Origin of the sequence: Glycocaulis sp. (genome assembly GCF_051859565.1) — a bacterium.
GTDB lineage: Bacteria > Pseudomonadota > Alphaproteobacteria > Caulobacterales > Maricaulaceae > Glycocaulis.
Genome location: NZ_JBHYFK010000007.1, coordinates 1 through 112527 on the forward strand (window position 1 = coordinate 1; position 112527 = coordinate 112527).

A 112527-nucleotide genomic window follows, 5' to 3' on the forward strand; every position below is an offset into this window, starting at 1 on the left:
GCCCATGCTGCGCTGGCGCAGCGCACTTGCGGCGGGTTGACCCGCCTGCCGCCACAGCGCAAGACAGGGACATCACGTCATGGCGGGGCAGGCCCTCTGCCTCCTGCGCGCCAAGGCGCCGGGACATGACCCGAACCGATTTTTGAAAAAGGCGTCCAGATGAGCAAACCCGAAACCCCCTATCGCAAGCGCGCTCTCGGCAACCGGCCTTTGCGGCCGGAAACCCTGATGATGAGCTACGGGTTCGATGCCAAACTCTCTGAGGGCGCGATCAAGCCGCCGATTTTTCAGACCTCCACCTTCGTATTCTCCAGTGCGGAGGAGGGTGCGGCCTTTTTCCGTGTGATGGGCGGGCGTGCCGTTGACGGGGACCCGGCGGCGCCGGGGCTCATGTATTCGCGTTTCAACAACCCCAATGTGGAAGTGCTGGAAGACCGGCTGACGCTTTTTGATGGCGCCGAGGAGGCGTGTGTCTTCTCTTCTGGCATGGGCGCAATCTCCACTGTGCTGCTGGCCTTTGCCAGGTCAGGCGATGTGGTCTTGCAGTCCACCCCGCTCTATGGCGGCACCGAGACGCTGATCCGCAATATCATGCCCAATTACGGTATCGCGATGGAGGATTTTGTTGCGGGCGCGCCCGACGATGAAATCCGCGCGCAGGCCGAGGCCGCGATGAAGCGCGGGCGCGTGTCGATGATCTACACCGAGACGCCGACCAACCCGACCAACGAAATTGTCGATCTGGCGCTGATGAAGTCGCTCGCTGACGAGATTGGCAAGCGGCAGGGGCACCGCCCGGTCGTGGTCGTCGATAACACGGTGCTTGGCCCTATCGGCCAGTCGCCGCTGGCGCATGGCGCAGACCTCGTTGTCTACTCCCTGACGAAATATATCGGCGGGCATTCCGATCTGATCGGGGGTGCAGCGATGGGTTCCAGCGAGGTGATGGCGCCGGTGCGCAAGCTGCGTTCGGCCATTGGCACCAATCTCGATCCGAATACGTGCTGGATGCTCGCGCGCTCGCTGGAGACGGTCAGCCTGCGCATGCAGGCGGCGTTTGATGGTGCGGCAAAGGTCGCTGCCTACCTGAAAGATCACCCGAAAGTGGAGAAGGTGCGCTATCTCGGCTTCCTGGAGCCCGGTTCGCGCGATCACACCGTGCACCACCGCCAGTCGGGCGAGTATTATGGCTCCACCTTCGCCTTCGACGTTACGGACGGGCAGGAAGGGGCTTTCCGCATGCTCAATGCGCTGAAAGTCATCAAGCTGGCGGTCAGCCTTGGCGGCACCGAGACACTTATCTGCCATCCCGGCTCCACCACGCATTCCGGCGTTGATCCGGCCCTGCGTGAGCGCCTGAAATTTTCGGCGGGCATGGTGCGGGTGTCGATCGGCATCGAACATCCGGACGATCTTATCGCCGATCTGGAGCAGGCGCTTTCACACGTCTGATCGTCGCTGGCAGCAGCATTGCAGGTGGTCTTCCATGAGCGCGCTTACCTTATCGGCAGATGAGAAATCCGCCCTCGGCTGGATCGATGGCGAAGGCGATTCCATGATCGCCTCCGTCCGGCGCTGGTCTGACATCAATTCGGGCAGCCGCAATGCGGCAGGGCTGGAGGCGATGCAGGCCAAGCTGACGGACGCCTTCTCACGCCTCGATGCCCGTATAGAGACGGTGGAGCTGGCGCCGTCTGAAACCGTCACGCCTGATGGTGAGATCAGGCCGGTTGAGTACACGGCTGCGCTGAAGGTATCAGCACGTCCGGACGCTCTGATACGTATCGTGCTGACCGGCCATTCCGACACCGTCTTTGCCGCCGATCACCCCTTCCAGACCTGCCGGGATGTGGACAGCGACACCCTCAATGGCCCTGGCGTGGCGGACATGAAGGGCGGGCTTCTGGTCATGCTGCACGGCCTTCTGGCGCTGGAGCGCAGCCCGTGGGCGAAGGATCTGGGCTATGACGTTCTCATCAGCCCGGATGAGGAAATCGGCTCGCTGGGTTCCGGTCCTGTCCTGGCGGAGCTCGGCGCCAAGGCTCATGTCGGCATGACGTATGAGCCTGCACTCGCTGACGGCTCGCTGGCGGGCGCGCGCAAAGGCTCGGGCAATTTCTCACTTCGGGTGAAGGGCCGGGCCGCTCACGCGGGGCGTGAGCATCATCTGGGCCGCAACGCGATCGTGGCCGGGGCGGCCTTTGCCAAGGCGATAGATGCGCTCAACGGCCAGCGCGAGGCTGTGACCATCAATGTCTCGCGCATTGATGGCGGCGGCGCGCCCAACGTAGTGCCGGATGTGGCTGTCGTGCGCTTCAATGTGCGTGTCGGCGACGAGGAGGATGCGCGCTGGGCCCTCTCCGGTCTTGAGAAGGCGGTAGCCGAGATCAACACCCGCGACGGCATCGTGGCCGATCTGCATGGCGGGTTCACCCGCCCGCCCAAGCCGATGACCCCGGCAAACCTGCGCATGTTTGAATGGACACGTGAGGCGGGCCGCACGATCGGCCTCGATCTGAAGTGGAACCCTACGGGTGGCGTATGCGAGGGCAATAATCTGTGGGCGTCGGGCTGTCCCAATGTGGATACGCTGGGCGTGCGCGGCGCCGACATCCATTCAGACCGGGAGATCGCCAAAATCTCCAGCTTCACCGAAAAAGCGAAGCTCTCTGCTGTCATGCTGATGAAATTTGCCAAAGGCGAGTTCGATGCCCGCGAGGCACGCGCACTCGCCCGTGCCCTTTAGGACAGGAATATACGGCCATGCTGATGGTGCGTTCGGCGCGTAGCGCGGATCATTCATCCTTTACCGCTCTGGCCGCTTCAGCGGGCACAGGCTTCACCAGCCTGGCGGTCAGCGCCGATGCGCTGGCTGAAAAGCTGGAGAAGTCCGAACAGGCGTTTGCCGGGAAAATCCCTGACCGCTCCGACGCGGCCTATCAGCTCATGCTGGAAGACACCGAGAGCGGCAAGGTGCTCGGCACGGCGGCGGTCAAGGCCGCAGTGGGGATCAAGAAGCCATATTTCGACTTCAAGATCATGACCTTCGCGCAAGCCTCCAAGGAGGCGGACCGCCGCTTCGACATGGAAGCGATGATGCTGGTCAATGATTTTGCGGGCTGCAGCGAGGTTGGCTCGCTCTTCGTGTCGGACGCCGCGCGCGGGCGCGGGGCAGGGCGGTTGATGGCGCAGTCACGCTATCTGCTGATCGGCGCCGACCGCTCGCGCTTTGGCGAGCGCGTGGTGGCTGAGCTGCGCGGCGTCGTCGATGAGGCGGGCGAGTCCGTCTTCTACAACCACGTCACCCGGCCCTTTTTCCGTATGACGTTTGACGAGGCCGACCGGATGAGCGCCTCCACCGATAACCAGTTCATTCTCGATCTCATGCCGACCCACCCGATCTATCTGGATCATCTGCCTTCCGGCGTGCGCGAGGTGATGGGCAAGACCCATCCGCACGGCGTGAACGCAAAGCGGCTGCTGGAGTGGGAAGGGTTCGAGTATCACCGCTATGTCGATATTTTCGATGGCGGACCGCTGGTGGACTGCCCGGTCGAGCGTGTCCGCACGGTGCGCGAAAGCCGCGTGCTGACCGTCGGCTCGGCAGGCGGCGAGACGGTAGAGGCGATGGTCTCCACCGACCGAATGAACGATTTCCGTCTCGTCAGGTGCGAGGTCCGCGTCAGCGAGAACACGGTTGCGCTGGATGATGACGTGCAGCGCGCGCTCGATCTGAGCGATGGGAACACAGCAAGAGTATGGGTGAATACATGAGCGGCAACAGCCTCTTTATCGATGGTGGATGGCGCAAGGGCGCAGGCGAAGTCTTTGCCTCTCTCGATCCGGCAAGCGGTGACACGGTGTGGAGCGGCAATGCTGCCGGCCCGGCCGATGTACGCGCGGCCTTCGCGGCGGCCCGTGCCGCCTTCGCTGACTGGGCGCTCACCGATTTCGAGACCCGGCGCGCCATTGTGGAGCGGTTCGGCGCCATCCTGGTTGAACGCAAGGAAGCCTTCGCCGAGCTGATCTCGCGCGAGACGGGCAAACCCTTGTGGGAAGCGCAAGGCGAGGCGGGGGCGATGGCGGGCAAGATCGCCATTTCCATCAAGGCCCGCGAGGAGCGGGCAGGGCGGCGCGTGGAAGCGTCCGACTTTGGCGAGGCCGTGCTGGACCACAAGCCGCTGGGCGTGTTGTTCGTGCTGGGCCCGTACAACTTCCCCGGCCATCTGCCGAACGGCCATATCGTGCCGGCCCTGCTGGCGGGCAATACGCTGGTATTCAAACCCTCCGAGCTGACGCCCGCCACGGCTGCGCTGATGGTGGAATGCTGGGAAGAGGCGGGCCTGCCGAAAGGCGTGCTCAACCTCGTTCAGGGCGCACGCGAGACCGGCGCAGCGGCGCTGGATGATGCAGACCTCGACGGCGTGCTCTTCACCGGCTCCTGGACGACCGGCTCTTTCATCCACAAGAAGTTTGCCGGCCGCACCGGCATCCAGCTCGCGCTGGAAATGGGTGGCAATAATCCGCTCGTGGTGTGGGATGCGAAGGATGCCGACGCCGCTGCCCGCATCGCCATACTGTCGGCCTATATCAGTGCCGGTCAGCGCTGCTCGTGCGCGCGCAGGCTTATCGTGCCGGCGGGCGCAGCCGGTGATGCGGTGGTCAGCGCCGTCGCGGACATGGCCGCGCGCCTGACCATCAGGCCGTGGAATACCAATCCTGAGCCCTTCATGGGGCCGCTGGTGACGCCGCATGCCGCAGACGCCGTGATCAAGGCGCAAGCTGATCTGGCTTCGCTCGGCGGCAAGGTGCTGCTGGAGGCAAAGCGGCTAGAGGCCGGCCCCGCCTTTGTCAGCCCGGCCCTGATCGATGTGACCGGCCTTGAAACGCCAGACCACGAAGTGTTCGGTCCGCTATTGCAGGTGCGCCGCGCCAATAGCTTTGAAGATGCGCTCAAAGAGGCCAACAACACCGCCTATGGCCTTGCCGCGGGGCTGGTCAGCGATGATGCCGCCCTGTGGAAGCGCTTCTGGGCGGGTTCGCGGGCAGGGATCGTCAACTGGAACCGGCCTACCACAGGAGCTGCGTCCTCGATGCCGTTTGGCGGGCCGGGCCAGTCGGGCAATCTGCGCCCCAGCGCGTATTACGCGGCGGATTATTGCGCCTATCCGGTCGCGACACAGGCCGCACCTGAGCTTAGCTCCCTGCCGGTGAAAGGCATCTGATGAGCGCTATCGAAGCCAATTTCGACGGGTTGGTCGGCCCGACGCATAATTATGCAGGCCTCGCCGAAGGCAATCTCGCCAGCGCGAAGAATGCGGGCAACATTGCCGCTCCGCGCGCCGGTGTGCTGGAGGGGCTGGCCAAGGCGAAACGCCTTGCCGATGCAGGGCTGGTGCAGGGCTTTCTGCCGCCGCACGAGCGCCCTTTTATTCCCGGCCTGCGCGCGCTCGGCTTCACCGGCAGCGACGCCCAAGTCTGGGAGAGCGCCTTTCGCCGTGCGCCGGTGCTGGCACGCAATATGGCCTCGGCCAGCCCGATGTGGGCGGCCAATGCGGCCACGGTCTCGCCCAGCCCAGACACGGCCGATGGCCGCCTGCATATGAGCGCGGCCAATCTTCTCTCCACACTCCATCGATCCATCGAGGGACCGCAGACCGCGCGGGCCTTGCGCGCCATCTTCCCCGATGAGAACCATTTCGCGGTGCATGACCCGCTGCCGATGCAATCTGCCTTTGGCGATGAAGGCGCGGCCAACCATGTGCGCCTGTGCGCCGAGCATGGCGCGCCGGGCGTGGAAATCCTCGTCTATGGGCGCGACGCCTTTGAAAGCTGGCAGGCGCGCTTCCCCGCCCGCCAGACCAAGCAGGCGTGTGAGGCGATTGCCCGCCGCCATGGGCTCGACCCTGAACGCACCGTCATCGTGCGCCAGTCGCGCGCCGCCATCGAGGCCGGCGCTTTCCACAATGATGTCGTGTGCGTCGGCAATGGCCGGGTTCTCTTCTTCCACGAGCTGGCGTTCGAGGACACTGAAGCGACGCTCGATGCGATCCGCGCGGCGGCCAAGGGCCTGTTCGATCCGGTCTTCGTCGAGGTGGCGCAGGACGAAGTGCCGATAGAGGACGCCATCACCAGCTATATCTTCAACTCCCAGCTTCTCGACTGGCCCGGCGAGGACCGCATGGTGTTGCTGGCCCCCAAAGAGACGCAAGAGACTGCCTCAACGCGCGCCTATTGCGAGCGCATGGTGGCAGGCAATGGCCCGATAGGGCGCGTGGATTATGCCGATGTGCGCCAGTCCATGAGGAATGGCGGCGGGCCTGCCTGTCTGCGCCTGCGCGTGGTGCTGACCCCGGCGGAGCTCAAGGCTGTCAATCCGGGTGTGATGCTCGATGACCGGCTGTTTGCCGCGCTGACCGACTGGGCCAAGACCCATTACCGCGAGAGCCTGAGCCTGACGGAGCTGGCTGATCCTGCGCTGGTGGATGAAAGCCGCGCGGCGCTGGATGCGCTCACGCGCATCATGGGTCTGGGCGGCGATTTCTACGATTTTCAGCGGGTCTAGACAGGCAGCTAGAGATCAAAAGTCCCGACTACGGGTACGTGGTCGGACGCTTTTTCCTTGCCCCGCACATCCTTGTGAATCTCGATCGATTTCAGGCGGTCAGCGGCCTGCGGCGAGCACAGAAGGTGGTCGATGCGGATGCCGTTATTCTTCTGCCACGCACCCGCCTGATAGTCCCAGAACGTATACTGGTGCGCGCGGCCATCGAGATGCTGGAAGGCTTCGGTGAAGCCGAGCCATTGCAGCGCGAAGAAGGCATCGCGCGTCTGGGGCAGGATCAGGGCATCGCCCTCCCACGCGGCCGGATCATGCACATCGGAATCGCGCGGGATAACATTGTAATCGCCCGCCAGAACCAGCGGTTCTTCATAGGCCAGTAGCTTGGCGGCATGCGCGTGCAGGCGCGCCATCCATTCCAGCTTGTAATCGTATTTCGGCCCCGGCGCCGGGTTGCCGTTGGGCAGGTAGATGCTCGCCACGCGCACCGGGCCACCCGGCGCGCTGATCACCGCCTCGATATAGCGGGCCTGTTCTTCCTCGCCATTGCCGCCGGGCAGGGCGCGCTCGGCCACTTCCTCGATAGGAAAGCGCGAAAGCAGGGCGACGCCGTTATAGCTCTTCTGGCCCACCGTCTCGATGTTGTAGCCCAGCCGCTCGATCTCCTCGCGCGGGAAGCCCTCATCCTGGCATTTGATCTCCTGCAGGCAGGCAATGTCCGGCTTTGCTTCGCCCAGCCATTCCAGCACGTTGGGCAGGCGCGCCTTGATGGAGTTCACATTCCACGTCGCGATTGAGAGAGTCATGCTAGTATGCCTTTGGCGGGGGAGTGAGAATTCGGGCTGAACGGGGCCGGACCATGAACGCAGACCCGGTGGACGACATTTCCGGCCAGCGCCGACGTATCACCTTTCTAGCAGTTCTCACCCTGTTGCTGGCAAGTCTGGCTGCACTGCTGACCGGATTGTTTGGCGCGGCGACATGGGGCGTCTCGATGATGGCGTTTTCCGGCGCGGTGGAAAGCGGTGCGAACCGCGATCTCATGCGCGTGGTGCTGTATTTCCTGCTGGCCGGGCCGTTCGTCGCCGGGGCAGGGCTTCTCATTGGCTGGATCGTGTTCTGGACGCGCAGGCCGGGCGCAGGCGTGGCGTGGGTCTTCCTGCCGTCACTCATCTGGGTGGGCCTTCTGACCGGCTATATGTGGGCGATTTCAGCCTTCTGCGCGGGGGAGTTCACGTGTGGGGTGTAGGGGGCAACCGTTTTCTCCCCCCGTTTACGGGGGGAGTGGCTCGAAGAGCCGAGGGGGGATTCAACAAAAGTTGCCCCCCCTCCGTCTCGCTGACGCTCGACACCTCCCCCGTAAACGGGGGAGGAAAACCGGGGGCGGACCTCGCTCACGCTCGGCCGGAGGATGACAAGGGTTGGAACCCTAAAACCCCTCAAAGCTCGCAAATTCGTCCACTTCGGCGCGCCGTGTGCGCAGCTGGTTCACTTTTGCGGATGTGTCGGCATGGCCGAGTGCCAGCCCGCAATAGACGATTTGCGGCTTCTCGATGCGCAGCGTCTTTGCCACGGTTCCGGCGTGCAGCGTCCACGCTTCCTGCATGCAGGTGGCGAGCCTTTTGCTTTCAGCGGCGAGGCAGAAGCTCATCATGAACATGCCCAGATGCGCCCACTGATTGGGGTTCATCCGCTCATCGATCGAGAAGAACACGCCCACCGGCGCGCCGAAAAATTCGTAATTGGCCATCAGGTGCGCGAGGCGCGCGCCCTTGTCCTCGCGCGGAACGCCCAAAAGCTCATACATGTCCTCGCCGACCTGAAAACGGCGCGAGCGATACGGCTCCCACAGGCTTTCGGGATAGACCGGGAAGGCGGATTCGTTGGTGAAGGGATCGGTGGAGAGCTTTTTCTGTACAGCATCGATCACGCGCTGGCGCGCTTCACCCGCCACGACATGCACCTGCCAGGGCTGGAGATTGCCGCCCGAGGCCGACCAGCGCGCAGCATCGAGAAGCTCGCGTATTTCAGTCTCGCTGACGGGCGTGTCGAGAAAGGCGCGCGTGGAAATGCGGCGCTTCAGAGCGTCGATAACGTCCATGGTCCAGCCCCCGGAAAGTTATGGAGAAATCAGATCGAAAAGCTCGTCCCGCAGCCACAGGCAGCGGTGGCGTTGGGATTATGGATGCGGAAGGATGCGCCGATCAGCTCGTCGACATAGTCGATCTCGGACCCTTTGAGGAAATCCACGCTCATCGTGTCGACCAGCACGGTGGCGCCGTCGCGCTCGATGGCAAGGTCATCATCGCTGCGCTCGCTCTCCAGATCGAACTGGTAGGAAAAGCCGGAGCACCCGCCGCCAATCACCGAGACGCGCAGGAATTGCTTGTCCTGGCCTTTCAGGATCTGAAGGATCTGGCGGGCGGCTGTCTCTGACAGGCTGATCTGGGCTTCGCTCATGGCGTTCTACGGTTCCCGACTGGCAATACACCCGATATATGGACGTAGAGGGCCGCCGATGGAAGGGCGGGCCGTGAAGGAGTGATGTTGATGGTGTTTACGCGCGCGCCTTATGCCTGCGATCCGGCGAAAACGCGCGGGCGGCTACACCCGCAGGCTGAAAGCGCCACACGCTCGGCTTTCCAGCGCGACCGGGACCGCATCATCCACTCCACCGCCTTCCGCCGCCTGAAAGAGAAGACACAGGTTTTCGTCGCCCATGAGGGCGATCATTTCCGCACACGCCTGACCCATTCGCTGGAAGTCTCCCAGATTGCCCGCACGCTGGCGCGCGCCCTGCAGGTGGATGAAGATCTCGCAGAGGCGGCTGCGCTCGCCCACGATCTGGGACATCCGCCCTTTGGCCATTCGGGCGAGGACGGGCTTGCCGAGGCGATGAAGGGCTTTGGCGGGTTTGACCACAACGCCCAGACGCTGCGCGTCATCACTCTGCTGGAGCGGCGCTATCCTGAATTTGACGGGCTGAACCTCGCCTGGGAGACGCTGGAGGGCGTCGTCAAGCATAACGGCCCGCTGATGAGACAAGGCGATGATCCGGCGAAGCTGCCCTGGGGCTTTACCGCCTATGAGGACTGGCGCGGGCTGGAGCTGCATACCCATTCCTCGGTCGAGGCGCAGATAGCCGCCCTGTCGGACGATATCGCCTATAATAATCACGATATTGATGACGGGCTGCGCGCCGGGATATTGAAGCTGGACGAGGTGATGGACTTGCCGCTGGTCGGCGATGTGTTCCGCGCGGTGCGTGCACAATATCCCGATATCGGCACCAGCCTGACCATTCACGAGGCGATCCGCCGCCTTATTGGCCTGATGGTCAATGATGTGCTGGAGGAAACCCGCGCGCGGCTGGCGGCATCGGGCGTGGACAGTCCCGAAGCGGTGCGCGCGTTGGACCATCCGGTGGTCAGCTTCTCGGAAAGCATGCTGGTGCAGCTGTCTGCCGTGCGCCGCTTCCTCTACGCAAACATGTATCTGCACTACAAGGTCAAGCGCGCCAAGGAGAAGGGCAAGCGGATCGTGAGGGAGCTGTTTGAGGCTTTCCTGAACGACCCGGCCCTGCTGCCGACCGAGTTTCACCGGCAAGCGGATACGCCCGGCAGCCCGGAGACGGCGCGTGTGGTGTGCGACTACATTGCCGGGATGACAGACCGCTATGCGATCGACCAACATCGCCAGCTCTTCCATGTGGAAGCCTGGCGCTGAAACCTGTGGAAGCTGAGCGCCGCACCCGCGCAAGACAGGCTGCATCTTGATACTCTGTTAACCAGAGGCGCGTGGACTGATTCGCGCCCATCGCCGTCAACAGGAAAGCCATGCCCTCTCGGGACCGAAACTCGACCGATTACGATCCGGACGCCTACGACACGTTCGATGCCCGCGATGACGGGCAGGGGCGGCGCGGGCCGATATTGCTGCTGGCCGCCGCCATCGTGCTGGTGCTGTTCCTCGGCGTTGTCTGGAGCGCGTATAATCTGGGCGTGCGCGAGCGCAATACCGCGCCCATCCTTACCGCTGACAGCCAGCCCTGGCGGACCGCGCCGGAGGATCCGGGCGGGTTTGAAACGCCGGGTCAGGACATTGAAGCCTATGCCCTGCGCGAGCGGGAGCGCGGCGCTGTCGAGACGGTGGAGATTGATCCGGCTGTCCGCCCCGGCCCGGAAGAGCCAGCCGCCAGCGAACCGGAGCGTCCGGCCCTGACCGTTGAGACCGAAGATTCCGACCGGCTGGCCCTGCCGCGTGAGGAAGCCCCGCGCGAGGAAGCCCCCCCGGCGCAGAGCGCGCCAGTTATCGAGGACACACCGCCGCCCGCGCCAGAAACACGCCAGCCCGAACAGCAGCGCCCGGCTGAGGAGCGCCAGCCCGCGCGCGAAGAGCCGCGCCCGGCCCCGCCGGCCGCCAGCGCCAGCGGCAATTTCGTGGTCCAGATCGCCGCCTTCCGCACGATCGAGGAGGCCGAAGAGGCCTGGATTGCCTTCGTGACCCGCTTCCCGGACCTCTCCTCAGGCCGCAGCCCGTCCATCGTCGAGGCCAATCTGGGCGCGCGCGGCATTTATCACCGCCTGCGCATTGCCGCGTTTGAAACGCGCGATGACGCCTCGCGCTATTGCCAGACGCTTTCTTCGCGCGGGCAGGACTGTCTGGTGGCGGCCCGATGAGCGTGACAGCGGCGATATACGGCCTCATGGGCGAAAGCCTGACGCCGGAGGAGAAAGCCTTCTTCCGCGATGCGGACCCGTGGGGCTTTATCGTCTTTGCCCGCAATATCGACCGGCCAAAGCAGATCACCCGGCTGATGGGCGAGTTGCGCGATTGCGTAGGCCGCGATGCGCCCATTTTCATCGATCAGGAGGGCGGGCGCGTGCAGCGCCTGAAAGCCCCGCTCTGGCGCGCCGCGCCGCCTGCTGCCCGCTTTGGCGAGCTGTGGGACCGCGAGCCGGAACTGGCGCTTGAGGCCGTCCGCCAGAACCATCGCCTGCTGGCGCAGGAGCTGCGTGATCTGGGCATTGATTGCGACTGCGCGCCGGTGGTCGATCTTGCCATTCCCGGCGCAGACGCGGTGATCGGCGACCGTGCCTTCCACGCCGAACCCGGCCCCGTCGCCGAGATGGCGCGCGCGGCGCTGGCGGGCCTGAAGGATCAGGGCGTTGCCGGTGTCATCAAGCATATTCCTGGCCATGGCCGCGCCGATGCCGACAGCCATTATGCGTTGCCGGTGGTGCGCGAAGATCACGAAACCCTGCACGAAACGGACTTTGCCGCCTTCAAGGGCGTGGCTGAAGCTGCATCCATGGCGATGACGGCCCACGTCACCTACACCGCGATTGACCCGGAAAACTGCGCCACCCTGTCAAAGGATGTGATTGCGCAGATCATCCGCGGCGAGATGGGCTTTGACGGCCTGCTGATGAGCGATGATCTCTCCATGAAGGCGCTGTCAGGAACGCTGCGCCAGCGCGGGGAGCGGGCGCTCAGCGCGGGCTGTGACATGCTGCTTCACTGCAATGGCGAACGCGCGGAGATGGTGGAGGTGGCCCACGCCGCCATCACGCTCTCCGGCAAGGCGCTGGAGCGGGCAAAGGCGGCAGAAGATGCGCGCGGCACGGCGCAAGGCCTCGATGTGGCCGCCACCCATGATGCCATGGCGCGCTGCTTTGCCGAGGCCGGGCTGGAGGCGCCAGCGCCGTGAGTGATCTGTTCGAGGAAGATGTGCGCTTTGAGGCCGTTCGCGATGCGGACGAGGCCGGTAGCGCGCTGATCCTCGATATTGAGGGCTGGGAAGGCCCTTTGCACCTGCTCTTGCATCTGGCACGCAAGAACAAGGTGGATCTGGCGAAAATCTCTATCCTGGCGCTGGCCGAGCAGTATCTCGTCTTCATCGAGGAGGCACGCGAGAAGCGGCTGGACATCGCGGCCGAATATCTCGTCATGGCGGCCTGGCTCGCCTACCTGAAATCCCGCATGTTATTGCCCAAACCGCGCCCGGAAACCGATGAGCCGGAGCCGGAGATGATGGCGGCGGCGCTCGCCTTCCGTCTGATGCGCCTTGATGCGATGCGCGCAGGCGGCGAAGCGCTTTACGACCGGCATCTGCTCAAGCGCGACGTGTTCGAGCGCGGCGCGCCCGAAGGCGTGCGCTCCATCCGCGCGCCGCAATATGAGGCGAGCCTGTTTGACCTATTGAAAGCCTATGCCGGTACGCGCGAGAAGTTTGCCTTCTCCACCTACGAGCCGGAAAAGCCCAAGGTTTACAGCCTGGAAGCAGCCCGCGCCCGCCTCAGCCTGCTCTCAAAGCGCCTGACGGGGTGGGAGCGGCTGGACAGCCTGCTGCCGGGTGAAGACGAGCTGGGGCCGGATGCGCCGCCGCCGCAATCGCTGATGGCATCCTCGCTGCTGGCGGCACTGGAAATCACCAAGGATGGTGAGGCGGCGCTGCGTCAGGAGGCGGTCTATGGCCCGATCTGGATGCGCGGGCAGGAGGGGCGCCTATGAGCGATCCGATTGCCGAAGCGATTGCCCGCCTGCGCGCGCGGCAAGGCCCGCAAGCCGCTGCATTGGCCGAACCCTCGCAGCAGGCATTGCGCATGGCCGAGGCCCTTTTGTTTGCCGCGTCCGAGCCGCTGGACGCTGAAACGCTGGCCGCGCGCCTGCCCGCGGGCACCGACATCCCGGCGACAATCGCGCGCCTGCAGGAGAAATACGCCGATGCGGGCGTGCGGTTGAGCGAGGTGGGCGGGCGCTGGCGGTTTGAAACCGCGCCGGACCTCGCCCATCTGCTGGCGGAAATCCGCGAGGAGCCGAAAAAGCTCTCGCAGGCCGCTCTGGAGACGCTCTCCATCATCGCCTATCACCAGCCGGTCACGCGCGCCGAGATCGAGGAGATACGCGGCGTTGCCGTCTCCAAGGGCACGATCGATCTCCTGTTTGAACTGAAATGGATACGTCTGCGCGGCCGCCGCCGCAGCCCCGGCCGGCCGGTTACCTTTGGCACGACCGACACTTTCCTGGAATATTTCGGCCTGGCCGCGATCACTGATCTGCCAGGGCTGGGTGATCTGAAAGCCGCCGGGCTTCTTTCTTCGCGCCTGCCGGCCAATTTCGACATTCCGGACCCCGCCCGGCTTGCCGATAATGAAGACCCGCTGGACGATGAAGATAGCGCGCACTTCCATCTCGACTTCCTCGAAGGCGCCGAGGAGTAGGGCGCGCGCCAGCAATTTCCTGTCATGGCCCGGTTTATCCGGGCCACCCATGCCTGAGAGTTTCCGGCTGATCGTTCGTTACAGGCCGCGCAGCGGCCTGAAAAGCGCGACCGCGCGCCCGCGACTGCCTGTGCCCGCGCAGGCGGGTATTCGCGGAACATCGCAACGCGGATGCGTTGCGGAACTAAAGAGGCATGGGTCCCCCGGACCGCTACGCGGCCGGAGGATGACAGCTTTGTGTGCCACCCCCACCTGAACCCGCCATTGGACCCTTGCGCGATATTCCTTTACGGGTATAGGCCAGTGGCCGTAACGGCATTCCCGCACGGAGAGCGCATATGGGACCGCATTGGAGCATTTTTGTCATCGTTGGCATTCTCGTGCTCGTCCTGTTTGGCGGGCGCGGACGGATTTCCGCGATGATGGGCGATTTCGCCAAGGGCATCACGGCCTTCCGCAAGGGGCTGAAAGATGACAGCAAGGATGAGGACGCCGCCGAAGAGCGCCCCGCCGCCAGCATCTCCGCCGAGACGCGCGAAGACGAGCGGACGGGCTCTTAAGCCCGTCAGGAGCTAGAGTTCCATGAACCCCGGCTTTGGCGCTGCCGAGCTTATCATCATCGTCATCCTCGCCCTTGTGGTGGTGGGTCCCAAAGACCTGCCGCTGATGATGCGCAAGGCCGGGCGTTTTATCGGCCAGATGCGGGCCATGGCGCGCGATTTCCAGAACAGTTTTGACGAGCTGGGCCGCGAGGCGGAGCTGGCCGAGCTGAAAAAGGAAGTCGAGGCCTTGAAGAAGGCCAACCCGGTCTCCGAAGTCACCGAAGAATTGCGCGCGGCGGAAGCCGATCTGAAGCGCTCTGCGCTGGACAAGCCGCATCCGCGCGCCGCAAAGCCTGCCAAGCCTGCGCTGGGTGATGAGGCGATGCTGCCGCTGGATACCCATCCCGAAGCCGCAGCCGACACCCCGCCCGCTCAGAGCAGGCAGGACTAGGCGATGGCTGCGAAGGAGAAGCTGGCAGCCCCGCAAGGGCCGGAGGCCGATGACGAGGTGGAAGCCTCGCGCGCGCCGCTGATGGAGCATCTGACCGAGCTGCGCACCCGGCTGATCTGGGTGCTGGGCGCGGTGGCGCTGGCCTTCGTGCTCTGCTTTGCGTTTGCCGAGTGGATCTACAACATTCTGCTGGTGCCGTTTGAAGAGGCGGCGCGTCAGGTGCGCGGCGAGGATTTGCAGCTCCAGCTCATCTTTACCGGCCCGCTGGAGTTTTTCTTCGTCAAGCTGAAGCTCGCTTTGTTTGGCGCCATCATCGTGGCCTTCCCGATGATCGCCTATCAGGTCTGGGCCTTTGTCCGCCCCGGCCTCTACAAGAATGAGCGGCTAGCCTTTGCGCCCTTCCTGATTGCCTCGCCGGTGCTGTTCGCGGCCGGTATCGCGTTTGTCTATTATTTCATCCTGCCCTTCGTGATGGGCTTTGCGCTGGGTCAGGAGCAGACCGGGGAGGAGGGCCGCACGGCCATCCAGCTCCTGCCGCGCGTGTCGGAATATCTCAATCTCGTCACCACGCTCATTCTGGCGTTCGGGATATCCTTCCAGCTGCCCGTATTGCTCTCCCTGCTGGGCAAGGTGGGGATCGTCAATTCGGGCCAGCTGGTGCGCTTCTGGAAGTTTGCGATTGTCGGCATCGCCCTGTTCGCCGGCTTCGTGACCCCGCCCGATCCGATCAGCCAGATATTCCTGGGCGCGGCCATGTTCGGCCTTTACGGGCTTTCCATCCTTGCGGTGAAAATGGTCGAGCCGAAGGAATTGGAGGGGTAGGGGGCGTCACCTCTTCGTCGTTCCCGCGCAGGCGGGAACCCCGAGCCGCTTGGCACTGTCTTCGCTCTACGATCTCTGGATCCCCGCCTGCGCGGGGATGACGAGGTAGAGAGGGTCAGGAGAGAACTTCTTCTACAACCCTCTCCAACCGATATCGCGGCGGTAGACGCCTTCGGGCCAGTCGATTTCACCGATGGCTGCGTAGGCCCGGTCCACGGCTTCGCGCAACGTATCGCCGGTGGCGGTGACGTTCAGCACGCGGCCACCGTTTGCGATGAAATTGCCGTCCGCGTCGAGCGCGGTGCCAGCGTGGAAGATCATCACGCCGTCGCCATGGCCGGCATGGTGCAGATTGCGGATGACGCTGCCCTTTTCGGGCGTGCCGGGATAGCCGGGCGCGGCCACTACCACCGTCACGGCGGGTTTGGGGTTGGCGTCCATGGGAAGAAGCTGCGCGAACTCGCTGGCGCGCATGCCGCCGGTGGAGGCGGCCAACAGCAACGGCACGATATCGGCCTCCATCTGCATCATCAGCACCTGACATTCCGGATCGCCGAAGCGGCAGTTGAACTCGACCACCTTGGGCCCGTCCGGCGTCACCATCACGCCGATATACAAGACGCCGCGATAGGGCATGCCGTCACCGGCCATGCCGCGCAGCATCGGCACGGTCACCTCTTCCTCCACCTGCTTCATCAGTTCGGGCGTCATCACCGGGGCGGGCGCATAGGCGCCCATGCCGCCGGTATTGGGGCCGGTATCGCCATCGCCGATGCGCTTGTGGTCCTGCGCGGCGGGCAAGGTGAGATAATTGATCCCGTCGGTGATGACGAAGATGGAGGCTTCCTCGCCTTCCATGAATTCCTCGATGACCAGCTCTGCCGATGCGCCGCCAAACTTGCCAGACAGCATGTCGGCAAGCTCGGCCTCGGCCTCCTCGCGCGTCTCGGCAATGACCACGCCCTTGCCGGCGGCCAGCCCGTCGGCTTTCAGCACGAAGGGCGCGGTCAGCGTATCGAGGAAGGCTTTGGCCGCCGCCACCTCGGTGAAGCGGCCATAGCGCGCGGTCGGCACGCCATAGGCGGCCATGCGGTCCTTGGCAAAGCCCTTGGAGGCTTCCAGCTGGGCGGCGGCCTGTGAAGGACCGAACACGTCAAATCCGCGCGCGCGCAGCATGTCGGCAAGGCCCTTGGCGAGCGGAGCCTCAGGCCCGATCACGATCAGGTCCGGCTCCAGCTGCAAGGCAAGCTGCTGGATGCCCTCCACATCGTCTGCAGCGACATCAAAGCACGGGCCCAGAAGATCAATGGCCGGGCTGCCGGGCGCGCACCAGATCGTGTCCACAAGGGGGCTCTGCGCGATCTTCCAGGCCAGCGCATGCTCGCGCCCGCCAGAGCCGATGATGAGAATGTTCATGGCCGCCCCTGCTTTCGTCTTGGCTATGGCCGTCTCTTAGCGGGGCTGCACGCCTCTTGTCGACCGCGCAGCGGCATCAGGCAGGCACGTAGGTCAGCCGCAGTGCGTCCTCACCGATAGGGTCGCTGGCCACGAGGCGCAGTGGCGGGAGCGGCCCGGCGAAAAAGGGCTTGCCGCTGCCCAGCACGTAGGGGCGCAGATAGAGCCTGAATTCATCGATCAGACCGGCTCCGGCGAGACTGTGGGCGAGGTCCGGCCCGCCAAGCTGCATCACGCCCTCAACCTCGCCCTTCAGCTTTCGCAAGGCCGCCTCCACATCGCCGGAGATCAGCGTGGCATTGGGGCCAACCGAGTTAAGCGAGCGCGAGGCGACCCATTTGGGCATGTGCCGCCAGGCATCGGCAAACGCGTGCTGTTCCGGCGTCCAGTCAGGATCGTCATTGTCCCAATAGGCCATGATCTCGTAGAGGCGGCGGCCATAAATGCTGCCCGCAAGGCTCGCCACCTCATCAATGAAATGGCGGAACAGCGCCTCTCCCGGCGCGAACGCCTCGTGATCGATATAGCCATCAAGGGACTGGTTCATCCCGAAATAGATTGTCGCCATGGCGCGACGCTCCTTTGGTAAGCCGCAATTCGGGGCTGATGCAATCATGCCCATCCGCGCTAGGCTAGCGTCAACCCGACTCAAAGCGGATGCTTGATGACCGACCTTACCAACGCACCGGAATATACCGTCTCCGATCTTGCCCGCGCGCTCAAACGCACGGTGGAGACCGAGTATGGCCATGTGCGCGTGCGCGGCGAGCTGGGCCGGGTGACGGTCCCGAAATCCGGCCACATGTATCTGGACCTCAAGGACGCCGAGGCCGTCATTGACGGGGTGATGTGGAAAGGCTCGGTCGCGGCGCTCTCCTTCCGCCCGGAGGAAGGGCTGGAAGTGATCGTCGAGGGGCGGCTCTCCACCTTCCCCGGCCGGTCCAAATACCAGATCATCATCGAGCGGATGGAGCCTGCGGGCGCAGGCGCGCTGATGGCGCTGCTGGAAGAACGTAAACGCAAGCTGGCCGCCGAGGGCCTGTTCGCGCCGGAGCGAAAAGCCGCCATCCCCTATCTGCCGCGCGTGGTGGGGGTGGTGACATCGCCCACGGGCGCGGTGATCCGCGATATTCTGCATCGGCTGGATGACCGCTTTCCGGTCCATGTCCTCATCTGGCCGGTGCTGGTGCAAGGCGAGGGGGCAGCGGCCCAGATTGCCGCCGGCATTGAGGGCTTCAACGCGCTTCAGCCCGGCGGGCCGGTGCCGCGCCCGGATGTACTGATCGTCGCGCGCGGTGGCGGCTCGGTGGAGGATTTATGGGCCTTCAACGAGGAAATCGTAGTGCGCGCGGCGGCGGCCTCCGCGATACCGCTGATCTCCGCTGTGGGCCACGAAACCGATACGACGCTGATAGACTTTGCCTCTGACCGCCGCGCGCCGACGCCTACAGGCGCTGCTGAAATGGCCGTGCCGGTGCGCCGCGAGCTGATGGAGCGCATTGAGGGCGCGCGCGGGCGGCTGTCCGGCGCCTTGCTGCGCACGGTGGAGCGCAAGGAGTCCGATCTGCGCGCCGCCTCGCGTGGTCTGCCCCGGCCCGAAAGCCTGCTGGGTGATGCACGCCAGCGGCTCGATTATGCCCATGAAGCGCTGGTACGCGGGCTGACGCTCGGCATTGAACGCAGGCGCGGCACGCTGGAGCGTCTGTCGGTCCAGCTTCGTCCGCTGGCGCTCAAGCGCGAGATCGCTGAACGCCGCCAGAGGCTCGCACAGGCCGGTGAACGCATGCGCGCGGCCCAGGTGCGCCGGATCGGCGATCAGGAAAGGCATCTTTCCGGGTTGGGCAAGACCCTCAAGGCCCTCTCCTACGAGAATGCGCTGGAGCGCGGGTTCGCCATTATCCAGAATGCGGGGGGCAAGCTGGTCCGCTCTGCCAGCGAACTTGCGCCCGGCGACGCCGTCACCTTGCGCCTGCACGGCGGGGAGAGAGGGGCCGTAATAGACGGCACTGCCAGCCCGGCCCCGCAACGGCAGAAGCCCGCCAGCAAACCCAAACCGGCCAAGGCCGGTCCTTCGCAGCAGGGCTCGCTTTTTTAACCCTCACCGCTGCACGCGCGGCCTCCGGCGTGCTACATCTCTTGATGATGGTCCGCCCCCGGACCCGATCATGGAGATTTTTACATGCGTGTACTTCTCACCAGCGTAGCCAGTCTTGCCCTTCTGGCCGCCTGCAATGGCGAAGCGCCGGAGAGCGTTGATGATGCGGTAAATCAGTTCGCCGACACGATGAGCGAGGCGGCGGATGAGGTTGGCGAGCTGTTCGACGAGGCCGTCGAGGGCGCATCCGAGCTCGCAGGTTCCATCGGCGATGAAGTCGCGGCAACGCGCGACGCGCCCACGCTTGAACAGGTGCTGGCCGATCCGCGCCGCGAGGCAGACCGCGCGCGCGACCAGTACCGCAATCCGCGCGAGACGCTGGAGTTTTTCCAGGTCGAGGCCGATGACACCGTGGTGGAAGCATTGCCCGGCGGTGGCTGGTATGGCCGCATCCTTGCGCCCTGGCTTGCTGCGGACGGCGAGTATTACGGCCTCAACTACCCGATGCCTGTCTTCGAGCAGCTCTTCCCGAATATGACCGACGAGCAGCGGACCCGGCTGGCCGGATGGGAAGCGGGCTTCCCTGCCGCCGCCGCCGAATGGGGCGGCCCGGCGCAAGGCGGCTACACCTTCGGCTCAATCCCGGAGAGCGCGGCCGGTTCAGCCGATGTGGTGCTCTACATCCGTGCCCTGCACAACATGGCCCGTTTTGGCTTGCTGGAAACGGCGGTCAATGACGCCTGGACGCTTTTGAAGACGGGCGGCGTTGTCGGCGTGGTCCAGCACCGCGCACCTGCAGGTGAAACCGATGAACGCGCCGATGGCTCGCGCGGGTATTTGCGCGAAGCCGATGTCATCGCCGCCTTCGAGGCACGCGGTTTCGTGCTGGAAAGCGCCTCTGACATCAACGCCAACCCGAACGATCCTGCCGATCACGACATGGGCGTGTGGGCGCTGCCGCCATCGCTGGGCGGCCCTGAGGAGACCCGCGAAGCCATGCGCGCCATCGGCGAAAGCGACCGCATGACTTTGCGGTTCAGAAAGCCGTAGGGGGTAGCGGTTTCTCCCCTCGCTTGCGGGGGGGAGGGCATTACATCTTCTGTCATCCTCGGGCCGCGTAGCGGTCCGGGGGACCCATGCCTTTTTTCTGATGCTCCGCACATCCGTGCGTCGCTCCTCGCTAAAGCTGCGGGCGCGCGGTCGCGCTTGCGGCGCTATCGCGCCGGGGAGCCAGCCCGGCCCGTCAGGGCCACTAGGCCGAACGGCCGCCCGCGACTTTTCGCGGAACATCGCAACGCGGATGCGTTGCGGAACTAAAGAGGCATGGATCACCCGCATGCGCGGGTGATGACAATCGTTGGGGCCCGGGACCCCGAGTGTTTGCCTAAGGCCCCGCAACCGTGGTGCGGTGCATCAGGCGGGCATGGCCGTCATAGCCGCCCGTGGCCATGTGCTGGGTGCAGCGATTATCCCACATCAGCAGCATGTCGCTCTGCCATTTGTGGCGATAGACGAAGCGCTCGTCATGGGTGACGCCGTAAAGCTCGACCAGCAGGAAGAAGGCTTCCTCGTCGGTCAGACCCTTGACCGTTTTCACATAGCCCGGATTGATGAAAAGCGCCTTGCGGCCCGTCTCCGGGTGCACGCGCACGATTGGGTGGGCCTTCGTGTTGCGGGCCTCCGGCGCAGCGCGGATGGTCATGGAGCGGTCCTTGGCGTCATTCTCGCCATAGACCCCGTCCGGCGCATAGGCCAGGGCGGCAGAGTGGATGGCTTCCAGCCCTTCCAGCCTCGCCTTCATCTCCTCTGATAGCGCCTCATAGGCCGCGTAACCATTGCAGAACAGCGTGTCGCCGCCCACAGGCGGCGTGATCTTGGAATGCAATATCGTGCCGGCGGGCGGGGTGTCCTGAAAGCTCCAGTCAGAGTGCCAGGCGGCAGCAAAGACGGACGCCTTCTCGTCCGCTGCGCGCTTCACCTCGATAATGTGGGGATGGCCCTCGATGGGCGCGATGAAAGGATCATCGCCAAACGGGCCGAAATACTGCGTGAAGCGCTCCAGATCCGCATGGCTCATGGGCTGGTTCGGAAAGGCCAGCACCAGATGCTCCAGCCATGCCGCGCGGATGGCGGCGATTTCGTCCGCGTTTAGCGGCTTTGACAGATCAACGCCCGTTACCGATGCGCCAAGGCTTGCGCCGCTGGGCGTTACCCTGATGTGTGAAGCGGCCATGGCCGGTCTCCTCCCGTGTGTGTGCGGGGCGTCATTTGCATCGCGCCCGCGTCAGGCCAAGGCTGCCTGCGGCTGTCATCACCCGTCAAGGCGCGCTTGCAAGAGCGCTATGGTGCGCGTATCGCCGGGCGGTCAGCAGCCCTGGATGATCGTGTATGGACATCGCCCTCATCGCCATCAATGCGCTTGGCCTTGTGGGCTTTGCCTTCATCCTGTTGTCCACGCGGATGAAGACGAAGCCCGGCTTTCTGATTTCCGACATGACGGGCAATCTGATCGCAGGTACGCACTATGTGTTTCTGGGCGGGGCAGGGGGCGTGCTGTTTTGCTGGGCCTATGCCCTGTTTGATCTGGCGGCGCTGAAACTTGGCCGGGCCGGGCTGCCGGTGCTGGGCGCTCTGCTGGCCGGGGCCTGCATCATTCTGATGTTCTTTGATCCGGGCTGGGCGGACCTGATCGCGGTCATCGGCTCGGTGGCGGCGGTAGCATCGCGCCTGCAGAGCGATATGCGCTATGTCCTGCTGCTGGCGGCGGCCTCATCGCTGTTCTGGGGCACATATGGCGTGATGATGGGATCGTGGCCGCAGATCGCGTTTTCCAGCACCTATGTAGTCTTGAGCCTCTACGGGGCGTGGCAGGCACATCGCAAGCTCTCCGCCCCCTGATCGACCCGGCGCGCGGCGCACGCTTGCGATTATCTTGCGGGGCGCGCTAAACCCTCACCCGAACCCATTCCTGTCCTCAAGCGTGGCTGGCGCAATTCATGTTCAAGAAAATCCTCATTGCCAATCGCGGCGAGATTGCCGTTCGCGTCATCAAGACCTGCAAGCGCATGGGGATAAAGACCGTCGCCGTTTACTCAGAGGCCGATGCCGACAGCCTGGCGGTGGAAATGGCCGATGAGCGCGTGTTCCTGGGCGGATCGCTGCCCGCCCAGTCCTATCTCGACATGGACAAGATCATCGCGGCGGTAAAGGAAACCGGCGCAGAGGCCGTCCATCCGGGCTTCGGCTTCCTGTCGGAGAACGCGAAGTTTGCCGAGCGCCTGAAAAAAGAGGGCATTGGCTGGATCGGCCCGAACCCGCACGCCATCTCGGCCATGGGTGACAAGCTGGAAAGCAAGAAGCTCGCCGCCGCTGCCGGTGTCAGTACCGTGCCGGGCTTCAAGGGTGAGATCGTCGATGACCAGCAGGCCGTCGAGGTGGCCGGTGATATCGGCTATCCGGTGATGATCAAGGCATCCGCTGGCGGCGGCGGCAAGGGCATGCGCATCGCGTGGGATGAGAGCGAGGTGCGCGAGGGCTTCCGCGCTGCACGCTCGGAGGCCAAGTCCTCCTTCGGTGATGAGCGCATACTGATCGAGAAATTCGTCGAGAAGCCGCGCCATATCGAGATACAGGTGCTGGGCGACAAGCACGGACACGTTATCCATCTCAATGAGCGCGAATGCTCCGTCCAGCGGCGCAACCAGAAGGTTCTCGAAGAGGCGCCGTCGCCATTTCTGGACAAGAAGACGCGCGAGAAGATGGGCGAGCAGGCCGTCGCGCTGGCAAAAGCGGTCGATTATGACAGCGCCGGGACGGTGGAGTTCATCGTCGACCCCAACAAGAATTTCTACTTCCTTGAAATGAATACGCGTCTGCAGGTGGAGCACCCGGTCACGGAGCTGACCCACGGGCTTGATCTGGTTGAGCAGATGATCCGCGTGGCCGCTGGTGAAAAGCTGGAGCTGGCGCAAAAGGATGTGGCGATCAAGGGCTGGGCGGTCGAGGCGCGGCTCTATGCCGAAGACCCGTATCGCGGCTTCCTGCCCTCCATCGGGCGTCTGGTGCGCTATGTGGAGCCGGCTGAAGGCCCCAGCGGCCCTGGCACGCTGCGCATCGATTCCGGTGTGCGCGAGGGCGATGAAATCTCCATGTTCTACGACCCGATGATCGCCAAGGTGATCGGGCAGGGCGAGACGCGCGAGAAGGCCATCGACGCGCTTTCCGCCGCGCTGGACCGGCTGGATGTGGCGGGCCTGCAGTCCAACGCGCCTTTCCTGGCCGCCGTGCTGGACGAGCCCGATTTCCGCAAAGGCGCCATCCATACCGGCTATATCGAGGAGCATTTCCCCGACGGCTTTCACGGCACCGCGCCCAAGGAAAGCCAGTGGCGCGCCTTCGTGGCGGCCTCTGCCCTGATCCATACCGTCTTCGTGGAGCGCGCCGCGCGTATTGCCGGGCGCATCACGCCGGGCGTGGGCGATGGCAAGGCGCATAACTGGACGGTGCTGATCGATGACCAGCAATTTGCGGCCGAGATCACAGTAGAGCCGGGCCGGGAGAGCGGCTTTGCCGCCACCGTCTACATGCCGGGCCTCAGCGCCGAGCCGGTCAATCTGGAGACGGGTTGGAAGCCGGGCGATCATGTCTTCGAGGCAAAGCTGGGCAAGGAGAGCTTCAGCCTGTCGGTGGAAGACCGCACGCAGGGCTACTGGCTGCGCCACCGGGGCTTTTCCGCGCTGGTACGGGTCTATTCCCCGCGCATTGCCGAGCTGGCTGCGCGCCTGCCCGAACGCCCCGAACCCGATACCAGCAAGCAGATCATCAGCCCGATGCCGGGCCTGATCGTCTCGGTCGCGGTGGAGCCGGGCCGTGAGGTGAAGGCGGGCGAGGTGCTGCTCACCGTCGAAGCCATGAAGATGGAAAACGTGCTGCGCGCCGAGCGCGACGGCACGGTGAAAACCGTCAGCGTGAAAGCAGGCGACAGCGTGGCCGCAGACGAGCTGCTGGTAGAGCTGGAGTAACCTTTCACCAGATTTTGGTTGACCGCTCCCGCGTTGCAGGCCGAGGCTGGGGCAAGGATTGAATCGCGTACCCGGCCCCCTCGAGCCTTCGCGCGCCGATCCGGTTTGTATTGACCACTTCCCGGAGGGACAAAGACATGAATTTCATGGACGCCGTAAAATCGGTCTATTCCAACTATGTGGGCTTTCACGGGCGCGCCCGCCGCAGTGAATATTGGTGGTTTTTCCTCTTCTATCTGATCGTCTATGGCGTGCTTTACACGATCGATCTGAGCCTCATCGGTTATCCGGCGCTGTCGGGCATTTTTGCGCTGGCCAGCTTCCTGCCTTCACTCGCCGTGGCTGTGCGCCGTCTCCACGATACCGGACGCTCGGGCTGGTGGATTCTGATCAGCCTGGTGCCGCTGGTCGGCTTCATCGTGCTGATCATTTTCTATGTGATGGATAGCCAGCCGGGCGTGAACAAGCATGGCCCCAACCCCAAAGGAGTTGTGGCTGCTGCTGCCGATACCGTAACCGGCGGCTAGACGCACCGCTCATTGGCCTGACCATGACGGGCGCGGGTGCCAAACCCGCGCCCGTTTCTCTTCCGCCCGTTCCCGGCTTGGGCTAGAAGCGGCCCGAAACACGCTTTCCCCCGTCCCGGAGCCCCCTTGTGCCGATCAATTTCCGTGCATTTTTCCTGCCCGATACGCGCGCCGACGCGGACACGTTCTGGCTGGGGCTGGGATTTATCGCTTTTGCCGACGCGCTGCGCCTGACCCTGCTCGATGCGGGGCTCGCCATGTTTGCCTGGCTGCTGATCCTGTTCTGCCTTGCCGCGCTTCATATCAACCGGCTGCGCGATGCCGGCCGCCAGGGCCCGCTGGTGATCGTGCCGCTGGCCGCGGGTGTGGCGGTGAAGGCGATTGTCGCCATTATCGCGGTGACGGTGGCCATCCTGCCGGGCTTCATGGACTATCTCGAAGCGCAGGGCGTCGACATCAACGACCCCGCGCAGGTGCAGGCCGCCGGTCAGGACGATGAGCTCATTGCCGGCTTCCAGCAGCTGATGATCGAGAACGAGGCCGATACGCTGGCCGCGTTTTCCGCTGGCGACTGGCCGTCAGCCATCGCCTTCTGGCTGACCGTGTTTGCCATCGGCTTCTGGTTTGCGCGCATGCCCCGCAGGGCGTGAGGGTGCGCTTTTCCCCTCGTCCTTCGAGACGCTCACTGCGTTCGCCCTCAGGATGAGGGGAAAAGTGCGCTTAAGCCCTCATCCTGAGGAGGCCGAAGGCCGTCTCGAAGGACGAGGACTTGACCTCAAACCGGCGGTGCTTCGTCCTCGACCGCGCCGAAAATCTCCACGAACGCTGATTTCAGCGCGAAGTCCGCATCGTCCATCGTTACCGGCAGGCCCAGATCGGTCAGGCTGGTGACGCCGTAGGATGGATCGGTAATCCCGCACGGGACTATCCCCCCAAAATGGGAAAGGTCCGGCTCCACATTCAGCGCGATGCCGTGAAACGAGATCCAGCGGCGCAGGCGGATGCCGATCGCGGCGATCTTGTCCTCGCGTGGCGGGCCGCCCACAGCTGTGCGGTCCACCCACACGCCGATCCGGTCGCAGCGCTTCTCGCCCTTGATGTTGAAACGGTCCAGCGCGCCGATGATCCAGTCTTCGAGATTATTGACGAACTGGCGCGCATCGCGGCCGCGTTCCCGCAAATCCATCATCACATAGGCCACGCGCTGGCCCGGCCCGTGATAGGTGTATTCGCCGCCCCGGCCGGAACGGTAGACCGGAAATTTCTCCGGTTCGCGCAGGTCTGACGCGTCCGCGCTGGTGCCGGCGGTGTAGAGCGCAGGGTGCTCCAATAGCCAGATCAGCTCGCCCGCCTCGCCGCGATGAATGGCCGCCACGCGCGCCTCCATCGCCGCAACAGCGGCTTCATAATCGACCGGGGCTGCAGAAACTGCCCATCCGGCTGGTTTTTGTTGCATTGCTTAACGCCTCGGAAACCGGCCCGGAACATCGTGTGTAAACGCGCCGCTTTCAAGTGAGGGTGTGCGGCGGGAAAACGCGGGACAAGGTATCATCATCTTATGAGTCAGCTCGGCGCTGTGCAGATTGAAATTGCGGTTCTTCTGGGCCGCTCGCGCCTGCCCATCCAGCAATTCTTGCGGATGGGACGCGGCGCGGTGATTCCCCTTGATGCCGCCGAGCATGAAGAAGTGTGGATTCTGGCCAATAACCATCCCATCGCGCGCGGCGAGATCGTCATACAGGGCGATCATATCGCCGTGTCGATCACCGAAGCGGCTGACGTTCACGACTATTTCGCCGCCTGATGAGAGCTTTCGGCGTGCGCGTGAAAATCGAGCGCGCTCGCGCAGTGAAGGGCTTTCCTTTCCTCTTGGGTCTTGCTAAACGCCCGTCTCCCAGTTTGCGGCCGTGGCGGAACTGGTAGACGCGCAGCGTTGAGGTCGCTGTGGGGCAACCCGTGGAAGTTCGAGTCTTCTCGGCCGCACCATTTTCTCTCCTGCGGGAGAGATATGAAAAACCACCCGGTTCGCATGTCGCGGGCCGGGTGTTTTCATTTTTGCGCTGCTGACATCACCTCAACCCTCGCCTTGCCGGGCTGCACGCAGTAGGCTTGCCGCCATAATCCTGCCTTCCGGCGAGGGGAGGCTTGAGGTCTGGTTGTTCGCTGTGCTGGAGGGTGCTTCTTGCGCCGTACTGTCTGCCTTTCCACGCTTGTGATTGCGGGCGCGCTTGCTGTCACAGGCCCGTCTGCCCTGATGTCCGCTGCAAACGCACAGGATGGTGCCAGCAGCGGGCTTTCCCTGCATGCGGGCTGGCAGAGCGGGCCGGAGCTGGAAAGTGCCCGCGCCGGTCTGGCTGCCGTCACGCTGGATGATCAGATCTATGCCGCGGGCGGGGCAGGGCGCGTCACTCCGCGCGACAATTTCGAGGTCTATGACAGCGAGATCAATCGCTGGCGGCCTCTCTCGCCCCTGCCCGAAGGGCTGGAGCGCTTTGGCCTTGCTGCCGCTGACGGGCGCATCTGGGCGGCCGGCGGATACAGTTCGGAATCGGGCCGCGAGCCGATTGCCGAGATGTGGTCTTATGACCCCGAAACCGATGTCTGGCAGAGCGAGACGCCCATGCCCGCGCCGCGCGCGGCCTTTGCCATGGTGGCCCATGACAACCGGCTATATGCCGTAGGCGGCACTGAAGAGCCGGGCGGCATTTTCGTCTTCGATATCGAGACAAGCGAATGGGCCGCGCTGGAAGCGCCCTCCGATCTGCGCCGCCGCGATGCCGGCATCACGCTGGTAAACGGCGAAATCTGGGTGACGGGGGGAATTGTGAACCGCCGCGCGGTTGCCCGCGTGGACATATACAATATCGATACGCGCCAGTGGCGGCGTGGGCCGGACCTGCCGCAGGCGCGGGCCGGTCATGCGCTGGTCTTTGACGGATCGCGCATGCTGGCGCTGGGCGGACGCGGTGACGATCTGCGCTCCACCCATGACACCGTGTTCACGGCCGCGCCGGATGCGCGCAGCTGGCAAACTGGCGGCAGGCTGACAAGTGCGCGCACCGAGGCCGCTGCTGCGGTGCTGGACGGCGCCGTGTTTCTGATCGGTGGCGGCGTCGGCGGCGGCGTGTTCGCGCCCTTCACCGCGCTCGCCACTGTGGACGTTCTGGGACGCGGCCAGTAGCGCGGCAACCAATTTGCAACGATACCGCAAAGGCCCCTGACGGGCGTTTCGGAACGGGACACTTATGAAGCCGCGCTTGAAATCCAGCCGCGCCGCGCGCGAACTCATCAAGACCCATGAACCCTTCCTGGGCGACGCGCTGCGCCGTGGGCGGCGCTGGGCGCTGGGCTACGGCCACACCGCTGCCGCCAGGGAAGGCGCGCGTATCAGCCGTGAAGATGCCGAGCTGCTGCTACTCTATGATGTGATCCAGGCCGAGCAGGCGATCGACAAGGCGGTGGGCGAGGACCTGCCCGGCGCCGTCCGCGACGCGCTGGTCTCCTTTGCCTGCTCCATCGGTGCGGGTGCATTCAAGGTGTCGGATGTGGCGCGTCTTGCCCGTGATGGCCGTCATCTGGAGGCCGCTGCCGCGCTGGAAACCTGGGTACGCGCCGAGGAGGATGGCCGTCTGGTCGTCTCCGAGCGCCTGGTGCGCCGCCGCGCTGCCGAGAAGGCGCTCTATCTGCGCGGCGTGCAGGAGCAGGCCGAACCGGCCCCCGCCGCCGAGCCTGTACCCGAACCCGCGCCGGAGCCTGCAGAGGCCGCGCCGCGTATCGGCCCGCTTGTCGATCTGGAGCTCGAATTTATCGATCCGCCGGAGCCGGGCGGCATGGTGTTCGAGGATGAAACGCAAGCGGAGCCGGAAGCTGAAGTTCAGCCGGTAGCTGAACCTGAGCCGGAACCCGAGCCTGAGCCTGAAGCGGTCGCCGAACAGCCTGTTCCGGCGCCGGCGCTTGCGCCCGACGCGATTGAAGACCCGACTGATAGCGTCATCGCGCGTATGAATGCGCAAATGGCCGAGACGCTGGCTGTTCCGGCGCAACCTGTTGAACAGCCGGAAGCGGAGTCTGAGCCCGTGCGCGGCGATGCCCGTCTGGGTTTCAGCTTCATGAGCCGCGCCGAGCCGGAAAGCCCGGCTGCAGCTGAAGTGCAGCCCGTAGCGCAGACCGAACCGGAGCAGCCCCGCTACAAGGTCGGCCCGGTCCCGGTCTATGCGGCCATATCGTCGGTGACGATCACCCGTACCGATATTGCGGTGCCGGTCACGCCGGCGGTGCCTGAGGCGGCTCAGCCCGGCACTATCAGCGCCGATTCGCCCGCCCCCAGCGCAGGCTTTTCCGGCGAGGTGCAGGCCGTAGGCCGCCCGGCCGACATGCCCGAGGAAGATGAAGCCGCTGACGCGGACGAGATCCATCCCGGCGTGCTGATGGGCAGCGCAGCTCCGGCGCCCGAACTGCCGCAGGCCGGACCCGGTCCGGCACTGCCCTCAAAACAGCCCGGCAGCGGCACATGGCTGTTCGCCGCGAACTTGGCTGTCGGCGTGGCGATGACGGGCTTTGGCCTGTGGACCATTATTGAGCGGGGCTCTGATCCGGAGATCGTCGATTTTGGCCTTCTGGGGCCAGTGGCAGCGGCCATGGGCATTGCGCTGACCATCACCTCGGGCTGGATACTCATCACCCGCAAGCGCGAGCCCAAAGCCTCAGCTGAAAGCGCTGATACGGCGAACCAACTCACCCCGCCAGAAGCGGAATAAAGACAGCCGGAGCTTGACCGTAATGGCGGGCGTGGTATCTCGCCTGCCATGATATCGAACCAATACCCGACGCTGGAATTCCCTCTGGGGGAGACCGCAGAGATGCTGCGCGACACCGTGCGCAGCTTTGCTTCCGACAATATCGCGCCTCTGGCCGCCGAGATCGATGTGAAGGACGAGTTCCCGCATCACCTCTGGCGCGAGATGGGCGAGCTGGGCCTTCTCGGCATCACCGTCGGCGAGGAGTATGGGGGTTCGGGCCTTGGCTATCTCGAGCATGTGATCGCGATGGAGGAGATCTCCCGCGCGTCTGCTTCGGTGGGCCTCTCCTATGGCGCGCACTCAAACCTGTGCGTCAACCAGATCAAACTCAATGGCAATGACGCACAGCGGGAAAAGTATCTCCCCAAACTCGTCTCTGGCGAGCATGTCGGCGCGCTTGCCATGAGCGAGCCGGGCGCAGGCTCGGACGTTGTTTCCATGCGTCTCAAAGCCGAGAAGAAGGGCGATCGCTACGTCCTCAATGGCTCGAAAATGTGGATCACCAACGGGCCGAGCGCCGATGTGCTGGTGGTCTATGCCAAGACCGATCCCGAAGGTGGCTCCAAAGGCATCACCGCCTTCCTGATCGAGAAGGACATGAAGGGTTTCTCCGTCGCCCAGAAGCTCGACAAGCTGGGCATGCGCGGCTCTGAAACCGGCGAACTGGTCTTCGATAATTGCGAAGTGCCCGAAGAGAATGTGCTGGGCGGTATCGGCCAGGGCGTGCGCGTGCTGATGAGCGGGCTCGATTATGAGCGCGCTGTGCTCTCTGCCGGTCCGGTCGGCATCATGCAGGCCTGCATGGATGTGGTCATGCCCTACATCCATGAGCGCAAGCAGTTCGGCAAATCCATTGGCGAGTTCCAGCTCGTGCAGGGCAAGATCGCCGACATGTACACGCGCATGAACGCGTCGCGCGCCTATGTGTACGCCGTGGCGCAAGCCTGCGACGCAGGCAAGACGACCCGTAAGGACGCCGCTGGCGCGATCCTCTTTGCCGCTGAGGCTGCCACGCAATGCGCGCTCGATGCCATCCAGATCCTCGGCGGGAACGGCTATATTAACGAATATCCGACGGGCCGCCTCTTACGCGATGCCAAGCTCTACGAGATCGGCGCTGGCACCAGCGAAATCCGCCGCTGGCTGATCGGACGGGAACTCTTCGGCGAGAGCGCGTAAGATTACCTGCGCGTCTGCCGCCGGCAGCCTGCTCATCTTCTCGTCGTTCCCGCGCAGGCGGGAACCCAGAGCCGCTTGGCACTGTCTTCGCTCCATGATCTCTGGATCCCCGCCTGCGCGGGGATGACGAAGAGGTGTGAAGAGTCTGGCGCTAACCCCTACTTCCCCGGTTTCAGCCGCGCCATAAGCCGGTGATCGGCGCTGTTGAGCATGGCTATCGTGCTTTCATAGCCCGCCACGATGGCGTCGTCATAGCGGCGCCATTCGCGCAGATCCATCTCGATATCGGGCAGGACCAGCATGTCGGCGGCCTCGCGCGTTTCGGCGTGTTCATCCAGCGTGGCGGCGGTGGCTGCGCGCATCAAAAGCGAGGCGATGGGCGGCGGATCGGACAGGCCATGGCGCATCGCCCAGCCGAAAAAGCCCGGCGGGTTGATGAAATCCTTCGGGTTGATGGCGCGGTTGCGGGTCACATCCACACCGATATTCGCGCCGCGATGGCTCGATTTGAGTTCCTTGATGGGGAAGTTGTTGAACACCGCCCCGTCCACCAGCACGTTCTCGCCATCGATCACGGGCGGCAAAAGCCCAGGAATGGCGAGTGAAGCCCGCAGCGCGTCGCGCAGGCGGCCCGTGCGGTGGATGCGCACCGCGCCATCGGTGAGGTTTGAGGACACGCAGAAGAAGGGCCGGTGCAGATCGGCAATGTCGACATCGCCGAAATGCTCGGCGAGGCGCTTTTCCACCTCCTTGCCGCGCACCAGGCTGACCACCGGCAGGGTCCAGTCGCTCAAAGGGCTGGAATCCACGAACGCCTTGCGGATGCGGGTATCGATTTCCTCATTGCTCCAGCCCATGGCGACACCGGCGGCGATGATCGCGCCCATGGAGGTGCCGGCCACAAAGTCGAACTCGATGCCGTGATCGCGGAAGGCCTGGATCGCGCCGATATGGGCATAGGCCCGGCTGCCGCCGCCAGACAGGACCAGCCCCACCGAGCACCCCGCCATCGTGCGCGCCAGATGGGCCACATCGCGCTCCTCGAACTGGCGCCAGTGGAAGCAGCGCGCGGCCTCGGCGGCGTCCATCCATTCCTGCGGTGTGGCGACGCTACGGCTGCCGCCATGATGCAGCAGCACGACATCGATCAGGCGCAGCTTGGCAGCCGGTGAGGGGTCTTCAGGCAGGATGGGCAAAGAGGGTCTGGCATCGCCGCGCGCCAGCAGCCAGACGCGGTCAGCCCGGCCAATCGCCTGACGCGCCCAGGACACGTCATTCAGGCGGGCGGTGAGAATGACGATATCGCCGGTGCGTTCGGCCTCATCAAGCTGTGAGGGCGGTATCACATCACCTTCCTCGCCGATGATCGTGCAGCTGCGCCCCAGCGCGATGAGCGCGTCTTTCAGCTGGCGCGAGCGCAAGGCGAGATCAATGGTCGGCGAGGTGGATATCAGCGCGAACACGCGCGGCTCGGCCTTGGAGCGTAGCGTGCCGCCGCGCAGCCGGAACAGCATCATGCGCGCCAGCTCGCGCATCAGGCTGGCATGGCGCCGGGTAAGCTTCTCAAACGCGGCCTTGGGCAGGCGGATCAGCTCGCTATCGCGCAGCGCATAGATATTGGCCGAATGCGGCCGGTCCTCGACTAGCGCCATTTCGCCTATCGGCTCGCCAGCGCGGATATGGCCGACGAGTTCGGGCCGCCCGTCGGCCCCGGTGCGGAAGGCCGCCAGCGCGCCGGAGCGCACCAGATAGAAGGCATCAGCCGGATCGCCGGCTTCAAACAGGGTCTGACCGGCGGGCAGGCAGAACCATTCTACCTCGGCCTCGACAGCCTTCAGTGCCGCCTTTTCCAGACGGTTCAGGAAGGGAAGGAAGCCGAGATTCATGTCCATATTGGTCGCGCCCTCGCCGGGTTGCGTAGCGCGCTACCCGGTCATCGTCCAGATGCCGCCCAAGATACGCTCATGAGTCCGCGCCGTCGAACACCTGTCTTTGCGGATGGCGTTCTCCGTTCGTCAGTCCAGAAGCCCGAAGAGCTTGCCGCTATAGCGCTGGCCTTCAACACATCGTCGTTCCCGCGCAGGCGGGAACCCAGAGCCATTTTGCACGGACTTCGCTCTTCGATCTCTGGATCCCCGCCTGCGCGGGGATGACGAGGGTGGGTGTCTCCCCCGTAAACGGGGGAGGACATCGGAGCGGGCCGGCCTCCCGCTCATCCCGGACTGACGAGGAGCGCGCGGCCCCTAGCCCGCCTGAACCTCGGCGATCCATTCATCGATCAACTCTTCAAGTATCGCCAGCGGCACCGCGCCATCGCGCAAGACCACCTCGTGGAACATGCGGATATCGAAATCATCGCCAAGCGCTGTCTCGGCCCGCTCGCGCAATGCGAGAATTTCCAGCATGCCGATCATGTAGGCGGTCGCCTGGCCGGGCATGACGATATAGCGCTCGATGGCGTTGGTGGCGTCACCGCGCGAGTTGGGCGTGTTCTCCACCAGATATTCGATGGCCTGCTCGCGGGACCATTGCTTGTAGTGAAGCCCGGTATCGACGACCAGGCGCGCCGCGCGCCACAGCTCCATCGCGAGGCGGCCAAAGTTGGAATACGGGTCTTCATAGAAGCCCATTTCCAGCGGCAGGTACTCGGTATAGAGGCCCCAGCCTTCGGTGTAGGCGGTGTAGCCGCCAAACCGGCGGAAGGCGGGTACGTCCTCCAGATCGGTCATGATGGCGAGCTGCATGTGGTGGCCGGGATTGCCCTCGTGATAGGCCAGCGCCTCCATCTGGTAGATCGGCATGTCGGCCATATCGCGCAGGTTTGCGTAGTAGATGCCGGGGCGCGAACCGTCGGCTGCCGGGCGCGAATAGAAGGCCTTGCCGGCGGACGCCTCGCGGAAGGGCTCCACCCGGCGCACTTCCAGCGCGTGCTGGGGCAGGGTGATGAAGTATTCGGGCAGGCGCTCATTCATGCGCTCGATGACAGCGGTGGCCTCATCAAGATAGGCCTGACGGCCCTCATCGGTGTTGGGATAGTAGAATTGCGGGTCTTCGCGCATGAACACGAAGAATTCCTGCAGGCTGCCGTCAAATTCCACTTCCGCCATGATGGCTTCCATCTCGCGATGGATGCGCTCCACATTCTGCACGCCCAGATCATGGATGTCTTGCGCGCTCAGGTCTGTGGTGGTGAAATTGGCCAAGCGTGCATTGTAGAAGGCTTCGCCTTCGGGCAGGCGCCAAACGCCGTCACCGGCGGCTGCACTTTCGCGCTGGGCGGTCATCACCGAGATCAGCCGCTCATAAGGGGCTACCCAGCTTTCAAGCGCCGTGCGGCCTTCATTGAGCAGGCGCAGGCGGTCTTCGGCGCTGATATCTATCTGGTTGATATTACGCTCATAGCTTTCCCAGACGATGTTATCGCCTTCGCCCTCGAAAGGCGCGCCGGAAATGACGTTCTGCGCGGTCTCGATGATGTAGTCATACATCCAGCGCGGCGGCTGGATGCCCATCTCGAAGCGGGCCTCGGCCTCGTCGATCAGCGTGTTCATCACCTCGTCCACACTGCCCGCACGGGAGACCCAGGCCTCGGCGGTTTCCAGCGAGTTGATGCGGTGAATGGTCGTCAGGAAAACCGGGATGTTGGCATGCATGCCGCTCATCTGGTGGAAGACATAGCCGTGGCGGCGGAAGGGGTGGTTGGCCCTTGCATTCTCCTGGCCGTATTCAAACAGGCGCCAGCTGAGCTGGGCTGACGGGTCCAGCGCGTCGAAATCGAAATTCCCGCGCATATAGGCCAGCCGGTCTTCGCTGATCTGGAAGCTCTCTTCGGCAAATTCATTGCTGAAATCGCCCCACAGGCCGTAATCCTCATCGATAATGCCGCGATAGGCCTTCATCAGCGGGCTGCGGTCGAGGTCTTCCTGCTCGATCTGTTCAAACCAGGCGTTGAGGCGCTGGCTTTCACTCTGTTCGGCCGCCGCGTCCTGCGCGGCGAAGCTGGCAAAGGCAGGAGCCGCCACCATCGGGGCCGACAGAAGAATAGCCGTCATGGCGGCGCCGGACAGGCGCTGGCGAAGTGTGCTGGTCATGGTTTTGAACTCCCCGGTTCTTGTTGTTTAGGTGTCGCGGCCCAGCCTTCTGACTGGCGCGAGGGGCGTGAAATTGCCATCGCGCTTTTCAGACCGGGCGGCCATCGCCTCGACAATATCATGCGGATTCCAGATGGAAGCCTGCAGTGTCATCACATGTTCGAGACTATCGGCAACCGAGTGATCGCGCGAATAGAGGTGGGACTTCTTGATGCCCGCAATCGTCAGGGGCGGGCGGCTGGCGATGCGGGCTGCCACCGCGTTCACATGGGCTTTCAGGGCCGCTTCATCGGGCAGGACGCCATTGAGAAGGCCCAGCGCATAGGCGCGCTCAGGGCTGAGCGTTTCGCCCGTATAGGCCAGCTCCAGTGCGATACCGGAGGGGATCAGGCGCGGCAGGCGCTGCAGCGTGCCGACATCGGCCATCATGCCGATATTGGTCTCCTCGATGCGCAGCCAGGCGTCTTTCGTCGCGTAACGCAGATCACAGGCGGTCACCATGTCCACCCCGCCGCCGACGCACGGCCCCTGCATGGCGGCGATGACCGGGAAGCGGGCGCGCTCGAACGCCGTGAACGCATCCTGCAAGGACATGGCGGCGTCCATGAAGGCTTGGCGCGCGGCGGCGGTGTCGGTGGTCAGCGCGTTGGGGTCGGAGAACACCGATATGTCCATGCCGGCGGTAAAGACCGGGCCTTGCGCATCGAGAATCAGTACTCGTGTCTCGCCCTCGTCCGACAGCGCATTCACCGCTTCTGGCAGTTCGCGCCAGAAGGCGGGCGTCATCGTGTTGCGCTTGTCAGGACGGTTCAGCGTCAGGCGGGTAATCGGCCCGTCTGACGACAAGGCGAAGCTGGTATAACTCATGGGCGCGCTCCCGGTCACAGGGTGAGGGCGTCACTCTAGACCGGGAGGGCGGGCATGCCAGTGTGATATCAGCGCCGGTCCAGCTGGACGGCTAATGCAGATAGTCCAGCGGATCGACCAGGGTGAAGCCGGGCGCTTCCCTGATATAATAGTCAAGCAGGTATTTGTGGCCCGCGCCGTAGATGACCAGCACCCGCTCGCCCGGCTGGGCGATCTGCGCGATGCGGGCGAAAATGATAAGGTTGCGTCCCCACCAGGCCGCCATCTGGTGTGCGCCCACCGGATCCTCGACCGTTCCGGCCTGCGCCAGCCAGAGATACATGCGGTGGAAATCCAGCATCTCGGCGGAGTTGGCGTCGATCAGCCGGGCGCGAATAGTGCCATCGGCATTACGCGAGAAGAACACTTCCACCTCGCCAATCGTCTGCTGGAAGGCTTCGAGCAGATATGTCTGTCCGGCCTCCTGCGCGGCCCCCAGCATGGCCTGGAAGTCCATCCCGTTCTGATAGTCCACCGCCCAGACCTGTTCATGGCCCATACGGGCCGCCAGACGCAGGCCGATCTGGTCACGCTCATTGACGGTCAGCTCGGCTTCGCCAGCGCGCCAGGCCCGGTAGCGGTCATTGATCCAGTCCTCGTGTTCGGGTTCCAGCTCGACGATGATCCGGTCCGGCTGGAAGGCTTCGATCCGGTCCAGAATGTCCGCGATTTCCTGCTGGCGCCGAGGGGAGAGGAAGTCGTCCACCTCCGGATTGACGTAATCGCTGCCGCCTCCGGTGAAATGGAAGGTGCCCAGTACCATGACCTGCGTATCGCCGGCCGGACGCGTATCATCGTTTTGAGCATAGGCGCTGCTTGCGAAGATGAGTGCGCCCAAGAGGCCCGCGAACTGTTTCAACATGAAAACTTTCCTTCGACGAAGTGGAGTGGCTTTAACACCCTGATGCAGGCAAGAGGCTGTCTGGATGCAATGACCGGACAAACAAGCCAACGCACTGCTTACATTGCACTTGCGCCATGTTACCGGCTAAGAGCAGCGCTTGCTGCCATCTCGACATCAGGAAGCCGCTCATGACCCAGCTTACCTCCAGGCTCGACCCCGCCTCCGACAGTTTCAAGGCCAATGCCGCGCGCATGGACGAGCTGGTAGCCGAGCTGAAAGCGCGCACCGCTGAAGCCGCGCTGGGCGGGCCGGAGCGCGCACGCGAGAAGCATCTGGCGCGCGGCAAGCTGCTGCCCCGCGAGCGCGTGGAGCGCCTGCTGGACCCCGGCACGCCGTTTCTGGAGATTGGCGCTCTGGCGGCCAATGGCATGTATGAGGGCGATGTGCACGGCGCGGGCATGATTGCCGGCATTGGCCGGGTGTCGGGCCGCGAGGTGATGATCGTCTGCAATGACGCCACGGTGAAGGGCGGGACCTATTATCCGCTGACCGTGAAGAAGCATTTGCGCGCGCAGGAGATCGCCCGCGAGAACCGGCTGCCCTGCGTCTATCTGGTGGATTCCGGCGGCGCGAATCTGCCCTTCCAGGCCGATGTCTTCCCTGACCGGGAGCATTTCGGCCGCATCTTCTACAATCAGGCCACGCTCTCATCCGAAGGCATCGCGCAAGTGGCCGTGGTCATGGGCTCATGCACCGCTGGCGGCGCCTATGTGCCCGCCATGAGCGACGAGACCGTGATCGTGAGGAAGCAGGGCACCATCTTCCTCGGCGGTCCGCCGCTGGTGAAGGCCGCGACCGGCGAGGTGATCTCGGCAGAGGATCTCGGCGGCGCGGACGTTCACGCCCGCCGCTCCGGCGTGGTCGATCACTACGCTGCCAATGACGACCATGCACTGCAGACCGCGCGGCGCATCGTGGCCGGGCTCAACACGGTAAAACGCGTGGACATGGATCTGGCCGAGCCGGAAGCCCCGGCCATCGATCCGGAAACGCTCAATGGCGTGATCCCGTCAGACGTGCGCACGCCCTATGATGTGCGCGAGGTGATCGCGCGGCTGGTGGATGGTTCGCGCTTTGACGAGTTCAAGGCGCTCTACGGTGACACGCTGGTGTGCGGCTTTGCGCGCGTGCATGGCATGCCGGTCGGCATCATCGCCAATAATGGCGTGATCTTCTCTGAAAGCGCGCTCAAAGGCGCACACTTCATCGAGCTGTGCTGCCAGCGCGGCATCCCGCTCCTCTTCCTGCAGAACATTACCGGCTTCATGGTCGGCTCCAAATACGAGGCGGGCGGCATCGCCAAGGACGGGGCCAAGCTCGTCACGGCCGTGTCCTGCGCGCGCGTGCCGAAAATCACCATCATCATTGGCGGCTCTTACGGGGCGGGCAATTACGGCATGTGCGGGCGCGCCTATGGCCCCCGCTTCCTCTTCATGTGGCCCAATGCCCGCATCTCCGTCATGGGCGGCGAACAGGCCGCGAGCGTGCTCGCCACGGTAAAACGCGACGGGATGGAGCTGCGCGGGGAGGAGTGGAGCGCGAAAGCCGAAGACGCCTTCAAGGCCCCGATCCGCGAGAAATACGAGGCCGAGGGCTCGCCCTATTACTCCACCGCAAGGCTGTGGGATGATGGCGTGATCGCGCCGTCCCAGACCCGCGACGTGGTGGGCCTTGCGCTCTCCGCCTGCCTCAACGCGCCCATCGAGAAGACGCGCTTTGGCGTGTTCAGGATGTAATCACTCCCCGCGTTTCACCGGCCCCCGCGTTTCACCGGCGGAAGCCGGTGCCCAGTCTTTTTCCTAGTGCTCAGCCCATCCCCTGCCTCCGCGGGGGCAGGCCGGGCTTCGCGCCGTTTACTGCCCCGCTGGTCCAACCGGGGTCCCCCGCCGCGCCTGTCCCCGTGAAAACGGGGAACGGGGGACCCATGGACAGGCCCGGCGGCTGGAAAAATGGCCCCCGGCTCGGTGGCCGGGGATCCGGAGGAGAGGCAAGCGGGATGTCAGACAGGCCGCGAAGCGGCCTGAAAAGCGCGATCCCCGATCAAGCCGGGGACGGGCCTTCGCGCCCGCGACTTCGGGAACCTGAAGAGGCATGGGTTCCCCGGACCTCGCTGGCGCTCGGCCGGAGAATGACAGGCGGGGGAGGTTTTCCGTTCTCCCCCCGCGTTTCTTCCCATCCCTCCGCCCCATTAAATCTTGGTAGGAAAGCAAAAACCCGCTTTCGCGCCGCGCGCGCCGGGATAATCATGCGGTCATGAAAAGTTTCCCGCGCTGCTCCGTGATTCTTCCCGCCCTGCTGCTGTCTGCCAGTCCTGCGCTGGCCGATGAGCCGCCCGCAGACCTGTTCCAGCGGGCGGTGGCCACCGCCCAGCTTCATAATGACCGCGCCGGCGAGGTGTGCGGCTTTGCCTATGCCCCGCACTGGAACGAGGATGGCGGTTTTATCGTTGAGCAGGGCGAGGGCGCTGCCCGCTGGCTGGACGCCCGCTCACAGCCGCTGGATGAGGAACTGGCGGCAAACTTTCCCGAAGACCCGCGCCAGATGATCCGCCAGTCGCCTGACCGCCTTCTGGAGAGCGCAGACACGCCGCGCTTTGTGCGCTGGGAGGACGGGCTGGCCATCTACCAGTTCCAGCCGGTGAGCCTTCCGCTCGCGGGTGGCGGATTCAGCTTTGACGTCGCCGAAAACGTGGTGGCCGAAGTCGGCATAGACCCGGACACGGCCATGGTGGCATTCCGGGAAGTGAAGGCTCCGTCGAGCTTCCGGCCCAACGCGGTCGTGCGCATTCGCGATTATGAAACACGGGTCAATTTCCGCCCCGCCTGGCCCGACGGCCCCGTTGTGGTGGCAGACCAGCGCTATGCGATTGTCGCCGTTGCCATGCTGCAGACCCATAATCTGACCGGCTCCAGCACCTATTCAGGCTTTACGCGCTGCGAGGCAGGCTGAGCCGCCCAATCTGCCGCATGGCGTTTGGCTGCAACGCACGCTAATGTCCCCACTTCAGCTGGGGAGATTTGAGACATGGCGCGTTCCATCCTTCTGGTAAACGGACACCCCGATCCCTCGAAGGAGCGGTTCTGCCATGCCTTGTGCAATGCCTATCAGGAGGGCGCGCACGAGGGGGGCAACGCGGTGGCGCGGGTGGATATAGGCGCGCTGGAATTTGCCTTTCTGGAGAATGCGCAAGCCTTCGTCACGCCGCCGCCGGTCGATATTGCCGCCGTTCAGGCCATGCTGGAGCGGGCCGATCACATGGTGCTCGTTCACCCGCTATGGCTTGGCACCCTGCCTGCGCGCACCAAGGCATTTCTGGAGCATCTCGCCCGCAATGATTTCCTCGTAAAGACCGAGGTGAAGGGCATGTGGCCGGCCAAGCGCATGCGCGGCAAGTCGGCGCGGATCGTGATGACGATGGGCATGCCGGGCTTTGCCTACAACATCTTCTACCGCGCCCATTCCCTGAAAGCGCTGGAGGCCGGTATCTTCCAGATGGCGGGGTTCAAACCCGTCCAGCACACGATCTTTGGCGCGATTGATTTCAGCGCTGAGAGCCGCCAGCGCATGCTGGCGAAAATGCGCGCGCTCGGCCGCGCCGGGAAATAGCGCCTGCTGCACGCTGGCCAGCTTTTGCTTGCCAATCGCGCCTGTCCCCGGTTTGATGGGTTAACCATATCCAAACTGAGCCGGGGGGCGATTTTCATGGATGCACTTCAACCTGTGCTGGATTTTTTCCGGCAGGGCTTCAGCACCGTAAACGGTGTTCAGGGGCTTATCATCGCGCTGGTGGCGGCCTTTCTTCTGCCCGCCTGGAGCCGTCTGATCGTTTTCGTGTTTGGCGCGGCACTGGTTCATCTGGTGGTCGATGCGCTGCTTCCGGTGCTGGCCAATAACGCCGCATTGCGCCTGCCGGACGTGCTCTCCATGCCGTTCTGGCGCTACGTCGCGGCGCTGCTGGCGGGCTATCTGATCGTCATCAGCCTGCTCGCATTGCTCAAGCGTTTGCTCCTTAGACGGTAGGATTGCTGCGCATGCATTATGCTGCCGGGCGCTCAACCCGCCCGTGCAGGGTGCGTTTTTGTTTGCTTTTTGGTAAGAATTTGGCACGGTTGCCTACGGGAATGCCCGTTCGGGCAGGCGAATGAGGGGAAACATAATGGAAATTCTCGATACGGTATGGGGCTATCTGGAGCCTGTATGGGCGTGGCTGCGCGCCGGGCTGGACATTCACGGGCCGGGCAACTGGACCGAGCTGGGCATCCAGATGGGCGTGATTGCCGTCGTGATGGCGTTGATGATGCAGAGCTTTGGCGCAATCCTGATCTTCACCGTGGTGGGTGTCATCATCCACGTCGTGGTCGACCAGGTATTGCCGATGGTGCGCGACAGCGCGGCCTTTTCGATGCCGCCGGTGGCCGATATGAGCTACTGGCAGTATATCGCCTTCCTGGCGCTGGCCTATTTCGTGGGCCTGATCGTGCTCTTCCTGATCAAGAGCATCATCTTCCGCCGCTAGGCAGTTGCATGACGACGGGCAGGGGCGCTGATCGGGGGATTGGCGCCTTTTTCCCGTGCTGACATGAAAAGCGCCCCGGTCATCTGGCCGGGGCGCTTTGCTTTGGGCGCGTCACTGGCCTAATGATGGCGCAAAGCGCGCGATTTGCGCGCGCACCGATGAGGAGCCTCCCCCATGAGCCAGAACGATGTCCTTCTGTCCGTTACGCCGGGCGGCACCGCGATCATCACGCTGAACCGCCCCGACAAGCACAACGCCTTCAACGCCGACGTGATCGCCACCCTGTCGGATATGTTCGAGACGCTGCGCGCCAATACTGACGAGGTGCGCATGGTGGTCCTGCGCGGCGCTGGCCCCAGCTTTTCCGCCGGGGCAGACCTTGAATGGATGAAGGCGGCCGCCGACTGGACCCATGACGATAATGAGGAAGACGCGCTGGGCCTGGCGCGCATGTTGCGCCGCCTGCATGACCTGCCGCAGCTGACCGTCGCTCTGGTGCAGGGCGCGGCCATGGGCGGCGGGGCCGGGCTGGTGGCGGCCTGCGATGTCGCCATCGCGGTGAAAGACACCAAATTCCGCTTCTCCGAAGTGCGCCTCGGCCTGACGCCCGCCACCATCTCGCCGTTTGTGGTGCGCGCCATCGGGCCGCGCTGGGCCAAGGCGCTGTTCGCCACCGCCGAAGGCTTTGACGGCGAGTTCGCCCATAAAATCGGCCTTGCTCAGTATGTGGTGGACAGCGCGGACGATCTCGATGACGCGCTGGAAATGGTCGCAAAGCTGGTCTTCGCCGCTGCGCCGGGCGCGGTCGCGGCCTCCAAGGCGCTGGTGGACGAGGTGACAGGCAAGGAAATCGATGACCGGCTTGGCAGGCAGACTGCAAAGCTCATCGCCGACCGCCGGGTTTCCAAGGAGGGCCGGGAGGGCCTTGCCGCCTTCCTTGAAAAGCGCAAGCCGGGCTGGGTGAAGTAACGCTCACCGGCGCAATTCATGCTCTCCTTGCGCCAGATTGAGGCTGCGTTTCACGCGCGCCGCGAACGCTTGCGAGCCCGGCTCGTGCGGGGCCGCTGGAGCGGCTACGCGTTTGAATTCCTCGCCTTTGGCATCAAGCAGGGCTGGGCGTGCCTGTTCGGTGCGCTGATGCTGGCCCTGCTGCTGGCGACTTTCCTTGTCTACCCGGCTGATGTGCCGCTCGCCCGCTATGATTTCCTGACCCTTGCCGCCGTACTCATCCAGATCGGCATGCTCGCTTTCGGGCTGGAGAACTGGGAGGAGGCAAAAGTCATCGCTGTCTTCCACCTCGTTGGCACGGTGATGGAAATCTTCAAGGTGGCCATGGGCTCTTGGATCTATCCCGAAGCAGGGGATGCCATTCTGGTCATCGCGGGCGTGCCGCTCTTTTCCGGCTTCATGTATGCGGCCGTGGGCAGCTATATCGCGCGGGTCTGGCGCCTGTTCGATTTCCGCTATGACCGCTTCCCGCCTTTGTGGCTGCAGGGCCTGCTGGGACTTGCCATTTACGTGAACTTCTTCACTCACCACTTCACCATCGACATCCGCCTTGGTCTCTTCGCAGCTAGCGCGCTCATCTACGGGCCGTGTGTGATCTGGTTCCGGCCAGACAGGATGCATCGCTGCATGCCGTTATTGCTGGCTGCGATTCTGACCGCGCTCTTCATCTGGTTTGCCGAGAATATCGGCACCTTCGCCAGAGCCTGGGCCTATCCGGGGCAGGAGGCTGGCTGGCACATGGTTTCGTTCGCCAAGCTCGGCTCCTGGTATTTGCTGATGATTATCAGCTTCGTGCTGGTGGCGGCGGTCCACCGCGCCTCCGCTGCGCGCTTGCGTCCGCGCGCCTGATCGCCCACAACGCCGCAACAGACCTGATCAGAAAATTGAGGGCGCGCCCATGATAACCAAACTCCTCATCGCCAACCGCGGGGAAATCGCCTGCCGTGTCATCCGTTCGGCGCGCCAGATGGGCATTGCCACAGTCGCGGTCTATTCGGACGCCGACGCGAACGCCCCGCATGTGAAAATGGCTGATGAGGCGGTGCATATCGGCCCGTCACCGGCGCGCGAGAGCTATCTGATCGCCGAGCGCATCATCCAGGCGGCCAAGGACACCGGCGCGGACGCGATCCACCCCGGCTATGGCTTCCTGTCGGAGAACGCCGCCTTCGCCCGCGCCTGTGCGAAGAACAAGATCATCTTTGTCGGTCCGAGCCCCGAAGCCATCGAGGCCATGGGCCTGAAAGACCGTGCCAAGGCGCTGATGGAGGCGGCAGGCGTGCCGGTTACGCCCGGCTATCACGGCGATAATCAGGACGCGGACTTCCTAAAAGAGCAGGCCGACAAGATCGGTTATCCGGTGCTCATCAAGGCGGTCGCCGGCGGCGGCGGCAAGGGCATGCGCAAGGTGGAGAAATCGGCTGATTTCGCCGCCGCGCTGGAAAGCTGCAGGCGCGAAGCGGCCTCCAGCTTTGGCGATGAGAACGTGCTGATCGAGAAATACATCACCAGCCCGCGCCATATCGAGGTGCAGGTGTTCGGCGATAGCCATGGCCAGGTGGTCCATCTGTTCGAGCGGGACTGCTCGCTGCAGCGCCGCCATCAGAAGGTGCTGGAAGAAGCGCCCGCCCCCGGCATGAGCGAAGAGGTGCGCGAGGCCATGTGCTCGGCGGCTGTGCGCGCCGCGCAGGCTGTGAACTATGCTGGCGCTGGCACGGTGGAGTTCATCGTCGATGGCTCCGGCGAGCTGCGCGCGGACGGTTTCTACTTCATGGAAATGAATACCCGCCTGCAGGTGGAGCATCCCGTCACCGAGATGGTGACAGGGCTAGATCTGGTGCGCCTGCAGCTGGAGGTCGCTGCCGGTGGCCGCGTGCCCGCGCAGGACGAGATCACGCTTTCCGGTCACGCCATCGAGGCGCGGCTCTATGCCGAAGACCCGGTAACGGGCTTCCTGCCCTCCACCGGCGTGCTGGAGCGCCTTGATCTGCCCGAGGGGCGTGAGGGCGTGCGCGTGGATTCAGGCGTAGAGCAGGGCGGCGAAGTCACCATGTTCTACGACCCGATGATCGCCAAGATCATTGCCCATGGCGGTGATCGCGAGGAGGCTATTGAGCGCCTCATCGACGCCATTGACAGCGATGTCGGCGTCTGGCCGGTGCGCACCAATGCAGGCTTTTTGCGCCGCGCGCTGGCTCACCCTGATTTCGGCGCAGGCGATGTCTATACCGGCTTTATCGAGGCGCATCTGGACGAACTCGTGCCGCCGGGCCTGCCTGCGCTGCATTACGGCGTGGCGGCGCTGGTCCTCTCCGGGGCCGGGCGCGGCAGCGATCCGTGGGATTCGCTTGCCGGTTTCCGTCTGAACGCCGCGCCGCGCGTGGAGTACGGGTTTGATGCGGGCGGGGAGCGCTTGTCCGTGCGTCTCGCGCAAGGCGGCGTCAGCGTGAACGGTGAACCGCTCCAGCTCAGCGACGTGCAGGGCTATCTGGGTGAGCAGGGCGGCGTGGTCGAGTTCGTTCACGAAGACGACACGCTGCTCGCCGCTGTCGAGCATCATCGCGACGGGCTTCTCATCACCCTGCAGGGGCAGGCCGTGCTGGTGCGCGATCACGATGCGGCGGTGGATGCCGATGCGCTGGCGGGCGGCGATGCGGTCAAGGCGCCCATGCCCGGCAAGGTGCTCTCTCTGGCCGTGAAGCCGGGCGACACCGTCGCCAAGGGCCAGACGCTCGCCGTGATGGAAGCGATGAAGATGGAAATGGCACTCACCGCGCCGCGCGACGGCGTCGTGGATGCGGTCAACGCCGCCGAGGGCCAGCAGGTCAATGAAGGCGATGTGCTGGTCGCGCTGGCGGAAGAGGGGGAGGGGTAGGGTTTTTCTGATCTCCCTCCCTTTCGTCGTTCCCGCGCAGGCGGGAACCCAGAGCCGCTTGGCACCGTCATCGCTCTATGATCTCTGGATGCCCGCCTGCGCGGGCATGACGAGGTTGGGGCGGATTTATAAGCTCTGCAGGTACGCCGCCGAGCTTCTCAACCGGGGGATGATCCTGGACTGGTGATGTCCTCCCCCGTTTACGGGGTAGGTGTCTGGCTTGCCAGACGGAGGGGGGTAGGTGCTTTTCCCTGATCCTTCGAGACGTTCGCTTCGCTCACCCTCAGGATGAGGGAAAGCACCACAAGCCCTCATCCTGAGGAGGCCGAAGGCCGTCTCGAAGGACGAGGGCCGCTACTGGCACGTCCTTCGCATGATGAATGACCGATCCCCTCACGCTGTCCCTGATCCGGACAGAAGCGAAAAAGGTTTCGGCCATGCACGTTCTGGCAGACTGGACTGATCAGACCCGCAGCGATTTTCGTGAGCGCATTACCCGCACCACGCACAATCTGCACACCTCGCCCCTGTTCAGCGAGGCGGCGATCGAGCGCCTGATCGAGATTCATCCGCGCGAATACGCCGATTTTGCCACCATGGACGAGACCGGCAGCCGCAGCTCCTGGAAGACGGGCGATCCGGGCCAGCTTTCCGGCAAGGAGCTGATCCGCGCGGTGAAATCCGGCCGGCTCTGGATAAACCTGCGCAATCTGTTCGGCATTCACGACGAATACCGCGCCCTGCTGGACCAGATGTTTGCCGAGCTGCAGGACGAAAATCCCGGCTTCCATCCGGTGCGCATTCTGGGCGGGCTTCTCGTCTCCTCGCCGCAGGCCAAGGTGCCCTTCCACATGGACCGTACCGATACCATGCTGTGGCATATCAGCGGGAAAAAGCGCGTCTTCGTCTATCCCCACCATGATGAGGTGGCCACCGATGAGGAGCGCGAGGAAGTGCTGCTCCACGCCTTCAACGACGAGCTGAACTATCGCCCCGAAGCGGAAAAGCACGCAAAATATTTCGACCTCGAACCGGGCGAGATGATCTGCTGGCCGCTGCACACGCCCCACCGTGTGGAGAATATGGGCACGCTCAATATCTCGCTGGCGACCGAGTACACGACGCCGGAAGCGCGCAGGCAGAATAATGCCATGTATTTCAATGGCGTGATGCGCCGCCGCTTTGGCTGGCAGCCGCCGCGCATTGCCGAAACCCATGGGCTGAACCGCACGGCGCGCTTTGTCGCCGGGGCGCTGATGCGCAAGGCGGGGATCAGCGTGCCGGTGGAGACGCCGCACGAGGGTGGCTACCGCTTCGAGATTGATCCGGATGCGCCGCTGGGCGTGCGCGCCTGATGGCCACGGCAACGCGCACCCGCGTGGCCCCGCCACTGCTCGACTGGAGCGAGGATCACCGCGGCGAGTTTGCCAGAGGCGTGGTCAGCGCCCGCCATCAGCTTGCCCGCCTGCCGCTCTTCACCGATGAGGCGCTGGCCGCCATGCTGGACCGGCACGACCGGGACAATCTGGATGTCTGCACGATGGGGCGCGATCCGGCCGAGCGGTCGAGCTGGCGCGATGTGCCGGTCTGCCGCCATCTGCCCGGCCATCACCTGATCGAGGCCGTGCATCAGACGCGGCTGTGGGTACATGCCCGCCACGCGCTGGATACCGATAGCGAGCTGAAACCCGTCTTCGCCGCCATGATGGACCAGCTGCGCCATCTCAATCCCGGCTGGGCGCCCTTGCGCGCCTATGGCGGCGTTGTCATCGCCTCGCCGGGCGCGCAGGTCTTCCTGCATTCGGATATTTCCGAGACGATGATGTTCCAGGTGCGGGGCAGCCAGCAGGTTTTCGTCTACCCGCCGCGTGATCCCTGGGTCAGTGACCGGGCGCTGGAAGGCGTGCTGCTGGGCGAGGCGGGCGAGGATTTGCCCTATGACCCGTCATGGGACAGCGAGGCTGCGCGCATCGATATGGAGCGCGGCAGCTTTGCCGCCTGGCCGCTGCATGCGCCCCACCGCATCCGCTTTGGCAATGAGCTGTCGGTGACGCTGGTGCTGGAAGTGGTGACGCAAGGATCGCTGGTGAAAAACGGCGTGCTGCACGCCAATGGCCTGATGCGCCGGGCCGGGCTGAACCCCAGAAACGCCGATACTCGCGGGCTGGGCGCTGCCGCCAAGCTGGCCATTTCGCGTGCCGCCAAGACGGCCAGCGCCATACGCAAGCGCCGCGAGGCGCAGCCGGTGTCCGACATGACGCTGGCGGGAGCGCTGGAGCAGGCCTGAGGCTTTGACGGCGCACGGGTTTCGCCCTAGCTCTTGGCCCCATGAGCCTTCACCTTATCAAGCTGTGCGTCGGTGCCGACACGATCGAGGATCTGGAAAGCTGGCGCGCAAAAATCGCCCCCGGCGACAAGCCTATGTATCATGTCACACGCATGAGCCCGAAGCGGGGCGAGGAGCTTTTGGATGGCGGCTCGCTCTACTGGGTCATCAAGCGCGTGTTACAGGTGCGCCAGCGCATTATCGGGCTTGAGGAAGTGACCGGCAGTGACGGTATTTCGCGCTGCTGCATCTGGCTGGACCGGGAGATCATCCGCACCGCGCCGCGCCCGAAAAAACCGTTTCAGGGCTGGCGCTATCTCACGGCCGCCGACGCTCCGCCAGACCTCTCATCGCCTGCTTCTGGCGGCGAGGACCTACCCGATGACTTACGCGCCAAGCTGATCGAAATGGGGGCGTGGTAGGGTTTTCGTCCTTCCCCTCGTCACCCCCACGCAGGTGGGGGTCCAGAGATCGTAGGTCTCAGACGGTGGTAGTGGCTCTGGGTTCCCGCCTGCGCGGGAACGACGGAAAGATGAGCGATCATCTACAAACAACTACCCCCTTCTCGCCGGGTTTGCTGGCACATTATCGATGAGGCGCGTCTTGCCGACGCGCACCGCTGCCAGCACGCGCGCCGGGCGGGCCAGCGGGCCTTCGCCGACAATTTCCAGCCGGTCTGCGTCGCGCACCTCGATATAGTCCACCGCGTCAAACACGGATGACGCGAGAATGCGCGCATGCTCCAGCGCCCTTGCCGCCGGTTCGCCGTCTTCAAGCGCATGGGCCAGATCGCGCAATATCACGTTGAGGCGGCCCGCGCGCATGCGCTCGGTGGGTGAGAGATAGACATTGCGTGAGGAGAGGGCGAGCCCGTCCGCCTCGCGTTTTGTCTCAACGCCCAGCACCTTCACCGGCAAAGCGAGATCGCTGACCATGCGGCGGACCACCATGAGTTGCTGATAATCCTTCTCGCCGAACACGGCGATGTCGGGCCGGACCTGCCCGAACAGGCGCGCCACCACGCTCGCCACGCCGGCAAAGAAGTGCGGGCGTGCATCGCTTTCAAGGCCGATGGCCGGGCCTTCTACAGACACCGTAGTGGCAAATCCGTCCGGATAGACCTCCTCCACCGAGGGCGCATAGAGCAGATGGCAACCGGCAGCGGCCAGCAGGGCAGAGTCCGCCTCCAGCGTGCGCGGATAGGTGCCCAGGTCTTCATGCGCGGCAAACTGGGTGGGGTTGACGAAAATGCTCACCACCACGCGGTCGCACACCTCCATGGCTTTCAGCACCAGCGCGATATGGCCCTCATGCAGCGCGCCCATGGTCGGCACAAAGCCGATTGTGTGGCCATCCGCGCGCCACTGGCTGATCTCGCGGGCGAGGCTCTCGGCCGTGTGGACGGCGGGGCAGTGCAGGGCAGGCAGCATGGAAAGACCTTGGGTCGGCAAAACATGAACGGGCCCCGGATCGGCTACGCCGTCCGGAGTTTCAGTGCTTATATCGTCCTGAACTCCCGGCCAAGCGCAGCGCGAGCCGGGACCTAGTGCAGAAGCGGAGAGAGGCTCCGGATCGCTGCGCGTCCGGGGTTTCAGTGATCATATCGCACTGGAGGCAAGGCACCGACTCGGCGCACATTGCCCGCGACATGATCAGACTGGCTCTTCCCCTCTTGAGCGCTTTGGCGCTGGGCGCGTGCAGCGTCACCGGCGGCCAAGCCGCGCGCGATGCCTCGCCCGGTGCGCAGCAGGCGCTGCGCCTTGCCGCCACGCTGAATGAAGCGGCGCGCGTCGATGATCCTGTGCTGGCGCACGTCACAGACCAGATGGATGCGCTGGAAGCCGCGCTCGCGCGCGGTGTGCCGCTGGCCGAAGACCCGCCCGTGGAGGACGAGGAGCCATCCCTGGCGCTGGTGCCGGCTCCTGATGCCCGCCAGCAATCCCTGCTCAGCCTGATGCATGGCATACACCTCGCCTCCTACCGCGAAGAGCGTCATGTGGCCGAGGGCTGGCGCGCCCTGCAGGGCCAGCACGCCTCGCTTTCCGGGCTGCAGGCGCGCCATGTGCCAGCCGATCTGGGTGAGCGCGGCGTCTATCTGCGCCTTGTGGCCGGACCGTTCGACAATGCGCAGGACGCAGCCACCGCCTGCCGGGCGATACAGGCCGCGCAGAACTGGTGTGCGGTGACGGCATTTGACGGCACGCCGGTTCACTCCCCACAGTGATTCACTGACTGTGTGTATCATGTGTTTGCGTGGCGCGCGGGCAGGGTTATCTCTTGAGTGAAAACGCGTCGTTTCGGAACCGCTCCGCCCATGAACTCACCGGCCAGCCTCCAGGTATCACGCAACACCATGCCGCAACCGCCCCGCGCGGGCGTGCGCGAGGCGCATGTGATTGTGGTGGGAAACGAGAAGGGCGGGGCGGGCAAGTCCACCGTCGCCATTCACCTGGCCATCGCCTTGATGCGCATGGGCCATATGGTGACGGCGATTGATCTCGATCTGCGTCAGGCCTCTTTCACCCGCCATCTGGAAAACCGCACGCGCTGGGCCAATACGCGCGGCGTGGACCTGCCCATTCCCGATCAGGCCGTGATGCGCCCCAGCCTGTCGCGCGACATGGATGTGGCCGAGGCCGAGGAGCGCGCCGCCTGGGAACGCGAACTGGCGAGCCTGAAAGCGCGCAGCGACTTCATCGTCATCGATGCGCCGGGCCATGACACGCATTATTCGCGCCTCGCCCATGCATCAGCCGACACCATCATCACCCCGGTTAATGACAGCTTTGTCGATTTCGACCTGCTGGCCGATGTCGACCCGGAAACTTTCGAGGTGGGCCGGCCCAGCGTCTATTCCGAAATGGTGTGGAATTGCCGCAAGCAACGCGTCGCGCGCGATAAAAAGCCCATCGACTGGGTGGTGATGCGCAACCGCGTCTCCACGCTGGATGCGCGCAATACGCGCCGCGTGGCCGATGGTCTGCGCAAGCTGTCGGAGCGCATCGGTTTTCGCATCGCGCCCGGCTTTTCAGAGCGCGTCATCTATCGCGAGCTCTTCCCGGTCGGCCTCACCTTGCTGGACCTGACCGAGAGCGGGTCTGCCATTCCCTTCACCATGAGCCATGTCGCCGCGCGCCAGGAATTGCGTGATCTGCTGATCGTGCTGAAACTGCCAGCTCTGGCCGGAAAGCCTTTCCCCTTCTGATGGTGGCGGGATGAATATTCTGTTTGGCGTTCTGATCGCGCTGGGTGCGATGGTGATGCTGGCCTGGCTGTTTGCCAGAGCCAAGCCCTCATCCGTGGTGAAGATCGGGCGCAGCGTGGCGGCGGTCGTCGTCATCGCGCTGGGCGTGCTGATGACGATGCGCGGTATGGGCATTCTGGGCGTGCCGATGGTGCTGGCCGGGATCGGTTTTCTGCTGACCGGCACATGGCGCGGGCGTGGCGCTCAAGGCAGCGCGCGCGGTGACCGCCCGCATCCCCGGCCGCAAGGGGAAAGCATGAGCCTGGCCGAGGCACGCGCCACGCTGGGCGTGGAGCCCGGTGCCAGCCATGACGAGATCCAGCGCGCCTATCGCGAGATGATGAAGAAGGTCCACCCTGATACCGGCGGCAGCGGCGCGCTCGCCCGCCGCGTGCAGATGGCGCGTGATCTCCTGATCGGGGATTAGGGCCTGTCCTCCCCCGTTTACGACTGGGTGAACTCCCGGACGCGCGAAGCGCGAGCCGGGACCTCGTGCAGGAGAAGTGGAGGCAGGCCCGGTCTGTCCTCCCCCGCCTGCGGGGGAGGTGTCAGCGAAGCTGACGGAGGGGGGAGCTTGTTTCGATTACCCCCCCCACGCCCCGTTACGGGGCAAAACCCCCCAAAACGGGGGGAGACATCGAAGCCGGGAGATCATTTGAGCAGGAAGGTGCAGATGCGCTTTAAGCGCCCTGATTGACCGCGAAGCAGGCTTCGTTAAGCCGGGCCAGCTCGGCGCAGACCTGACGGGCCGTGGCCGGGTCGATCGCTTCAAAGCGCGCCCGCCAGAGCGAGCGGCCATCGCGCGTTACTTCCTCGGTCACTTGCGTGGCTCCTGACAGGGCAGGGGCAAGGCCCAGTACCGTTTCCAGACGGGCCTGTGCCACGGCACGCGAGCCGAACGCGCCCACCTGTACCGCCCATCCGCCGGTTGCGGCTCTGGCCGCTGGCTGGCTGGCGGATGCTACGGGTAGCGTTGCCGGCGCGGTTGAGTCAAAGCGTACCCGGTCACTGCCTGTGTCGCGGCCCGGACGGACGAGGTCTGGAATATCCTCCACGACGATGCGTACCGGCGGCGCGGCCTCGCCATTACCCTCCACTGCCGAGCCCATCGCGGTAGGGCCGGGCAGGCCGGAGAGTTCAGCGGTGAGGATTTCCTGCTCGCGGATCGGACTGATGCGCGGCGAGCTCAGATTGGCCAGGATCATGCCATCGCGGCGGGCATCAAATGTGGAGAAGGCCGCTTCCACCAGCTCGGTCGCGTGCGCATCTCGCACCGGACCCGTCGCGCCGCCCATGACCACAGTGACGAGGCGGCGGCCATCGCGCTCTGCGGTGACGGCGATATTGAAGCCGGAGGCGCGGATATAGCCGGTTTTCATTCCGTCCACGCCGCGCACCCGGCCGACAAGCGTGTTGTGCGTGGTGTAGGTGCGCCCGGCATGGGTGAAGCTGCGCTCGTTGAAATAATGGAAATACTGGGGGAAATCGCGGTGCAGGGCGTGCGCCAGCCGGGCCATGTCGCGCGCCGTGGTACGCTGCGAGGCATCGGGCAGGCCGGAGGCATTGCGGAACACCGTGGCCGTCAGGCCCAGCTCCACGCCCCGGTCCGTCATCTGGGAGGCAAAAGCCGTCTCGCTGCCGCCCAGCCGCTCGGCGACCATCACGGCGACATCGTTGGCACTGCGGATAACCAGCGCGCGAATGGCGGTCTCCACGCTGATCGTGCCGCCAGCGGGCACACCAAGCTTTGAGGGCGGGCGCGAGGCCGCTTCGGCCGACATGGTAAGCTGGCTGGCAAGCGTCAGCTCGCCGCGCTCCAGCGCATCAAACAGCATGTAGAGCGTCATCATCTTGGTCAGCGATGCCGGGTAGCGCGTGGCATCAGGCCGGCGCGCATGCAGCACCTCGCCCGTATCCATGTCGGCGACGAACGCCGCGTAACGATCCTGCGCAAAGGCAGGCGCGCCCGGCACCAGAAGCGCGAGCGCAAACACCAGGAAGCAGGCGGCGAGATGACGATGTTTCATAGGCCCGCAAGATCACAGCAATGCGTTGACGGGCCGTTAACCGCCTTTCACAACGGGGAAATTGTGCGCTGCACAAAATATTCTTGACTTCAGCGCCGCGATTCCACATATTTGCTGCAGTTGCGAACTGAAAAGCAGGACCCAGTCCCATGCCGGCCGACGCTGAAAACACAAACGCCGAGACCGCCACGACGGAAGCAAAACCCGTTGTGACGAAGGCGGTGGCCAGCCCGGCGCCCAAGGCAAAGGCACCTGCTGCCAAGTCTGAACCGAAGCCTGAGGCGGCTGCCGCGCCTGCGAAGAAAGCGGCGCCGTCCCCGAAGAAACCCGCGTCCCGTAAGCCCTCCGCCCCCCGCAAGTATACGGGCGCTGTAAAAGGAAATACTGTCATGGCTGCTGCCAAGAAAGACCTCGCCAAGGAAACGTTTGAAACCTTCACCGCCGCGTCGAACGACGCCGTGAAGGACAGCATCGAGAAGTCGATGGCTGCCGTGAACGATCTCAGCGCCTTCCACAAGAATTCGGTCGAAGCCGTGATCGCCTCTGCGACCACCGCGTCGAAAGGCTTTGAAGAGCTGAACGCTCTGGCCGCCGGCTATGCCAAGAAGTCGATGGAAGACGGCATGGTTGCCGCCAAGTCGCTGGCCTCTGCCAAGTCGGTCCAGGAAGTGATCGAGATCCAGTCCGAATACACCAAAACCTCGCTCGAAGCCTATCTCGCCGAGATGAACAAGGTCTCCGACCATGTGTCCTCGATGATGAAAGACTCCCTGAAGCCGCTCAACGAGCGCTTCGCGGCAGCTGTCGAGTTGATGCAATCCCAGCGCTAAATTCATAGCGCGTACAGATTTCCGGCAGGCGAGGGGCCAATCCCTCGCCGCTGGTGACAAGTCCTCCCTGACTGGCCCGGCTCTGCCGGGCCATTTTTTTTACTGGAGACGTCTGGCCCGGCCCTGTGCCGGGCCATTTTTTTTGTTCGGGATGGCTGGTCCGTTTAAGGGACATCGGCCACTCCAACAGATTGTCATCACCCGCGCATGCGGGTGATCCATGCCTGAGAATTGCAGCTTGCATTATTCTTTGCAGGCATGGGTTCCCCGGACCTCGCTGGCGCTCGGCCGGAGAATGACAACCGCTACAACGCCCGATCTCGTCATTCCAGAAGCCCGAAGGGCTATCTGGAACCCAGTTGCTTAAAAAAACTGGGTTCCGGCTCTTCGCTTCGCTGCGGCCGGAATGACGAGGGGAGGGGCGTGGCAGTGATTGGACGGTCCAACCTGTTTGCGTTTCCCCGACGCACGTCGGGGTCCAGAAAAAGACTGGGCACCGGCTCATCCCGGTGAAACGTGCGTGAGGAGGTATCAATCCCCGGCAGCCTGCTCATCCTCTCGTCGTTCCCGCGCAGGCGGGAACCCAGCTTTTTATCTCTGGGTCCCCCGTCGGGGCGGGGGACCCCGGTGGATAGGTCAATGGCCATTCGGACCGCTTCGCGGCCTGAAAAGCGCGAACGCGCGTGGTTTTTATGGATGCTCCGCACATCCGCGTGTCGCCCTCGCATGAGCTCGGACGCCCGTTCGGGCTTGCGGCGGCCACAGGCCGCCGAAAAGCGCGACTGCGCGTTATTTTAGTTCCGCAACGCATCCGCGTTGCGATCTTCCGCGAAAAGTCGCGGGCGCGCGTTCGCGCTCTTCGGATGGCGCTTCGCCGTCCGCAAGGCCGACCGGCCGCCGGGCACTTTTGCCCGCACCGACCGAGCGGAGGCGAGGGAGGACAAGAAATATGGTGCCGGCGGAGAGGATCGAACTCCCGACCTTCGGTTTACAAAACCGCTGCACTACCGCTGTGCTACGCCGGCCAATGCGCTGTGCGCGCTGCGTCATAAAACGAAAGCGGCGCGCCGGGCAAGCGCGCCGCTGCCGCACACAGTGTCAAAGCCTCACTTGCGCCAGACCAGAATGGCCGATGCCGCGAGTATCCCCAGCAGGAGATGCACCGCGTCCAGCGCCAGCGCGCCGGGTGTCATGGTGATGGCGTAGGCAAAGCCGTAGAGCAGCGTGCTGAGCGAGAAGCCCGCCCAGACGATGAATCCGATGCGCAAATGCGCCTTCAATCCGGCGGCATTTGCCGTCTGGAACAGCGCGGCGAGTCCCAGCACGGTCAGGACCGGCATGACCGGCCCCAGGAAGATTTTCCATTCATGGCCGGCAAAGCTGTCCGCCGTGTAGCCGTACTGCTCCATCCAGAAGGCGGAGAAGACAAGGCCGTATATGAGATAACCGATGATGTAGATGGCGACCGCAGCGGCAATGACCGCTAGAAGGTCGTGACCGAAAATTCTGGGCATGAGTGTTTCCCTCCCCGTCCGGGGCGGCTATTGCTCCGCCCTCGAACCGTCATTGATGGCGCGGCTTGCGCCTGCCTTAACCATACGCCCATCGGGGATTTGCCGCCATGGCCCGCATACTGATCACCTCCGCCCTGCCTTACATCAATGGAATCAAGCATCTGGGCAATCTGGCCGGCTCCATGCTGCCCGCTGATGTCTATGCGCGTTTCCAGCGGATGCGGGGCCATGAGGTGCTCTATATCTGCGCCACGGACGAGCACGGCACCCCGGCAGAGCTGGCCGCTGCGGCTGCGGGCCAGGATGTGCGCACCTATTGCGATGAGCAGCACGAGATACAGAAGACAATCGGCGAGCGCTTTGCGCTGTCATGGGACTATTTCGGGCGCACCTCGTCGCCCGAAAACGCACAGCTGACCCAGCATTTCGCCGAAGTGCTGGAAAGCCGCGGCCTGATCGCGGAGATCGTTGAAAAGCAGATCTATTCCAAGGCCGACAAGCGCTTCCTGCCGGACCGCTATGTGGAAGGCACCTGCCCGAACTGTGGCTATGAGAAAGCGCGCGGCGACCAGTGCGATAATTGCGGCAAGCTGCTGGAACCGACCGATCTGATCGAGCCCTATTCCACCATTTCCGGCTCGCGTGATCTGGAAGTACGCGACACGCGCCATCTCCAGCTTCGCCAGAGCCAGATGGAGCCGCGCCTGCGCCAATGGGTGGACGAGGCCACGAACTGGCCGCAGCTCGCCCGCTCCATCGCCTATAAATGGCTGGATGAAGGCCTGCGCGACCGCACCATCACCCGCGATCTCTCATGGGGCGTGAAGGTGACCAAGGATGGTGGCCCCCGCGAGGGCTTTGAGGACAAGGTCTTCTATGTCTGGTTCGATGCCCCCATCGGCTATATCGCGGCGACGGCTGAATGGGCGAAGGACACGGGGAATGACTGGGAGCGCTGGTGGCGCACCGACAAGGGCGCGGGCGATGTCTCCTACGTCCAGTTCATGGGCAAGGATAATGTCGCCTTCCACACGGTCAGCTTCCCCGCAACCATCCTCGGCTCCGATGAACCGTGGAAGCTGGTGGATCGCCTGAAAGCCTTCAACTGGCTGAACTGGTATGGCGGCAAATTCTCCACCAGCCAGAAACGCGGCGTGTTCATGGACGCGGCGCTCGATCTGCTGCCGTCCGATTACTGGCGCTGGTATCTGACCTCGAACGCGCCGGAAGGCTCTGACACCCAGTTCACCTGGGAGAGCTTTCAGGGCGTGATCAATTCAGACCTCGCCAATGTGCTGGGCAATTTCGTCAACCGGATCACCAAGTATTGCGCGGCGAAATTCGACGGGCAGGTGCCAGCCGCCGGCACGCCCGGCGAGGCGGAAGCGTGGATCGCGGCCGAGCTGTCTGAACGGCTGCAAGCGCTCAGCGCGCATTATGAGGCGATGGAATACCGCAAGGCGGCGGCCGAGACCCGCGCCATCTGGGCGGCGGGCAATGAATACCTGACCCGAGCCGAGCCGTGGGTGAAGTACAAGAGCGATGTGGATGCTGCCGCCGTGGGCGTGCGCACCGGCCTCAATCTGGCGGCGCTGTTTGCCATTATCGCCCAGCCCATCATCCCGGACACGGCCAAGAAGGTTCTGGACGCGCTCGGCGTTCCTGAAGACAGGCGCAGCTGGCCGGACTGGCAGGACAAGACCCTGCTCGACGCCCTGCCGCATGGCCACGCCATCACCCCGCCCGATGTGCTCTTTGCCAAGATCGAGGATGCGTCGGTGGAGGAATGGAAGGAGAGGTTCGGCGGGGAGTGATTTTTCCCTCGTCCTTCGAGACGCTCGCTGCGCTCGTCCTCAGGATGAGGGAAAAAGCCGCACACACCCTCATCCTGAGGAGGCCGAAGGCCGTCTCGAAGGACGAGGGTGTGCCGAGCGGAACCTCTCAGGCATGGGTGGCCCGGATAAACCGGGCCATGACAGGGTTGGTATTTCTGAAATCCCGGAAGCGCGCAGCGCTATCCGGGACCTCGTGCAGGATGTGTGACGATGTCCTCCCCCGTTTACGGCGGGGTGAGGCGCGGAGCGGCGAACGACAGCGCAGCTGACGGAGGGGGGATCTTGTTTGGATTACCCCCTCTCGGCCCTTCGGGCCACTCCCCCCGCAGGCGGGGGGAGAAATCGGCGCGGCCCCGGAATGACGAGCTAAGGGGCAGTCAGCGCAAACTCCGCTTCCCCGCCTTCACCAGCTCGGCGGTGCGGGTTTCGATGGCCTCTTCCAGTGCGGTGATGAAGGCTTTGGGATCATCGCCGGGGTGGATCGGGTCCAGCAGCTCGATAATGGCAAGGCCGGGACGGAATTCCCATTTCTGCTGCGGCCAGAACACGCCGAGATTAGTGGCGACCGGAATGACAGGCCGGTTCAGCACTCTGGCCAGCTGGTAGACGCCGAGCCGGTAGCGCTTTTTGCGGCCAACCTCGCTCAAGCCCCCTTCGGGATAGATCAGCACATCGCGGCCGGAGCGTTGAAGCGCCTGCAGGCCGGTATCAAGGCCGCCATTGGTGCGTTTCCCGCCTGCATTATCGACGACAACGGCCTCGGCGCGTTTGAGTATCCAGCCCACCAGCGGGTATTTGAGCATGTGATCGCCGATCACATAGGTCAGCTCGCGATGGCGCGAGACCAGGCAGATGCCGTCGCCCCAGGACTGGTGTTTGGACGCGATCACCGCAGGCTCGGTATCGGGCAGTACGTGCAGGCGGCGCACCAGCAGGTTCAGCCCGCACAGGGCCATCCAGCCGGTCATGGCGCGGCAATAGAGCCAGATCGCGCCAACCGTCGCCCAGCGGCCGGGGATCAGCGTGGCGGGAGCGACGAGAAATACGCCGATGGCCACCGTGATCACCCAGTAGCCGGAATGGAAGATATGCGTTCGCAGGGCGCTCTCCCTTGCCGCGTGAGGGGGCTATGATGGAACGCGCAGCGATTCCGTAAAAGGGGGAGGGCACATGCCGCCAAAGAACATCGCCATTGCGGGCTGTGGCCCGGCCGGGCTTGCTGCCGCGCTGCTGCTGCACCGTGATGGCCATCGCGTGAGGCTTTATGAGCGCTTCGAGACGCCGCGCCCGATTGGGTCCGGCCTGCTGATCCAGCCGACGGGGCTCGCCGTGCTGGAAAGGCTGGGCCTCGACACGGCGCTGAAGGCCCACGCAAGCCCCGTAGAGCGCCTTCTTGGCAAGGCGGTGCGGTCGGGTGCGACGGTGCTGGACGTGCGCTACAGCGCCCTTGGGACGCCGCTACGGGTGGGTCTGGGTATCCACCGCGCGGCGCTGTTCTCGATCCTTTATGACGCCGTGCTGGCTGAGGCCATTCCGGTCCATACATCCGCCGAGATCACAGGCAGCGAGCTGGGGCCGAACGGCCATCGCGCACTGGTGATGGCCGATGGATCGCGGGAAGGCCCGTTTGATCTGATTGTGGATGCGCTGGGCACGCGCACGCCTTTGGCGCCGCCGACGGGCAAGGAGCTGGAATACGGCGCGCTCTGGGCGAGCCTTGACTGGCCGGATGCGTCTGAGCTGAACCCCCACGCGCTGGAGCAGCGATACCGCGCCGCCTCCATCATGGCGGGCGTGCTGCCCATCGGCACCGCGCCGGGAGATCCACAGGCCAAGGCGGCGCTCTTCTGGTCCATCAAGGGAGCCGATGTGGCCGCCTGGCGCGAGGCGGGGCTGGATGCGTGGAAAGCGCAGGTGCGCGCCGTCTGGCCGGCCGTGGAGCCGCTACTGGACCAGATCGGTGATCCTGATCAGCTCGTCTTTGCCCGCTATGCGCACCGCACGCTGAAAACACCCGGCGAAACCGGCCTCATCCATATCGGCGATGCCTGGCACTCGGCCAGCCCCCAGCTGGGGCAGGGCGCCAACATGGCGCTGCTGGATGCGTGGGCGCTGGCGCTGGCCTTGCGGAGCGAGACGGATGTAAGCGCCGCCATCGCCCGCGCGATTGCCTATCGGCGCTTCCATGTCTGGCTTTATCAGGTGCTCACCGCCTTCTTCACCCCGGTCTACCAGTCCGACAGCCGCTTCATCCCCTTCCTGCGCGACCGGCTGGTCGGCCCCGTCTCCAAGGTCTGGCCCGCGCCCGGCATACAGGCGGCTCTGGTCAGCGGGCTGGTCGGCGCGCCTTTGGGCCGTCTTGATCTTGCCTGAAACCGCGTCCCCGCCTTGACATTGGCGGCGTGGCGATGCCTTTTCCGCGCTGATTTTCAAGGCGGGTCCCATCACCCGTTTCCACCCCCGTTTTCAAAGAGCCCTGACCCATGTCCGTTACCAAGACCCATTGGCGCACCCATACCTGCGGCGAGCTGCGCAAGACCGACGTGGGCAATGATGTCACCATCTCCGGATGGGTACACAGAAAGCGCGACCATGGCGGCCTGCTCTTCATCGATCTGCGCGATCATTACGGGCTTACCCAGTGCGTGCTGGAGCCGGATTCAGAGCATTTTGCCCGCCTTGAGCGCCTGCGCGTGGAGAGCGTTGTCACGCTGACCGGCAAGGTCGTCGCGCGCAGCGAGGACACGGTGAACAAAAATCTGCCCACCGGCGAGGTGGAGCTGCGCGTGGAGGGGCTGACCGTCCAGTCCGAGGCCGAGGAGCTGCCGCTGGCCGTGTTCGGCGAGCCGGACTGGGCCGAGGAAGTGCGTCTGAAGCACCGCTATATCGATCTGCGCCGCGAGAGCCTGCACAAGCGCATCGTGCTGCGCTCCAAAATCATCGATTCCATCCGCCGCCGCATGATCGAGCAGAATTTCGTCGAGTATCAGACGCCGATCCTCACTGCCTCCTCGCCCGAAGGCGCGCGCGACTATCTTGTCCCCTCGCGCATCCATCCGGGCAAGTTCTACGCCCTGCCGCAGGCCCCGCAGCAGTTCAAACAGCTCATCATGGTCTCCGGCTTTGACCGCTATTTCCAGATCGCGCCCTGTTTCCGCGATGAAGATGCACGCGCCGACCGTGCGCCGGGCGAGTTCTACCAGCTCGACATGGAAATGAGCTTTGTTGACCAGGAAGACGTGTTCGGCGTGATCGAGCCGGTGCTGGCGGGCCTGTTCCGTGAGTTCGCCGACGGGCGCGAAGTGAGCGATGACGCCTTCCCGCGCATCCCTTATGCCGAGGCCATCCGCACCTATGGCTCTGACAAGCCGGACCTGCGCAACCCGCTGAAAATGCAGGCCGTCACCGAGCATTTCGCCGGTTCCGGCTTCAAGGTGTTTGCCGGGATGATCGAGAAGAACCCGGCCGTCGAGGTATGGGCGATCCCTGCGCCGACGGGCGGTTCACGGGCCTTCTGCGACCGGATGAATAGCTGGGCGCAAAAAGAAGGCCAGCCCGGCCTTGGCTATATCTTCTGGCGTGAAGAGGGCGGGGCACTGGAAGGCGCTGGCCCCATCGCCAAGAATATCGGCGAAGAGCGCACCGACGCCATCCGCAACCAGCTGGGTCTGAAAGCCGGTGACGCCGTCTTCTTCGTCGCAGGCCAGCCCAAAGACATGTACGCCTTTGCCGGCCGCGCGCGCGATATTGTCGGGCGTGAGCTCGATCTGTGCGAGAAGAACGTCTTCAAGTTCTGCTGGATCGTCGATTTCCCGATGTATGAGTGGAATGAGGACGAGAAGAAGGTCGATTTCTCCCACAACCCGTTCTCCATGCCGCAAATGGAGGCCGAGGCCTTCATGGCGCTGGACAAGGGCGACCATGACACGCTGCTGGGCCTGAAAGCCTGGCAGTATGACATTGTGTGCAACGGCGTGGAGCTGTCGTCTGGCGCCATCCGTAACCACCGCCCCGATGTGATGCTCAAAGCCTTCGAATTTGCCGGCTATGGCCCGGAAGTGGTCGAGGAAGCGTTCGGCGGCATGCTCAACGCCTTCCGCTATGGCGCGCCGCCTCACGGGGGCATCGCGCCGGGCGTGGACCGTATCGTCATGCTGCTGGCGGGCGTCGAAAACCTGCGCGAGATCGTGATGTTCCCAAAAGACCAGCAGGCCCGCGATCTGATGATGAACGCGCCCGCCTTCCCCGAAGCGCGCCAGCTGCGCGAGCTGCACCTGCGCACCGTGCTGCCTGAGGCGAAGAAGGGGTAGGAGGGGAAGCCTCCTGCTTCGACCTCTCGTTATTCCAGAAGCGGCGTGAGCCGCTATCTGGAACCCAGCTAGAGCAGCGTCTCGTACAGATCGCGCCAATCAGGGTTGGCCGCTTCGATCAGTTCCAGCTTCCATGCGCGTTTCCAGCCTTTGATCCGCGTTTCGCGGACAATGGCGTGCTTCATGGTGGCATGCATCTCGAACCAGACGAGCAGCGTCACGCCATACTTGCGTGTGAAGCCGGGCACCATTAGTTCGCGATGTTCGTAAATCCGCCGTACCAGGTCGCTGGTCACGCCGGTATAGAGCGTGCCGTTGCGCTGGCTGGCCAGAATGTAGACGGCAGGCTGAAAGAGGCGCTCTCGCATCCCGGTATTCTGACGGCTGATCGCGCGAAAGAAACAGTTTTCTGGGTTCCGGCTCTGCAGCTTCGCTGCGGCCGGAATGACGATGTAGGAGAAAACTCCCTCTCTTTTCGTCATTCCGGGCGAGCCGCAGGCGAGACCCGGAACCCAGCTCTTTAAAATCAAAAACTGGGTTCCAGATAGCGGCTGCGCCGCTTCTGGAATGACGAAGGTTGGGAGCTGTGAGAGTGTGGCGCATAGCGCCTAAAAGCGCGAACGCGCGCCCGCGACCTTTCGCGGAACATCGCAACGCGGATGCGTTGCGGAAACTAAAAAAGAGCACCCTACCGCCGGTCGGACCGCTCCGCACGGGCAGGGGGCGAGGGCGGTATTGGCGGTGCGGACGGCCGCTGCGCGTCGTCCAGCCAGAACTGCATGGGCTCGCCCACTTCAGAGCGGCGCATTTCAAACTGCCAGCCCGTATGGGCCCGTGCCCGGGCGAGTTCGGCCTGCGCACGGGCCGCTTCGCGCAAGGCTTCGCGGGCACTTTCCATCGCCTCGCGCTCCAGCCCGCCAGAGGCCATGGCGCGCGACTGCACGCTGGCCAGCGCGCTGGCGAAGGCTTCCTGGGCGGCTTCCAGTTGCGCCAGGCGGCGCGCCTCGGCCTCGGCGATGAAGGCGCGCTCATCCACAGGGCCGGTCCCGGCCACCGCCGCCTCGCAAGCCGAAAGCGCAACGCCCAAGGCATCGGGCAGGCGGGTGGAGCCATCGCCGCAGGCCTGCTCCAGCAATTGCTGTGTCAGGCCTTGAACCCGGCTCAAGTCCACGCCGGTCAGATTCACCGCGCGGAAGCGGGCGCCGGTCAGGTTGGCGCCTGTCAGGTTCGCGCCGGTCAGATCCACATGATCAAGAAACGCGCCCTCCATCGCGGCATCGCGAAGATTGGCGTGGTGCATGATGATATGCTGCATGACCACATTGGCCAGGCGCGCATCGCTGAGGTCGGCGGCGCGCATGTCGCCAGAGCGTATCGTGGCCGCGCTGAAATCAGCATCGCGCAGGCTGGAGCCCTGCAGGCTGACCTGAACAAGGCTGGCCCCGTTCATGCGGACATTGCGCGCATCAGCGCCCTGCATCATCACCTGATGGGCGCGCATGTCGGTCATGTTGGCGTCCGTCAGGATCACGCCGCTCATCGTCACGTTCGACAGGCGCACCTCGCGCATGGAGGCATCGGCGAAGTTCGCGCCATCAAGGCGCATATTGGCAAAGCGCGCGCCGAGCAGCTGGGCGCCGGAAAAATCGGCATTGGCAAAGTCGCCGCGATAGAGATGGGCGCCGGCCAGGTTGGAGCCGCTGAAATCGCATGATGCGCATTCCCCGCCAATCACCAGGCGGCGCTGCGGGTCGCTGTCGCGCTGGGCCCTGATAGTCTGCCCCGCATCGTTTGCATCGCCAAAAGCGGACGCGGCCAGCGCTGACGGCGTTAACGCTGTCAGCGGAAAAAGCGCAGCAAAGACAACATGGCGCAGCTTCATGCCCTTTTCCCTACTCCCCGGCGCAGGCAAGAGCGACTTAAATTGCAGTAATGGGAAAAGTCTAGCGGCCTGGCGTACAAGACGGAACGCGAAGGCCCGCAGGCAGGCGGGTGGAGCTATCGCCGCAGGCGGCGTTGAGCTGGCTCTGCGTCAAGCCGCGCGCGCCCTGCATTTCCGCGCCGGAAATATTCGCGCCGGCAAGGTTGGCGCCGGAAAAATCCGCGCCGCCAAAATACCCGCCGACCAGAGTGGCCCGCTCCAGATTGGCTCCGGCAAAGCTGACCCCGGTAAACCGGCCGCCAAACAGATTGGCGATGGAAAGATCGCACTGGGCCAGCCGTGCATTGTTCATCGTGGAGAGCGAGAGGTCGGCCTGGCGCAGGCGCGAGCCGGAAAGATCGATGCCCGGCAGGTTGCGATAGGCAAGGTCGGCCTGGAACAGATTGCACCCCGTACACGACGCGCCTGCCTGCACGCGCGCGATCTCGCCGGCATTTTGCGCCCATGCGGGCATGCCGGCAGCGATTGCCAATGCCAGAGCGGCCAGAACCTGTTTCATCACGGCACATCCTCATCCTGCCCTTGCGGGCTATGGGGAAGGAGCAAGCAAGAGCCGGGCCGGGGGAGGGGGGCAGGGGCAGGTCCAGCGGAAGATGCCTGATGCTCTGGGTTCCGGCTCTGCAGCTTCGCTGCGGCCGGAATGACGATGTAGATGCCCGTTTCCTTAGTCCTCGTCATTCCGGGCGAGCGTAGCGAGACCCGGAACCCAGATTTTTATGAATGACTGGGTTGCAGATAAGCGCTAACGCGTTCTCTGGAATGACGAAGGGAAGGGCTCGGACAGTCTGGCGCATCGCACTGACGCCTGCGGCGCCGCCCACCGTCTCCGCCCCCGCCCTGCCCTCCATGAGGACGTGCCAATGTATTAACACGCTACACTGAGTGAATAATTCAGGGCAGGGAGCTGCGTGCGGAAGGGGCGGGGGAGGAGCATCACGCGGGCCTCTGGGTTCCAGATAAGCGCTAACGCGCTTTCTGGAATGACGAAGGGAAGGCTTCGGACAGTCTGGTGCAAAGCGCAGCAAGCACGCGGACCGGCGATCCACTCCACCCACTGAGCTCTACCTTCACCCCGCAGCCACCACGCGCAGTCGCTGATCCGCCTCGCTCCACGTCGATTGGCCAAACAGTGCGTGCCAACGTATTAACACATTGTGCTGAGTTGGCGGGCCATGGGATGGAGGTCTGCCGGTAAGGGGGAACGCGCGGGTGGAGCCGCGCGCCGGGAACTGGTGGGGAGTTATGGCAGGGCGGTGCGTGCGGAAGGGGCGGAGCGCAGCGGCACCCGGCTGGGTTTCTGTGCTGCGCCAGCTCCCCCGGTCATGGCCGTGCGCCATGCTCTCACGTCTCGCGAGCTCAACTCACCGGGTCCCCGGCCGCAGAGCCGGGGTCCAGCGTCCAGCCCCTGCGCTATTCCATGGAGCTCGCGTTCCCCGTTTTCACGGGGACAGGCGGGGCGGGGGACCCCGGTGTGTAGGGCTTCTTGCTTAATGCGGCGCAGCCATTTTTGTATCTCGAATCTCTCCACCGGGGTCCCCGCCCCCGAGCGGGGACCCAGCTTGTCGAGCATATTGTGACGCTTGCAATGCATGCCACCCCTCATGGGGACAGGCGGAGGCTAGCCAGCGGGCGCCTGTACGTCCCCAGACGGACAATCGGAATACACAGGGGTCCAGCGTCCAGCCCCTGCACTATTCCATGGGTCCCCCGTTCCCCGTTTTCACGGGCACAGGCGGGGCGGGGGGCGGCGGATGGGCCAGTGGCAGAATGGATATGCCTTTGCAGAGGCGGAGTTTTTGCTGCTGCCTGGGCGCTTCCCGGCGTCTCCGGCGCTTCTTGCCACCACCTTTACCTCCACCCCGGCACTTTCCACCCCACGCCCCACACCCCCACACCCCCACACCCCCGTATCCCTCATTTCACGCCCACTGCTCTCGACCCATTGTATTATCGCGCTAATACGATATAGGGGTGTCACAACGGTGTATGGTTCGGCGGGCCAGGGCCGGATGGGGTGTCCGGGCTAGTGGCATCGGTTTCTGTGCGGGCCAGCTCTCTGAGGTCCGTACCAGTGACGTCCGGGCCAGCGCATCCGGCCTTGCGGTATCCGGCCCTGTGTCACCCGGCGGCGCAGCAGGCGGACAGAAGAATGAAAGGGAGGGCGGTAATGCGCCTCGACAGGACGACAAAGGAACGTGATTTCAACGCACTGTGCGAGGCGCTGCTGGCCGCGAAGGATGCAGGCGAGATGGCGCGCTTTCTCACCGACCTCACCACGCCCGGCGAGCGCGATGCGCTGGCCGAGCGCTGGCGGGTGGCGCAATTGCTGGAGGCGGGGCGCTCCTACCGGGAGATCAGCGCCGAGACCGGCGTCTCCACCACCACGGTCACGCGCGTGGCGCGCTTTCTCGCGCAGGAGCCGCACCAGGGCTACCGCCTGATCCTCGACCGCATGAAGGAAAAGACCCGATGAGCGCCGGACGCCTCACCCTGGCCGTACAGAAAAGCGGCCGGCTCGCTGAAGGAGGGTTCGACCTTTTAAAGCAGTCGGGCGTCAAGCTCGCCTATGCGCGCGATGCGCTGATGCGCCGGGCGGAGAATGTGCCGCTCGATCTGATGCTGATCCGTGATGATGATATTCCGAGCTTCGTCGCTTCCGGCGCGTGCGGGTGCGGCATTGTCGGCGAGAACGTGCTGGCCGAGGCGGCGGCGCGTTCAGCCAGAGTGGCGGGCTTGCAAATCGTCCAGCGGCTGGGCTTTGCCAAATGCACGCTCAAACTCGCCGCGCCTCTGGAGGGGCCGGTCCAGTCGGTGGCAGATCTTGAGGGCCGCGCCATCGCCACCTCCTATCCCGCCCTGACGGCGAAATTCCTGGCGGAGCGCGGCATCAGGTCAGAGATCGTGGAGATGGGCGGCTCGGTGGAGGTTGCGCCGCGCATGAAAATCGCCGACGCGATCTGCGATCTGGTCTCCACCGGGGCGACGCTGGAGGCCAATGGCCTTGCCGCGTTCGAGACCGTGCTGGAGAGCGAGGCGGTGCTAATCGCCAACCCGGAAGCGCTCAATGGCGCGGCGGCGACGCTGGACCTGCTGGTGGAGCGCTTCAAGGGCGTGATCGCCTCGCGCCAGACCAAATACATCCTGCTGAATGCCCCCAAAGACCGGCTGGACGAGATACGCGCCGTGCTGCCCGGCGCCGATGCGCCAACCGTCGCGCCCGTGGTGGGCCGTGATGATGTGGTCGCCATGCGGTGTGTACGGAGGAAGTGTTCTGGTCGACGCTGGAACAGATCAAGGCCGCGGGCGGGCGCTCCATCCTCGTCCTGCCAATCGAAAAGATGATGGCCTGATGACCCTTCTCAACCGATATGTCTGGGCGGAGCTGTCGCCTGAGGAACGCTCGGCCCAGATGGCCCGGCCGAGCGATAGCTCGGATGCGTTTGCGGTGGCCGCGAAAATCCTCTCCGAGGTGCGCGCCGAGGGTGAAGCCGCCGTGCGCCGCTACGCGCGGAAGCTGGACGGCCATGCGCCCGAAGACTTCCGCGTGCCGGCGAGCGATCTCAAAGCCGCGGCGGACGCGCTGGACCCGGAGGACGCAAAAGCCATCCTCGCTGCCGCCGATGCCGTGCGCCGTTATCACGACTGCCAAGGATATAAATCCTATTGCCTCGAAACCTGGCCCGGAGGCGTGGCCGAGCGGCGCGTCATGCCGCTGGAGGTGGCCGGGCTTTACGTGCCTGCAGGCACCGCGCCTTTGGTTTCAACGCTGCTCATGCTCGCCATCCCGGCGCAAATCGCAGGGGTCAGCCGCATCGCAATCCTCACCCCGCCCGTGGACGCCGCTGGGCCGGACCGCACCATTCTGGGCGCGGCGAATCTCCTTGGCCTTGATGAGGTGTATGCGCTTGGGGGCGCGCACGGCATAGCCGCGCTCGGGCTTGGCGTTGCGGGCCTGCCCAGCGCCGACCGCATTTTCGGGCCCGGCAATGCCTATGTCGCGGCGGCCAAGGCGCTGCTCGCGCAGACGCCCGGCGGCGCGGCGGCGGACCTGCCCGCTGGCCCTTCCGAGGTCATCATCATCGCCGATGACAGCGCGGACCCGGACTTTGTCGCCCTCGATCTGCTCGCCCAGGCAGAGCATGACCGCCTCGCTCAAGTTCTGCTCATCGCTTTCTCCGAAGGGTTCATCGACCTGGTGGAAAGCGCTCTCAAAGCCCGCCTTGAGGGACTTCCCAGGCGTGACATCGCGCTTGCGGCGCTTTCCGCGTCCAAGGCATTCCTCGTAAGGAACGAAGCGGAAGCGGTGGCTGCGGCGAATGCCTATGCGGGCGAGCACCTCATCATCCAGACAGCCGATCCGGAAGCGCTCTGCGGTGAGATCCGCCATGCCGGGTCCATCTTCCTCGGTCCCTGGACGCCGGAGGCCGCTGGCGACTACGCCGCGGGCCCCAACCATTCTTTGCCCACCGCCGGTGCGGCGCGCGCCTATGGCGGGGTCAGCGTCGAGATGTTCCAGAAGACGACCAGCGTTCTGCGTTTCGAGGCCAGAGGCGCAGCCGCCATCGCGCCCACGGTCGAGCGGCTCGCCGCCCTTGAAGGGCTCGATGCGCACCGGCTCGCCATGGCCGTGCGCCGGGAAAAGGCGCAAGAGGAGATGATCTGACATGAGCGCCATTATAGACCTCTCCCGAGGGGCGGGGATAAGGGCAGAACTATCCCGCAAGGCGCTGCTCGCCCGGCTGTCGGATATTCTGGGGTGCGACCCTGAAGCGCTCGTCCTCGCTGCGAACGCCGAGGCGGCGCAGCAAGCGCTCGAAGGTGTGGAGACATCCTTCGATGCCAGCCGTCTGGCTGAAGGCCTCGCGGCGCTGGAAAGCCCGTCAAAAGAAGGGGTTACGCTCTACCGGCTGGGCCGCGAGATCAGCGATTGCGTGGTGATAGATACGCGAAATCCGGCGCTGGCGGCGAAACTCACCGATAAATCGGCCCTGCCATACCCTTATCTGGCCCCTGACATAGTACCGCGCCTTACGCCGGCCGCCATTGCATCGGCGAAAGCTGAATGGGATCAGTATGTTTCGCTGATGCTGTCATGTGCTGCGCGAATGGGTGAGCTGACCGGCGCGCAGGTGGATAGAGAGGGGGATAAACTCACCCTTTCCAGCCCCGATAAGGGCGCTCTGGCGCAGCGCCTCGCCGCTTTGGGGCTGAAGCTGGAGGAGACGGGCGAGGGCTTCACCGCCTGGGTGCTGACCCTTGCTGAAGCCAAGGCTCTGGCCGCCTATCTGGGCGGTCTCAAAGCCCCGCGCACGGCCTCCATCAGGCGCACCACGAAAGAGACCGACATCGCGCTTTTCATCGATCTGGATGGTGAGGGCGGGCGGTTTGAAACCGGCGTCCACTTCTTTGATCACATGCTGGAGCAGGTCTCCCGCCATGGCGGCTTCCGCCTCGATGTGGTGTGCGAGGGCGATATCGAGGTCGATACCCACCACACGATCGAGGATGTGTGCCTGGCGCTGGGCGAGGCGATCCGGCTGGCGCTCGGCGACAAGGCCGGCATCGCGCGCTTTGGCTTTGCCCTGCCCATGGACGAGACGCGCGCAGGCGTGTGGATCGATCTGTCGGGCCGTCCTTACCTGCGTTTCGACGGCGAGATCCCCGGCGAGCGGGTGGGGGATTACCCGGTGGATATGTGCGCCCATGCTTTCCGCTCCATCTCGGAGACGCTGAAAGCGGCCATCCATGTCGAGGTGAGCGGGGATAACCCCCACCACATGATCGAGGCCTGTTACAAGGCGTTTGGCCGCGCGCTGCGCCAGGCCATCCGGATTGAGGGCGCCTCTATCCCTTCCACGAAGGGGGTATTGTGATGGGGTCCACCGCTTTTCTATCCTGCGTTTCACCGGCGTTTGCCGGGAAAACACTGCGGAGAAATACCCAAGCTTCGTCATTCCGGAAACGCCGTCAGGCGTTATCCGGAACCCAGCCATCTTTTTGTAAAGACTGGGTTCCGGGTCTCCCCCGGATCAAGTCCGGGCTCGCCCGGAATGACGAGGGTGGGGTAGTTGGAATAATACAATGACCCTCGCCCTTATCGATACCTCGACGGCGAATATCGCGTCTGTGCGCTATGCCTTGAACCGGCTGAGCGTGGAGCCTGTCCTCGCGGCGACACCGGGAGAGGCGGCTGGCGCGGAGAAACTTATCCTGCCGGGTGTGGGCGCGGCTGGCCCCGCAATGCGCGCGCTGGAGCGCTCCGGCTGGGCCGATGCCCTGCGATCCGACACCCGTCCGCTGCTGGGCGTGTGCCTGGGTATGCAGCTTCTGTTCGGGGAAAGTGACGAGGATAGCGGCGCTGGCACCCCCGTTTCCCTGCTGGGGCTTATCCCCGGCCGGGTGGAGCGCCTGGCCCCATCTGATGCGGGTCCATGGCCGCACATGGGCTGGAATACCCTCTCTTTCCCGCCCGGTTCAGACCCGCTTCTGAACGGGATAGAGGAGGGGGCGCATGTCTATTTTGTCCACGGATTTTACGTGCCCGAAGGCGCATCGACCCTCGCCACGACGGCTTACGGAACGCGGATAAGTGCGATGGTCCGCCATGGACACATTGCCGGCTGCCAGTTCCACCCCGAACGTTCCGGCACTGTCGGCGCGCGTATATTATCGAACTTTATCAAGGGCTAAGCCGTGATACTTTATCCAGCCATAGATGTCCTCGAGGGGCGGGTAGTGCGCCTTGCAAAGGGGGATTTCGCCGCCGTCACCGACTATGGGGATGACCCTGCCGCGGTGGCTCGCAGCTATCTCGAAGCGGGGGCAGAATGGCTGCACCTGGTGGATCTTTCGGGCGCGCGCGATGGCAAGAGGCGCCAATTATCCCTCGTCGAAAGCGTCGCCGCGACCGGCATCAAGGTGCAGACCGGCGGCGGGGTACGCACCGGCGAAGACATTGAATCATTGCTGGATTCCGGTGCTTCGCGGGTGGTGATCGGCTCGCTGGCCGTCACCGATCCGGGAAAGGTTTCCGGCTGGCTTGTCCGCTACGGGGCGCAGGCTATTGCCGCCGCTTTCGATGTGCGCATGAAGGGGGATACGCCCATCCCGGTGGTCAAGGGCTGGACCGAGGAAGCGGGGATAACGCTGGGGGAGCTTTTGCAGGCCTATCAACGCCACGGCCTGCGCCACGCGTTGGCGACAGACACCGGGCGGGACGGCATGCTGGAGGGCATCAATATCCCGCTTTATCAGAGCCTTGTGGCCTCCCGGCCGGAGATCGCCTGGCAGGCCTCTGGCGGTGTCGCTACGCTGGACGACATCCGGCAGGCCAAGGCCCTGAAAATGGGCGGAGTAATCATCGGCCGCGCGCTCTTTGAGGGCCGCTTCACGCTGGAAGAGGCGCTGGCATGCTAGCCCGGCGCATCATTCCCTGCCTCGATGTGCGCGATGGCAAGGTGGTCAAGGGCGTGCGCTTCAAAGACCATGAGGTGGTCGGCGATATTGTAGATCTGGCAAGGCTTTACGCCGAGCAGGGGGCTGACGAGCTGGTCTTCTATGACATCTCTGCCAGCCCTCAAGGCCGGGAGGTGGAGCCCCTCTGGGTGGGCCGTGTGGCGCAGGTGATCGACATACCGTTTTGCGTGGCCGGTGGCATCCGGTCAGTAGCGGCGGCCCGTGCGCGCCTGCATGCGGGAGCAGACAAAATATCCATCAACACCCCGGCCCTTGAAAACCCCAATCTGATCAATGCGCTGGCGGAAGAATTTGGCAGCCAGTGTGTGGTTGTCGGCATGGATAGCCGCAAAATTGGGGGGATAAACCGGCTCCACCAATATACAGGCGATCCGGACCGGACCCTGACCAGCGAACGCGATACGCTGTCATGGATAAAAGAGGTGATAGAGCGCGGCGCAGGCGAGATCGTGCTGAACTGCATGGATCAGGACGGCGTGCGCCAAGGCTATGATATTGAACAGCTAATCGCCGCCCGTGAGGTGTGCTCGGTACCCCTGATCGCCTCGGGCGGGGCGGGCGCGATGGACCATTTTGCCGATGTGTTCAAAAAAGCCAATGTTGACGGGGCGTTAGCGGCTAGCGTCTTCCACAAGGGCGTCATTTCCATCCCCGATCTGAAGATCTATCTCGCACAATCCGGCATCGAGGTGCGCCCATGAGCGATGAACTCTCCCCGCTTTCTGCGGAGCAAGTCGACTTTGAAAAGGGCGGTGGGCTGGTGCCTGCCATCGTCCAGCACGCGGCTACCGGCGAGGTGCTGATGCTGGGCTATATGAACGCCGAGGCGCTTGCCGCAACGCAGGAGAAGGGGCTCGTAACCTTCTGGTCGCGCTCGAAAAACCGGCTCTGGACGAAGGGCGAAACCTCTGGCGATGTGCTGCGCCTGGCTGGCCTGGCCGTTGATTGTGACCGTGATGCGATACTGGTGCAGGCTTTGCCCGAAGGGCCGACCTGTCACCTGGGCACGCGCTCCTGCTTTGGCGATTATCCCGGCCCGGCGCTGGCTTTCTTGAGCGAACTATCCGCGATCGTGGATAGAAGGGCGGATAGTTCGCCGGAGGAAAGCTATACCGCCCGGCTATTGGCCAAGGGAATCAACAAGGTAGCGCAAAAAGTTGGAGAAGAGGGCGTCGAGACGGCATTGGCTGGCGTTTCAGAGGATAACTCCGCCCTGACGGCTGAGGCGGCGGACCTGATTTTCCACCTCATTGTCCTCCTGAAAGCGCGCGGACTATCCCTCATTGATGTCGCCGAAGAATTGAAGCGCCGCCACGCCAAGGCGTGACAGCGCTTGTCTTTTCGTCCCTGACCTATTGCGCGGTCCGCCAGGGATTGCGGAATGTATCCCCGAAGAAGACGGCATTTGTCAGTACACGTGCGGAGCCGCGGAAATAGGCGCGGTAATAGGGATTGTCGGCAAACAGGATCACCGCCCCGCGCCCGCGCCGCTCCGCGTAAACGGCGCCAAGTCCTTGTAATGCATTGATATTTGCCTCTGACGCATAGCCGGACAGCAGCCCGTTACGGCTGTAACGCACTGGAATCGCGAAGGGATTCGTCCCGATCGCGAAGGCCTGCGTGCTCTCGCGCTGCACCGGCAGACGGTTTGAGCTGAGGCCGTAGAGAAGCGGGTGGGATAGATCCACATCCGTGCCGAAGATAGCGCCGGAGATGCGCTCCTCAGTGTCCCAGCGTGATATGGTGGCATAGGCTAGGGGATTGGCGGCGCCATTGTCCCCGCTTCGTTCGGCCCAGCTGGCGCTTGTCAGCTCGTTGCGGATCGCATAGCTGGCGCCGCCCTGAATACCGATCAGCACACCGCCGGCACGCGTCCATTCGCCGAGCCGTGTGGCGTCGGCTTCGCCCAACCCGCCATAGCTGCCATTGGGCAGGATGATATGCGTATAGCGCGACAGGTCGGCGCGGGCGAACTCGCTGATATCAATCATGGAAACCGGCATGTTCAGTTCGTGGTCGAACAGGTGCCAGATCTCGCCTGTCGCGCCCACATCCTGCCCGCGCCCCGTCAGCAGCAATATTTCCGGACGGCGCACATTGCTGGTGGCAAAGCCGCCCAGATCAGAGCCCTGACGCGTGGCGCCGCTGGTCGCCGCGATGACGCGCACACCGTCCGCCGCTGTCCTCTGGACAAGGGCGTGGACAGTTTCGGGATCGACATCTTGCTGACGCACCTGAATGACGACCGAACCGGGCGGGACAGAGACCTCTCCATCCGCCGTGGTTACGCTGATGGCATCAGGCACCATGCGGGCGCGGATGCCGGCATCCAGAAAGCGGTTGAGCGCGCGCGGAGCATAAAAGTTAGTCCAGTCAATGACATAGGCATAATCGGTGCGGGCGGGCGCCGGGACGGCCCGGTCAGCTGGCGTGACGCGTTCGTCGGCCAGGTTTGGTGCAAAGATGCCGGGGCGAACCGCAGCAAAATCAAGGCCATAGGCCAGAGGCTGCGTCCATCCGGAGACATCGTAGAACTCGGTCATGTCATCGATGATGCGGGTCTCGAACAGGGCCTCGACCACGCGGAACTCGCGCTGGCGCACAAGGACTACATAACTGTTTGCGGGATCAAAATCTGTATTGCCGAGCCTTGTGCGCTGTCTGAGCCGGTGAATCTCGATGCCATGAACGTCCAGCATATCAATGAAATCATTCAGCCTTCCGGAATCGGTGGAGCTGAAGACATAGGCCAGATTGGGTGCGGCGTTCGCCAGCTGCGCGCTCTCGCGGTAGAAATCGCGCTGGAAGGACAAAAGCTGCTCCCGATTGGCCAGACCGGCCCGGACCAGCGCTAGTCCGACACGGGCCTGCTGGCCTATCTTTTCATCGTAACGCAATGTTCCAAAATCGGTTTCCTGAACGATGCCGCGCACCGAGCTCTGCTCGAACAGGTATGGCACCGAGCCGACAAGGCCGGGATAGCTGGAGCCATAGCCGAGATAGAAATCGTCGAAAAACTCCTCGCTGACATAGAGCGCGCCTTCACCATCGAGCTGTTCGGTCAGAAAGCTGTTCATGCGCTGGTTAAGTGCAAGCCCGTCTGCTGACAGCAAAGGGTGCAGGCCGTCTGGCGGCCCCGGAGAGAAGAAGTAGGTTGTGTTCTGCCCCATCTCGTGAAAATCAGCCGCAATATTGGGCATCCATTCACGCGTCGCGCGCACCAGCGCCACCGCTTCGGGCTGGGTGACGGGCAGCCATTGGCGGTTCAGGTCAAACCAGTAATGGTTCGTCCGTCCCCATGGCCATTCATTGAAGTGCTCGCGGTGCTGCGGGTCTGCTACCGGCACCCGCGCGCGGTGCATATTGGTCCAGCTGGCGAAGCGCTCCGTGCCATCCGGGTTGATCGGACCGATCAGGTGGATGACCGAACGGTCAAGCATATCAGTCACTTCCGCGCCCTGACCGGCGGCCAGAAAATACAGGAGCGGCATGATCGCGTCATAGCTGGACGGCTCTGAGCCATGCACGCCATGAGTGAACTGGATCACGACCGGGTGGTCTGCCGGGATCGCGCTTGTATTGCCGGCAGCGGAGATTGCGTGCTGCGCCTCGCGGATCTCGTCCAGCCGCGCATGGTTTTCCGGCGCGGTGATGGTCACGCGCATGATCCGGCGGCCGAAATGGGAACGCCCGACACTGTCAATCGTTACCCGGTCGGAGGCGGCGGCAACCGCCTGCATGTAGGCCGCGATCATGTCGGGTGTGTAGATGATTTCGCCGACGGCAAAGCCGGTTACAGCCTCTGGCAGGGGAATCGCAGGATCGTACTCGACATTCTGAGCGATCAGCTCAGTTAAAGGCTTGGGCTCATAGGCATTCGCCGCCGAAAGCCCTACACACACGCCCAGCAAACTCACCAGCACGAACCGGCAAAACATCATGGCATCAACCCCCGCAAGAAACGCCGTAACCCTAGGCGGGCAAGGCCTTGCGTCAAGCGCGATGCACGCCTGTATGGCTGCTCCAGCCTTGCTGTTTGCCATGTCCGCGATAGCGGTGGCTCAGCCTATTTCTGCTGTACCGGACGAGGTGATCGTCGTCAGCGCAGCACGCACGGCCCAGGCGCGCGACAGCTCCGCTGTGCCGGTGGCCGTGCTGGATGCGCAGACTATCCGTACTGTCGGCGCCCAGCACATCGCCGAGCTGTTGAACCGGGCGCCGGGCGTCTACGTCCATCGCGGCAACGGGGCAGAGCATCTGACCGCCATCCGCTCTCCGGTCCTGAGCGCTGGCGCGGGCGCGGGATCATTCCTGTATCTGGAAGACGGAATTTCCCTGCGCGCGCCTGCGTTTGCCAATATCAACGGCCTGTTCGAGGCGGTCGACGAGCTGGCCGGCCGGGTGGAGATCATCCGGGGGCCGGGCGGGGCGGTCTATGGCTCGAACGCGCTGCACGGACTGGTCAATGTCATCACGCCTGATCCGGCCCTTTCCAGCCGCCGCGCCGAGCTGGAGCTGGGCAGCTATGGCCGTATACGCGTCACGGCCTCGGCCAGCGGTTCAACGCGCCTGGGAGATGGCTTTATCGGCCTCTCGGCGCGTTCCGAGGACGGGTGGCGGGATGATGCCTCCCTCTTCCGCGCCGGCCTGCAGACGCGCCTGGACTGGGGGCAGGGCGCCACCCGTTGGAGCCTGCGCGCCAGCGCCATCCACCTGGAGCAGGAAACCGCCACCTTCGTGAACGGGTTTGAAGCCTATCGCGATGAAGCGCTGTCGCGGCGCAATTCAAACCCGGAGGCCTTCCGCGATGCGCGCGCCTACCGGGCGAGCCTGCACGCCGGCCACACCCTGTCCGAACGCTGGAGCCTGTCTGGCGCAGTGTACGCACGCAGCAATGACATGGACTTCCGGCTGCATTTCCTGCCCTCGCGCGCTCTGGAATTAACCGGCCATGACAGTTTTGGGGCGCAGTCCGCCCTGACGCGCCAGACATCGCAAGGCAGCCTGACCATCGGCGCGGATGGCGAATGGACGCGCGGCTATCTGATCGAGGACCAGACGTTGGCGAGCTTCGGCGCGTTCCCGCAAGGCATTCACTACGATTATGACGTGGAGGCGTTGACCGGCGCGGTGTTCGCGATGGGGCGCCACGCCCTCACGGAATCGCTGGAAATCGAAGGCGGGGCGCGGCTGGAGACAACCCGTTTTGACTATACGAACAATACCGATGATGGCGCGATAGGCCGCTTCCTGCGTCTGCCGGACCGTTCTGACAGCTTCACCACGTTCGCACCTCATGCAGGGCTTGTGTGGCGCTTTGCGGACGATTGGCGTGCGTTTGCGCGTGCCGCGCGCGGCGTACGTGCGCCCCAGACGGATGAGCTCTACCGGCTGCAGCCCGGACAGGAGATCGACAATATCGAGCCGGAAGTGCTCGACAGTCTGGAGGCGGGCCTGCGCCTGTCGCGCCCCGACGGTCTGGCGCTGGAACTGACCGCCTTCACCATGGTCAAGCGCAACGTGTTCTTCCGCGACGCTGACGGCATCAACGTCACCGACGGACGCACGACCCATGAGGGTGTGGAGATTGAGGGCGTGTGGCCGGTCACAGACCGGCTTACGCTTTCCGGCGCGCTCATTTGGGCCATTCACAAATATGATTTCGACCGGCCGGTCAGTCAGGCCTTTGAGGTGATCGAGCGCGGCAACCGCGTCGACACCGCCCCGGAATGGCTGTGGAATCTGCGCGCAAGCTGGCAACCCGTGGAAGCGCTTCGCCTTGAAGCCGAATGGGTGCATGTGGGCGAGTATTTCGCCGATGCGGCCAATGATGCGGTCTATGCCGGTCACCATCTGGTCAATCTGCGCGGCGCGATGCAGGTACGCGAGGGCGTTGAGCTCTTCGCTTCGCTGCGCAACGCCGCCAATACACGCTATGCCGAACGCGCCGACTTTGCCTTTGGCGGCTATCGTTATTTCCCCGGCGAACCGCGTACCGTTTCCGTTGGCGTGCGCCTTGGGGGATAGCCGCAGCGCGTCAGCATGCGCTAGCCTTTCAGGATCAATGAAGATGGGCGGGAGATTGCCATGAGACTCATACTCACGATGGCCATTCTGGCAGTGGTCCTGCCTGCCGCCGCCCCCGCACAGGACTATTTTCCGCCTTCCGGCACTGCGAACTGGGAGCGTGCGGCTCCGGCCGATGCCGGGTTCAACGAAGATGCCTTGCAGGCAGCCATTGAATTTGCCATCGCCAGTGAGACCGCCAATCCGCCGCCTCTGGGCGATGTGGTGACCGCGCGCGAGCTGACCATCATGGTGCCGCTGCAATGGGCCGCCGAACCCTATTCCGATCCGCTCGGGCCGCTGGCCGACCGGGGTGAACCGTCAGGCCTTATCATTCGCGGCGGGCGCCTTGTCGCTGAATGGGGCGAACCGGAACGCGTCGACATGACCTTCTCGGTCACCAAGAGCTTCCTTGCCCATGTGGTCGGCGTGGCGCTTGATGACGGGCTGATCGGTGATGTCCACATGCCGGTATCGGCGCAAGTGGCCGATGAACGTTTCCACACAGCGCACAACGCACCTATCAGCTGGGACCAGCTCCTGCGCCAGACCAGCGGCTGGTGGGGCGAGCTGTGGGGCAAGCCGGCCTGGGCTGACCGGCCGGGCGAGAACGCCTTTGATGCTCTTGTGGCCGGGCCGCCGGAACCCGGCAGCGCTTATGAATACAATGATGTGCGCGTGAACGCGCTGGCGCTTGCGGCCACCCATGTGTTCGGCCGGGAGCTGCCAGATGTGCTGCGTGAACGCATCATGGACCCGATAGGCGCATCGGACGGCTGGGTCTGGCATGGCTATCACAACAGCTATGTTGAAGTCGGTGGCGAGCGCCTGCTGTCGGTGTCCGGTGGTGGGCATTGGGGCGGCGGCATGTTCATCGACGCCTACGACATGGCGCGCCTCGGACTTCTCGATCTCAATCGCGGAGTCTGGAACGGGGAGCAACTCTTGAGTGAAGCCTTTTTCGAGGCGGCACTGACGCCGGGCCAGCACAATGCGGGCTATGGCTATATGAACTTCTTCCTGAATGCGCCCGGCACGCGCCTGCATTCCGAAGCCATTCCGGCCAATGCCTATCTCCACCTTGGAGCCGGCACGAATGTGATCTTCATCAGCCCTGACCATGATCTGGTGGCAGTCGTCCGCTGGATCGATGGCGCGGCGATGGTGGAATTTCTTGAGCGCCTGATCGCCTCAATAGAGTGATAGCCAAGTGCCGCAGCGCCCTTGCGGGGGCGGTGCAGTATGGCTAGCAGTTACAAGAAATATTTTTCTGAAAGGAAATCCCATGCCCCGTCAGACTGGTGCCCAGCACCTCGCCGATGCCTTGCTTGCCAATGGTGCCGATCTGGCCTTTGGGGTGCCCGGCGAGAGCTATCTGGCGCTGCTCGATGCCATCTACGCCAAGGGCAAGGATTTCCGCTTCATCACCTGCCGTCAGGAGGCGGGCGCGGCCAACATGGCCGAGGCTCATGGCAAGCTGACGGGCCGTCCCGGCATCTGCATGGTCACGCGTGGACCCGGCGCGACGCAGGCGAGTGTGGGCGTCCACACGGCCTTTCAGGACTCCACACCGATGATTCTGCTCATTGGCCAGGTGGCGCGCGACATGAAGGACCGGGAAGCCTTTCAGGAAATCGACTACACGCATTTCTTCCGCGATCAGTGCAAATGGGTGGCCGAGATCAATGATCCCGCCCGCGTGCCCGAATACATGGCGCGCGCCTTTGCCACCGCCATGAACGGGCGGCCCGGCCCGGTCGTGCTGTCGCTGCCTGAAGACATGCTCACCGAAACCGCTGACGCGCCCGCCATTCGCCGCGTGGAGACCGCCCATGCCGCGCCCGCGCCGGGCGATATCGCCAGACTGGAAGCCATGCTTGCAAAAGCAAAGCGCCCGTTCGTGATCTATGGCGGCACCAAATGGAGCGGCGAGACGGTGGAGAAGGCGCGTCAGTTCGCTGAAAACAACGCGCTGCCCGTCGCCTGCTCCTTCCGCTCCAAGGACCATTACAACAATATGGGTCCGAACTATGCCGGGGATCTGGGCGTTGCGCCGAACCCCAAGCTGGTGGACCGCGTGAAGGGGGCAGACCTTCTGATCGTGTTCGGTCCGCGCCTCGGCGAGATGACGACCTCTGGCTATACGGTGCTCAAACCGCCGGTGCTGGAGGGCCAGACGCTCGTCCACATCCATCCCGGCGCGCAGGAGGTGGGCCGGGTCTACCAGCCAGATCTCGCCATCAACGCCACCGTGGCGGCCGCCGCCGATGCGCTCGCTCACATCAAGGTGGATACTAGCGCCTGGGCCGGTGAGGCCGCGGCCGCGCATGAGGAGTTTCTGGCATTCTCCTCGGTCGTGGAGGTGAAGCACGGCTTCAACCTCTCCAAAATGTTCTGCTGGCTGTCTGACAATTTGCCTGAAAGCGCGATCTTGACCAATGGGGCGGGCAATTACGCGGCCTGGCTGCACCGCTTCTACCGCCACAAGGCTTGCCGCACCCAGCTGGGGCCGACCTCCGGCGCGATGGGCTATGGCGTGCCTGCTGGTATCGCGGCCAAGATCGCCAAGCCGGACGCGCTGGTCGTCTCGGTCAATGGCGATGGCTGCTTCCTGATGTGCGGGCAGGAGCTGGCGACCGCCGCGCAGTACGGCGCGAACGTGATCTTCATCGTCGCGGACAACGGCGCCTACGGCACGATCCGCATGCATCAGGAGCGCGAATATCCGGGCCGTGTTTCAGGCACCGAGCTTAAAAATCCGGACTTTGTGGCCTACGCCAAGAGCTTTGGCTGTGAAGGCATCCGCGTGGAGTCGTTTGACGAGTTTCCGGCGGCCTTCGAGCAGGCGAGAAATTGCGGCAAGCCAGCGCTGCTGCACCTCATCTGCGATGTGGAGGAGATCGCGCCGGGACGGACGATTTCGGCTCTGAGGGGGAAGTAGGGGGGCGTAAGCTCGTTTCTCGTTCCCACTACCGTCGTTCCCGCGCAGGCGGGAACCCAGAGCCACTTCGCAACTGACAGAGCTTTATGATCGTCTGGATTCCCGCCTGCGCGGGAATGACGAGGAAAAGGCGGCTGCGAGCTACTCCCGCTTCTTGCCGTCCAGATCGCGGGCGGCCTTGTCCGTCTCCGCCTTGCGCTTTTGCTTTTCAGCCTTGGTCTGGCCAAAGGCGGCGCGATTGGCGGCAGCGTCCTTGGCTGCCGCCTCTCTGGCCTTGCGCTTGCGCGCGGTACGCAGATTGACGATTTCGCTCAATTATTTCGGTCCGATCATCTGTTCGGGGCGCACCACCTCGTCAAATTCATCTGACGTGACAAAGCCGAGGCGGATCGCTTCCTCGCGCAGGGTGGTGCCGTTCTTGTGCGCGGTCTTGGCAACCGTCGTGGCGTTGTCATACCCGATCTTCGGGGCGAGCGCTGTCACCAGCATGAGCGAGCGCTCCATGATGTCGGCGATGCGCGCCTCATTGGCCTCGATGCCGACCACGCAGTTCTCGGTGAAGCTGATCGCCGCGTCCGCCAGCAGGCGGGTGGAGGTCAGCACGTTGTAGATCATCACCGGCTTGAACACGTTGAGCTGGAAATGGCCCTGGCTGCCGGCAAACGTCACGGCGGCGTTATTGCCCATCACCTGCGTGCAGACCATGGTCATCGCCTCGCACTGGGTGGGGTTGACCTTGCCCGGCATGATGGACGAGCCGGGCTCGTTTTCGGGCAGAGACAGCTCGCCAATACCGCAGCGCGGGCCGGAGCCCAGAAGCCGGATATCGTTGGCGATCTTGAACAGCGAGACGGCCAGCGAATTGAGCGCGCCATGCGCCTCCACCAGCGCGTCCTTGGTGGAGAGTGCCTCAAACTTGTTGGGCGCTGTCACGAAGGGCAGGCCGGTCAGCTTGGCCACTTCCTCGGCGAACGCCACATCAAAGCCCGGCTTGGCGTTCAGCCCCGTGCCGACCGCCGTGCCGCCTTGTGCCAGCTCATAAAGGGCGGGCAGGGCCGCTTCCACGCGGCGGATGCCGTTCTCGACCATCGCCACATAGGCGGAGAACTCCTGACCCAGCGTGATCGGCGTCGCGTCCATCAGATGCGTGCGGCCGATCTTGATAATGTCCTTGAAGGCCTCTGACTTGGCCTTCAGCGCATCGCGCAGGGTTTTCAGGGCAGGCACCAGCGTGGCGTGAAACTCGCGCGCTGCGGCGATGTGGGTGGCCGTAGGGAATACGTCATTGGAGGACTGGGAGCGGTTCACATGGTCATTGGGGTGGACTGGGCTTTTGGAGCCCATCACCCCGCCCAGCATTTGAATCGCGCGGTTGGAGATGACCTCATTGGCGTTCATGTTCGACTGGGTGCCCGAACCCGTCTGCCAGACGACGAGCGGGAAATGGTCATCGAGCTTGCCTTCCGCCACTTCCAGTGCAGCCGCCGCAATCGCATTGCCTTCCTTCGCGTCCATATTGCCGAGCGCCATATTGGCCTTGGCGGCGCAGTGCTTGACGACGCCGAGCGCACGCACCAGCGGCACGGGCATGGTCTGGCCGCCAATCTTGAAGTTGATCAGCGAGCGGGCGGTCTGTGCGCCGTAATACTTGTCGGCGGGAACCTGAAGCGGGCCAAAGGAGTCGGTCTCGGTGCGCATGGCTGACATGGTGTTCCTCAGCGGGTCTGGTTTGCCTGCGCGGCTTGCCACAGGGCCAAAGCGCGCGGACACTGGTGAATATAACGAATCGGGTGTGTAGCATCGGGCCATGAGGGATCAAGCCGCAGACCGCTATGCACTGCAGGATGAGGGCCTTGAATGGTCCGGGAGAGGGAAGGTGCAGGTAGCCACGCCAACAGGATCGCTTCACTTGCGCGTCGATGCGCTGACCTCGCAGTCACGCCGCTTCAAGACGCTGATCGGGGAGTTCTTCCGCACCGAGTTCAAGCGCGTGCGCCCGAAATGGGGCCCCTATGAGGTCACCATCATCATCGAGCGCACCGAAAACTCGCCCGTCCACGATGTCGACAATGTCGCCAAGTCGGTGCTGGACGCGCTGACCGGCGTTGTCTTCCATGATGATAGCCAGGTAGAACGCTTGCACGTCGAGAAGGTGATGGGTGAGCGCGCGCGGGTGCGGGTACGCGCCGTGCCGCTGGTGCCGGAAGCGGCCTGATCTGTCACGGGAGGCCATCTCATGGCCGCTTCGATAACCGACGGTGCAACCCTGCCGCCCGTCCTCTGCTTTGCGCTGGATGGCCGGGGCGCAGCAGCACCCGCAACGCTAGATGCACTAAGCCCGCCTGGCCATGACGCGAAGCCGGAAGCGCGCGGCAAGGGGCGCCCGCCCTTCATCTGGGTCCATCTGCAACGTGAAGACCCGCGCACACGCGCCTGGCTGGAGGCCGAGAGCGGCCTGGACAGCTTCCTGCAATCGGCATTGCTGGCTGATGATACGCGGCCGCGCTGCACCGTTCACGGGGAAGGGGCCATTATCATCCTGCGCGGAGTAAACCTGATGGAGGGTGCCGAGCCGGAGGACATGGTCTCGGTGCGGCTGTGGGTGGACCGTTCGCGGGTGATTGGTGTCTGGGTGCGCCCGCTGAGCGCGGTGGAAGACCTTGTCAGCGCCATTGAGCGCGGCATCGCGCCTGTCAGCCCCGGTGAACTGGTCGGCAAGCTCGCCCAGCGTCTGGCGGACCGGATGGAGCCTCATGTCGCCGAACTGCACGAGGAACTCGATGCATTTGAGGATGAGTTGCTCGAAGACGAGCCAGTGAAACGCGGCGCACTGGCGAAGGTTCGCCGCCGGGCGATCCGCCTGCGCCGCTATATCGGCCCGCAACGTGATGCGCTGACCACGCTCTCCATTGAAGATCTGAGCTGGCTGATCGACCGCGACCGCTCTCGGGTGCGCGAAGCTGCCGACAAGACGACCCGTATCCTGGAAGAGCTGGAAGCAGTGCGCGAACGTGCCGCGCTTATCCAGGACCAGATCGTGGAGGCGCGCGGCGCGCGGATGGACCGATATATGGTGCTGCTGTCGGCGCTGGCGGCGATCTTCCTGCCGCTGACGCTTTTCACCGGCCTTCTCGGCATAAACGTGGAGGGTATTCCCTTTGCCGAACGGGAGTGGGCGTTTGCCGCCGTCACCGGGCTCATCATCGTGGCCGCGGTGATCCTCACCTTCGTGTTCAGGAAAATGAAGCTGCTCTGAGCGCCTCAGTCTTTCTTGCGGAAGGCGTCGAGGCTAACCACTGTGCCTTCTTCGCCGCCGCCACCCCCGCCGCCTGCTGCAGCGCTGGGCGCGGCACCATTGGCGGCGTCCGGCGCTTCATAGTCGAAGTGGAGATGGAAGCCGACCGCTGGATCGTGAAAGCGCGTTACAGCGCGATAGGGGACTTTGAGATATTTCGGGACGCCGCCGAATTTCAGCGTGACCTCGAAATAGTCTTCCTCTGCTGCGAGATCCCAGAACTGATGCTCCAGCACGACCGTCATCTCGTCGGGATAGGCCTCGGCAAGGCTGGGATCGATGTCGCATCCCGGATCGGAGGTCTTGAACGAGATATAGAAATGGTGGGCGCCGGGAAGGCCTTCGGGGCTCCCCGCCTTGGTAAACGCCTGACGGATCACGCCGCGCAAAGCGTCCTGCGCCAGCCGGTCATACCGCATCAGGTCCTTGCTCACTGCGTCTCCCCCTGCCTCGAGCTTTCGTAACCGAGCCTAGCCGACGCGTTCCTTGCGTCAATCGGTCAGCACTGCTGTCCCAATCTTCAATAGCCGTGCGATCGTTGCTGCGCTAGTTATCAGCGTATGGAAAAACCCATGCCAGCCAAGCGTGACGCCGATATGACGGACAGCTTTCAGCCCGCCCGGGTGACGCCGCTTGAGCGGCCTACGAATCTGCTGAAAACCGGCATGATGATGCGGGAAAACCCGCTATCCATCCTGCCCGCATTGCTTTTTGAAAAGACGATTCTGACCGGGCCGTATCTTGGCCGGTCGGTGCACCATGTATCCGGCCCGGCAGAAATGAAGTCGGTTCTGCAGGACAATTTCGAGGACTGGCGCAAATCCCCGCTCATCCAGCGCATGCTGCGTCCCGTTCTGGGCGACGCCATTCTGACCGCGCACGGGGAAAGCTGGCGGCGTCAGCGCATGACACTGCAGCCGGCTTTCCTCAAGCGCCGGCTGGACCCGTTCGCACCTGTAATGGCTGAGGCCGCCGCGATGGCGGTGGAGCGGCTAAAGCACCCGCAAACGCCTGAGATCATGAGCGTGATGAGCGATGCGACTTTCGCTGTGATCGAGCGGGTACTGTTCTCTGACGTCGAAGGCTTTGACCGGGGCGAGGTGAGGCTGGCCATCGAAGTGTTGCTGGAAGAGATCGGGCAGATGCGCCTGTCTGATCTAGCACCTGTCCCTGAATGGATGCCGCGCCTGATGACGCGGCGCGCCGTTCAGGCACGCAAGGTGTTCCGCAAGGCGGTGGAGGGCCAGATCGCCCGCAGGCGCGCGGCGGCCGATCCGGGCAGCGATCTTCTGGGCCTTCTTCTCACCGTCCGCGACGAGGAGACCGGCGAAGGTCTGTCCGATACCGATATACGCGACAGTGTGATGACGTTTGTGGCGGCAGGCCACGAAACCACCGGCATAGCCCTGACCTGGGCGCTCTACCTGCTGGCCAACCAGCCGCAAGCGCAGGCCCGCCTGCGCGAAGAGGCGAAAGCCGTGCTCGGCGACGGGCCTGCTACCGCCGAGCATGTAAGCCAGCTTTATTTCACCCGTCAGGTGCTGGAGGAGGCGATGCGCCTTTATCCGCCCGCGCCCATGGTGGCCCGCCGGGCCGTGCGGGCGACCGAGATATGTGGCCGCCCGGTGCGCAAGGGCGATGTGGCGCTGCTCGCCTTCTACTGCCTGCACCGGCACACGACGCTCTGGGACAATCCTGGCAGCTTTGATCCGGACCGCTGGCTGCGCGACCGCAGGCCCACCGACCGCTACCAGTTCCTGGCCTTTGGTGGTGGGCCGCGCGCCTGCATCGGCATGGGCTTTGCGATGATGGAGGCCACCATCATGCTGGCCACGCTGGTGCGTGAGCTGGCGTTTTCACCGCCCGCCGATGCCCGCCCTGTTGAGCTGGCCATGCAGGTTACCTTGCGTCCCGCGGGCGGGCTTCATCTCATTGTCAAACCGGCCTGATACCCTTGGTGTAGCGGCCATGGCGTCAAACCGCCGCTTTCGTGACGCCGATAATGGCGTTAACCTCACGGGCAGTTGGCAAATCAGGGGGGGCGGTATTGGAACGGCTGACCGAGCTTGAACATGAACCAGCCCGCGCGCTCGCCGCAGAATACATGCACGAGGCAGATATCCTTTTGGGCCGCCTGCCGCGCCCTGTCGCCCGGCATTATCGGCGTGAAGTGGAATTGCGAGTGATCGATGCTCTTAATGGCGGCCGCAATGCGAGCGCGGAGACAGTGGCCCGCGCGCTCGATCTCGTCGGTCCTCCCGGTTACTATCTGCCGTCTGAAATCGGTGGTCAGGCCGCGCGCCAGGCGGCGCGCACCCTCAACCCGCGCCGGGTGGTTGAGGCATTGCGCTACGGGGCCATGTCAGGGCCAGGTACCGCCGCCGCCGTCAGCGTGCTGGGCCTGCTTTACGTGGCCGCTGCCTTTGCCATCATCGCGGGCATTGCCCGGCTGATTTCGCCCGATGCAGCCGGCGTCTATCAACTGGCCAATGGGGCGTATGTCTTGGGGCTTGGGGGCAATTACCCCGAAGCGCGTGATGTACTGGGGATATTGTTCGTTCCGCTAAGCTGGGCTTTCGGCGCGGGGCTCTACATGGCGCTGACGCAGCTATTGCCGGTACTGATCCGCGAACGGTCACGCAGACGATAGGCTAGCCTCGAAAACCTGGAGAAGTGGGGGGCTTCTGTTGCCAGGCGCCCCCCGAACCCCGCCTGCGGCTTGCTAGAGCCGAGGACTTAAGATGCGAAATGATCGCGCCGCTTACGCAGCGAGACGCACTTCTTCAGCAAAGTTGTCGTTGGCAACTTTAACAATGGGCTGATAACGGAGCCCATGCGGGTGAAAGCAACGTCTTTACCCATCCGTCGATCCTGATCGGCCCCATGCTCACCGCCCAACGCAGCGGAAAAGAGATTGGTGGAGCCGCCGGGAATCGCACCCGGGTCCGGTCTGGTTATTACACGCACGTTTATCACCATAGACCGCTAAAAGCGGACCCCTTGAATATAGGGGCTTTGCCCGTGATATGAAAGGCCATGGCACGGCTTTGCCCCCTGATATGTCTGCTGACGGCTCTGATACTCGTGCTTGGCGCTTGCACCCGGCCTGCGCCGGTGGTGGCGGCCAGCGCCGATGACTGCGAGCTGATCGCGGTCAGCTCCAATGGCTGGCATGCGAATTTCTACCTGCCTGCAAGCGCGTTTCCTGCCGATGGGCCGGTACGGGAGGCCTTTCCGGATGCGCGCTGGTTCTCAATCGGCTGGGGCGATGCGGGAGCCTATGTGGATGGCGTAAACCCGCTCAACAGCATCGCCGCCATCGCATGGCCAACACCCTCTGTCGTCCATCTGGCCGCCTTGCAGCGCGATCCCCGCGAGGCCTATTTGAGCGAATACCGCAATGTCGCCCTGTCCGGTGAGGCGCTTGGCATCATTGTTGAGGGTCTGGAGGCCGAGCTGGTGCTGGATGAGGCGGGCGCTCCGCGCTTCGTCGCCGAGGGGCTGGATGCGCGCGGCAGCGCGTTTCTGGCTGGCCGTTCCACCTATCACGCTTTCCAGACCTGCAATGTGTGGGCGGCTGCGCGCCTGCGCGAGGCGGGCCTTGATGTCGGCTGGACAGGCGGGCATTTGCTGCCCGCCAGCCTTCTGGGCAGGCTTGAGCGCACCGCACCCTCTACCTGCCCCCCCCCTCCGGGGAGGAAGCCCGCTAGCCTGTTTGCTGAGTGGGTCCGTCATGATGAAGGCCCCGGTGCTGACAGCGCTGCTGTCAGCCCATGATGAAGGCATTGAGCTTGTTGCCATCGGGATCCCGGAAATAACCCGCGTAGAAATTGTCGCCGCGCGGACCGGGCTTGCCTTCACACGTGCCGCCATGGGCCAGCGCGATGTCATAGAGCCGGTGGACCTGCTCCTTGTCTTTCGCTTCCAGCGCGACCATCACGCCATTGCCGACGCTGGCCGCATTGCCATCAAACGGCTTGGTGGCGGCGATGCCGGCCGCGCCGCCGGGCTTGCCCCAGGCCACGAAAGTGTCGAACTCCATCATGCGCGGCGTGTCGAGCTCTTTCGCGAGGGCATCGTAGAAGGCACACGCTTTTTCAAGGTCCTTCGTGCCGACAGTTACATATCCGATCATTGAAATATTCCCTGTTTGTTCTGGTCCGTGCAAGCTGCCACCAGCGCGGTCCGGGCAAGAGGGATTTGGTGTCCGGAGACTTAAATCCTGTTCATAACTGGCTTGTGCCTGCGGTTTGGTGGCCCGCATGGGTAGGCCGAATCACCCCGATGGGGCAGGGTGCCCCCATACCCTTGCGGCTTAGAGAATTGTCCATGGCCCTTGCCGAACATCATCCCGCTCCCACGCCCCCCGGCATCGAGGCGGCGTATCTCGATCTCTTGCGCGATGTGATGGCCAACGGCACGCCGTCAGATGACCGCACAGGGGTAGGCACGCGCACGGTGTTTGGCCGCCAGATACGCTGTGATCTGGCTGACGGGTTTCCGCTTCTGACCACCAAGAAGGTGCATTTCCGCTCCATCGCCATCGAGCTTCTCTGGTTCATCAAGGGGATGACCAATGTGAAATGGCTGCAGGAGCGCGGCGTCACCATCTGGGATGAGTGGGCGGACGAGAATGGCGAGCTTGGCCCCGTCTATGGCAAGCAATGGCGGCGCTGGACCGGGCCGGACGGTCAAGAGATCGACCAGCTGGCAGACCTCGTGGCGCAGATAAAGGCCAATCCGGCTTCGCGCCGCCTCGTGCTCTCGGCGTGGAACCCGGCCGATGTGCCCTCCATGGCGCTGCCGCCTTGCCACACCCTGTTCCAGTTCCACGTCGCGCAGGGGCGTCTCTCGCTGCAGCTTTATCAGCGCAGCGCAGACCTGTTCCTCGGCGTGCCGTTCAATATCGCGAGCTATGCGCTGCTGGTGGCCATGGTGGCGCAGGCGACGGGGCTGAAACCCGGCGAGTTCGTGCACACGTTTGGCGATGCGCACATCTACTCAAACCATGTCGAGCAGGTGGAGCGCCAGCTGGCCCGCGATTTGCGCCCGCTGCCTACGCTGAAGCTCAATCCGAGTGTCACCGATCTTTTCGCCTTCGAGTATGAGGATATCGAGATCATCGGCTATGACCCGCATCCTGGTATATCCGCGCCGGTGGCGGTGTAGAGTTTAAGTTGGCGTTTTGTTCCGACTCTGGTAGATGGTTGGTTAGAGGTTGTAATGGCACGGAGGCTTAAAAATGGATCGTCGACGAATTCACCTGCAAAGGCTTGAGGGGATGTCACGCAACGGGGGCGTTTCTAGCCCGTTTGCAGGTGTTCCGTTCATGCATATGCAGCATCAGCAGGATATAATTCCGAATAGCTTGCCCTCTAAGCATCTTGCCCGGCCAGAAGAACAAAATACGAAAGCGGAATCAACGCCCAAACCCGCTTCACAGCCAGCCTCTAAAAAGTAGAGCTTGAATTCGAGTCTAGCTGTGTTTGATGTCGATATAGTTGCAGTGTCGATTGGCTCACTAATTGTGAGTGCGTTGGCACTCTGCGGCTCGTTTTACATTGCAAAAACAAACATAAAAAACAAAAACTTTGATGCAGCTTTAAAATTGTTCGAGCTGTCAGATAAGATTTACTCTCGGTATTTAAAGGCAGAAAAAACAGATATTTTTGCAGTCGGGCAGGTTGTTTCTTGCTTGGAGCTTGAGGCGGCAATAATGAATAAAAAAATGATATCTGATGATGTTGCTGATGTTTTTCGGGATTCGTTGGTGGGTAGAATAAAGAATTCTTGTAGTGATCCCGTTTTGATGGCGTATGTAGAGTCCTCCTTAGGTGACGTTGACAATTCAAGCCCTGATGTTCTGTGTCATGTCCGCTCTTTTATAGAAGGTAATTGGCATTGCTTCAATGAGCCAGAGGTGGTTTATAAACATTATTGTGGGCGAAAGCATTGAAGGTCCCCCTCTCAATCGTCGTTGCGGTGGCGAAGAATGGCGTGATCGGGCGGGGCAATGACCTGCCCTGGCGCATTCCCTCTGATCTGAAGAATTTCAAGGCCACCACGCTCGGAAAGCCGGTCATCATGGGCCGCAAGACGTGGGACAGCCTGCCGCGCAAGCCCTTGCCGGGGCGGGCGAATTTCGTCGTCTCACGCAGCGTCGCGGCACTGGAAGGCGCGCAAGTTTTCTCCAATGCGGACGATGCGGTGGAGGCTGCGCGAAAGATCGCGGCGAAGGACGGCGCCAGCGAAGTATGTCTGATTGGCGGCGCGGCGCTCTATGCAGCCCTGCTGCCCGCTGTCAGCCGCATCTATCTGACCGAAGTCGATCTCATGCCGGAGGGCGATGCGCACTTCCCGGTGCTCAACCCGCCCGAGTGGCGCGAGGTCCGCGCCGAACGCTTTGACCCCCAGCCGGGCGATGATGCCGGGTTCGTGGTGCGGGTTCTGGAGCGGGTGTGACGCATCGCGCACTGCGCTGCGTGCCGGTTTGACTTGAACCGGCGGGCTGATCCGTCCACATATCATCGAGACATCTGATCATTTCCCATTCCGTTACGAGGACGTACATGCCCTGGAACGACAATGCAGGCGGCGGCGGAGGCCCATGGGGCTCTGGCGGCGGCGGACGGCGCGGCAATAACAACAACCAGAATCCGTGGGGGCAGGGCCCCGGCGGCGGACGGCGTGGCTCTGGTAATGGCCAGGGCGGCGGCGAGCCCGATCTGGAACAGTTCATTGCTCAGTTGCAGGCGCGTATCCGGCGCATGTTCGGCGGTTCGGGTGACGGCAAGGGATCGGGCGGTCCGGGCCTTGGCCTGATCGCGGCGGGTATCTTCTTTGTCTGGCTCGCCTGGCCGGGCTCGGCCTGGTACGTGGTTGGTCCGCAACAGGCCGGCGTGGTTCTGCGCTTTGGTGAATATGTCCGCACGACGGGCGCGGGCCTGCAGTTCAAGCTGCCGGTCCCGTTCGAGACGGTGCTGCTGCCTGAAGTGACCACCACCAACGAGGTGGCCGTCGGCGGCACTCCGCAGGAAAGCCTGATGCTGACGCGCGACGAAAATATCGTCGAGATCGACTTCGTGGTGCAGTGGCGCGTGGATCTGACCTATCCGGAAGGCGTGCGCGACTTCCTGTTCAATGTGCGTGATCCGCAAGGCACGGTGAAAGCTGTTGCTGAAAGCGCGATGCGTGAAGTCGTCGGCACGACCGAGCTTCAGCCCATCATCACGGCGGGCCGGACCGATGTTGCCCGCCGCGCGCGCCAGATCATCCAGGACACGCTCACCAACTATAATTCCGGCATTCAGGTGCTGGAGGTCCAGCTGCGTGAAGCGTCCGCGCCGGCCAGCGTTATTGACGCGTTCCGTGATGTTGACGCGGCCCGTCAGGATGCCGAGCGTGCCGCCCTGCAGGCGACCGCCCACGCCAACCAGGTGATCCCGGAAGCGCGCGGTGACGCCGTGCGCCTGCTGGAAGAATCGCGAGGGTATCGCGAGCGCGTGATTGCGGAAGCTGAAGGCCAGGCCGACCGCTTCAACCAGATTTTCACCGAGTACCGCCTGGCACCGGACGTAACCCGCCGGCGCATCTTCCTTGAAACCATGGAGCAGGTGCTGGGCCGGTCTGAACTGATCATCCTGGATCAACAGGCCGGTAGCGGCGCTGTGCCTTACCTGCCGCTTGACCAGCTGGGCCGGGACCGCAGTCCCGCCCGCACACAAACCGGCTCCGCATCCAGAACGGGAGAGCGCTGATATGCCTCGTATCGTATTGATCAGCCTGGGCGTTTTGCTTGTCATCGCGGTGATCGTGGCTCTGTCGGCCACTTACACCGTGTCAGAACGCGAATCCGCCCTCGTTCTCCGGCTTGGTAATCCGGTCGCGGTTATCAACGAGCCGGGCGACGAGGAGCCGGGTCTCCACTTCAAGATCCCGTTCGTCGATGATGTGCTGCATTTCGACAAGCGTAATGTCGAGTTCAACCTGGCCCCGGCCGAAATTCTCGCCGCTGACCAGGAACGTCTCGTCGTGGATGCTTTCCTGCGCTATCGGATCGTCAATCCGCTGCGCGTCTATCAGACCGTCCGCGATGAGCGCGGCCTGCAGCAGCGCCTGTCGGCCATCATGGACGACTCCTTGCGCGGTGTGATCGCATCCATCCCCTCCAGCGAGGTCATTTCCGGCCAGCGGGCGCAGGTGATGAACCGTATCCGTCTCGCCGCCGAGGCGCAGGTCGCCACCCAGGATCTGGGCATTCAGGTCATTGATGTGCGTATCCTGCGAGCCGATCTGCCCCAGCAGATTGCGGACCGGGTGTTTGAACGGATGCGGTCAGAGCGTCAGCAGGAAGCCCAGCTGATCCGCTCGCAAGGTGAAGAGCGGGCCCGCCAGATCCGCGCCGAAGCGGACCGCGAAGCCGTGGTAATCCTCGCTAACGCCCGCGCCGAAGCGGAACGTATCCGCGGTGAAGGCGATGGCCGCCGCACGGCGATCTTCGCTGAAGCCTATGGTCAGGACCCGGACTTCTTTGCCTTCTATCGCTCGATGCTGGCCTATGATCTCGCCCTGCGGGACAATACGCCGATCATCGTGAGCCCGGATTCGGAGTTCTTCCGCTACTTCCAGAATCAGGCCGGGTCGCCGAACTAGGGGTATGAGTATCGGGGCCATGCTCGGCTGGATCGTTCTCGCCATCGGCCTGGTGCTCGTGGTTGAGGGCCTTCTCTACGCGCTGGCCCAGTCATACGCGCGCTATCTGGCCGGGATGCTGGCCGACATCCCGCCAGCCACGCTAAGGCTGGCGGGCGTTGGCGCGGTTGCTGCGGGCGTAATTCTGGTCTGGTTCGGGCGGTCCGTGGGCTGAACGCCACCTGCAATGGGGGGTGTTGGCAGGCAAACAACGCGTTAAGCTTGATCAAACCTGCCTTGCTACCGGAGTCGCCCATGCGTGCCGTTCTGGCTGTCATAGCCGCCGCATTCCTGCTTGCCGTCCCTCAGGCGCTGGCCCAGCCCCGTGAGGGGTTCGGTGATCTGGCAGACCAGCTCTCGCCAGCGGTGGTCAACATATCGGCGGCCCAGCGCATGCGCTCGCAGGCCAATCTGCCGACTTTCCCGCCGGGCTCTCCGCTCGAGCGCTTCAATGATCTTCTCGGTGACAATCCGCGCGTGGCCAATTCGCTGGGCTCGGGATTCATCATCGACGCGCGCGGGCTGGTGGTGACGAATAACCATGTCATCGAGGAAGCTGACGAGGTCGAGGTCGTCTTTACCGATGGGCGCACGCTGCCGGCCGATATTGTCGGCGTGGACCCGGCGACCGACCTGGCGGTACTGCGCATTCGGGGCGGGGGCGAGAATTTCCCCTTCGTGCGCTTTGGCGACTCTGATGCCGCGCGGGTCGGCGACTGGGTTATTGCGATCGGCAACCCGTTCGGCCTTGGCGGTTCACTGACAGCAGGTGTGATTTCGGCGCGAGGGCGCGAGATCGGCGGACGCTATGACGACTATCTGCAGACCGACGTCGCCATCAACCGGGGCAATTCCGGTGGGCCGCTCTTCAACATGAACGGTCAGGTCGTAGGCGTGAACACCGCCATTTTCTCGCCGACCGGCGCCAGTGTTGGTATCAGCTTTTCCATCCCGTCCAACATTGCAGCGCCTATCGTGCGCCAGCTGGCCGAGTTCGGCGAAACCCGCCGTGGCTGGCTGGGCGTCAATGTACAGGCCGTCACCGCCGACACCGCTGAAGCGCTGGGGCTGGCCAGCCCGCGCGGCGCCATTGTCAGCCGGGTCGATCCGGACGGACCCGCCTATGCCGCGGGAATTGAGCGCGGTGACCTCATTCTGGCGTTCAATGGCGAGGTGGTGCCCGATGACCGGCGTCTGCCTCGCATGGTCGCCGACACGGCTATCGGGTCGCGTGTCAGTGTCGATGTCCTGCGGCGGGGCGAGCCTTTGACCCTGGAAGTGGAGGTGCAGCGGCTTGACGAACCCGACGCTGCCCCGGCGCGCCCTGTGGGCGCAGATTCAGACACGCCGGGCGCAACGCCGTCGTCGCGCACCGTGTTCGGCCTGACGCTCGCGCCTGTTACCGATGCGCTGCGCCGCACGCACCGCCTGCACCCGGACGCCAGAGGGCTAGTCGTTACAGCCGTCGAACCGGGGTCGGACGCGGCGGGCAAGGTACGCGTCGGCGACGTTGTGGAGGAGATTGCCTGGACGCAGGTCAGCACGGTTGACGAGGCCCGCCAGATTGCCCGCGCCGCCGCGGGCGAGAGCGGCCGTCCGGTGCTTTTCAGCTTGAACCGCCAAGGCCAGTTCATCCTGCAAAGCCTTAGACCATAAGGCTTTGCAGGAGGTGGTCATGCCGCCCTTTATCCTGATTGGCGGCCCGACTGCGTCTGGCAAGACGGCTCTTGCGGTTGCGCTGGCGCGCCATATCGGCGGCGAGGTAATCAACACCGACTCCATGCAGCTTTACCGGGGGCTGGACATATTGTCCGCTCAGCCTGACGAGGCCGAGCGTGCCGGGGTGCCGCACCATCTGTTCGCCGTTGCAGACCCATCGCAGCGCTGGTCGGCGGGCCGGTGGGCGAGAGCGGCGCTGGCGATTTCAGAACCTTTGCAGGAACGAGGTGTGCCTGCCGTTTTCGTCGGCGGCACAGGGCTGTACTTCAAGGCGCTGATAGATGGCATTGCTCCGGCGCCGGACATTCCGGCCGGGGTGCGCGCCGACGTGGGCGCACTGGAGCAATCGGGATACGCGGCACTGCGCGCGGAGGCGGAGCGTCTGGATGCTGAAGGCGCGGGGCGGATCAAGCCCGGTGACCGGCAGCGTCTTGTTCGCCTGATCGAGCTGGTGCGCACAACGGGAAAACCTTTAAGCGTGCTGCACGCCGATACCCGTCCGCTGATTGCGCCGGGCAGCTGGGCGGGCTTTGCCCTGCGGCCTGACCGCGAAGCCTTGTACGCCCGCATTGAACAGCGCTTTGATGCGATGATGGCAGCAGGCGCGCTGGAAGAGGCGCGGGCCCTGCATGCGCGCGGGCTGGACCGTCAGCTTCCTGCGCTGAAGGCTGTGGGTATCCGGCCGCTGCTGGCACACCTCGACGGCGAACTTCACCTCGAAGAAGCTGTGGAGCGGGCCAAGACCGACTCCCGGCGCTATGCCAAGCGTCAGTTCACCTGGTTCACCAACCAGCATGCCGACTGGACGCGCCTTGATGCCCCCACACATGAAGAGAACTTCGCACGCTTGCGGATCGCCCTTGAAGAGACGGATACGCCATGACCCTGCCTGAAGCGATATACGACCGCGATGTTGATCTTGCGCCCCTGCAAGCCTGCACGCTGGCCATTATCGGTTATGGCAATCATGGCCGGTCTCACGCGCTGAACCTGCGTGATAGCGGTGTGAAGGACGTGCTGGTGGCGCTGCGTGATGGCTCGCCGTCGCGGGCAAAGGCGCAAGGCGACGGGTTTGAGGTGGTCAGCCTTGATGAGGCCGCCGCGAGCGCGGACTATATTTCGATCCTCGCTGCCGATGAGGCGCATGGGGCCATATGGGCTGATCATATCGCTCCCAACCGCAAGGCCGGGCAGGGGCTCATCTTCTGCCACGGTTTTTCTATCGATTATGACCTGATCGTTCCGCCCGCCGATTGCGACGTCATTCTCGCCGCTGCCAAGGGGCCGGGGGGCGCTGTGCGCGAGAGCTTTGAGCGTGGCGGGGGGCTGACGGGTTTCTGGGCCGTTCATCACGACGCGTCGGGGCAGGCAGAAGCCATAGCCAAAGGCTATCTCAGAGGGCTTGGCTGCGGGCGGGCTGGCATTTTCCCCACCAGCTTCCGCGAGGAGGCGCTGGCCGACATTCTGGGTGAGCAGGCCGTGCTGGTTGGCGGCATGTGCGCGCTGGCGCGCCAAGGGTACGAAACGCTGGTCGCCGCAGGCATCAGCCCGCTCATGGCCTATATCGATACGGTCCATGAACTCAAATACATCGCCGAGTTGATCCACAGGCGCGGCATTGCGGGCATGTATGCGGCGATTTCCGACACGGCGGAATTCGGGGCACATGGCGTGGAAGCACGCATTGCAGAGGCCGTGAAGCCGGTTTTTGAAGACATTGTTTCGGACGTCACCTCGGGTGATTTTGCCCGCCGCTGGGTCGCTGATTTCGAGAAAAACAGGGCAGGCCTGCATGCGGCCCGGGCCAAGGCGGGCCAGCACGAGCTGGAAGACACGGGCCGCTATCTGCGCAAGGCGTTGGGGCTGGAATAGCCCACCTTGCGGTGTACACCTTGCATAGCCGGGTGCCGGCGAACGCGCTATGAGAGTTTCATGAACCGATTGATGAGCTTTCTGACCGGAATGGACGCGCGTGCGGCGCGCGCCATCGCGGTATCAATCGCCCTGTTTGCGCTGGTCCTGGCGATTTTCCTGGTCGGGCGCTTTGTGTTCGATATCGAGCCGGGCGATGTCCAGCGCTGGCTCGAAGAGGCTGCTTCGCGCTGGTATGCGCTACCGCTGACCATATTGGCGTTTACCGTGCTCTCCTATGTAGGCGCGCCGCAGTTTGCGCTCTTTGCCGCGGCTGTGCTCGCGTTCGGACCGACGACCGGATTTGTCTATTGCTGGCTTGGCACCATGGTTTCGGCGGCGGCCAATTTCTGGACCGGCAGAGTGCTGGGCGCCGATGTGGTGCGGCGCTATGGCGGTGAAACGGTCAATCGCATTTCGGCTTTTGTCGGCAAGAACGGGTTCTGGGCCAGTGCGATCATCCGCAATGTGCCGTCGGCCCCGTTCATCGTCGTCAATATGGCCGCTGGCGTGTCACAGATGACGTTTCTCGCCTTCATGGGCGGAACCGGCCTTGGCATCCTGCCCAAGATTGCGCTGGTCACTTTTGCTGGCAGCGGCGTCATCGCCTTGCTGTCGGGCAGCGGGTTGTGGGTGGTTGCGATCCTTGCACTGACGGCATTCGGCTGGCTTGTGGCGATGCTGATGGCGCGCAAATGGCTGCGCTCGACGCCGGCCGGGCAGGCGGCAGAAGGTGTTTCCGATGTGCCTGCGGACGCCAGCGACGGCACGTCATCTCTTGCAATCCGCGACGGCACATCGCACAAGGGTAAATAGTGCCCCGCCTTTAGTGTTCGGGCGGCCCACAGCCACCGGCTCGCAGGTATTTTCAGGATGTTTTCTAGCGTTTTCGGTCTTCTTTCCGCAGATATCGCCATCGATCTGGGCACTGCCAATACCCTGGTCTATGTGAAGGGCCGCGGTGTCGTGCTCAACGAGCCCTCCGTGGTTGCCTACAAGATCGAGAAGGGCCGAAAACACGTCCAGGCCGTAGGCGCGGAAGCCAAGCTCATGCTGGGCAAGACCCCCGGCAACGTCGAAGCCATCCGCCCAATGCGTGACGGCGTGATCGCGGACTTCGATGTGGCCGAGGAAATGATCGCCCACTTCATCCGCAAGGTTCACAACCGGCGCAGCTTCGTCTCGCCGCAGGTTGTGATCTGCGTGCCGTCGGGCGCAACGGCGGTCGAACGCCGCGCGATCCACGAGAGCGCTCTGGGCGCTGGTGCGCGCAAGGTTTACCTGATCGATGAGCCGATGGCCGCTGCCGTTGGCGCGGGCCTGCCGATTGATGAGCCGACCGGCTCCATGATCGTCGATATTGGCGGTGGCACCACCGAAGTGGCCGTGATGTCCCTTTCCGGCATCGTCTATTCGCGTTCGGTGCGTGTCGGCGGCGACAAGATGGACGAGGCGATCATCAACTATATCCGCCGGTCCGCGAACCTCCTGATTGGTGAGACGTCGGCAGAGCGCATCAAGAAGGAAATCGGCTCGGCCAGCCCGCCCCCGAAAGGCGAAGGCCTGACGCTGGAGATCAAGGGGCGCGACCTGATGAACGGCGTGCCGCGCGAGATTGCCGTCACCGAAGCCATGATTGCTGACGCTCTGTCAGAGCCGGTAGAGCAGATTGTGGAGGCTGTGAAGCAGGCGCTGGAAGCCACACCGCCGGAACTGGCCGCTGATATTGTGGACAAAGGCATCGTGCTGACCGGGGGGGGCGCGTTGCTGCGCAATCTGGATACTGAATTGCGTGACCGTACGGGTCTGCCGGTAAGCCTTGCCGACGAGCCTTTGTCCTGTGTCGTGCTGGGCTGCGGCAAGGCGGTGGAAAATCTCAAGATTTGGCGGCCTATCCTGTCAGAAGCCGTATAGGCGGCGCGGGATTGATTCTCTAGAGGAGGTGCCGGGCGGTGGCGCAATGGCGTTCAGCGCGGCAGGGAGCAGATGACGCGGTCCGCTTTTCGCGGACCCTTCTCCTCATGTTCATTGCCTTGTCGGCTGTTCTGATAGCCGCAGACCGTACCGAGGACCGTGTCGAGGCCGTGACGGTATTCCGCGCGGCTTTCAATGATCTGTCTCTGCCCATTCTGGAAGCAGCGGCCCAGCCTCTCAGGGGGCTCTACAATGTAGGCCCGTGGTGGCGCCGCCAGATAGAGCTGGCCGGCGAAATCCGCGAACTGCGTCAGGAAATGTCCGAGTTGCGGGCCTGGCGCGACGTGGCGCTGAACTACTCCGAGCAAATGCGCCGGCAGCAGGAATTGCTCAACCTTGATCCGCCCATGCCACGCCAGCGCATCACCGCTTGGGCTGTCACCGAGACAGGCGGTCCGTTCGTCCGCACGCGCCTTGTCGGCGTTGGTACAGATCACGGCGTCGCGCCCGGCTATCCGGCGCTGAACATTTACGGGGTAGTTGGCCGCACGATTGATGTAGGTGCACGCTCATCACGCATACTGCTGCTGACGGACCTGAACAGCCGCGTATCTGTCATGGCCGACAGATCCAATGCCCGCGCCATGCTGGTGGGCGACAACACCGACTTTCCGCGCCTCGACTATCTGGGCCGCGCGCCTGACCTTCGGGAAGGCGACCGAATCGTCACCTCCGGGGATGACAACATCCTGCCGCGCGGATTGCCCATTGGTGAGGCCGTGCTGGACAGGCGCGGCGCCTGGCGTGTTGCGCTGTACTCCAGCGCCACCCCGATAGACCTGATCTGGATATGGCCGTTCACACCCGTTGGCGCACCAGCTGATGAGGCACCGCCCGGTCTCCAGCTGCCCGCACCCCCACCCGAACAGGCACAGGACGATACGCCCGCGCCGGTCATCGGCGTGTCACAGGATGAGCCGGAAAGTGGCTCTGAGAGCGGGGAGGGGCGCTAGATGCGTGCATCGCTGGAACGCAACTCGACCTGGCCGGTCCTGACCGCGATGGCCTTGACGCTGACCCTGAGCCTGCTTGCAGTGGCTGCGCCCTTGCGGCTGCCCGAAGGGCAAGGGTTTCCGGCGCCGTTTTTCCCGCTGATTGCGTTGTTTGTCTGGTCTGTCCGCCACCCGCGCTTTGTCCCGCCCTGGCTGATTTTCATCATCGGCCTGTTTCAGGATCTTCTCACCGGCGGCCCGCTTGGCATGTGGGCTCTTGCCTATCTGCTGGCGTTTGCGATCGCTCGCTTGCGCTCCACTGAGCCCTCAGCGCGTGAGTTCATCCTGCTCGTCGCGCGCTTTTCGGTGATGGCGGGTATCGCGACGCTGGTTGCCTGGGCTGCAGGCTCGCTTTCCATTGGCCAGCCTGCAGACCCCACAAGCCTTGTCACCGAAGCTGTGATAACGCTTATCGTGTTTCCGGCGTTTTGCTGGCTGTTTGCGCGAAAGCGCGAACGCACCACATTCTCATGAGGGTTTGACAAAGAGCGACCATGCGCCGCGACAAGCAGGAAGCCCAGGCCCAGTTCAATCGGCGCACCTTCATGGTGGGTGCGGGCGGGGTTGCCGCGTTCGCCGGTATAGGCGCCCAGCTCTACACGTTGCAGATCCTCCAGGAAGACCAGTACCGGGTCCTCTCCGACAACAACCAGTTCTCCTTCCGTATCCAGTTGCCGACACGCGGCAGGATACTGGACCGCTTTGGCGAGACGATTGCGGAAAACCGCGACAGCTACCGCATCTATCTGATCCGCGAGCAGGCGGGCGATCCCGCACTGGCCCTCGACCGGCTGTCGCGCTTCATGCCGATCAGCGAAGCGCGGCGCGAGCGTGTCCTGCGTGATCTTGCGCGCACGCCCCGGTTCCAGCCGGTAACGATTGCCGAGGGCGTGGACTGGGAAACCTTCAGCCGCGTCAATCTGCACCTGCCTGAATTGCCCGGCGTAATGCCCGATGTGGGCGAGGTGCGGACCTATCCGATGCCTGCTGCCTTCGCGCACGTCGCCGGATACGTTCAATCAGCGCCGCCGGAGATCGCTGGCGATGATCCGCTTCTTCGTCACCCCGCCTTCCGGGTCGGACGCACCGGGGTGGAGATAGCACGTGATGTGGAGTTGCGGGGGGCAGCCGGCTCCCTGAAGGTCGAGGTAAACGCGTTCGGCCGCGTCATCCGCGAGTTGCCCGATCAGTCCCGTCCGGCAGAGCCGGGCCGTGATATAGCACTTACCATCGATTCTGAAGTGCAGCGCTTCGCCACCGAACGGCTCGGCACACAGAGCGCCTCGGCTGTGGGGCTGGATGTCCAGACCGGCGAGATCGTCGTGATGGCCTCAACCCCGTCGTTTGACCCCAACCTGTTTGTGCTGGGCATCCCTTCGCGCGAGTTCAGCGACCTGAATGAAAACCCCCTCCGTCCACTGTTCAACAAGGCAACGAACGGCCTTTACGCGCCAGCGTCCACTATCAAGGGCGTCATCTCTCTGGCCGCGCTCAGACACGGCGTGATGCGCCCGGGTGAACGGGTCACCTGCCGCGGGTCGGTGCAGCTCGGCAACCGGCGCTTCCATTGCTGGCGGCGGGAGGGGCATGGTCCGGTCAACATGCACGACGCCATCAAGGTCTCGTGTGACACCTATTTTTATGAAGTTGCCGCCCGGCTCGGCATTGAGCGGATCCGTGAAGCGGCGCTGGAGCTGGGCTTCGGTCAGCTGTTCGAGGTGGGCATCCCGATGCTGTCGCAGGCAGGCGGATTGTTCCCCAGCCCGCAATGGAAGCGTGCGCGCACCGGGCAGGGCTGGTCCATGGGTGACACCTACAATGTCGGTATCGGACAGGGGGCAGTGCTCGCCTCTCCGCTGCAACTGGCTGTAATGACGGCACGTATGGCGACGGGCCATGCAGTCGAACCGACGCTCTACCCGCGCGGCGGGCCGGTACACTTCCCCAGGCTGGACTTTGACGATGCGCACATCCAGGCGGTGCATAACGCCCATGTCGGTGTGGTACACGAGCCAGGGGGCACGTCATACTGGTCACTTGGCGGGCTAGGCGTTGAAGGCATCCGCATGGCAGGCAAGACGGGAACCAGCCAAGTCTACTCCATCACGGCCGAGGAGCGCGCGCGCGGCGTACGCGATCAGGATGATCTGCCCTGGCGTTTGCGCAATCACGGACTGTTCATCTGTTATGCTCCAGCGGAGGCGCCGCGCTACGCGGTCGCGGTCGTCGTTGAGCATGGCGGGGGCGGGGCCCGGTCCGCAGCCCAGCCCGGTCGCGACATATTGCGTGAGCTGATCTTGCGCGATCCCGCGGGCCATTCGGGCGTTGTGGCTGCCCGGCATGAGCCGATCAACCTGGCTCAGGGAGGCTAGCCTTGCCGGTATTCACCCAGCCAGTGCCGCGCGATCTCCGGGCCAAGCTGTTTGAGCTGAACTGGGCCTTTGTCCTCCTGATCGTGCTTACAGGGTGCATCGGTATCCTGATGCTCTACTCGGTGGCTGGCGGCGCCTGGGATCCTTGGGCGATCCGTCATGCCACGCGTTTCGGCGCCGGCTTCCTTGTGATGCTGGTCGTGGCGATGGTGCCGCCCCGGATATGGATGAGCCTTGCCTATCCGGCCTATTTGGGCGCGCTTTTCCTGCTGATCATGGTGGAGCTTTTCGGCGCCACTGCGATGGGTGCGCAGCGCTGGATAGACATCGGCCCGTTGCGCATGCAGCCCTCTGAAATCATGAAGATCGCGCTCGTGCTGGCACTGGCGCGCTATTACCACGACCTGCCGCCGGAAAAGGTTTCCACGCCGGGCGGCATGATCGTCCCCATACTGGCGATTGCGCTTCCTTTCGGCCTCATTGCCAAACAGCCTGATCTGGGAACCGCGGTGCTCACCGGCGCTACCGGCGCTGTTATGGTGTTTCTGGCCGGGCTCAGCTGGAAAGTCATCGTGCCGGGATTGGTGGCGGGTGTCGTCGGCGGCGTAGCGTTTTTGCGCTACGGCCTCGAAGAATACCAGCGTGCGCGGGTGATGACCTTCCTCAACCCGGAAAACGACCCGCTTGGCGCCGGTTACCACATCATGCAGTCCAAGATCGCGCTGGGTTCGGGCGGCCTCACCGGCAAGGGCTATATGCAGGGCACACAGTCCCATCTGAACTTTCTGCCGGAAAAGCAGACCGACTTTATTTTCACCATGCTGGGCGAAGAATTCGGCTTTGTCGGCGGGATCGCCGTGTTGGTGCTCTATGCACTGATCCTTGGCCATTGCCTGATGACAGCGATGGCATGCCGCTCGGTTTTCCTGCGTCTGGTAACGATGGGCGTCACGACAACCTTCGCCCTCTACGTGTTCATCAACGCGGCGATGGTGATGGGTCTGGTGCCTGTGGTCGGCGTACCATTGCCCATGATTTCCTATGGCGGTTCGGTGATGTTCACCGTGCTGATCGGGCTGGGCCTGATACTGGGTGCGCACATACATCGCGCGGCCGAGCCACCGAAAGGTGCAGGTCTTTTCGGCTAAGCAAGCTTGACCTTGCAGGCCCGGTAGGGAAGTCTCGCCGCCAAATCACACCATAACAAACAAGCTTGAATAGCGGGGGAAAGTACATGGCCATAGGCGGCGGCGCGCATAGCACATGGGGAACACGGTTCGGCTTCCTGATGGCGGCCATCGGCTCCTCGGTGGGTCTCGGCAATTTCTGGCGATTCCCTTATGTGGCTGGTGAAAATGGCGGCGCCGCCTTTATCGTCATCTACCTCGTATGTGTGGTGTTCATCGCGCTGCCAATCCTCATGGCCGAACTGTCTGTCGGGCGCCATGCGCGCCGCTCTGCGGTCGGATCAGTCCAGAAAATGGCCTTCAACGCAGGTGCCCCCGGCATCTGGTCGGTGGCCGGCTGGGTCGCGATGGCGGGCGGCATATTCATCCTGTGCTTCTATTCGGTCGTTGCAGGCTGGGTCGTCGCCTATGTGTTCCAGATGGCCACAGGCCAGTTCATGGGGCTGTCGACTGATGTTGTGGCAGGCCGGTTCGAGGAACTGATTGGCGATACCAACGCCGTCATTGGCTGGCATACGGCCTTCATGATCGTCACGGTGGGCATCGTCTCTCTGGGCGTCACCAAGGGCATTGAGCGTGCCGTGACCATCCTCATGCCGCTCTTCTTCACCATGCTGCTGGCGCTTGTGATCTACGCGGCCTTTACCGCCGATATGAGCGCGGCGCTCGCCTATCTGTTCACGCCGGACTTCTCCGAAATCGGCCCGCAGACCTTCCTTGCCGCACTGGGCCAGGCCTTTTTCTCCATCGGTGTCGGCAGTGCGATCATGATCACTTACGGCTCTTACCTGCCGCGCACTGACAATCTGGCCGGCTCAGCGACCATCATCACGGGCGCTGACACCTTGGTTGCGATCGTTGCAGGCCTGGCGATCTTCCCGTTCGTGTTCGCCTTTGCGCTGGACCCGGCTGCGGGCCCGGCCCTGTTCTTCCAGACGCTGCCAAGTGCCTTCGCCCAGATGCCGGCGGGCCAGTATGTCGGTACGGCGTTCTTCGTGCTCGCCTTCATTGCCGCGCTGACTTCGTCAATCTCGCTATTGCAGGTCGTGGTGGCTTTCGCCGAGGAGCATACGGACTTTGGCAGGACGGGTTCGGCGGTCTTCTTTGGGGTGATCATCTGGCTGGTCGGCTGCGGTGCGGCGTTCTCCGGGGGATTCTTCGATCTGCTGGACACGCTTTCGGGCAGTGTCTTCCTGCCGCTTGGCGGGCTGCTGATTGCGGTCTTCACGGGCTGGGTCGTTGCCCGTTCGCTGATGCGCCACGAACTGGCTGGCGCATCCAACCTGGTGTTCAACATCTGGCGCTTCCTGATCCGGTTCCTGGTGCCGATCGCCGTGTTCCTGATCCTTGCGGCCGGCATCGCTTCGGCCTTCGGCGTCAGCCTGCCGGGTCTGCAGGGCTAGCTTTACACAACGCCTGAAAAGCCCCGGAACCGCACGCGGCTCCGGGGCTTTTTGCTGTCCAGCGGGTTTTTCAGCGCGCGTGGATGCGGCGAGGCCGGCTAGCCCAGCTTCGCTCCAAGCCGGTCGGTCGCGCGCACCAGCGCATCGACAATGCCCGGCTCGCCCGCGGCATGGCCTGCGTCGGGAATGATATACAGTTCGGCTGACGTCCAGTTTCTTTGTAACTGCCAGGCGGCGCGAGCCGGCGTGACCATGTCATAGCGGCCCTGCACGATCACGCCGGGTATCCCCGTTAGATGGGCCGTGTCGTCGATCAGTACACCATCGCGCTCAAGGAAGCCGTTATTGATGAAATAGTGGGTTTCCATCCGCGCCAGCGCGTCGGCCCGGCGGGCATCCGGTGGAGGGGCATCGCTTTCGGGCACAAGGCTGATCAGCGCGTTTTCCCATTGTGCCCAGGCCAGTGCGTCCTCGCGGCGCGCGTCCAGCTCATCGGTCTGCAGGCGGGCGTGATAGGCGCGCAGCACGTCGGCGCGCTCTTCAGCGGTCAGGCGGCCGGTCAGCGCCTGCCAGGCGTCGGGAAATATCCGGTTGGCACCGTCGCGGTAGAACCAGTCGAGTTCGGCTTTCGTGCATCCGAAAACGCCGCGCAGGATGAGGCCCATCACCCTCTCCGGGCACGCGCGCGCATAGGCCAGCGACAAGGTAGCGCCCCAGGAACCGCCAAACACAATCCACCGCTCGACACCAAGCGCAGACCGGATGGTTTCCATGTCGGCCACCAGCCGGTGCGTGTCGTTCGCGCGGATGTCGGAGAAGGGTCTCGACCGGCCGCAGCCACGCTGGTCAAAGATGATGATGCGATAGACATGGGGGTCAAAAAAACGGCGCATTGAGGGTGCCGCGCCGCCGCCCGGGCCGCCATGCAACGCAATAATTGGAACCCCGTCGGCCCGGCCGCATTCTTCATAATAGAGTGTGTGCCCTTCGCCGACATCCATCATGCCGGTCCGATAGGGTTCTATCATGGGGTACAGGCCGATCCTTTCCCGTCTGCGTAAAGTGTCCATGGGCGGCCCTGTAAACAGTCGAGCATGCGATTTCGCTTTGAGTATCGGAACACTATGAGGTTTTATTCAATTGCGGAAGCGATACGCCATCGTATCGCAGCACAGCCATCGGCCGGGGCGCTTGTGACGGTAACGCACACATTAGGTGGACTGACACTGATGCTGTCGGCTGCAGTGCTGCTGACAGCCTGCGTAAGCCAGCCCGTTGACATCGCCTCCCGCCCCCAGTCTGAAATGCCGGTGAGCGCGCAGGAAGATCTGCGAACCGCCGTAGCCGCGTTCCGCATGCGCCAGGAAGAGGCTGGCGGGTGGACTCTGGGAGCGGACGGTTCGGCGCGCGGGCTGCTGGGACGTCTTGTAGGCGGCGCGCCCGAACGAGGGGATGCAGTTGGCGATTATATCCGTCAGGCTGGTGATGCCCTGCCGTCCTATCTTGCCGGTGATATTGTTCTGGCCAGTGATCTGGCAGATGATGTCTCGCAAGCTGCGCTTGTAGTTGCCAGCACCAGCACGCCGCTGCCCGAAAGCCTGCTGGTCCGGGATATTACGTCGGTCGAGACTGTTCTTGCCTCCGCGCGCCGGGCCCGTACCTTCTTTCAGGCGGTGTCGGTAGACGAGCGTGCCGGGCTCACATCCAATCAGCGTGTGACCCTCAGCGAGGCACTCGCGCGTCTCGATGATGGCATTCGCGGCCTGGTGGAGGCAGCAGATGCGCTGGCCGACCGGCGCTGGGCAGCCAGCAATGCGTTGACCGGCTGATCCTGTCTTGAGCGCATATCCGGCCTTCGACCCTGAAACCGTACAAGGTTTCCTCGCACGCGAGGAGGGCGAAGCACTGGCGCGCCATGTCCGTGCGCTGACCGTACAGGGGCCAGTTCTGGAAATCGGGTCCTGGTGCGGGCGGTCCAGCGTATGGCTGGGACAGGCCGCGCAGGAAGCCGGACGCATTGTCTACGCGCTCGACCATCATCGCGGCTCTGAAGAGCATCAGCCGGGCGAAGGCTATCACGATCCGGCGCATTTCGACGCCGGGCTGGGCCGGGTAGACACGCTGCCCGCTTTCCGCCGCTCTATTGCTCTGGCAGGCCTGGAGCAGACGGTCATGGCCCTCGTCGGGCCGTCAGCCGTGATCGGTGCCAACTGGGCAACGCCGCTCTCCATGGTCTTCATCGATGGCGGGCACGCGATGGATACGGCGCTGGCAGACTATCGCGCTTGGGCCGGGCAGGTCGTGCGCGGCGGCATTCTGGCGATCCACGACGTGTTTCCTGACCCGGCAGACGGGGGACGTCCGCCCTATGAGATATGGAAGCTGGCCGTGGCGTCCGGCCTCTTTGAGCCGGTCGAGCGGGTCAATTCACTCGAATTTCTGCGCCGGCTTTAGCGCGCGCTCCAGCCAGGCATCGGCGCGGGCATGGCGGATCAGCAGGTCGGATCCCGGCGAGAGGGCGTCAAGCGCATCGGCGGCGAGGATAACCGCGCCAGCGGTCCATGACGGGCGTTCCTTGGGCCAGACATCGCCGATCTCGTACTGCCATCCCATCCAGTAGCCGCCATCAGGGGCCGCCAGCGGCGCCAGCTCGTTGACCAGTGTCCGGGCGTCATCACGCCGCCCTGCACTGAGGCAGGCCAGTGCCAGCTCGGCGGTTTCAGCCGCCGTCACCCAGGGTTCGCCGGTGACACAGCGGCAGCCCAGATCGGCGACGACAAATGTGTCCCAGCCCTCATCAAGGCGCGCGCGGGCTTCTGCTCCGGTCATCGCGCCGGTCAGCACCGGATAATACCAGTCCATCGCGTAGGAGGAGCGGTCTATGCCCTTGCGGTCAAAGCGTTCGGGCATGGCTGTCAGGGCGCGGGCGATGGCCGCGCGGCTTAGGGCCCAGTCGGTACGCGGTTTTTCAAGGATTTCGGCCATGCGCAGGCCGCACTCGAAACTCTTGAACAGGGAGGAATTGCCCGCTCGCAATGCGTCCACGTCTTCCAGTGGCTGGCCGATATCTGGCGCACGCCAGACCACATCACCGTGACGGGTCTGCAAATTCATCACGAAATCCAGCGCGCGGGCCACCATCGGGAAGTAGCGCGCGATGAGGCGCGGCTCGTCCAGCGCCAGCGCGCAGCGCATCACGGTCACGGCGGCATAGCCGGCAAAATTGGTGTCGCGCGCCGTCACAGGCACTGGCGGGGGCGCAATGCGCTCGCCGCTTTCGTCCATGGGAATGCCCGCGCCCAGTTCGCCCGTCCAGCCGCCATCGGCCTCCTGCCGGGCCGCCAGCGCGTCCAGCGCCAGATGTACGCCTTCCACCCGTCCGGCCACCGCGAGGCCCATCGCGCTTTCGCCATGGTTCCACGGGTCCCAGACGCCGGTTTCGACCCACGGGATCGCTCCATCGCGCTGCTGCAGCGACTCGATGCGGTCGGCGCAGGCGCGGATATCCAGCCCGGTTACGATGGATCGCGGGCTCATGGGCGGGCCTTGTCAAAATAGAGGGCAACCGACTTGCCCAGCAGCGGGTTCAGGGCCTTTTCGCTCCAGCGCGTCAGGCGCGGCGCGGACAGCAGATCCCATTCAAGCATCTTGCGGTAGGCGGCGACCATGCCGCTCTGCTCGCGCCTCTCCCACAGGGCGCATTGCAGCCACCAGAAAGGGCTGTGCAGGGCATGCGCCCAGTGACGCTGGCGGAAGGTATAGCCGAGAGCCTCCACCTGTTTGCGTAGCGCGCCATCCTTGAAGATGCGCACATGCCCGCCGGGCGTGTTGTGGTATTCCTCAGACAGCATCCAGCAGATCTTTTCCGGCCAGTAGCGCGGCACGGAGAGGGCAAACTTGCCGCCGGGTTTCAGGACCCGGTCGATCTCGCTCAGCGCCAGTGGCACATCGGGAAGGTGTTCGAGAACTTCAGAGCAGATGACGGCATCGAAGCTGTTGTCTGCAAAGGGCAGGCGGCCCGCATCGCCGACCGTGAACACGGCAGTCCGGGGAGGGGTTTCCGGCGGCGAGGGCAGTTCGAAAAAGCCGTCGATCGCCGCGCCCAGATCGGCAAAGTCGAGGTCCAGCCCCGTCACATCCAGCGCGCGTTCATGCCAGTAAAGCGCATGCAGATGGCGCCCGCGCCCGCAGCCCAGGTCCAGCACGCGCTGGCCGTCGGCAAGCTCCAGCCGATCAGGATCAATCGTCATCATGCGGCCATCACTCCAGTGTCGGTCAGGTCCAGCACATCGCGATAAAGGCCGATGGAGAGGCCCGCATGCAGGTCCCAGCGGAAGAGCGTGCGCACGCGGTTCAGCCCGGCCCGGCTCATGCCTGCGCGCAGGCTTTCGTCGTCCAGCACGCGGGCTATCGCTGCGGCCAGTGCCTCGTCATCGCCGACCGGCGTGACCAGCCCGGCATCACCGGCAACTTCGGGCAACGCGCCGCCATCCGACACGATGACAGGCGCCCCGCAGGCCATCGCCTCGGCAGGGGGAAAGCCAAAGCCTTCAAAGCGCGAGGCCGACACGAAGACGGTGGCGCGGCGGTGCAGGTCTGCAATCTCTTCGCGTGTCAGGCCGGACACGAAATTCACCCTGTCAGACAGGCCTGTGCGCTCCAGCATGCGTTTTGTCGGCCCCTCGCGCAGCTGGCCGATGACGGTCAGGCGGGCAGCCGGATGGCTGTCTTTAAGGCGGGCCAGTGCCGCGATCAGCACATCCAGCCCCTTGATCGGCACATCCGCGCTGGCGCTGGCGACGATCAGCCCGGTATCGCGCTTTACCGACGGGTCCGGCGTGAATCTGGCGTGGTCGATGCCGTTATAGGCGACGCGTACGCCGCTCGGGTCCATGCCCGTGCGTTCGGCGTAGGAGCGCCGAGCGGCATCGGACACAGCGATGAAATGGGTTAGGGCGCGCGCCGCCTTTGCCTGCTCATTCACGAAGGAATGCCAGCGCCAGGACAGCGCCTTGCCAAGCCGGGAATGTGCGCCCGCGACCGCGAAATCACGGTCAATCGCAATCGGGTGGTGCAGGGTGGTGATGACGGGCAGCTCTTGGGCGATGCGCGCCATCGGCATGGCCAGCGTCTGGTTATCGTGGATGATGTCAAAGCGGCGGCCTTCACGCGCGATGAAGTCCTCCAGACGCAGGGCGAAGGCCGTCATCTCGCCGAACGCGCCAGTATTGTGGGCGAGCCATTCGGCGCGGTCGGCCCGGCTGGCCAGATGCCGCCAGCGCAGCGCCAGCATGGCGTTATCGACGGCGAACAGGTCCAGCGAGGGCAGCTTGATAAGCTCGATACCTTCATCCAGCTCAGGGTAGGGCGGGCCGGACGCCACGCTCACCGCGCAGCCCGCAGCTTTGAGTGCCCGCGTCAGCTCATGCACATAAATGCCCTGCCCGCCGACATGCGGGTGGGAGCGATAGCTGGTCACCAGCACCCGCAAGGGCCGCTGTGACAGGGGATAATCCGCAAGGTCTTTCATTGGCGCGGGAAGCTAGACGGGCGGGGGCAATCCGCCAAGTGCCAATGTGAACAGCGTTTACTCCGCGCGCGGTCAGCCTCGGCATTGCCCGCGCTGCCCGCGCCGCGCTACACCGCGCGGGTGATTAGCCCCGCCGCACTCTTCGCCCGAATGGATACGCGTTTTGCGCTGTTTTACGGCGCGTTCTATCTCGGCTTCGGGGCGTATCTGCCATATATGCCGGTCTGGTATGCCGAGCGCGGCCTGTCGCCGGAGCTGATAGGCATTGCTGCTGCTGCCGGCATGGTGGGGCGGGTGGCCGTCGCCCCGCTGGGGGCGTTCTGGTCGGACAGGGCGACGCGCAGGCGCGACGCGATTCTGGCCTTCTCGCTTGCCGGGCTGGCCGTGTTTCTGGCGCACATACCGGGCACGCATCCAATATTCATTCTCGCGCTGGCAGGCCTCAGCGGCGCTGCCGTTACAGGCGTCATCCCGCTGGTGGACGCGTTTGCCATGGGGCAGGCCCGCAAGGAGGGGTTTGCCTTCGGCGTACCGCGCGCCTTCGGTTCGGCGCTGTTTGTCATCGGCAATCTGGGGGCTGGGGCGCTTATCTCGATCTATGGCGGCGAAGCGGTTCTGGTCTGGGTGCTTGCCAGCGCGGCGCTGACGGCGCTGGCCGCCGCCTTTCTTCCCGCTGGGCGTATCGACACCTCGGCCGGAGCAGCGCGCCACGAAGCGCCTCCCTTGCGCATTCTGCTGGGGGCCGGGTTCCCGCTGGCCTTTGCCGCTTCCGCCCTCATTCAGGGCGGTCATGGCTTCTACTATGCTTTTTCCGCGCTGGCCTGGCGCGCTGATGGTGTGCCACCGTGGGCCATTGGCGCCTTGTGGGCGACGGGCGTCGGCGCGGAAATCATCTTCTTCGCCGTCTGGGGACGTGTGCTGAAAGGGTGGAGCCCGGCGGCGATGATGGCGCTAGCGGGCGGCGTGGCTGTAGTGCGCTGGCTGGCGCTCGCCCTGTCCCCGCCATTATGGGCGCTCTTCCCCTTGCAGGGACTGCACGCGTTCAGCTTCGCCGCCGCCTATCTGGGTTTTCTGCGCTATGCGGCCGACCATGCGCCCGAACGTCTCGCCGCGACGGCGCAGGCTGTGAACTCTGCCCTTTCGGGCGGGCTGGTGCTGGCCGGTGCAACCTTTGTCTCCGGCCTGGCGTTTGCAGCGTTTGGTACAGCTGGCTTTGCGTTTATGGCTGTGCCTGCCGTGCTGGGCGGGGTTTGCGCGTTCTGGCTGGCCCGGCGTGGCCGATAAGCGTCATTGTGCAGAGAATCTTCCACCAAACTCTGCCACACCCTTGGGAATGACGGCGAAGCGTCGGATAAGATCAGGTAGCCGCGCTGCTTTTAGCTGGAGGGTCATGGCTGCCACGGGGACACCGACGCTGACACCGCCCCGCCTTGCCGTGCGCGAGTCGGAGGGCGGAGCTGTCCTTGAGCCTACCGGCGACTGGCTTTTGGAAACCATCGGTCAGATGGACCGGCAGGTTCGCGCGCTGGAACGCGATTCCGGGGCGCAGCCGTTGGGCCTCGACGTGTCCGGGCTGGGCCGCATCGACACCTCCGGCGCCTATCTGCTCGGCCGTCCGCTCCGGCAGCGTAATGACACAATCCCGGAGAGCAGCATAATCGGCGAGCATCCGGCAGCGGCCAGGCTGATCCGGGAGGTCCACAAGCGCATGGACCATTGTCCGCCGGAGGAAAGCTCTGGCTGGGGCCTGAAGACCCTGCTGGAGCGGGTGGGCGCAGGCACCGAACAGGTGCTGGACGAGGCCTGGGACACGTTCGGCTTCTTCGGGCGTACGCTGATGACGCTTGGCGCGTCCCTGCTGAACCCGTCGCGCCTGCGCTGGACCCCGACCGTTCACCTGATGGAAACCGTGGGCATCAATGCCCTGCCGATCATTGCCGCCTTGTCTTTCTTCATCGGGGCGGTCGTGGCCTTCATGGGGGCCAGCCTGCTGGAAACATTCGGCGCATCGGTCTTCACGGTCGATCTGGTCGGCATTTCGGTATTGCGTGAGTTTGGTGTGCTGATTACCGCGATCATGCTGGCCGGCCGGTCGGACTCGGCTTTTACGGCCTCCATCGGCTCGATGAAGATGCAGCAGGAAATCGATGCCATGCGCGTCATCGGGCTGAACCCTTACGAGGTTCTGGTCGTGCCGCGGGTGATTGCCTGTGTAGTCATGGCGCCTTTGCTCACGCTCGCGGCGATGCTGGCGGGGCTGTTTGGCGGCCTGCTGGTGTCCTGGGCGACGCTGGACATATCGCCCAGCTTCTTTCTGACCCGGTTGCAGAATGTAATTGACTGGACGCACTTCATGGTCGGCATGTCCAAGGCGCCCGTCTTCGGCCTGGTGATCGCCATTATCGGTTGCCGTCAGGGCATGAAGGTCCGGGGAGACGTGGAAAGTCTCGGCCGGCGTACCACCGCGTCCGTGGTGCAGGCCATATTCATGGTCATCGTCATCGATGCGCTGTTCGCGCTGATGTATCTTGAGGCAGACATATGAGCGCGCGCCCGGTCATCGAGGTGCGTGGACTGGTTACCCGTTTCGGCAGCCATACCGTGCATGACGGTCTGGATCTTGAGGTCCGGCGCGGCGAGGTGATGGGCATTGTCGGCGGTTCGGGCAGCGGCAAGTCGGTCCTGCTTCACGTTATCCTTGGGCTAAAAAAGCCTGACGGCGGCGAGATATTTTACGATGGCAAGGCGTTGTCACGCCTGTCGGCGGCTGAACGTTCGGCGCTGGAACGGCGCTGGGGCGTGCTGTTCCAGGGATCGGCGCTGTTCTCTTCGCTGACGGTGAAGGAAAACATTCTCGTGCCGATCCGCGAGCACGTATCGCTGCCGACCGCCCTGATGGACGAGATTGCCGATCTCAAGCTCGGCCTTGCCGGGTTGGGAGTTGAGGCCGCGAACAAGTATCCGTCCGAGCTTTCGGGCGGCATGAAGAAGCGGGCAGGGCTGGCGAGGGCGCTCGCGCTGGACCCTGACGTCCTGTTTCTGGACGAGCCGACGGCGGGGCTGGATCCGATCAGCGCCGCCGCGTTTGACGAACTGATCCGCGAACTGTCTCAGACGCTGGGGCTGACCATACTGCTGGTCACGCATGATCTCGACACGCTGCATGCCGTTTGCGACCGGGTGGCCGTGATCGCCGAGAAGCGGATCATCGCGGTGGATACGATTGCGCGGCTAGCAAATCATCCCCACCCTTGGATACAGAGCTATTTTGGCGGCCCGCGCGGGCGGGCAGCATTGAGGAGCTGAACAATGGAAACCCGTGCCCATCATGCACTGGTCGGCCTGTTCGTTATCCTGCTTGCGCTGGCAGGCGGACTGTTCTTTGTCTGGCTGTCGCAGGCCTCGTTTGACCGTGAGTTCCGCCAGTATGATGTGGTGTTTGAAGGGCCGGTGCGCGGCCTTCGCACCGCCTCTGAGGTGCGCTTCAACGGCATCCAGGTCGGCGAGGTTGTCGATCTGGGGCTGAACCCCGACGATACGAGCGAGGTGATCGCGAGGGTGCGGGTCGATTCCACGACACCGATCCGCGTGGACAGCTTCGCCCAGCTTGAACCGCAGGGTTTGACGGGCCTGTCCTATATCCAGATTTCGGCGGGCGAATCCGGTTCTCCCTTGCTCGAAACACGTTTTGGGGACCGTCCGGCACGCATCTATGCCCGCCAGACCCAGCTGGATCTGCTGGTTCAGGGCGGTGAGACGCTGCTGGAGACCGTTCAGACCACAGGTGTGTTGCTCAACCGCCTCCTGAACGACGAGAACCAGGAACAGTTCTCGTCCCTGCTGGAGAACCTCTCCACTCTCTCAGGCCAGTTGGCCGAGAATGGCGCGATGATGGCCGAGATGCGCGATACCATTGCCTCTATCGAACGGGCGGCGAACGATATGTCGTCGGCTGCCGCCAGTATC

At 63.9% G+C, this 112527-nt stretch carries 106 protein-coding genes, 2 tRNA genes, 1 other RNA gene and 1 pseudogene (1 of these 110 only partly in view); 81 read left to right on the forward strand and 29 right to left on the reverse strand.

The features are described 5' to 3' along the window. The first annotated feature begins 159 nt into the window (after window positions 1-159). Genes ACTIGC_RS10760 through astB form a run of 5 tightly spaced genes read left to right on the forward strand, consistent with a single transcriptional unit; the run spans window position 160 to window position 6565 of the window. Complete coding sequence (locus tag ACTIGC_RS10760; protein ID WP_439634404.1) at window positions 160-1452, forward strand: cystathionine gamma-synthase family protein; 1293 nt, start codon at window positions 160-162, stop codon at window positions 1450-1452. A 34-nt stretch (window positions 1453-1486) separates the two neighbouring features. Beyond that, a complete protein-coding gene (locus tag ACTIGC_RS10765; RefSeq protein ID WP_439634405.1) occupies window positions 1487-2746 on the forward strand; it encodes a hydrolase in 1260 nt (419 codons plus the stop codon). Between the two features lie 17 nt (window positions 2747-2763). After that, complete coding sequence (locus ACTIGC_RS10770; protein ID WP_439634406.1) at window positions 2764-3774, forward strand: arginine N-succinyltransferase; 1011 nt, start codon at window positions 2764-2766, stop codon at window positions 3772-3774. Then, window positions 3771-5225 (forward strand): succinylglutamate-semialdehyde dehydrogenase, encoded by a 1455-nt coding sequence (gene astD, locus ACTIGC_RS10775; RefSeq protein ID WP_439634407.1) that lies wholly within the window; start codon window positions 3771-3773, stop codon window positions 5223-5225. The genes ACTIGC_RS10770 and astD overlap by 4 nt, the downstream gene beginning before the upstream one ends. Beyond that, complete coding sequence (gene astB, locus ACTIGC_RS10780; RefSeq protein ID WP_439634598.1) at window positions 5222-6565, forward strand: N-succinylarginine dihydrolase; 1344 nt, start codon at window positions 5222-5224, stop codon at window positions 6563-6565. The genes astD and astB overlap by 4 nt, the downstream gene beginning before the upstream one ends. Window positions 6566-6573: 8 nt before the next feature. On the opposite strand, the gene ACTIGC_RS10785 is transcribed toward astB, so the two are convergent. After that, window positions 6574-7368, reverse strand: coding sequence for an exodeoxyribonuclease III (locus ACTIGC_RS10785; RefSeq protein ID WP_439634408.1), 795 nt, complete (start codon window positions 7366-7368; stop codon window positions 6574-6576). Between the two features lie 53 nt (window positions 7369-7421). Between ACTIGC_RS10785 and ACTIGC_RS10790 the strand changes: the two genes are divergently transcribed. After that, window positions 7422-7811 (forward strand): hypothetical protein, encoded by a 390-nt coding sequence (locus ACTIGC_RS10790; protein ID WP_439634409.1) that lies wholly within the window; start codon window positions 7422-7424, stop codon window positions 7809-7811. A gap of 180 nt (window positions 7812-7991) precedes the next feature. Here the strand turns inward: ACTIGC_RS10790 and ACTIGC_RS10795 are convergent, their stop codons facing one another. Further along, the gene (locus ACTIGC_RS10795; protein WP_439634410.1) at window positions 7992-8663 is read right to left on the reverse strand and encodes a nitroreductase; all 672 of its coding nucleotides are present in this window, start codon (window positions 8661-8663) and stop codon (window positions 7992-7994) included. Window positions 8664-8692: 29 nt separating this feature from the next. Then, complete coding sequence (gene erpA / locus ACTIGC_RS10800) at window positions 8693-9022, reverse strand: iron-sulfur cluster insertion protein ErpA (RefSeq protein ID WP_439634411.1); 330 nt, start codon at window positions 9020-9022, stop codon at window positions 8693-8695. A 90-nt stretch (window positions 9023-9112) separates the two neighbouring features. Here erpA and ACTIGC_RS10805 point away from each other — a divergent pair, with 90 nt between their 5' ends. The 8 genes from ACTIGC_RS10805 (at window position 9113) to tatC (ending at window position 15600) form a co-directional block, all read left to right on the forward strand. Further along, complete coding sequence (locus ACTIGC_RS10805) at window positions 9113-10288, forward strand: deoxyguanosinetriphosphate triphosphohydrolase (RefSeq protein WP_439634412.1); 1176 nt, start codon at window positions 9113-9115, stop codon at window positions 10286-10288. A 110-nt stretch (window positions 10289-10398) separates the two neighbouring features. Next, complete coding sequence (locus tag ACTIGC_RS10810; RefSeq protein WP_439634413.1) at window positions 10399-11241, forward strand: SPOR domain-containing protein; 843 nt, start codon at window positions 10399-10401, stop codon at window positions 11239-11241. Next, window positions 11238-12272, forward strand: coding sequence for a beta-N-acetylhexosaminidase (gene nagZ, locus ACTIGC_RS10815; protein ID WP_439634414.1), 1035 nt, complete (start codon window positions 11238-11240; stop codon window positions 12270-12272). Before ACTIGC_RS10810 ends, nagZ begins: the two co-directional genes overlap by 4 nt. Further along, the gene (locus ACTIGC_RS10820; protein ID WP_439634415.1) at window positions 12269-13075 is read left to right on the forward strand and encodes a segregation and condensation protein A; all 807 of its coding nucleotides are present in this window, start codon (window positions 12269-12271) and stop codon (window positions 13073-13075) included. The genes nagZ and ACTIGC_RS10820 overlap by 4 nt, the downstream gene beginning before the upstream one ends. Beyond that, complete coding sequence (scpB, locus tag ACTIGC_RS10825) at window positions 13072-13785, forward strand: SMC-Scp complex subunit ScpB (RefSeq protein WP_439634416.1); 714 nt, start codon at window positions 13072-13074, stop codon at window positions 13783-13785. Before ACTIGC_RS10820 ends, scpB begins: the two co-directional genes overlap by 4 nt. Window positions 13786-14123: 338 nt before the next feature. Then, entirely contained in the window at window positions 14124-14345 is a 222-nt protein-coding gene (locus ACTIGC_RS10830; RefSeq protein WP_127566289.1) for a Sec-independent protein translocase TatA, read from the forward strand. A 22-nt stretch (window positions 14346-14367) separates the two neighbouring features. Next, window positions 14368-14778: a Sec-independent protein translocase protein TatB gene (gene tatB, locus ACTIGC_RS10835; protein WP_439634417.1), complete on the forward strand. Its 411-nt coding sequence runs from the start codon at window positions 14368-14370 to the stop codon at window positions 14776-14778. Window positions 14779-14781: 3 nt separating this feature from the next. Further along, window positions 14782-15600 (forward strand): twin-arginine translocase subunit TatC, encoded by an 819-nt coding sequence (gene tatC / locus ACTIGC_RS10840; RefSeq protein WP_439634418.1) that lies wholly within the window; start codon window positions 14782-14784, stop codon window positions 15598-15600. A 132-nt stretch (window positions 15601-15732) separates the two neighbouring features. Here the strand turns inward: tatC and purD are convergent, their stop codons facing one another. Further along, window positions 15733-17016 carry a phosphoribosylamine--glycine ligase gene (gene purD, locus ACTIGC_RS10845; RefSeq protein ID WP_439634419.1) on the reverse strand — a complete coding sequence of 428 codons (1284 nt, stop codon included), beginning with the start codon at window positions 17014-17016 and terminating at the stop codon, window positions 15733-15735. A 76-nt stretch (window positions 17017-17092) separates the two neighbouring features. Beyond that, window positions 17093-17623: a dihydrofolate reductase family protein gene (locus ACTIGC_RS10850; RefSeq protein WP_439634420.1), complete on the reverse strand. Its 531-nt coding sequence runs from the start codon at window positions 17621-17623 to the stop codon at window positions 17093-17095. 96 nt (window positions 17624-17719) lie between these two features. Here ACTIGC_RS10850 and xseA point away from each other — a divergent pair, with 96 nt between their 5' ends. After that, entirely contained in the window at window positions 17720-19150 is a 1431-nt protein-coding gene (gene xseA, locus ACTIGC_RS10855; RefSeq protein WP_439634421.1) for an exodeoxyribonuclease VII large subunit, read from the forward strand. 84 nt (window positions 19151-19234) lie between these two features. Next, complete coding sequence (locus tag ACTIGC_RS10860) at window positions 19235-20200, forward strand: class I SAM-dependent methyltransferase (RefSeq protein ID WP_439634422.1); 966 nt, start codon at window positions 19235-19237, stop codon at window positions 20198-20200. 334 nt (window positions 20201-20534) lie between these two features. On the opposite strand, the gene ACTIGC_RS10865 is transcribed toward ACTIGC_RS10860, so the two are convergent. Then, window positions 20535-21383: a TauD/TfdA dioxygenase family protein gene (locus ACTIGC_RS10865; RefSeq protein WP_439634423.1), complete on the reverse strand. Its 849-nt coding sequence runs from the start codon at window positions 21381-21383 to the stop codon at window positions 20535-20537. A 155-nt stretch (window positions 21384-21538) separates the two neighbouring features. Here ACTIGC_RS10865 and ACTIGC_RS10870 point away from each other — a divergent pair, with 155 nt between their 5' ends. From ACTIGC_RS10870 to ACTIGC_RS10885, 4 genes are all read left to right on the forward strand, one after another. Next, window positions 21539-22048: a YgjV family protein gene (locus tag ACTIGC_RS10870; RefSeq protein WP_439634424.1), complete on the forward strand. Its 510-nt coding sequence runs from the start codon at window positions 21539-21541 to the stop codon at window positions 22046-22048. 98 nt (window positions 22049-22146) lie between these two features. Beyond that, window positions 22147-24171 (forward strand): acetyl-CoA carboxylase biotin carboxylase subunit, encoded by a 2025-nt coding sequence (locus ACTIGC_RS10875; protein ID WP_439634425.1) that lies wholly within the window; start codon window positions 22147-22149, stop codon window positions 24169-24171. 137 nt (window positions 24172-24308) lie between these two features. Then, the gene (locus ACTIGC_RS10880; protein ID WP_439634426.1) at window positions 24309-24698 is read left to right on the forward strand and encodes a DUF805 domain-containing protein; all 390 of its coding nucleotides are present in this window, start codon (window positions 24309-24311) and stop codon (window positions 24696-24698) included. Between the two features lie 128 nt (window positions 24699-24826). Continuing rightward, on the forward strand, window positions 24827-25348 hold the full coding sequence (locus tag ACTIGC_RS10885; RefSeq protein ID WP_439634427.1) for a hypothetical protein: 522 nt from the start codon (window positions 24827-24829) through the stop codon (window positions 25346-25348). 125 nt (window positions 25349-25473) lie between these two features. Here ACTIGC_RS10885 and lipB read toward each other — a convergent pair whose 3' ends face one another. Beyond that, entirely contained in the window at window positions 25474-26154 is a 681-nt protein-coding gene (lipB, locus tag ACTIGC_RS10890) for a lipoyl(octanoyl) transferase LipB (protein WP_439634428.1), read from the reverse strand. Window positions 26155-26256: 102 nt separating this feature from the next. Here lipB and ACTIGC_RS10895 point away from each other — a divergent pair, with 102 nt between their 5' ends. The 5 genes from ACTIGC_RS10895 to ACTIGC_RS10915 all read left to right on the forward strand — a co-directional run bounded on the left by ACTIGC_RS10895 (window position 26257) and on the right by ACTIGC_RS10915 (window position 30676). After that, window positions 26257-26502, forward strand: coding sequence for a FliM/FliN family flagellar motor switch protein (locus ACTIGC_RS10895; protein ID WP_127566322.1), 246 nt, complete (start codon window positions 26257-26259; stop codon window positions 26500-26502). A gap of 97 nt (window positions 26503-26599) precedes the next feature. Beyond that, window positions 26600-26684: transfer RNA gene (locus ACTIGC_RS10900), tRNA-Leu, on the forward strand. Window positions 26685-26880: 196 nt separating this feature from the next. Further along, window positions 26881-27879: a Kelch repeat-containing protein gene (locus ACTIGC_RS10905; protein ID WP_439634429.1), complete on the forward strand. Its 999-nt coding sequence runs from the start codon at window positions 26881-26883 to the stop codon at window positions 27877-27879. 64 nt (window positions 27880-27943) lie between these two features. Further along, entirely contained in the window at window positions 27944-29455 is a 1512-nt protein-coding gene (locus ACTIGC_RS10910) for a glycoside hydrolase family protein (protein ID WP_439634430.1), read from the forward strand. A 48-nt stretch (window positions 29456-29503) separates the two neighbouring features. After that, window positions 29504-30676, forward strand: a complete 1173-nt coding sequence (locus tag ACTIGC_RS10915) for an isovaleryl-CoA dehydrogenase (RefSeq protein ID WP_439634431.1) — start codon at window positions 29504-29506, stop codon at window positions 30674-30676. A 158-nt stretch (window positions 30677-30834) separates the two neighbouring features. Here ACTIGC_RS10915 and ACTIGC_RS10920 read toward each other — a convergent pair whose 3' ends face one another. The 4 genes from ACTIGC_RS10920 to ACTIGC_RS10935 all read right to left on the reverse strand — a co-directional run bounded on the left by ACTIGC_RS10920 (window position 30835) and on the right by ACTIGC_RS10935 (window position 36535). Continuing rightward, window positions 30835-32568 carry a patatin-like phospholipase family protein gene (locus ACTIGC_RS10920; protein WP_439634432.1) on the reverse strand — a complete coding sequence of 578 codons (1734 nt, stop codon included), beginning with the start codon at window positions 32566-32568 and terminating at the stop codon, window positions 30835-30837. A 351-nt stretch (window positions 32569-32919) separates the two neighbouring features. Then, window positions 32920-34767, reverse strand: coding sequence for a DUF885 domain-containing protein (locus tag ACTIGC_RS10925; protein WP_439634433.1), 1848 nt, complete (start codon window positions 34765-34767; stop codon window positions 32920-32922). 27 nt (window positions 34768-34794) lie between these two features. Continuing rightward, entirely contained in the window at window positions 34795-35634 is an 840-nt protein-coding gene (locus tag ACTIGC_RS10930; RefSeq protein ID WP_439634434.1) for an enoyl-CoA hydratase-related protein, read from the reverse strand. A 91-nt stretch (window positions 35635-35725) separates the two neighbouring features. Then, window positions 35726-36535, reverse strand: coding sequence for a DUF5694 domain-containing protein (locus ACTIGC_RS10935; RefSeq protein WP_439634435.1), 810 nt, complete (start codon window positions 36533-36535; stop codon window positions 35726-35728). A 170-nt stretch (window positions 36536-36705) separates the two neighbouring features. On the opposite strand from ACTIGC_RS10935, the gene ACTIGC_RS10940 reads away from it, so the two are divergent. The 11 genes from ACTIGC_RS10940 (at window position 36706) to ACTIGC_RS10990 (ending at window position 47724) form a co-directional block, all read left to right on the forward strand. Further along, a complete protein-coding gene (locus ACTIGC_RS10940; protein ID WP_439634436.1) occupies window positions 36706-38313 on the forward strand; it encodes a carboxyl transferase domain-containing protein in 1608 nt (535 codons plus the stop codon). Window positions 38314-38830: 517 nt separating this feature from the next. Beyond that, the gene (locus ACTIGC_RS10945) at window positions 38831-39526 is read left to right on the forward strand and encodes a hypothetical protein (RefSeq protein ID WP_439634437.1); all 696 of its coding nucleotides are present in this window, start codon (window positions 38831-38833) and stop codon (window positions 39524-39526) included. A gap of 75 nt (window positions 39527-39601) precedes the next feature. Then, a complete protein-coding gene (locus ACTIGC_RS10950) occupies window positions 39602-40183 on the forward strand; it encodes an NAD(P)H-dependent oxidoreductase (RefSeq protein ID WP_127566345.1) in 582 nt (193 codons plus the stop codon). A 96-nt stretch (window positions 40184-40279) separates the two neighbouring features. Continuing rightward, the gene (locus tag ACTIGC_RS10955; protein ID WP_439634438.1) at window positions 40280-40597 is read left to right on the forward strand and encodes a hypothetical protein; all 318 of its coding nucleotides are present in this window, start codon (window positions 40280-40282) and stop codon (window positions 40595-40597) included. Between the two features lie 136 nt (window positions 40598-40733). Beyond that, entirely contained in the window at window positions 40734-41093 is a 360-nt protein-coding gene (locus tag ACTIGC_RS10960) for a hypothetical protein (RefSeq protein WP_439634439.1), read from the forward strand. 174 nt (window positions 41094-41267) lie between these two features. Then, on the forward strand, window positions 41268-42062 hold the full coding sequence (locus ACTIGC_RS10965; protein WP_439634440.1) for an enoyl-CoA hydratase-related protein: 795 nt from the start codon (window positions 41268-41270) through the stop codon (window positions 42060-42062). An 84-nt stretch (window positions 42063-42146) separates the two neighbouring features. Beyond that, complete coding sequence (locus ACTIGC_RS10970; RefSeq protein ID WP_439634441.1) at window positions 42147-42950, forward strand: DUF817 domain-containing protein; 804 nt, start codon at window positions 42147-42149, stop codon at window positions 42948-42950. Window positions 42951-42999: 49 nt separating this feature from the next. After that, a complete protein-coding gene (locus ACTIGC_RS10975; protein ID WP_439634442.1) occupies window positions 43000-44976 on the forward strand; it encodes an acetyl/propionyl/methylcrotonyl-CoA carboxylase subunit alpha in 1977 nt (658 codons plus the stop codon). 380 nt (window positions 44977-45356) lie between these two features. Next, complete coding sequence (locus ACTIGC_RS10980; RefSeq protein WP_439634443.1) at window positions 45357-46331, forward strand: hypothetical protein; 975 nt, start codon at window positions 45357-45359, stop codon at window positions 46329-46331. Beyond that, the gene (locus ACTIGC_RS10985; protein WP_439634444.1) at window positions 46331-47263 is read left to right on the forward strand and encodes a hypothetical protein; all 933 of its coding nucleotides are present in this window, start codon (window positions 46331-46333) and stop codon (window positions 47261-47263) included. Before ACTIGC_RS10980 ends, ACTIGC_RS10985 begins: the two co-directional genes overlap by 1 nt. 41 nt (window positions 47264-47304) lie before the next feature. Then, window positions 47305-47724 carry a DUF1489 family protein gene (locus ACTIGC_RS10990; RefSeq protein WP_439634445.1) on the forward strand — a complete coding sequence of 140 codons (420 nt, stop codon included), beginning with the start codon at window positions 47305-47307 and terminating at the stop codon, window positions 47722-47724. Between the two features lie 132 nt (window positions 47725-47856). On the opposite strand, the gene panC is transcribed toward ACTIGC_RS10990, so the two are convergent. After that, window positions 47857-48732: a pantoate--beta-alanine ligase gene (gene panC / locus ACTIGC_RS10995; RefSeq protein ID WP_439634446.1), complete on the reverse strand. Its 876-nt coding sequence runs from the start codon at window positions 48730-48732 to the stop codon at window positions 47857-47859. A gap of 242 nt (window positions 48733-48974) precedes the next feature. On the opposite strand from panC, the gene ACTIGC_RS11000 reads away from it, so the two are divergent. The 3 genes from ACTIGC_RS11000 to ACTIGC_RS11010 all read left to right on the forward strand — a co-directional run bounded on the left by ACTIGC_RS11000 (window position 48975) and on the right by ACTIGC_RS11010 (window position 50973). Continuing rightward, window positions 48975-49526: a hypothetical protein gene (locus tag ACTIGC_RS11000; RefSeq protein WP_439634447.1), complete on the forward strand. Its 552-nt coding sequence runs from the start codon at window positions 48975-48977 to the stop codon at window positions 49524-49526. Between the two features lie 90 nt (window positions 49527-49616). Further along, window positions 49617-50507 carry a division plane positioning ATPase MipZ gene (locus ACTIGC_RS11005; RefSeq protein WP_439634448.1) on the forward strand — a complete coding sequence of 297 codons (891 nt, stop codon included), beginning with the start codon at window positions 49617-49619 and terminating at the stop codon, window positions 50505-50507. 10 nt (window positions 50508-50517) lie between these two features. Then, window positions 50518-50973, forward strand: coding sequence for a J domain-containing protein (locus ACTIGC_RS11010; protein WP_439634449.1), 456 nt, complete (start codon window positions 50518-50520; stop codon window positions 50971-50973). 253 nt (window positions 50974-51226) lie between these two features. Here the strand turns inward: ACTIGC_RS11010 and ACTIGC_RS11015 are convergent, their stop codons facing one another. After that, window positions 51227-52573 carry a serine hydrolase gene (locus ACTIGC_RS11015; protein WP_439634450.1) on the reverse strand — a complete coding sequence of 449 codons (1347 nt, stop codon included), beginning with the start codon at window positions 52571-52573 and terminating at the stop codon, window positions 51227-51229. A gap of 149 nt (window positions 52574-52722) precedes the next feature. On the opposite strand from ACTIGC_RS11015, the gene ACTIGC_RS11020 reads away from it, so the two are divergent. After that, window positions 52723-53403, forward strand: coding sequence for a phasin family protein (locus tag ACTIGC_RS11020; RefSeq protein ID WP_439634451.1), 681 nt, complete (start codon window positions 52723-52725; stop codon window positions 53401-53403). 950 nt (window positions 53404-54353) lie between these two features. On the opposite strand, the gene ACTIGC_RS11025 is transcribed toward ACTIGC_RS11020, so the two are convergent. Then, a tRNA-Thr gene (locus ACTIGC_RS11025) sits at window positions 54354-54428 on the reverse strand. Between the two features lie 81 nt (window positions 54429-54509). Next, complete coding sequence (locus ACTIGC_RS11030; RefSeq protein ID WP_439634452.1) at window positions 54510-54917, reverse strand: DUF1761 domain-containing protein; 408 nt, start codon at window positions 54915-54917, stop codon at window positions 54510-54512. A 107-nt stretch (window positions 54918-55024) separates the two neighbouring features. Here ACTIGC_RS11030 and metG point away from each other — a divergent pair, with 107 nt between their 5' ends. Further along, window positions 55025-56731 (forward strand): methionine--tRNA ligase, encoded by a 1707-nt coding sequence (gene metG, locus ACTIGC_RS11035; protein ID WP_439634453.1) that lies wholly within the window; start codon window positions 55025-55027, stop codon window positions 56729-56731. 398 nt (window positions 56732-57129) lie between these two features. On the opposite strand, the gene ACTIGC_RS11040 is transcribed toward metG, so the two are convergent. Further along, window positions 57130-57819, reverse strand: a complete 690-nt coding sequence (locus ACTIGC_RS11040) for a lysophospholipid acyltransferase family protein (RefSeq protein ID WP_439634454.1) — start codon at window positions 57817-57819, stop codon at window positions 57130-57132. 103 nt (window positions 57820-57922) lie between these two features. Between ACTIGC_RS11040 and ACTIGC_RS11045 the strand changes: the two genes are divergently transcribed. Both ACTIGC_RS11045 and aspS read left to right on the forward strand, forming a co-directional pair. Continuing rightward, window positions 57923-59125, forward strand: a complete 1203-nt coding sequence (locus ACTIGC_RS11045; protein ID WP_439634455.1) for an FAD-dependent oxidoreductase — start codon at window positions 57923-57925, stop codon at window positions 59123-59125. A gap of 110 nt (window positions 59126-59235) precedes the next feature. Then, the gene (gene aspS / locus ACTIGC_RS11050) at window positions 59236-61062 is read left to right on the forward strand and encodes an aspartate--tRNA ligase (protein WP_439634456.1); all 1827 of its coding nucleotides are present in this window, start codon (window positions 59236-59238) and stop codon (window positions 61060-61062) included. A gap of 68 nt (window positions 61063-61130) precedes the next feature. Here aspS and ACTIGC_RS11055 read toward each other — a convergent pair whose 3' ends face one another. From ACTIGC_RS11055 to ACTIGC_RS11065, 3 genes are all read right to left on the reverse strand, one after another. Continuing rightward, window positions 61131-61430 carry a GIY-YIG nuclease family protein gene (locus ACTIGC_RS11055; RefSeq protein ID WP_439634457.1) on the reverse strand — a complete coding sequence of 100 codons (300 nt, stop codon included), beginning with the start codon at window positions 61428-61430 and terminating at the stop codon, window positions 61131-61133. Window positions 61431-61750: 320 nt separating this feature from the next. Continuing rightward, entirely contained in the window at window positions 61751-62944 is a 1194-nt protein-coding gene (locus tag ACTIGC_RS11060; RefSeq protein ID WP_439634458.1) for a pentapeptide repeat-containing protein, read from the reverse strand. 61 nt (window positions 62945-63005) lie between these two features. Next, window positions 63006-63503, reverse strand: coding sequence for a pentapeptide repeat-containing protein (locus tag ACTIGC_RS11065; RefSeq protein WP_439634459.1), 498 nt, complete (start codon window positions 63501-63503; stop codon window positions 63006-63008). 1668 nt (window positions 63504-65171) lie between these two features. On the opposite strand from ACTIGC_RS11065, the gene ACTIGC_RS11070 reads away from it, so the two are divergent. The 8 genes and pseudogenes from ACTIGC_RS11070 to hisIE all read left to right on the forward strand — a co-directional run bounded on the left by ACTIGC_RS11070 (window position 65172) and on the right by hisIE (window position 71807). Next, window positions 65172-65477 carry a YerC/YecD family TrpR-related protein gene (locus tag ACTIGC_RS11070; protein ID WP_439634460.1) on the forward strand — a complete coding sequence of 102 codons (306 nt, stop codon included), beginning with the start codon at window positions 65172-65174 and terminating at the stop codon, window positions 65475-65477. Then, a pseudogene (gene hisG / locus ACTIGC_RS11075) lies at window positions 65474-66354 on the forward strand (ATP phosphoribosyltransferase). Before ACTIGC_RS11070 ends, hisG begins: the two are co-directional and overlap by 4 nt. Then, window positions 66354-67667, forward strand: coding sequence for a histidinol dehydrogenase (gene hisD / locus ACTIGC_RS11080; RefSeq protein ID WP_439634461.1), 1314 nt, complete (start codon window positions 66354-66356; stop codon window positions 67665-67667). Before hisG ends, hisD begins: the two are co-directional and overlap by 1 nt. Window position 67668: 1 nt before the next feature. Then, window positions 67669-68877 carry an imidazoleglycerol-phosphate dehydratase HisB gene (gene hisB / locus ACTIGC_RS11085; RefSeq protein WP_439634462.1) on the forward strand — a complete coding sequence of 403 codons (1209 nt, stop codon included), beginning with the start codon at window positions 67669-67671 and terminating at the stop codon, window positions 68875-68877. Window positions 68878-69085: 208 nt separating this feature from the next. After that, window positions 69086-69694, forward strand: a complete 609-nt coding sequence (hisH, locus tag ACTIGC_RS11090; protein WP_439634463.1) for an imidazole glycerol phosphate synthase subunit HisH — start codon at window positions 69086-69088, stop codon at window positions 69692-69694. A 3-nt stretch (window positions 69695-69697) separates the two neighbouring features. Next, window positions 69698-70420, forward strand: a complete 723-nt coding sequence (locus tag ACTIGC_RS11095) for a HisA/HisF-related TIM barrel protein (RefSeq protein WP_439634464.1) — start codon at window positions 69698-69700, stop codon at window positions 70418-70420. Beyond that, window positions 70414-71181, forward strand: a complete 768-nt coding sequence (gene hisF, locus ACTIGC_RS11100) for an imidazole glycerol phosphate synthase subunit HisF (protein WP_439634465.1) — start codon at window positions 70414-70416, stop codon at window positions 71179-71181. Before ACTIGC_RS11095 ends, hisF begins: the two co-directional genes overlap by 7 nt. Further along, a complete protein-coding gene (gene hisIE / locus ACTIGC_RS11105; RefSeq protein WP_439634466.1) occupies window positions 71178-71807 on the forward strand; it encodes a bifunctional phosphoribosyl-AMP cyclohydrolase/phosphoribosyl-ATP diphosphatase HisIE in 630 nt (209 codons plus the stop codon). Before hisF ends, hisIE begins: the two co-directional genes overlap by 4 nt. A 25-nt stretch (window positions 71808-71832) precedes the next feature. Here hisIE and ACTIGC_RS11110 read toward each other — a convergent pair whose 3' ends face one another. Next, entirely contained in the window at window positions 71833-74421 is a 2589-nt protein-coding gene (locus ACTIGC_RS11110; RefSeq protein WP_439634467.1) for a M14 family zinc carboxypeptidase, read from the reverse strand. A 73-nt stretch (window positions 74422-74494) separates the two neighbouring features. Between ACTIGC_RS11110 and ACTIGC_RS11115 the strand changes: the two genes are divergently transcribed. The 3 genes from ACTIGC_RS11115 to ACTIGC_RS11125 all read left to right on the forward strand — a co-directional run bounded on the left by ACTIGC_RS11115 (window position 74495) and on the right by ACTIGC_RS11125 (window position 79487). Beyond that, window positions 74495-76507 (forward strand): TonB-dependent receptor, encoded by a 2013-nt coding sequence (locus ACTIGC_RS11115; RefSeq protein ID WP_439634468.1) that lies wholly within the window; start codon window positions 74495-74497, stop codon window positions 76505-76507. A gap of 60 nt (window positions 76508-76567) precedes the next feature. Continuing rightward, the gene (locus ACTIGC_RS11120; protein WP_439634469.1) at window positions 76568-77749 is read left to right on the forward strand and encodes a serine hydrolase domain-containing protein; all 1182 of its coding nucleotides are present in this window, start codon (window positions 76568-76570) and stop codon (window positions 77747-77749) included. Between the two features lie 82 nt (window positions 77750-77831). Continuing rightward, window positions 77832-79487: a thiamine pyrophosphate-binding protein gene (locus ACTIGC_RS11125; RefSeq protein WP_439634470.1), complete on the forward strand. Its 1656-nt coding sequence runs from the start codon at window positions 77832-77834 to the stop codon at window positions 79485-79487. A gap of 141 nt (window positions 79488-79628) precedes the next feature. On the opposite strand, the gene ACTIGC_RS11130 is transcribed toward ACTIGC_RS11125, so the two are convergent. Both ACTIGC_RS11130 and fumC read right to left on the reverse strand, forming a co-directional pair. Further along, a complete protein-coding gene (locus tag ACTIGC_RS11130; RefSeq protein WP_439634471.1) occupies window positions 79629-79802 on the reverse strand; it encodes a DUF4169 family protein in 174 nt (57 codons plus the stop codon). Then, window positions 79803-81194: a class II fumarate hydratase gene (fumC, locus tag ACTIGC_RS11135; protein ID WP_439634472.1), complete on the reverse strand. Its 1392-nt coding sequence runs from the start codon at window positions 81192-81194 to the stop codon at window positions 79803-79805. It lies immediately after the preceding gene. Window positions 81195-81294: 100 nt separating this feature from the next. Here fumC and ACTIGC_RS11140 point away from each other — a divergent pair, with 100 nt between their 5' ends. Then, entirely contained in the window at window positions 81295-81702 is a 408-nt protein-coding gene (locus ACTIGC_RS11140; protein WP_439634473.1) for a RusA family crossover junction endodeoxyribonuclease, read from the forward strand. Window positions 81703-81723: 21 nt separating this feature from the next. Next, on the forward strand, window positions 81724-82743 hold the full coding sequence (locus ACTIGC_RS11145; protein WP_439634474.1) for a zinc transporter ZntB: 1020 nt from the start codon (window positions 81724-81726) through the stop codon (window positions 82741-82743). Window positions 82744-82748: 5 nt separating this feature from the next. On the opposite strand, the gene ACTIGC_RS11150 is transcribed toward ACTIGC_RS11145, so the two are convergent. Next, window positions 82749-83201 (reverse strand): SspB family protein, encoded by a 453-nt coding sequence (locus ACTIGC_RS11150; RefSeq protein WP_439634599.1) that lies wholly within the window; start codon window positions 83199-83201, stop codon window positions 82749-82751. Between the two features lie 153 nt (window positions 83202-83354). Between ACTIGC_RS11150 and ACTIGC_RS11155 the strand changes: the two genes are divergently transcribed. Continuing rightward, a complete protein-coding gene (locus ACTIGC_RS11155; RefSeq protein ID WP_439634475.1) occupies window positions 83355-84731 on the forward strand; it encodes a cytochrome P450 in 1377 nt (458 codons plus the stop codon). A gap of 98 nt (window positions 84732-84829) precedes the next feature. Then, on the forward strand, window positions 84830-85432 hold the full coding sequence (locus ACTIGC_RS11160; RefSeq protein ID WP_439634476.1) for a hypothetical protein: 603 nt from the start codon (window positions 84830-84832) through the stop codon (window positions 85430-85432). 22 nt (window positions 85433-85454) lie between these two features. Here the strand turns inward: ACTIGC_RS11160 and ssrA are convergent. After that, window positions 85455-85818: a transfer-messenger RNA gene (gene ssrA / locus ACTIGC_RS11165) on the reverse strand. Here ssrA and ACTIGC_RS11170 point away from each other — a divergent pair. Next, window positions 85819-86559, forward strand: coding sequence for a DUF2459 domain-containing protein (locus tag ACTIGC_RS11170; protein WP_439634477.1), 741 nt, complete (start codon window positions 85819-85821; stop codon window positions 86557-86559). On the opposite strand, the gene ACTIGC_RS11175 is transcribed toward ACTIGC_RS11170, so the two are convergent. Further along, window positions 86549-86917, reverse strand: coding sequence for a VOC family protein (locus ACTIGC_RS11175; RefSeq protein ID WP_439634478.1), 369 nt, complete (start codon window positions 86915-86917; stop codon window positions 86549-86551). The genes ACTIGC_RS11170 and ACTIGC_RS11175 overlap by 11 nt on opposite strands. A gap of 194 nt (window positions 86918-87111) precedes the next feature. Here ACTIGC_RS11175 and ACTIGC_RS11180 point away from each other — a divergent pair, with 194 nt between their 5' ends. The 16 genes from ACTIGC_RS11180 (at window position 87112) to ACTIGC_RS11255 (ending at window position 103031) form a co-directional block, all read left to right on the forward strand. Beyond that, window positions 87112-87951 carry a thymidylate synthase gene (locus ACTIGC_RS11180; protein WP_439634479.1) on the forward strand — a complete coding sequence of 280 codons (840 nt, stop codon included), beginning with the start codon at window positions 87112-87114 and terminating at the stop codon, window positions 87949-87951. Between the two features lie 313 nt (window positions 87952-88264). Beyond that, window positions 88265-88738 carry a hypothetical protein gene (locus ACTIGC_RS11185; protein ID WP_439634480.1) on the forward strand — a complete coding sequence of 158 codons (474 nt, stop codon included), beginning with the start codon at window positions 88265-88267 and terminating at the stop codon, window positions 88736-88738. Then, window positions 88735-89244 (forward strand): dihydrofolate reductase, encoded by a 510-nt coding sequence (locus ACTIGC_RS11190; RefSeq protein ID WP_439634481.1) that lies wholly within the window; start codon window positions 88735-88737, stop codon window positions 89242-89244. The genes ACTIGC_RS11185 and ACTIGC_RS11190 overlap by 4 nt, the downstream gene beginning before the upstream one ends. A 107-nt stretch (window positions 89245-89351) precedes the next feature. Next, window positions 89352-90539 (forward strand): FtsH protease activity modulator HflK, encoded by a 1188-nt coding sequence (gene hflK / locus ACTIGC_RS11195; protein WP_439634482.1) that lies wholly within the window; start codon window positions 89352-89354, stop codon window positions 90537-90539. A 1-nt stretch (window position 90540) separates the two neighbouring features. Then, window positions 90541-91434: a protease modulator HflC gene (hflC, locus tag ACTIGC_RS11200; RefSeq protein ID WP_439634483.1), complete on the forward strand. Its 894-nt coding sequence runs from the start codon at window positions 90541-90543 to the stop codon at window positions 91432-91434. A gap of 4 nt (window positions 91435-91438) precedes the next feature. Next, the gene (locus ACTIGC_RS11205) at window positions 91439-91648 is read left to right on the forward strand and encodes a DUF2065 family protein (RefSeq protein ID WP_439634484.1); all 210 of its coding nucleotides are present in this window, start codon (window positions 91439-91441) and stop codon (window positions 91646-91648) included. An 80-nt stretch (window positions 91649-91728) separates the two neighbouring features. Next, window positions 91729-93129 carry a Do family serine endopeptidase gene (locus ACTIGC_RS11210; protein WP_439634485.1) on the forward strand — a complete coding sequence of 467 codons (1401 nt, stop codon included), beginning with the start codon at window positions 91729-91731 and terminating at the stop codon, window positions 93127-93129. 19 nt (window positions 93130-93148) lie between these two features. Next, window positions 93149-94075: a tRNA (adenosine(37)-N6)-dimethylallyltransferase MiaA gene (gene miaA / locus ACTIGC_RS11215; RefSeq protein ID WP_439634486.1), complete on the forward strand. Its 927-nt coding sequence runs from the start codon at window positions 93149-93151 to the stop codon at window positions 94073-94075. After that, window positions 94072-95064 (forward strand): ketol-acid reductoisomerase, encoded by a 993-nt coding sequence (ilvC, locus tag ACTIGC_RS11220; protein WP_439634487.1) that lies wholly within the window; start codon window positions 94072-94074, stop codon window positions 95062-95064. Before miaA ends, ilvC begins: the two co-directional genes overlap by 4 nt. 60 nt (window positions 95065-95124) lie before the next feature. Beyond that, window positions 95125-95919 carry a TVP38/TMEM64 family protein gene (locus ACTIGC_RS11225; RefSeq protein WP_439634488.1) on the forward strand — a complete coding sequence of 265 codons (795 nt, stop codon included), beginning with the start codon at window positions 95125-95127 and terminating at the stop codon, window positions 95917-95919. A 57-nt stretch (window positions 95920-95976) separates the two neighbouring features. Next, window positions 95977-97017: a rod shape-determining protein gene (locus tag ACTIGC_RS11230; protein ID WP_127566449.1), complete on the forward strand. Its 1041-nt coding sequence runs from the start codon at window positions 95977-95979 to the stop codon at window positions 97015-97017. 107 nt (window positions 97018-97124) lie between these two features. After that, window positions 97125-98030 (forward strand): rod shape-determining protein MreC, encoded by a 906-nt coding sequence (mreC, locus tag ACTIGC_RS11235; protein WP_439634489.1) that lies wholly within the window; start codon window positions 97125-97127, stop codon window positions 98028-98030. Next, window positions 98031-98543, forward strand: coding sequence for a rod shape-determining protein MreD (gene mreD / locus ACTIGC_RS11240; protein WP_439634490.1), 513 nt, complete (start codon window positions 98031-98033; stop codon window positions 98541-98543). Window positions 98544-98563: 20 nt separating this feature from the next. After that, the gene (gene mrdA / locus ACTIGC_RS11245; protein ID WP_439634491.1) at window positions 98564-100441 is read left to right on the forward strand and encodes a penicillin-binding protein 2; all 1878 of its coding nucleotides are present in this window, start codon (window positions 98564-98566) and stop codon (window positions 100439-100441) included. Window positions 100442-100443: 2 nt separating this feature from the next. Further along, window positions 100444-101589: a rod shape-determining protein RodA gene (rodA, locus tag ACTIGC_RS11250; protein WP_439634492.1), complete on the forward strand. Its 1146-nt coding sequence runs from the start codon at window positions 100444-100446 to the stop codon at window positions 101587-101589. Window positions 101590-101675: 86 nt separating this feature from the next. Continuing rightward, window positions 101676-103031: a sodium-dependent transporter gene (locus tag ACTIGC_RS11255; RefSeq protein ID WP_439634493.1), complete on the forward strand. Its 1356-nt coding sequence runs from the start codon at window positions 101676-101678 to the stop codon at window positions 103029-103031. Between the two features lie 98 nt (window positions 103032-103129). Here the strand turns inward: ACTIGC_RS11255 and pip are convergent, their stop codons facing one another. Continuing rightward, window positions 103130-104059: a prolyl aminopeptidase gene (pip, locus tag ACTIGC_RS11260; protein WP_439634494.1), complete on the reverse strand. Its 930-nt coding sequence runs from the start codon at window positions 104057-104059 to the stop codon at window positions 103130-103132. Between the two features lie 96 nt (window positions 104060-104155). Between pip and ACTIGC_RS11265 the strand changes: the two genes are divergently transcribed. Together ACTIGC_RS11265 and ACTIGC_RS11270 are read left to right on the forward strand one after the other, a co-directional pair. Continuing rightward, complete coding sequence (locus tag ACTIGC_RS11265) at window positions 104156-104860, forward strand: hypothetical protein (RefSeq protein WP_439634495.1); 705 nt, start codon at window positions 104156-104158, stop codon at window positions 104858-104860. Between the two features lie 7 nt (window positions 104861-104867). Beyond that, window positions 104868-105485, forward strand: a complete 618-nt coding sequence (locus tag ACTIGC_RS11270) for a class I SAM-dependent methyltransferase (RefSeq protein ID WP_439634496.1) — start codon at window positions 104868-104870, stop codon at window positions 105483-105485. On the opposite strand, the gene ACTIGC_RS11275 is transcribed toward ACTIGC_RS11270, so the two are convergent. The 3 genes from ACTIGC_RS11275 to ACTIGC_RS11285 are packed head-to-tail and all read right to left on the reverse strand — an operon-like array spanning window position 105459 to window position 108561. After that, entirely contained in the window at window positions 105459-106568 is a 1110-nt protein-coding gene (locus ACTIGC_RS11275) for a hypothetical protein (RefSeq protein ID WP_439634497.1), read from the reverse strand. The genes ACTIGC_RS11270 and ACTIGC_RS11275 overlap by 27 nt on opposite strands. After that, window positions 106565-107284 (reverse strand): class I SAM-dependent methyltransferase, encoded by a 720-nt coding sequence (locus ACTIGC_RS11280; protein ID WP_439634498.1) that lies wholly within the window; start codon window positions 107282-107284, stop codon window positions 106565-106567. The genes ACTIGC_RS11275 and ACTIGC_RS11280 overlap by 4 nt, the downstream gene beginning before the upstream one ends. Continuing rightward, the gene (locus ACTIGC_RS11285; RefSeq protein ID WP_439634499.1) at window positions 107281-108561 is read right to left on the reverse strand and encodes a glycosyltransferase family 4 protein; all 1281 of its coding nucleotides are present in this window, start codon (window positions 108559-108561) and stop codon (window positions 107281-107283) included. The genes ACTIGC_RS11280 and ACTIGC_RS11285 overlap by 4 nt, the downstream gene beginning before the upstream one ends. A gap of 120 nt (window positions 108562-108681) precedes the next feature. On the opposite strand from ACTIGC_RS11285, the gene ACTIGC_RS11290 reads away from it, so the two are divergent. From ACTIGC_RS11290 to ACTIGC_RS11305, 4 genes are all read left to right on the forward strand, one after another. Beyond that, window positions 108682-109845 carry an MFS transporter gene (locus ACTIGC_RS11290; protein WP_439634500.1) on the forward strand — a complete coding sequence of 388 codons (1164 nt, stop codon included), beginning with the start codon at window positions 108682-108684 and terminating at the stop codon, window positions 109843-109845. Between the two features lie 106 nt (window positions 109846-109951). Beyond that, on the forward strand, window positions 109952-111106 hold the full coding sequence (locus ACTIGC_RS11295; protein WP_439634501.1) for an MlaE family ABC transporter permease: 1155 nt from the start codon (window positions 109952-109954) through the stop codon (window positions 111104-111106). Continuing rightward, window positions 111103-111867 carry an ABC transporter ATP-binding protein gene (locus ACTIGC_RS11300; protein ID WP_439634502.1) on the forward strand — a complete coding sequence of 255 codons (765 nt, stop codon included), beginning with the start codon at window positions 111103-111105 and terminating at the stop codon, window positions 111865-111867. Before ACTIGC_RS11295 ends, ACTIGC_RS11300 begins: the two co-directional genes overlap by 4 nt. Before the next feature lie 3 nt (window positions 111868-111870). Next, window positions 111871-112527: the 5' portion of an MlaD family protein gene (locus ACTIGC_RS11305; protein WP_439634503.1), read on the forward strand. It continues 300 nt past the right edge of the window; only the first 657 of its 957 coding nucleotides appear in the window; the start codon lies at window positions 111871-111873; its stop codon lies off the right edge, out of view.

Excerpts from the sequence above, each read along its gene's own strand:
- ACTIGC_RS10880 (WP_439634426.1), top strand. The coding sequence starts at position 24,309 with ATGAATTTCATGGACGCCGTAAAATCGGTCTATTCCAACTATGTGGGC.
- ACTIGC_RS11225 (WP_439634488.1), top strand. The coding sequence starts at position 95,125 with ATGAACCGATTGATGAGCTTTCTGACCGGAATGGACGCGCGTGCGGCG.
- astD (WP_439634407.1), top strand. The coding sequence starts at position 3,771 with ATGAGCGGCAACAGCCTCTTTATCGATGGTGGATGGCGCAAGGGCGCA.
- ACTIGC_RS11055 (WP_439634457.1), bottom strand. The coding sequence starts at position 61,430 with ATGCGAGAGCGCCTCTTTCAGCCTGCCGTCTACATTCTGGCCAGCCAG.
- fumC (WP_439634472.1), bottom strand. The coding sequence starts at position 81,194 with ATGTCAGCCATGCGCACCGAGACCGACTCCTTTGGCCCGCTTCAGGTT.
- ACTIGC_RS10875 (WP_439634425.1), top strand. The coding sequence starts at position 22,147 with ATGTTCAAGAAAATCCTCATTGCCAATCGCGGCGAGATTGCCGTTCGC.
- ACTIGC_RS10830 (WP_127566289.1), top strand. The coding sequence starts at position 14,124 with ATGGGACCGCATTGGAGCATTTTTGTCATCGTTGGCATTCTCGTGCTC.
- ACTIGC_RS10760 (WP_439634404.1), top strand. The coding sequence starts at position 160 with ATGAGCAAACCCGAAACCCCCTATCGCAAGCGCGCTCTCGGCAACCGG.
- ACTIGC_RS10910 (WP_439634430.1), top strand. The coding sequence starts at position 27,944 with ATGAAGCCGCGCTTGAAATCCAGCCGCGCCGCGCGCGAACTCATCAAG.
- ACTIGC_RS11010 (WP_439634449.1), top strand. The coding sequence starts at position 50,518 with ATGAATATTCTGTTTGGCGTTCTGATCGCGCTGGGTGCGATGGTGATG.
- ACTIGC_RS11230 (WP_127566449.1), top strand. The coding sequence starts at position 95,977 with ATGTTTTCTAGCGTTTTCGGTCTTCTTTCCGCAGATATCGCCATCGAT.
- miaA (WP_439634486.1), top strand. The coding sequence starts at position 93,149 with ATGCCGCCCTTTATCCTGATTGGCGGCCCGACTGCGTCTGGCAAGACG.
- ACTIGC_RS10940 (WP_439634436.1), top strand. The coding sequence starts at position 36,706 with ATGACCCAGCTTACCTCCAGGCTCGACCCCGCCTCCGACAGTTTCAAG.
- ACTIGC_RS11015 (WP_439634450.1), bottom strand. The coding sequence starts at position 52,573 with ATGAAACATCGTCATCTCGCCGCCTGCTTCCTGGTGTTTGCGCTCGCG.
- ACTIGC_RS10950 (WP_127566345.1), top strand. The coding sequence starts at position 39,602 with ATGGCGCGTTCCATCCTTCTGGTAAACGGACACCCCGATCCCTCGAAG.
- ACTIGC_RS10935 (WP_439634435.1), bottom strand. The coding sequence starts at position 36,535 with ATGTTGAAACAGTTCGCGGGCCTCTTGGGCGCACTCATCTTCGCAAGC.
- ACTIGC_RS10765 (WP_439634405.1), top strand. The coding sequence starts at position 1,487 with ATGAGCGCGCTTACCTTATCGGCAGATGAGAAATCCGCCCTCGGCTGG.
- ilvC (WP_439634487.1), top strand. The coding sequence starts at position 94,072 with ATGACCCTGCCTGAAGCGATATACGACCGCGATGTTGATCTTGCGCCC.
- aspS (WP_439634456.1), top strand. The coding sequence starts at position 59,236 with ATGTCCGTTACCAAGACCCATTGGCGCACCCATACCTGCGGCGAGCTG.
- ACTIGC_RS11140 (WP_439634473.1), top strand. The coding sequence starts at position 81,295 with ATGAGGGATCAAGCCGCAGACCGCTATGCACTGCAGGATGAGGGCCTT.
- hisD (WP_439634461.1), top strand. The coding sequence starts at position 66,354 with ATGACCCTTCTCAACCGATATGTCTGGGCGGAGCTGTCGCCTGAGGAA.
- hflK (WP_439634482.1), top strand. The coding sequence starts at position 89,352 with ATGCCCTGGAACGACAATGCAGGCGGCGGCGGAGGCCCATGGGGCTCT.
- hflC (WP_439634483.1), top strand. The coding sequence starts at position 90,541 with ATGCCTCGTATCGTATTGATCAGCCTGGGCGTTTTGCTTGTCATCGCG.
- ACTIGC_RS10865 (WP_439634423.1), bottom strand. The coding sequence starts at position 21,383 with ATGGCCGCTTCACACATCAGGGTAACGCCCAGCGGCGCAAGCCTTGGC.
- ACTIGC_RS10770 (WP_439634406.1), top strand. The coding sequence starts at position 2,764 with ATGCTGATGGTGCGTTCGGCGCGTAGCGCGGATCATTCATCCTTTACC.
- tatB (WP_439634417.1), top strand. The coding sequence starts at position 14,368 with ATGAACCCCGGCTTTGGCGCTGCCGAGCTTATCATCATCGTCATCCTC.
- ACTIGC_RS11170 (WP_439634477.1), top strand. The coding sequence starts at position 85,819 with ATGGCACGGCTTTGCCCCCTGATATGTCTGCTGACGGCTCTGATACTC.
- ACTIGC_RS10850 (WP_439634420.1), bottom strand. The coding sequence starts at position 17,623 with ATGGCGACAATCTATTTCGGGATGAACCAGTCCCTTGATGGCTATATC.
- tatC (WP_439634418.1), top strand. The coding sequence starts at position 14,782 with ATGGCTGCGAAGGAGAAGCTGGCAGCCCCGCAAGGGCCGGAGGCCGAT.
- panC (WP_439634446.1), bottom strand. The coding sequence starts at position 48,732 with ATGCTGCCTGCCCTGCACTGCCCCGCCGTCCACACGGCCGAGAGCCTC.
- ACTIGC_RS11275 (WP_439634497.1), bottom strand. The coding sequence starts at position 106,568 with ATGAGCCCGCGATCCATCGTAACCGGGCTGGATATCCGCGCCTGCGCC.
- ACTIGC_RS11280 (WP_439634498.1), bottom strand. The coding sequence starts at position 107,284 with ATGATGACGATTGATCCTGATCGGCTGGAGCTTGCCGACGGCCAGCGC.
- scpB (WP_439634416.1), top strand. The coding sequence starts at position 13,072 with ATGAGCGATCCGATTGCCGAAGCGATTGCCCGCCTGCGCGCGCGGCAA.
- ACTIGC_RS10975 (WP_439634442.1), top strand. The coding sequence starts at position 43,000 with ATGATAACCAAACTCCTCATCGCCAACCGCGGGGAAATCGCCTGCCGT.
- ACTIGC_RS10985 (WP_439634444.1), top strand. The coding sequence starts at position 46,331 with ATGGCCACGGCAACGCGCACCCGCGTGGCCCCGCCACTGCTCGACTGG.
- ACTIGC_RS11060 (WP_439634458.1), bottom strand. The coding sequence starts at position 62,944 with ATGAAGCTGCGCCATGTTGTCTTTGCTGCGCTTTTTCCGCTGACAGCG.
- ACTIGC_RS11045 (WP_439634455.1), top strand. The coding sequence starts at position 57,923 with ATGCCGCCAAAGAACATCGCCATTGCGGGCTGTGGCCCGGCCGGGCTT.
- ACTIGC_RS10795 (WP_439634410.1), bottom strand. The coding sequence starts at position 8,663 with ATGGACGTTATCGACGCTCTGAAGCGCCGCATTTCCACGCGCGCCTTT.
- ACTIGC_RS10925 (WP_439634433.1), bottom strand. The coding sequence starts at position 34,767 with ATGACCAGCACACTTCGCCAGCGCCTGTCCGGCGCCGCCATGACGGCT.
- purD (WP_439634419.1), bottom strand. The coding sequence starts at position 17,016 with ATGAACATTCTCATCATCGGCTCTGGCGGGCGCGAGCATGCGCTGGCC.
- mreD (WP_439634490.1), top strand. The coding sequence starts at position 98,031 with ATGCGTGCATCGCTGGAACGCAACTCGACCTGGCCGGTCCTGACCGCG.
- ACTIGC_RS10915 (WP_439634431.1), top strand. The coding sequence starts at position 29,504 with ATGATATCGAACCAATACCCGACGCTGGAATTCCCTCTGGGGGAGACC.
- ACTIGC_RS10870 (WP_439634424.1), top strand. The coding sequence starts at position 21,539 with ATGGACATCGCCCTCATCGCCATCAATGCGCTTGGCCTTGTGGGCTTT.
- ACTIGC_RS10965 (WP_439634440.1), top strand. The coding sequence starts at position 41,268 with ATGAGCCAGAACGATGTCCTTCTGTCCGTTACGCCGGGCGGCACCGCG.
- ACTIGC_RS11295 (WP_439634501.1), top strand. The coding sequence starts at position 109,952 with ATGGCTGCCACGGGGACACCGACGCTGACACCGCCCCGCCTTGCCGTG.
- ACTIGC_RS11030 (WP_439634452.1), bottom strand. The coding sequence starts at position 54,917 with ATGCCCAGAATTTTCGGTCACGACCTTCTAGCGGTCATTGCCGCTGCG.
- metG (WP_439634453.1), top strand. The coding sequence starts at position 55,025 with ATGGCCCGCATACTGATCACCTCCGCCCTGCCTTACATCAATGGAATC.
- ACTIGC_RS11265 (WP_439634495.1), top strand. The coding sequence starts at position 104,156 with ATGAGGTTTTATTCAATTGCGGAAGCGATACGCCATCGTATCGCAGCA.
- ACTIGC_RS11255 (WP_439634493.1), top strand. The coding sequence starts at position 101,676 with ATGGCCATAGGCGGCGGCGCGCATAGCACATGGGGAACACGGTTCGGC.
- ACTIGC_RS10955 (WP_439634438.1), top strand. The coding sequence starts at position 40,280 with ATGGATGCACTTCAACCTGTGCTGGATTTTTTCCGGCAGGGCTTCAGC.
- ACTIGC_RS11110 (WP_439634467.1), bottom strand. The coding sequence starts at position 74,421 with ATGATGTTTTGCCGGTTCGTGCTGGTGAGTTTGCTGGGCGTGTGTGTA.
- ACTIGC_RS11210 (WP_439634485.1), top strand. The coding sequence starts at position 91,729 with ATGCGTGCCGTTCTGGCTGTCATAGCCGCCGCATTCCTGCTTGCCGTC.
- pip (WP_439634494.1), bottom strand. The coding sequence starts at position 104,059 with ATGATAGAACCCTATCGGACCGGCATGATGGATGTCGGCGAAGGGCAC.
- ACTIGC_RS11180 (WP_439634479.1), top strand. The coding sequence starts at position 87,112 with ATGGCCCTTGCCGAACATCATCCCGCTCCCACGCCCCCCGGCATCGAG.
- ACTIGC_RS11150 (WP_439634599.1), bottom strand. The coding sequence starts at position 83,201 with ATGCGGTATGACCGGCTGGCGCAGGACGCTTTGCGCGGCGTGATCCGT.
- ACTIGC_RS11205 (WP_439634484.1), top strand. The coding sequence starts at position 91,439 with ATGAGTATCGGGGCCATGCTCGGCTGGATCGTTCTCGCCATCGGCCTG.
- ACTIGC_RS11155 (WP_439634475.1), top strand. The coding sequence starts at position 83,355 with ATGCCAGCCAAGCGTGACGCCGATATGACGGACAGCTTTCAGCCCGCC.
- ACTIGC_RS10960 (WP_439634439.1), top strand. The coding sequence starts at position 40,734 with ATGGAAATTCTCGATACGGTATGGGGCTATCTGGAGCCTGTATGGGCG.
- hisIE (WP_439634466.1), top strand. The coding sequence starts at position 71,178 with ATGAGCGATGAACTCTCCCCGCTTTCTGCGGAGCAAGTCGACTTTGAA.
- hisF (WP_439634465.1), top strand. The coding sequence starts at position 70,414 with ATGCTAGCCCGGCGCATCATTCCCTGCCTCGATGTGCGCGATGGCAAG.
- ACTIGC_RS10860 (WP_439634422.1), top strand. The coding sequence starts at position 19,235 with ATGCGTGTACTTCTCACCAGCGTAGCCAGTCTTGCCCTTCTGGCCGCC.
- ACTIGC_RS11175 (WP_439634478.1), bottom strand. The coding sequence starts at position 86,917 with ATGATCGGATATGTAACTGTCGGCACGAAGGACCTTGAAAAAGCGTGT.
- ACTIGC_RS10895 (WP_127566322.1), top strand. The coding sequence starts at position 26,257 with ATGAGTCAGCTCGGCGCTGTGCAGATTGAAATTGCGGTTCTTCTGGGC.
- ACTIGC_RS10790 (WP_439634409.1), top strand. The coding sequence starts at position 7,422 with ATGAACGCAGACCCGGTGGACGACATTTCCGGCCAGCGCCGACGTATC.
- ACTIGC_RS10920 (WP_439634432.1), bottom strand. The coding sequence starts at position 32,568 with ATGGACATGAATCTCGGCTTCCTTCCCTTCCTGAACCGTCTGGAAAAG.
- ACTIGC_RS11070 (WP_439634460.1), top strand. The coding sequence starts at position 65,172 with ATGCGCCTCGACAGGACGACAAAGGAACGTGATTTCAACGCACTGTGC.
- ACTIGC_RS11145 (WP_439634474.1), top strand. The coding sequence starts at position 81,724 with ATGGCCGCTTCGATAACCGACGGTGCAACCCTGCCGCCCGTCCTCTGC.
- mrdA (WP_439634491.1), top strand. The coding sequence starts at position 98,564 with ATGCGCCGCGACAAGCAGGAAGCCCAGGCCCAGTTCAATCGGCGCACC.
- ACTIGC_RS10785 (WP_439634408.1), bottom strand. The coding sequence starts at position 7,368 with ATGACTCTCTCAATCGCGACGTGGAATGTGAACTCCATCAAGGCGCGC.
- ACTIGC_RS10945 (WP_439634437.1), top strand. The coding sequence starts at position 38,831 with ATGAAAAGTTTCCCGCGCTGCTCCGTGATTCTTCCCGCCCTGCTGCTG.
- erpA (WP_439634411.1), bottom strand. The coding sequence starts at position 9,022 with ATGAGCGAAGCCCAGATCAGCCTGTCAGAGACAGCCGCCCGCCAGATC.
- hisB (WP_439634462.1), top strand. The coding sequence starts at position 67,669 with ATGAGCGCCATTATAGACCTCTCCCGAGGGGCGGGGATAAGGGCAGAA.
- ACTIGC_RS10805 (WP_439634412.1), top strand. The coding sequence starts at position 9,113 with ATGGTGTTTACGCGCGCGCCTTATGCCTGCGATCCGGCGAAAACGCGC.
- mreC (WP_439634489.1), top strand. The coding sequence starts at position 97,125 with ATGTTCATTGCCTTGTCGGCTGTTCTGATAGCCGCAGACCGTACCGAG.
- lipB (WP_439634428.1), bottom strand. The coding sequence starts at position 26,154 with ATGCAACAAAAACCAGCCGGATGGGCAGTTTCTGCAGCCCCGGTCGAT.
- ACTIGC_RS11115 (WP_439634468.1), top strand. The coding sequence starts at position 74,495 with ATGGCTGCTCCAGCCTTGCTGTTTGCCATGTCCGCGATAGCGGTGGCT.
- ACTIGC_RS11065 (WP_439634459.1), bottom strand. The coding sequence starts at position 63,503 with ATGAAACAGGTTCTGGCCGCTCTGGCATTGGCAATCGCTGCCGGCATG.
- ACTIGC_RS11300 (WP_439634502.1), top strand. The coding sequence starts at position 111,103 with ATGAGCGCGCGCCCGGTCATCGAGGTGCGTGGACTGGTTACCCGTTTC.
- ACTIGC_RS11020 (WP_439634451.1), top strand. The coding sequence starts at position 52,723 with ATGCCGGCCGACGCTGAAAACACAAACGCCGAGACCGCCACGACGGAA.
- ACTIGC_RS10930 (WP_439634434.1), bottom strand. The coding sequence starts at position 35,634 with ATGAGTTATACCAGCTTCGCCTTGTCGTCAGACGGGCCGATTACCCGC.
- ACTIGC_RS10980 (WP_439634443.1), top strand. The coding sequence starts at position 45,357 with ATGACCGATCCCCTCACGCTGTCCCTGATCCGGACAGAAGCGAAAAAG.
- ACTIGC_RS10810 (WP_439634413.1), top strand. The coding sequence starts at position 10,399 with ATGCCCTCTCGGGACCGAAACTCGACCGATTACGATCCGGACGCCTAC.
- ACTIGC_RS10990 (WP_439634445.1), top strand. The coding sequence starts at position 47,305 with ATGAGCCTTCACCTTATCAAGCTGTGCGTCGGTGCCGACACGATCGAG.
- nagZ (WP_439634414.1), top strand. The coding sequence starts at position 11,238 with ATGAGCGTGACAGCGGCGATATACGGCCTCATGGGCGAAAGCCTGACG.
- ACTIGC_RS11125 (WP_439634470.1), top strand. The coding sequence starts at position 77,832 with ATGCCCCGTCAGACTGGTGCCCAGCACCTCGCCGATGCCTTGCTTGCC.
- xseA (WP_439634421.1), top strand. The coding sequence starts at position 17,720 with ATGACCGACCTTACCAACGCACCGGAATATACCGTCTCCGATCTTGCC.
- ACTIGC_RS11285 (WP_439634499.1), bottom strand. The coding sequence starts at position 108,561 with ATGAAAGACCTTGCGGATTATCCCCTGTCACAGCGGCCCTTGCGGGTG.
- ACTIGC_RS11005 (WP_439634448.1), top strand. The coding sequence starts at position 49,617 with ATGAACTCACCGGCCAGCCTCCAGGTATCACGCAACACCATGCCGCAA.
- ACTIGC_RS11120 (WP_439634469.1), top strand. The coding sequence starts at position 76,568 with ATGAGACTCATACTCACGATGGCCATTCTGGCAGTGGTCCTGCCTGCC.
- hisH (WP_439634463.1), top strand. The coding sequence starts at position 69,086 with ATGACCCTCGCCCTTATCGATACCTCGACGGCGAATATCGCGTCTGTG.